The organism is Streptomyces sp. NPDC047002 (assembly GCF_040704505.1).
Taxonomy (GTDB): Bacteria; Actinomycetota; Actinomycetes; order Streptomycetales; family Streptomycetaceae; genus Streptomyces.
The window spans coordinates 230687-345382 of the sequence record NZ_JBEYWC010000002.1; the positions used below are offsets into that span (position 1 = coordinate 230687).

General features: G+C 73.5%; 103 protein-coding genes (2 of these 103 only partly in view). 69 read left to right on the plus strand and 34 right to left on the minus strand.

Annotated features, from left to right (window positions below; translation table 11 throughout):
• Together AB0910_RS03955 and AB0910_RS03960 are read left to right on the plus strand one after the other, a co-directional pair.
• Positions 1 to 797, plus strand: partial view of an SDR family NAD(P)-dependent oxidoreductase gene (locus AB0910_RS03955; protein ID WP_366742907.1) — the end only. It extends 6949 nt beyond the left edge of the window; the window shows 797 of its 7746 coding nt (coding positions 6950–7746); its start codon lies off the left edge, out of view; its stop codon occupies positions 795 to 797.
• Positions 798 to 945: 148 nt separating this feature from the next.
• Positions 946 to 2877 carry a Xaa-Pro dipeptidyl-peptidase gene (locus AB0910_RS03960; protein ID WP_366742908.1) on the plus strand — a complete coding sequence of 644 codons (1932 nt, stop codon included), beginning with the start codon at positions 946 to 948 and terminating at the stop codon, positions 2875 to 2877.
• Between the two features lie 81 nt (positions 2878 to 2958).
• Here AB0910_RS03960 and AB0910_RS03965 read toward each other — a convergent pair whose 3' ends face one another.
• The gene (locus AB0910_RS03965) at positions 2959 to 4362 is read right to left on the minus strand and encodes an APC family permease (protein ID WP_366742909.1); all 1404 of its coding nucleotides are present in this window, start codon (positions 4360 to 4362) and stop codon (positions 2959 to 2961) included.
• 310 nt (positions 4363 to 4672) lie between these two features.
• On the opposite strand from AB0910_RS03965, the gene AB0910_RS03970 reads away from it, so the two are divergent.
• Positions 4673 to 5122, plus strand: a complete 450-nt coding sequence (locus AB0910_RS03970) for an OsmC family protein (RefSeq protein WP_366742910.1) — start codon at positions 4673 to 4675, stop codon at positions 5120 to 5122.
• On the opposite strand, the gene AB0910_RS03975 is transcribed toward AB0910_RS03970, so the two are convergent.
• Positions 5067 to 6527, minus strand: coding sequence for an APC family permease (locus tag AB0910_RS03975; RefSeq protein ID WP_366742911.1), 1461 nt, complete (start codon positions 6525 to 6527; stop codon positions 5067 to 5069). The genes AB0910_RS03970 and AB0910_RS03975 overlap by 56 nt on opposite strands.
• 117 nt (positions 6528 to 6644) lie before the next feature.
• Positions 6645 to 7574 (minus strand): LysR family transcriptional regulator, encoded by a 930-nt coding sequence (locus AB0910_RS03980; protein WP_366742912.1) that lies wholly within the window; start codon positions 7572 to 7574, stop codon positions 6645 to 6647.
• Between the two features lie 133 nt (positions 7575 to 7707).
• On the opposite strand from AB0910_RS03980, the gene AB0910_RS03985 reads away from it, so the two are divergent.
• The 12 genes from AB0910_RS03985 to AB0910_RS04040 all read left to right on the plus strand — a co-directional run bounded on the left by AB0910_RS03985 (position 7708) and on the right by AB0910_RS04040 (position 21765).
• Positions 7708 to 8946 (plus strand): putative sulfate exporter family transporter, encoded by a 1239-nt coding sequence (locus AB0910_RS03985; protein ID WP_366742913.1) that lies wholly within the window; start codon positions 7708 to 7710, stop codon positions 8944 to 8946.
• A 61-nt stretch (positions 8947 to 9007) separates the two neighbouring features.
• Positions 9008 to 9691, plus strand: a complete 684-nt coding sequence (locus tag AB0910_RS03990; RefSeq protein WP_366742914.1) for a GntR family transcriptional regulator — start codon at positions 9008 to 9010, stop codon at positions 9689 to 9691.
• Between the two features lie 158 nt (positions 9692 to 9849).
• Complete coding sequence (locus AB0910_RS03995; protein WP_366742915.1) at positions 9850 to 11076, plus strand: threonine synthase; 1227 nt, start codon at positions 9850 to 9852, stop codon at positions 11074 to 11076.
• Between the two features lie 143 nt (positions 11077 to 11219).
• Positions 11220 to 12707: an ABC transporter substrate-binding protein gene (locus tag AB0910_RS04000; RefSeq protein WP_366742916.1), complete on the plus strand. Its 1488-nt coding sequence runs from the start codon at positions 11220 to 11222 to the stop codon at positions 12705 to 12707.
• Complete coding sequence (locus tag AB0910_RS04005) at positions 12704 to 13663, plus strand: ABC transporter permease (RefSeq protein ID WP_366742917.1); 960 nt, start codon at positions 12704 to 12706, stop codon at positions 13661 to 13663. The genes AB0910_RS04000 and AB0910_RS04005 overlap by 4 nt, the downstream gene beginning before the upstream one ends.
• Positions 13660 to 14829, plus strand: coding sequence for an ABC transporter permease subunit (locus tag AB0910_RS04010; RefSeq protein ID WP_366742918.1), 1170 nt, complete (start codon positions 13660 to 13662; stop codon positions 14827 to 14829). The genes AB0910_RS04005 and AB0910_RS04010 overlap by 4 nt, the downstream gene beginning before the upstream one ends.
• Before the next feature lie 2 nt (positions 14830 to 14831).
• Positions 14832 to 15617 carry an SDR family oxidoreductase gene (locus AB0910_RS04015; RefSeq protein ID WP_366742919.1) on the plus strand — a complete coding sequence of 262 codons (786 nt, stop codon included), beginning with the start codon at positions 14832 to 14834 and terminating at the stop codon, positions 15615 to 15617.
• Complete coding sequence (locus tag AB0910_RS04020) at positions 15614 to 16474, plus strand: polysaccharide deacetylase family protein (protein WP_366742920.1); 861 nt, start codon at positions 15614 to 15616, stop codon at positions 16472 to 16474. The genes AB0910_RS04015 and AB0910_RS04020 overlap by 4 nt, the downstream gene beginning before the upstream one ends.
• Entirely contained in the window at positions 16471 to 17580 is a 1110-nt protein-coding gene (locus AB0910_RS04025; RefSeq protein ID WP_366742921.1) for an ABC transporter ATP-binding protein, read from the plus strand. Before AB0910_RS04020 ends, AB0910_RS04025 begins: the two co-directional genes overlap by 4 nt.
• Positions 17577 to 18590, plus strand: a complete 1014-nt coding sequence (locus AB0910_RS04030) for an oligopeptide/dipeptide ABC transporter ATP-binding protein (RefSeq protein WP_366742922.1) — start codon at positions 17577 to 17579, stop codon at positions 18588 to 18590. Before AB0910_RS04025 ends, AB0910_RS04030 begins: the two co-directional genes overlap by 4 nt.
• Entirely contained in the window at positions 18587 to 19810 is a 1224-nt protein-coding gene (locus AB0910_RS04035) for an amidohydrolase (protein ID WP_366742923.1), read from the plus strand. The genes AB0910_RS04030 and AB0910_RS04035 overlap by 4 nt, the downstream gene beginning before the upstream one ends.
• Positions 19807 to 21765 carry a S9 family peptidase gene (locus tag AB0910_RS04040; RefSeq protein WP_366742924.1) on the plus strand — a complete coding sequence of 653 codons (1959 nt, stop codon included), beginning with the start codon at positions 19807 to 19809 and terminating at the stop codon, positions 21763 to 21765. The genes AB0910_RS04035 and AB0910_RS04040 overlap by 4 nt, the downstream gene beginning before the upstream one ends.
• A 98-nt stretch (positions 21766 to 21863) precedes the next feature.
• Here the strand turns inward: AB0910_RS04040 and AB0910_RS04045 are convergent, their stop codons facing one another.
• A complete protein-coding gene (locus tag AB0910_RS04045) occupies positions 21864 to 23531 on the minus strand; it encodes an MDR family MFS transporter (protein ID WP_366742925.1) in 1668 nt (555 codons plus the stop codon).
• Complete coding sequence (locus AB0910_RS04050) at positions 23528 to 24091, minus strand: MarR family transcriptional regulator (RefSeq protein ID WP_366742926.1); 564 nt, start codon at positions 24089 to 24091, stop codon at positions 23528 to 23530. Before AB0910_RS04050 ends, AB0910_RS04045 begins: the two co-directional genes overlap by 4 nt.
• Before the next feature lie 342 nt (positions 24092 to 24433).
• On the opposite strand from AB0910_RS04050, the gene AB0910_RS04055 reads away from it, so the two are divergent.
• On the plus strand, positions 24434 to 24994 hold the full coding sequence (locus AB0910_RS04055; protein WP_366742927.1) for a molybdopterin-dependent oxidoreductase: 561 nt from the start codon (positions 24434 to 24436) through the stop codon (positions 24992 to 24994).
• Here AB0910_RS04055 and AB0910_RS04060 read toward each other — a convergent pair.
• On the minus strand, positions 24977 to 25396 hold the full coding sequence (locus tag AB0910_RS04060; RefSeq protein WP_366742928.1) for a TOBE domain-containing protein: 420 nt from the start codon (positions 25394 to 25396) through the stop codon (positions 24977 to 24979). The genes AB0910_RS04055 and AB0910_RS04060 overlap by 18 nt on opposite strands.
• Before the next feature lie 261 nt (positions 25397 to 25657).
• On the opposite strand from AB0910_RS04060, the gene AB0910_RS04065 reads away from it, so the two are divergent.
• Positions 25658 to 26587: a polysaccharide deacetylase gene (locus AB0910_RS04065; protein WP_366742929.1), complete on the plus strand. Its 930-nt coding sequence runs from the start codon at positions 25658 to 25660 to the stop codon at positions 26585 to 26587.
• Positions 26588 to 26768: 181 nt separating this feature from the next.
• Complete coding sequence (locus AB0910_RS04070) at positions 26769 to 27329, plus strand: sigma factor-like helix-turn-helix DNA-binding protein (protein ID WP_366742930.1); 561 nt, start codon at positions 26769 to 26771, stop codon at positions 27327 to 27329.
• 144 nt (positions 27330 to 27473) lie between these two features.
• On the opposite strand, the gene AB0910_RS04075 is transcribed toward AB0910_RS04070, so the two are convergent.
• Entirely contained in the window at positions 27474 to 28274 is an 801-nt protein-coding gene (locus AB0910_RS04075) for a VOC family protein (RefSeq protein ID WP_366742931.1), read from the minus strand.
• 311 nt (positions 28275 to 28585) lie between these two features.
• Between AB0910_RS04075 and AB0910_RS04080 the strand changes: the two genes are divergently transcribed.
• From AB0910_RS04080 to AB0910_RS04200, 25 genes are all read left to right on the plus strand, one after another.
• Complete coding sequence (locus AB0910_RS04080; RefSeq protein WP_366742932.1) at positions 28586 to 29017, plus strand: response regulator; 432 nt, start codon at positions 28586 to 28588, stop codon at positions 29015 to 29017.
• Between the two features lie 56 nt (positions 29018 to 29073).
• Entirely contained in the window at positions 29074 to 30084 is a 1011-nt protein-coding gene (gene nrtL / locus AB0910_RS04085; protein ID WP_366742933.1) for an ArgS-related anticodon-binding protein NrtL, read from the plus strand.
• Positions 30085 to 30099: 15 nt separating this feature from the next.
• A complete protein-coding gene (lysA, locus tag AB0910_RS04090; protein ID WP_366742934.1) occupies positions 30100 to 31467 on the plus strand; it encodes a diaminopimelate decarboxylase in 1368 nt (455 codons plus the stop codon).
• Between the two features lie 114 nt (positions 31468 to 31581).
• Positions 31582 to 32871, plus strand: a complete 1290-nt coding sequence (locus tag AB0910_RS04095; RefSeq protein WP_366743022.1) for a homoserine dehydrogenase — start codon at positions 31582 to 31584, stop codon at positions 32869 to 32871.
• Positions 32872 to 32877: 6 nt separating this feature from the next.
• Positions 32878 to 33969 (plus strand): threonine synthase, encoded by a 1092-nt coding sequence (gene thrC, locus AB0910_RS04100; RefSeq protein ID WP_366742935.1) that lies wholly within the window; start codon positions 32878 to 32880, stop codon positions 33967 to 33969.
• 326 nt (positions 33970 to 34295) lie between these two features.
• A complete protein-coding gene (gene thrB, locus AB0910_RS04105) occupies positions 34296 to 35213 on the plus strand; it encodes a homoserine kinase (RefSeq protein WP_366742936.1) in 918 nt (305 codons plus the stop codon).
• Between the two features lie 403 nt (positions 35214 to 35616).
• Positions 35617 to 37632 carry a transcription termination factor Rho gene (gene rho, locus AB0910_RS04110; RefSeq protein ID WP_366742937.1) on the plus strand — a complete coding sequence of 672 codons (2016 nt, stop codon included), beginning with the start codon at positions 35617 to 35619 and terminating at the stop codon, positions 37630 to 37632.
• 265 nt (positions 37633 to 37897) lie between these two features.
• Positions 37898 to 38953, plus strand: coding sequence for an LCP family protein (locus tag AB0910_RS04115; RefSeq protein ID WP_366742938.1), 1056 nt, complete (start codon positions 37898 to 37900; stop codon positions 38951 to 38953).
• 170 nt (positions 38954 to 39123) lie between these two features.
• Positions 39124 to 39363, plus strand: coding sequence for a 50S ribosomal protein L31 (gene rpmE, locus AB0910_RS04120; protein WP_366742939.1), 240 nt, complete (start codon positions 39124 to 39126; stop codon positions 39361 to 39363).
• Positions 39364 to 39525: 162 nt separating this feature from the next.
• Positions 39526 to 40605, plus strand: a complete 1080-nt coding sequence (prfA, locus tag AB0910_RS04125) for a peptide chain release factor 1 (protein WP_366742940.1) — start codon at positions 39526 to 39528, stop codon at positions 40603 to 40605.
• A 160-nt stretch (positions 40606 to 40765) separates the two neighbouring features.
• Positions 40766 to 41605 (plus strand): peptide chain release factor N(5)-glutamine methyltransferase, encoded by an 840-nt coding sequence (prmC, locus tag AB0910_RS04130; protein WP_366743023.1) that lies wholly within the window; start codon positions 40766 to 40768, stop codon positions 41603 to 41605.
• Between the two features lie 130 nt (positions 41606 to 41735).
• Positions 41736 to 42383 carry an L-threonylcarbamoyladenylate synthase gene (locus tag AB0910_RS04135; RefSeq protein WP_366742941.1) on the plus strand — a complete coding sequence of 216 codons (648 nt, stop codon included), beginning with the start codon at positions 41736 to 41738 and terminating at the stop codon, positions 42381 to 42383.
• Positions 42380 to 43033 (plus strand): protein-tyrosine-phosphatase, encoded by a 654-nt coding sequence (locus AB0910_RS04140; protein WP_366742942.1) that lies wholly within the window; start codon positions 42380 to 42382, stop codon positions 43031 to 43033. The genes AB0910_RS04135 and AB0910_RS04140 overlap by 4 nt, the downstream gene beginning before the upstream one ends.
• Positions 43034 to 43251: 218 nt before the next feature.
• Entirely contained in the window at positions 43252 to 44508 is a 1257-nt protein-coding gene (glyA, locus tag AB0910_RS04145; protein WP_366742943.1) for a serine hydroxymethyltransferase, read from the plus strand.
• Positions 44509 to 44689: 181 nt separating this feature from the next.
• Positions 44690 to 46111: an MraY family glycosyltransferase gene (locus AB0910_RS04150; protein ID WP_366742944.1), complete on the plus strand. Its 1422-nt coding sequence runs from the start codon at positions 44690 to 44692 to the stop codon at positions 46109 to 46111.
• A 383-nt stretch (positions 46112 to 46494) separates the two neighbouring features.
• Positions 46495 to 46911, plus strand: coding sequence for a hypothetical protein (locus AB0910_RS04155; RefSeq protein WP_366742945.1), 417 nt, complete (start codon positions 46495 to 46497; stop codon positions 46909 to 46911).
• 303 nt (positions 46912 to 47214) lie between these two features.
• Positions 47215 to 48021, plus strand: a complete 807-nt coding sequence (atpB, locus tag AB0910_RS04160) for a F0F1 ATP synthase subunit A (protein WP_366742946.1) — start codon at positions 47215 to 47217, stop codon at positions 48019 to 48021.
• Between the two features lie 96 nt (positions 48022 to 48117).
• Positions 48118 to 48372 (plus strand): ATP synthase F0 subunit C, encoded by a 255-nt coding sequence (gene atpE, locus AB0910_RS04165; RefSeq protein WP_366742947.1) that lies wholly within the window; start codon positions 48118 to 48120, stop codon positions 48370 to 48372.
• A gap of 36 nt (positions 48373 to 48408) precedes the next feature.
• Positions 48409 to 48954 carry a F0F1 ATP synthase subunit B gene (locus AB0910_RS04170; RefSeq protein WP_366742948.1) on the plus strand — a complete coding sequence of 182 codons (546 nt, stop codon included), beginning with the start codon at positions 48409 to 48411 and terminating at the stop codon, positions 48952 to 48954.
• Complete coding sequence (locus AB0910_RS04175; protein WP_366742949.1) at positions 48951 to 49769, plus strand: F0F1 ATP synthase subunit delta; 819 nt, start codon at positions 48951 to 48953, stop codon at positions 49767 to 49769. The genes AB0910_RS04170 and AB0910_RS04175 overlap by 4 nt, the downstream gene beginning before the upstream one ends.
• A gap of 160 nt (positions 49770 to 49929) precedes the next feature.
• Positions 49930 to 51522 (plus strand): F0F1 ATP synthase subunit alpha, encoded by a 1593-nt coding sequence (gene atpA, locus AB0910_RS04180; RefSeq protein WP_366742950.1) that lies wholly within the window; start codon positions 49930 to 49932, stop codon positions 51520 to 51522.
• A gap of 20 nt (positions 51523 to 51542) precedes the next feature.
• Complete coding sequence (locus AB0910_RS04185; RefSeq protein ID WP_366742951.1) at positions 51543 to 52463, plus strand: F0F1 ATP synthase subunit gamma; 921 nt, start codon at positions 51543 to 51545, stop codon at positions 52461 to 52463.
• Positions 52463 to 53905 (plus strand): F0F1 ATP synthase subunit beta, encoded by a 1443-nt coding sequence (gene atpD / locus AB0910_RS04190; RefSeq protein ID WP_366742952.1) that lies wholly within the window; start codon positions 52463 to 52465, stop codon positions 53903 to 53905. Before AB0910_RS04185 ends, atpD begins: the two co-directional genes overlap by 1 nt.
• Positions 53906 to 54046: 141 nt before the next feature.
• Positions 54047 to 54418 (plus strand): F0F1 ATP synthase subunit epsilon, encoded by a 372-nt coding sequence (locus tag AB0910_RS04195; RefSeq protein ID WP_366742953.1) that lies wholly within the window; start codon positions 54047 to 54049, stop codon positions 54416 to 54418.
• Between the two features lie 133 nt (positions 54419 to 54551).
• A complete protein-coding gene (locus AB0910_RS04200; protein WP_366742954.1) occupies positions 54552 to 54998 on the plus strand; it encodes a DUF2550 domain-containing protein in 447 nt (148 codons plus the stop codon).
• Positions 54999 to 55071: 73 nt separating this feature from the next.
• Here AB0910_RS04200 and AB0910_RS04205 read toward each other — a convergent pair whose 3' ends face one another.
• Positions 55072 to 56937: a glycosyl hydrolase family 18 protein gene (locus AB0910_RS04205; protein ID WP_366742955.1), complete on the minus strand. Its 1866-nt coding sequence runs from the start codon at positions 56935 to 56937 to the stop codon at positions 55072 to 55074.
• A gap of 373 nt (positions 56938 to 57310) precedes the next feature.
• Between AB0910_RS04205 and AB0910_RS04210 the strand changes: the two genes are divergently transcribed.
• The 3 genes from AB0910_RS04210 to AB0910_RS04220 are packed head-to-tail and all read left to right on the plus strand — an operon-like array spanning position 57311 to position 60008.
• Positions 57311 to 58570 carry a cytochrome P450 gene (locus AB0910_RS04210; protein ID WP_366742956.1) on the plus strand — a complete coding sequence of 420 codons (1260 nt, stop codon included), beginning with the start codon at positions 57311 to 57313 and terminating at the stop codon, positions 58568 to 58570.
• Between the two features lie 38 nt (positions 58571 to 58608).
• Positions 58609 to 58806: a ferredoxin gene (locus AB0910_RS04215; protein WP_366742957.1), complete on the plus strand. Its 198-nt coding sequence runs from the start codon at positions 58609 to 58611 to the stop codon at positions 58804 to 58806.
• Entirely contained in the window at positions 58803 to 60008 is a 1206-nt protein-coding gene (locus AB0910_RS04220; RefSeq protein ID WP_366742959.1) for an FAD/NAD(P)-binding oxidoreductase, read from the plus strand. Before AB0910_RS04215 ends, AB0910_RS04220 begins: the two co-directional genes overlap by 4 nt.
• Positions 60009 to 60021: 13 nt before the next feature.
• On the opposite strand, the gene AB0910_RS04225 is transcribed toward AB0910_RS04220, so the two are convergent.
• Positions 60022 to 60657 carry a TetR/AcrR family transcriptional regulator gene (locus tag AB0910_RS04225; protein WP_366742960.1) on the minus strand — a complete coding sequence of 212 codons (636 nt, stop codon included), beginning with the start codon at positions 60655 to 60657 and terminating at the stop codon, positions 60022 to 60024.
• A 90-nt stretch (positions 60658 to 60747) separates the two neighbouring features.
• On the opposite strand from AB0910_RS04225, the gene AB0910_RS04230 reads away from it, so the two are divergent.
• Positions 60748 to 61218 (plus strand): SRPBCC family protein, encoded by a 471-nt coding sequence (locus tag AB0910_RS04230; RefSeq protein WP_366742961.1) that lies wholly within the window; start codon positions 60748 to 60750, stop codon positions 61216 to 61218.
• A 16-nt stretch (positions 61219 to 61234) separates the two neighbouring features.
• Here AB0910_RS04230 and AB0910_RS04235 read toward each other — a convergent pair whose 3' ends face one another.
• Positions 61235 to 61807, minus strand: coding sequence for a cob(I)yrinic acid a,c-diamide adenosyltransferase (locus tag AB0910_RS04235; protein WP_366742962.1), 573 nt, complete (start codon positions 61805 to 61807; stop codon positions 61235 to 61237).
• Between the two features lie 346 nt (positions 61808 to 62153).
• Here AB0910_RS04235 and AB0910_RS04240 point away from each other — a divergent pair, with 346 nt between their 5' ends.
• The 3 genes from AB0910_RS04240 (at position 62154) to AB0910_RS04250 (ending at position 66343) form a co-directional block, all read left to right on the plus strand.
• Positions 62154 to 63002, plus strand: coding sequence for a 3-hydroxyacyl-CoA dehydrogenase family protein (locus AB0910_RS04240; RefSeq protein ID WP_366742963.1), 849 nt, complete (start codon positions 62154 to 62156; stop codon positions 63000 to 63002).
• Positions 63003 to 63237: 235 nt separating this feature from the next.
• Positions 63238 to 63561, plus strand: a complete 324-nt coding sequence (locus AB0910_RS04245) for an STAS domain-containing protein (protein ID WP_366742964.1) — start codon at positions 63238 to 63240, stop codon at positions 63559 to 63561.
• A gap of 142 nt (positions 63562 to 63703) precedes the next feature.
• Positions 63704 to 66343: an ATP-binding protein gene (locus tag AB0910_RS04250; RefSeq protein WP_366742965.1), complete on the plus strand. Its 2640-nt coding sequence runs from the start codon at positions 63704 to 63706 to the stop codon at positions 66341 to 66343.
• Positions 66344 to 66427: 84 nt separating this feature from the next.
• Here AB0910_RS04250 and nucS read toward each other — a convergent pair whose 3' ends face one another.
• Positions 66428 to 67087 (minus strand): endonuclease NucS, encoded by a 660-nt coding sequence (nucS, locus tag AB0910_RS04255; RefSeq protein ID WP_366742966.1) that lies wholly within the window; start codon positions 67085 to 67087, stop codon positions 66428 to 66430.
• A 213-nt stretch (positions 67088 to 67300) separates the two neighbouring features.
• Here nucS and AB0910_RS04260 point away from each other — a divergent pair, with 213 nt between their 5' ends.
• The gene (locus AB0910_RS04260) at positions 67301 to 67693 is read left to right on the plus strand and encodes an SCO5389 family protein (protein ID WP_366742967.1); all 393 of its coding nucleotides are present in this window, start codon (positions 67301 to 67303) and stop codon (positions 67691 to 67693) included.
• A 151-nt stretch (positions 67694 to 67844) separates the two neighbouring features.
• On the opposite strand, the gene AB0910_RS04265 is transcribed toward AB0910_RS04260, so the two are convergent.
• Positions 67845 to 68888, minus strand: coding sequence for an LLM class flavin-dependent oxidoreductase (locus AB0910_RS04265; protein ID WP_366742968.1), 1044 nt, complete (start codon positions 68886 to 68888; stop codon positions 67845 to 67847).
• 220 nt (positions 68889 to 69108) lie between these two features.
• Between AB0910_RS04265 and AB0910_RS04270 the strand changes: the two genes are divergently transcribed.
• A complete protein-coding gene (locus AB0910_RS04270; protein ID WP_366742969.1) occupies positions 69109 to 69441 on the plus strand; it encodes an ATP/GTP-binding protein in 333 nt (110 codons plus the stop codon).
• 21 nt (positions 69442 to 69462) lie between these two features.
• Here AB0910_RS04270 and AB0910_RS04275 read toward each other — a convergent pair whose 3' ends face one another.
• The 7 genes from AB0910_RS04275 to mce all read right to left on the minus strand — a co-directional run bounded on the left by AB0910_RS04275 (position 69463) and on the right by mce (position 78943).
• Positions 69463 to 70329, minus strand: a complete 867-nt coding sequence (locus AB0910_RS04275) for an ABC transporter permease (protein ID WP_366742970.1) — start codon at positions 70327 to 70329, stop codon at positions 69463 to 69465.
• A complete protein-coding gene (locus AB0910_RS04280; protein WP_366742971.1) occupies positions 70326 to 71450 on the minus strand; it encodes an ABC transporter ATP-binding protein in 1125 nt (374 codons plus the stop codon). The genes AB0910_RS04275 and AB0910_RS04280 overlap by 4 nt, the downstream gene beginning before the upstream one ends.
• Before the next feature lie 187 nt (positions 71451 to 71637).
• A complete protein-coding gene (locus tag AB0910_RS04285; protein ID WP_366742972.1) occupies positions 71638 to 72390 on the minus strand; it encodes an ABC transporter permease subunit in 753 nt (250 codons plus the stop codon).
• A 3-nt stretch (positions 72391 to 72393) separates the two neighbouring features.
• Positions 72394 to 73443, minus strand: a complete 1050-nt coding sequence (locus tag AB0910_RS04290) for an ATP-binding cassette domain-containing protein (protein WP_366742973.1) — start codon at positions 73441 to 73443, stop codon at positions 72394 to 72396.
• 142 nt (positions 73444 to 73585) lie between these two features.
• A complete protein-coding gene (locus AB0910_RS04295) occupies positions 73586 to 74524 on the minus strand; it encodes a cellulose-binding protein (RefSeq protein ID WP_366742974.1) in 939 nt (312 codons plus the stop codon).
• Between the two features lie 124 nt (positions 74525 to 74648).
• On the minus strand, positions 74649 to 78359 hold the full coding sequence (gene scy, locus AB0910_RS04300; protein WP_366742975.1) for a polarized growth protein Scy: 3711 nt from the start codon (positions 78357 to 78359) through the stop codon (positions 74649 to 74651).
• Positions 78360 to 78514: 155 nt separating this feature from the next.
• Positions 78515 to 78943 carry a methylmalonyl-CoA epimerase gene (gene mce, locus AB0910_RS04305; protein WP_366742976.1) on the minus strand — a complete coding sequence of 143 codons (429 nt, stop codon included), beginning with the start codon at positions 78941 to 78943 and terminating at the stop codon, positions 78515 to 78517.
• A gap of 221 nt (positions 78944 to 79164) precedes the next feature.
• Here mce and AB0910_RS04310 point away from each other — a divergent pair, with 221 nt between their 5' ends.
• Together AB0910_RS04310 and meaB are read left to right on the plus strand one after the other, a co-directional pair.
• Entirely contained in the window at positions 79165 to 80364 is a 1200-nt protein-coding gene (locus AB0910_RS04310) for an acetyl-CoA C-acetyltransferase (protein WP_366742978.1), read from the plus strand.
• Positions 80365 to 80445: 81 nt separating this feature from the next.
• Positions 80446 to 81402: a methylmalonyl Co-A mutase-associated GTPase MeaB gene (gene meaB, locus AB0910_RS04315; RefSeq protein WP_366743024.1), complete on the plus strand. Its 957-nt coding sequence runs from the start codon at positions 80446 to 80448 to the stop codon at positions 81400 to 81402.
• Positions 81403 to 81466: 64 nt separating this feature from the next.
• On the opposite strand, the gene AB0910_RS04320 is transcribed toward meaB, so the two are convergent.
• From AB0910_RS04320 to AB0910_RS04340, 5 genes are all read right to left on the minus strand, one after another.
• Complete coding sequence (locus AB0910_RS04320) at positions 81467 to 82015, minus strand: adenylate kinase (protein ID WP_366742979.1); 549 nt, start codon at positions 82013 to 82015, stop codon at positions 81467 to 81469.
• 2 nt (positions 82016 to 82017) lie between these two features.
• Positions 82018 to 82515: a MarR family transcriptional regulator gene (locus AB0910_RS04325; protein WP_366742980.1), complete on the minus strand. Its 498-nt coding sequence runs from the start codon at positions 82513 to 82515 to the stop codon at positions 82018 to 82020.
• Positions 82516 to 82602: 87 nt separating this feature from the next.
• Positions 82603 to 83376, minus strand: coding sequence for an AIM24 family protein (locus AB0910_RS04330; protein ID WP_366742981.1), 774 nt, complete (start codon positions 83374 to 83376; stop codon positions 82603 to 82605).
• Entirely contained in the window at positions 83373 to 84023 is a 651-nt protein-coding gene (locus AB0910_RS04335) for an AIM24 family protein (protein ID WP_366742982.1), read from the minus strand. The genes AB0910_RS04330 and AB0910_RS04335 overlap by 4 nt, the downstream gene beginning before the upstream one ends.
• Positions 84024 to 84025: 2 nt before the next feature.
• A complete protein-coding gene (locus AB0910_RS04340; protein WP_366742983.1) occupies positions 84026 to 84664 on the minus strand; it encodes an AIM24 family protein in 639 nt (212 codons plus the stop codon).
• Positions 84665 to 84822: 158 nt separating this feature from the next.
• Between AB0910_RS04340 and AB0910_RS04345 the strand changes: the two genes are divergently transcribed.
• The 4 genes from AB0910_RS04345 to AB0910_RS04360 all read left to right on the plus strand — a co-directional run bounded on the left by AB0910_RS04345 (position 84823) and on the right by AB0910_RS04360 (position 89519).
• On the plus strand, positions 84823 to 85167 hold the full coding sequence (locus AB0910_RS04345; RefSeq protein WP_366742984.1) for a DUF3817 domain-containing protein: 345 nt from the start codon (positions 84823 to 84825) through the stop codon (positions 85165 to 85167).
• Positions 85164 to 85472, plus strand: a complete 309-nt coding sequence (locus tag AB0910_RS04350; protein ID WP_366742985.1) for an MTH1187 family thiamine-binding protein — start codon at positions 85164 to 85166, stop codon at positions 85470 to 85472. The genes AB0910_RS04345 and AB0910_RS04350 overlap by 4 nt, the downstream gene beginning before the upstream one ends.
• 150 nt (positions 85473 to 85622) lie before the next feature.
• Positions 85623 to 87518: a cellulose synthase catalytic subunit gene (locus AB0910_RS04355; RefSeq protein WP_366742986.1), complete on the plus strand. Its 1896-nt coding sequence runs from the start codon at positions 85623 to 85625 to the stop codon at positions 87516 to 87518.
• 3 nt (positions 87519 to 87521) lie between these two features.
• Positions 87522 to 89519, plus strand: a complete 1998-nt coding sequence (locus tag AB0910_RS04360) for a galactose oxidase-like domain-containing protein (protein ID WP_366742987.1) — start codon at positions 87522 to 87524, stop codon at positions 89517 to 89519.
• A gap of 45 nt (positions 89520 to 89564) precedes the next feature.
• Here AB0910_RS04360 and AB0910_RS04365 read toward each other — a convergent pair whose 3' ends face one another.
• A complete protein-coding gene (locus AB0910_RS04365) occupies positions 89565 to 90596 on the minus strand; it encodes a glycoside hydrolase family 6 protein (RefSeq protein WP_366742988.1) in 1032 nt (343 codons plus the stop codon).
• Positions 90597 to 90749: 153 nt separating this feature from the next.
• Between AB0910_RS04365 and AB0910_RS04370 the strand changes: the two genes are divergently transcribed.
• The 3 genes from AB0910_RS04370 (at position 90750) to AB0910_RS04380 (ending at position 93487) form a co-directional block, all read left to right on the plus strand.
• A complete protein-coding gene (locus tag AB0910_RS04370; protein WP_366742989.1) occupies positions 90750 to 91289 on the plus strand; it encodes a MarR family transcriptional regulator in 540 nt (179 codons plus the stop codon).
• Between the two features lie 43 nt (positions 91290 to 91332).
• A complete protein-coding gene (locus AB0910_RS04375; RefSeq protein WP_366742990.1) occupies positions 91333 to 91671 on the plus strand; it encodes a DUF3817 domain-containing protein in 339 nt (112 codons plus the stop codon).
• Between the two features lie 115 nt (positions 91672 to 91786).
• A complete protein-coding gene (locus AB0910_RS04380; protein ID WP_366742991.1) occupies positions 91787 to 93487 on the plus strand; it encodes a methylmalonyl-CoA mutase family protein in 1701 nt (566 codons plus the stop codon).
• Positions 93488 to 93725: 238 nt separating this feature from the next.
• On the opposite strand, the gene AB0910_RS04385 is transcribed toward AB0910_RS04380, so the two are convergent.
• The gene (locus AB0910_RS04385) at positions 93726 to 94376 is read right to left on the minus strand and encodes a TetR/AcrR family transcriptional regulator (RefSeq protein WP_366742993.1); all 651 of its coding nucleotides are present in this window, start codon (positions 94374 to 94376) and stop codon (positions 93726 to 93728) included.
• A 246-nt stretch (positions 94377 to 94622) separates the two neighbouring features.
• On the opposite strand from AB0910_RS04385, the gene AB0910_RS04390 reads away from it, so the two are divergent.
• From AB0910_RS04390 to AB0910_RS04405, 4 genes are all read left to right on the plus strand, one after another.
• Entirely contained in the window at positions 94623 to 95594 is a 972-nt protein-coding gene (locus tag AB0910_RS04390) for a tetratricopeptide repeat protein (RefSeq protein WP_366742994.1), read from the plus strand.
• A 724-nt stretch (positions 95595 to 96318) separates the two neighbouring features.
• On the plus strand, positions 96319 to 96966 hold the full coding sequence (locus AB0910_RS04395) for a DUF6230 family protein (RefSeq protein WP_366742995.1): 648 nt from the start codon (positions 96319 to 96321) through the stop codon (positions 96964 to 96966).
• Between the two features lie 188 nt (positions 96967 to 97154).
• Positions 97155 to 97763 (plus strand): DUF6114 domain-containing protein, encoded by a 609-nt coding sequence (locus tag AB0910_RS04400; RefSeq protein ID WP_366742996.1) that lies wholly within the window; start codon positions 97155 to 97157, stop codon positions 97761 to 97763.
• Positions 97753 to 99207 carry a hypothetical protein gene (locus tag AB0910_RS04405; protein WP_366742997.1) on the plus strand — a complete coding sequence of 485 codons (1455 nt, stop codon included), beginning with the start codon at positions 97753 to 97755 and terminating at the stop codon, positions 99205 to 99207. Before AB0910_RS04400 ends, AB0910_RS04405 begins: the two co-directional genes overlap by 11 nt.
• Before the next feature lie 79 nt (positions 99208 to 99286).
• On the opposite strand, the gene AB0910_RS04410 is transcribed toward AB0910_RS04405, so the two are convergent.
• Positions 99287 to 100657, minus strand: a complete 1371-nt coding sequence (locus tag AB0910_RS04410) for an MFS transporter (RefSeq protein WP_366742998.1) — start codon at positions 100655 to 100657, stop codon at positions 99287 to 99289.
• Between the two features lie 120 nt (positions 100658 to 100777).
• Between AB0910_RS04410 and AB0910_RS04415 the strand changes: the two genes are divergently transcribed.
• The gene (locus AB0910_RS04415; RefSeq protein WP_366742999.1) at positions 100778 to 102226 is read left to right on the plus strand and encodes an aromatic amino acid ammonia-lyase; all 1449 of its coding nucleotides are present in this window, start codon (positions 100778 to 100780) and stop codon (positions 102224 to 102226) included.
• 177 nt (positions 102227 to 102403) lie between these two features.
• On the opposite strand, the gene pyk is transcribed toward AB0910_RS04415, so the two are convergent.
• The 3 genes from pyk to pta all read right to left on the minus strand — a co-directional run bounded on the left by pyk (position 102404) and on the right by pta (position 107228).
• A complete protein-coding gene (gene pyk, locus AB0910_RS04420; RefSeq protein WP_366743000.1) occupies positions 102404 to 103831 on the minus strand; it encodes a pyruvate kinase in 1428 nt (475 codons plus the stop codon).
• A 74-nt stretch (positions 103832 to 103905) separates the two neighbouring features.
• Positions 103906 to 105144: an acetate kinase gene (locus AB0910_RS04425; protein ID WP_366743001.1), complete on the minus strand. Its 1239-nt coding sequence runs from the start codon at positions 105142 to 105144 to the stop codon at positions 103906 to 103908.
• Positions 105141 to 107228, minus strand: a complete 2088-nt coding sequence (gene pta / locus AB0910_RS04430; protein ID WP_366743002.1) for a phosphate acetyltransferase — start codon at positions 107226 to 107228, stop codon at positions 105141 to 105143. The genes AB0910_RS04425 and pta overlap by 4 nt, the downstream gene beginning before the upstream one ends.
• 467 nt (positions 107229 to 107695) lie before the next feature.
• Between pta and AB0910_RS04435 the strand changes: the two genes are divergently transcribed.
• Positions 107696 to 108721 carry an ATP-dependent 6-phosphofructokinase gene (locus tag AB0910_RS04435; protein ID WP_366743003.1) on the plus strand — a complete coding sequence of 342 codons (1026 nt, stop codon included), beginning with the start codon at positions 107696 to 107698 and terminating at the stop codon, positions 108719 to 108721.
• Between the two features lie 39 nt (positions 108722 to 108760).
• On the opposite strand, the gene AB0910_RS04440 is transcribed toward AB0910_RS04435, so the two are convergent.
• Together AB0910_RS04440 and AB0910_RS04445 are read right to left on the minus strand one after the other, a co-directional pair.
• Positions 108761 to 109450 carry a response regulator gene (locus tag AB0910_RS04440; protein WP_366743004.1) on the minus strand — a complete coding sequence of 230 codons (690 nt, stop codon included), beginning with the start codon at positions 109448 to 109450 and terminating at the stop codon, positions 108761 to 108763.
• Complete coding sequence (locus AB0910_RS04445; RefSeq protein ID WP_366743025.1) at positions 109447 to 111039, minus strand: sensor histidine kinase; 1593 nt, start codon at positions 111037 to 111039, stop codon at positions 109447 to 109449. The genes AB0910_RS04440 and AB0910_RS04445 overlap by 4 nt, the downstream gene beginning before the upstream one ends.
• A 289-nt stretch (positions 111040 to 111328) precedes the next feature.
• On the opposite strand from AB0910_RS04445, the gene AB0910_RS04450 reads away from it, so the two are divergent.
• Positions 111329 to 112720: a cation:dicarboxylase symporter family transporter gene (locus AB0910_RS04450; protein WP_366743005.1), complete on the plus strand. Its 1392-nt coding sequence runs from the start codon at positions 111329 to 111331 to the stop codon at positions 112718 to 112720.
• Positions 112721 to 112987: 267 nt separating this feature from the next.
• Here AB0910_RS04450 and AB0910_RS04455 read toward each other — a convergent pair whose 3' ends face one another.
• Complete coding sequence (locus tag AB0910_RS04455; RefSeq protein WP_366743006.1) at positions 112988 to 113140, minus strand: hypothetical protein; 153 nt, start codon at positions 113138 to 113140, stop codon at positions 112988 to 112990.
• Positions 113141 to 113293: 153 nt separating this feature from the next.
• The gene (locus tag AB0910_RS04460) at positions 113294 to 113746 is read right to left on the minus strand and encodes a class I SAM-dependent methyltransferase (protein WP_366743008.1); all 453 of its coding nucleotides are present in this window, start codon (positions 113744 to 113746) and stop codon (positions 113294 to 113296) included.
• Positions 113747 to 113987: 241 nt separating this feature from the next.
• Here AB0910_RS04460 and AB0910_RS04465 point away from each other — a divergent pair, with 241 nt between their 5' ends.
• On the plus strand, positions 113988 to 114696 hold the 5' portion of the coding sequence (locus AB0910_RS04465) for a UvrD-helicase domain-containing protein (RefSeq protein WP_366743009.1). Its footprint extends 1556 nt past the window's final position; only the first 709 of its 2265 coding nucleotides appear in the window; the start codon lies at positions 113988 to 113990; its stop codon lies beyond the right edge, outside the window.

Genomic DNA, 114696 nt, shown 5'->3' on the forward strand with positions numbered 1-114696 from the left:
CCATGGTCGGCAACCTCACCCAGGCCGCGTACACCGCGGGCAACCTCTACCTGGAGGGCCTGGCGAGGCAGCGCAGGCGGCGCGGCGAACCCGCGCTCACCCTCGCCTGGGGCGCCATCGACCAGGTCGGCTACGCCGCACGCAACGGCCTGCTCGAAGGGCTCGGCGGCCTCGGCATCGAGTCCCTGCCGCCGGACACGGCCCTGCGCCACGGCGCCCTGCTCCTCGGCGCCGACCGGCCCGACACCACCGGCGTGGTCGGCGTCGCGCGCACCGACTGGTCCCGCGCCGCCACCCTCCTCCCGCTGCTGCGCGCACCGCGCCTGCGCGACCTGGTCCCGCCCCAGGCCAGGGACGGCGAGGCGAGCCGCGAGGAACTCCTGCGCATGCTCGCCCGCATGGACGAGGAGTCCGCGCTCGCCTACCTCGTCGACCAGCTGACCCGCCTGCTCGCCGACACCCTCCACATGGAGCACGACGCCCTCGACCCGCACCGCAGGCTCGACTCGTACGGCATGGACTCCCTGATGGCGGCGCAGGTCCTGGTCTCCCTCAACCAGCGCTACGAACTCGACATCCCGCCCATGGAACTCCTGCGCAGCAACGGCACGATCGCCGAGTTCGCCCGCATCGTCCACCTCAGACTCGGCCTCGCCACCCCCAGAGACCACCCCACCCCGCCGCCCCCCAACCCCCCAGAGCCCCCCACCCCCCTCACGCTCCCCGCCCCCACACCCCCCGCAGAGCCCACACCCCCCGCCCGCGAACACCCCACCGCCGTCCCCGCCCCCCGCTGACGAGCCCGGCCTTCCCGGACAGCCCCGCGGCCCGACCGCCCCCGGCGCCCCGAGGCACGGCACCCCACCCCGCAGCTGGCGCGAATGTGCCTTGTGGGGACAGGGGTGTTCGCGGGAGAGTGCGCGCGCCAACTCCAGGAGGTAGTGCGTGCGGAACTCATCCCGGCGAAGAGGTCTCGCGGCCCTCGCCCTCACGGCCGCGCTCGCCGCGGCGGGCATGCCCGCCGCCCATGCGGCGCAGAAACCTTCCCTCAGGGTCACGGGCGACGGGACGCAGCCCGTCTTCTCCTACCAGGACGCCATCCGCGAGTACGTGAACGTCCAGTCGGGCGTCGACTCGGACGGCGACGGCAAGAAGGACCTGATCCGGGTGGACATCATCCGCCCCCGGGAGAGCGGCCCCCGCTTCAAGGTCCCCGTGATCATGGACGAGAGCCCGTACTACGACAACCTCGGCCGGGGCAACGAGTCCGAGCACAAGACGTACGACGCGCAGGGCGACCCGGCGAAGTTCCCCCTCTACTACGACAACTACTTCGTGCCCCGCGGCTACGCGGTCCTCGAAGTCGACATGGACGGCACCACCAAGTCCCAGGGCTGCCCCACCTCGGGCGGCGCCTCCGACGTGCTCGGCGGCAAGGCGGTCGTGGACTGGCTGAACGGCAGGGCCAAGGCGTTCGACGCGCAGGGGCACCAGGTCGCCGCCGACTGGACCAACGGCCGCACGGGCATGATCGGCAAGTCGTACGACGGCACGCTCGCCAACGCGGTCGCGGCGACCGGCGTCAAGGGCCTTGAGACGATCGTGCCGATCTCGGCCATCAGCTCCTGGTACGACTACAGCCGCATGAACGGCACCCTCTTCTCGCCCGGCGAGGAGGACGGCCTCGCCGCCACGGTCGACAGCGACCCGCCCGCCAAGTGCGCCGCCGTACGGCAGCAGTTGGCCGCGGGCCAGGACGACGCGACGGGCGACTACAACGACTTCTGGAAGGAGCGCGACTACCGCGCTGGCACGGTCGCCGACGTGCGCAAGGTGCACGCCGCGGTCTTCGCCTCCCAGGGGCTCAACGACCTGAACGTCAAGCCCAACCAGTTCTCCACCTGGTGGTCGGCGCTGGCGAAGCAGGGCGTGCCGCGCAAGGTGTGGCTCTCGCAGTACGGGCACGTCGACCCGTTCGACTACCGGCGCGACGCGTGGGTCGACACCCTGCACCAGTGGTTCGACCACTGGCTGTGGCAGGTGCCCAACGACATCATGAAGCAGCCACGCGTCGACCTGGAGACCGGTCCCGACCAGTGGACCACCCAGTCCGACTGGCCCGCGCCCGCGGCGCGGCCCGTCACGCTGAAGCCGGGCGGCGACGGCTCGCTCGGCCTGACGGCGTCCACGGGGACCGCCGCGTACACCGACACGGAGAAGTCCGAGTCCGCAGCGGTCGCCGACCCGGCCGCGGCGCAGCCGTACCGCCTCGCCTACGCCACGGCGCCGCTCACCCGCGACGTGCGCGTCTCCGGCACCCCGCGCGCGGACCTGCGGGTCAAGCTCGACAAGCCGACGGCGAACCTGGGCGCGCTCCTGGTGGACTACGGCACCGACACCCGGGTGAACTACCTCGGCGGCGGCGAGGGCGTGAAGACGCTGACCACCGAGGACTGCCACGGCGCGAGCACGTCGGTCGACGACGCCTGCTACCTGAAGGTCGCCACGGACACCGCCACCTCGGACGTGAACGTCGTCGCACGCGGCTACGTCGACGCCCAGAACCGCGACTCGCTGAGCCACCCGAGCGCGCTCACCCCCGGCACGTACTACCGGGTCGGCTGGGACACGCTCCCCACGGACTACCGCTTCAAGGCCGGGCACCGGCTCGCCGTCGTCCTGATCGGCACGGACGGCGACGTCCAGGGCGACCGCGCCACCAGCGCCTCCGTCACCGTCGACCTCGCGTCGAGCGGCATCACCCTCCCGGTCGTGGGCGGCGCCAAGGCCCTCGCCCCGCTCTCTGCGAATCCCCGCCCCTGGCACGACGCCCCCACCCACGTCCGCCTCCCCAAGCCCCACCACTCCTTCCACTGACCCCCGGCACCCACCAGCACCGCGACGCCCCCGCACCGGCACCACCGCCGGCGCGGGGGCGCCGGGCGGGCGCGGGGCCCGTCAGAGGAGGTGGGCGCCCGAGGCCTCCTCGGGGGGTGTGGCGGGTGTGCCGGGGTCGCCGCGGTGGCCCGTGGCGTAGCGGGCGATCGCGACGACGATGCCGATCGCCAGCCAGACCGCGGCGACCACGAGCGCCAGATGGCTCGCCGTGACCAGCAGCGCGATGATGATCGCCACGCCGAGGACGGGGACCACGACGGCGGCGGTCCGCAGGCCGGGCGACGCGGCGCGGGTCTCCCTGCGCACCACGAACTGTCCGACCACCGAGGCGTGCAGCAGCAGGAACGCGCTGAGCGCGCCGACCGTCACCATCGAGGACAGCGTGTCGAGGCCGTCGTCCTTGTTGGCGGCCCAGATGGAGAGGACCAGCGTCGCCGCCGCCGACAGCAGGATCGCGGTGAGCGGGGTGCGGGTGCGCGCGTTGATACGGGCCAGCCAGGACGGCAGGTGGCCCTGGCGCGCCATCCCGTACAGCAGGCGGCTCGCCGCGGCCTGCGCGACCAGCGCGGAGAAGACCGGGCCGACGGCCTTGGTCGCGCTGACCGTCGTGCCGAGCCAGCCGCCGATCGCGTCGCGGATGATCGAGTAGAAGGCGGTGCCCTGCTCTTCGGGGTGCGCGGCCAGGTGCTCGGGGGTGACGTCGCCGATCAGGTCGGCGAGGTACGTCTGCGCGACGAACAGCAGCCCCGCGAGCGCCAGGCAGAACAGCACGGCCCTGCCGACCTCGCGGGAGCTGCCGGTGTTCTCCTCGGCGAAGCTGGCGATCGCGTCGAAGCCGAGGAACGACAGCACGGCCACCGAGACCGCTCCGAGGACGCCGCCGATCGCCAGGTCCGAGGTGCTGGTCAGCGGCGTGAGCCAGCCGCGGCTCGGGCCGTCGTGCACGAGGACGACGATCGCGCCGACGATGAAGATCCCCAGCACCACGACCTCGATGAGCAGCATGATCATGCCGACCCGGGCGGCGATGCCGACGCCCGCGAGGTTGAGCCCGGTGAAGACGACAATGGCGGCGCCTGTCGCCAGCCAGGTGGGGATCCCGGACACCAGCGAGTGCGAGGCGATGCCGGTGAACAGCGCGGCGACGGCCGGGATGAACAGGTAGTCGAGGCTGGCCATCCAGCCCGCGAAGAAACCGGGCCAGCGGCCGAGGCCCGCCGTCGCGTACGCGGAGACCGAGCCCGCGCGCGGCACGACCGCCGACATCCGCGCGTACGACCAGGCGGTGAAGCCCATCGCGACGGTGGCGACGACGAAGACGAGGCCGGTGGCGCCGCCGCTCTTGGCGTCGAGCACGCCGAAGACGCCCATGGGCGCGGTGGGGCCGATGAACAGCAGGCCGTAGACGATCAGGTCCCTGACCGTCAGGGTCCTGCGGAGGGGTACGGGGGCCTCGGGTGGCATGCGTGTGCTCCAGGTCGGGGACGTACGAAGGCCGCGCAGCGGGGCCCGTCATGAGCATGCCGCATGCACGCACTTCGGTTCAGCGCCAACACCCGCCCGCCCCGGGTTCATTCCGGAGCGTGGCCCGGAAGGGGGAGAAGCGGTGAAATACCGCAAGGGGGGCAAAGCGAGCAGTGACGAGAAGCACGGTACCGGGGCGCGGGGCGGCCGGCGCAGGTGGGGCGCCGCGCCGGGAACAAAGGGGCCGCACCCGGGGTTGGCGCCACTGTTTCCAAGTCGGGTGCAGGGCGGAAGGGCGCGGGACGGAACCATGGCTGAGCTGGAGATCGAGCGTACGGGCACGCACGAGTTCACGGCGCGCAACGCACGCGGCGCGCGGGTGCGGATCGGGCGGGTCGGCGGCGAGGGCTCCTTCACGCCGGGCGAACTGCTCCAGGTCGCGGCGGCCGGCTGCGCCGCGGTCACCGTGGAGGAGCTGGTGGTGCGCCGCTCGGGCGAGGACGCCAGGTTCGCCGCGACGGCGGGCAACGACCGCCGCCTCGGCAGCCACGAGTACGACGCGCTGCACGTCACGCTCGACGTCGACCTCTCGTCCCTGGACGAGGCGGCGCGCGAGCGGGTCGCCGCGGCGATCCGTACGGCCGTGGCGCGCGAGTGCACGGTCAGCAGGACCATCGAGAAGGGCACCCCGGTCACCCTGGACATCACGACGGGCGCCCCCGAGACCGCGCCCGGCACGCTCGGAGCCGCCACGGAGTGACGCCCGGGCCCGCGCGCCCCGGCAGCCGGTTCCGGCACAGCGCGTACGCCAGCAGCGCGGCGGCCGCGACTCCCAGGGCGATCTCCAGGTCCCGCGGCTCCTGCCGGGTGAGCGCCACCACGACGCCCGCGATCGCGAGCAGCGGGGGCAGCGGCCACAGCGGCATGCGGAAGGCGCGCGGCAGGGACCGGTCGCGCACCCGGCTCACCAGGGCGGAGACGGCCACCAGCAGATAGACGGTGACGATCACCACGCCGGTGAAGGTGATCAGGTCCTCCAGCGAACTGACCACGCACAGCAGGCCGTTGCCCACGAAAAGGAAGGCGATGGCGGCCACCGGCACCCGGGTGCCGGGGGAGACCCGGCCGAAGAGACGGCTCACGGGACCCGGCAGCATCCCGTCGCGCGCCGCGGCGTACGCGACCCGCGCATAGCCCAGGTTGGCGGCGAGGCCCGTGTCGAACATCGCGACCACCACCCCGGAGAGCAGGACCGTCGCGCCGGCCGGGCCCATCACCTGGTGGGCGATGAGCGAGAGCGGGGAGGCGTCGGCGGCCGTCGCCCCCAGGTCGCGCACGGCGTACGTCGCCGCGATCACCGCCGCCACCTCCACGGCCACCGCGACCAGCGCCGCCACCACCACGGCGCGCGGCAGCGCCCGCCGGGTGCCGCGCGCCTCCTCCGCGAAGTACAGCGGCCAGTCGTAGCCGTTGAACGCGAACAGCGCGGGCACCACGGCGGCCAGCAGCCCCGCGGCCCCGACGCCCGTCACCAGCCCGCCGTGCCCGGCCACCGCGGGCGCGGTGAACGGCGCGTTCGCGGCCGACGCGTGCGCGAAGGCGAAGCCGGTGAACACCAGCACCACCGCGAGCTCAAGCACCAGCATCGCGCCCGCCACCCAGCTCGCGGGCGCGATCTTCCCCAGCGAGAGCGCCGTGACCAGCGCCATCATCCCGAGCGCCACCCAGCCCACCGGCAGCCCGCCGGGCACGAGCGAGGACAGGTACGTCGAGGAAGACACCAGGATCGACGCCGTCGACACCAGGCCGAGCAGCAGGAAAAGCACCACCGTCACACCGCCGAACACCGGCCCGAGCGCCCGCCGCACGATGGTGTACGCGCCGCCCGCCGACGGGAACACCGACCCCGTCTCCGCGTAACACAGCGCCATGGCAAGGGCGATGACCCCGCCGATGGCGAACGCCCACACCACGCCCGTGCCCGCGGAGCCGAGCCCCGAGCCGTACACCAGGAAGACCGACGTGGTGGGCGAGATGGCGGACAGGGCGATCGCGAGGACGTTCCAGGGCCGCAGCGCCGCAGCCCGCAGCGCCGGGGGCGCGCCGCCGCCCGCGGGTGCGCCGGTCCCGCTGTTCTCGTTCTGGCCGGCCGTGTCGAGCGCCATGTGGGGGGCCTCCTCCGATCGGGCGCCCCAGGGAGGGGGCGGGCGCCGCTGCGGGTCGAGGCGGCGACCGTACCGCAGGCGGGGGCGGGCGGCGGGCGGCCGCACCGCGGCGGCGGGTCAGCGGGTGCGCGACGCCAGCGCGATCAGGTCGCGCACCGGCCCGCGCGGCGGCTGCGCGCCGCCGCTCCACACCGCGCGCAGGTCGCGTACGAGGCGCACCCCGGTGACCGGGACGGCCCGCAGCCGGCCCAGCGTCAGGTCGTCGGCCACGGCGAGGGACGACAGCGCGCCCGGCCCCGCGCCCGCGGCGATCGCGGACTTCACCGACGCGGTGCCGGTGAGTTCGAGCACCGGCTCCGCGGGCGTCGCCCCCGGCACGGCATCGGCGAGCGCGGCGGCCAGCGCCTCGCGGGTGCCCGAGCCCGCCTCGCGGGTGACGAGCGGGGTCGCGGCCAGCTCCGCCGCCGCCACCGGCGATCTGCGGCGCGCCCACGGGTGTCCTGGGTCGACCACGAGCAGCAGCTCGTCGCGGGCGACCGTGCGGGAGCGCAGGCCGAGCGGCGCGCGCGGGCCCTCGACGAAGCCGACGTCCGCCGTGCCGCGCTCCACCGACTCGGCGACGGCGACGCTGTTGGTGGCCTCCAGCTCGACGTTGGTCGCAGGGACGCTGCTCAGCCGCTGTTGGTCACGGAGCGCCACCAGCCAGCGCGGCAGCAGGTGCGCGGCGACCGTGAGGCTCGCCGCGACCTTGAGGTGGGTCGCGCGGTCCGAGCGCAACGCGGTGATCCCCGCGTCCAGTTCGGCCGCCGCGTCGAGCACCCTGGCCGCCCACTGCTCGACGAGCCGCCCGTCCGCCGTCAGATGGGAGCCGCGCGGTCCGCGGCTGAGCAGCGCGAAGCCGATCCGGCCCTCAAGCGCCCGCACGCGCTGGGACAACGCCTGCTGGGAGACGCCGAGTTCGGCCGCGGCGAGCCGGAGGCTGCCGGCCTTGGCGACGGCGGTGAGCATCTGGAGGTCGGCCAGGTCGGGCACGTGGGGGCTGAGCATGGGGCCGGTCCCTCCGCCGTGTCCTGGCTCTCTTCTGACGTGGTGCGCGCAGCGCGGGTGACAAGTTGCGCTTGTCGCTGCCACAAGCAATTGCAGACTACTCCGCCGGTCGGGCGCCGCGCACGGTGGAGGGGTGAAGACTCCCTCGTCCCCTGACCGTCACCTTCCGTATCCGGCGTGGGGGCCTGGCATCGCGGCCGCCGCCTGCGCCACGGCCGTCGCCTACGCGGTGGCGCACTGGGTCCCTGCACTCAACCCGTCGATCGTCGCGGTGATCCTCGGCGCGCTCGTCACCAACCTGCGGCTGCACGCGGCCGCCCTGCACCCGGGCACCAGGCTCGCGGGGAAGCGGCTGCTGCGGATCGCCGTGGTGCTGCTCGGCCTCCAGCTCTCGCTGCCCGAGCTCGCGCGGCTCGGCGGCCGCGGCCTCGCCGTGGTCGCGGTCACGGTCGCCGCGACCTTCGTCGGGACGCGGCTGCTCGCCAGGGCGCTCGGGGTCTCGCCCGCGCGCGGGCTGCTCGTCGCCACCGGCTTCTCCATCTGCGGCGCGTCGGCCGTGGCCGCGATGGAGCCGGTCGCGGGCGGCGACGAGGACGACACCGGCGTCGCGGTCGCCCTCGTCACGCTCTGCGGGACCCTGGCGATCGTCGCCCTGCCCGCCCTGCGCGGCCCGCTCGGCCTCGACGTCGCCGACTTCGGCTCCTGGGTCGGCGCCAGCGTCCACGACGTCGGCCAGACCGTGGCCACGGCCCAGCGGGTGCCCGGCGCGCTCACCACGGCCGTCGTGGTGAAGCTGACCCGGGTGGTGCTGCTCGCGCCGCTGGTCGCCTCGGTCGGCCTCGCGGCCCGCCGCCGCGCGCCCGCCCCGGCGCGCACAGGCGCCATGGCAGCCCCCGCGCGCACGGCCGCGGCGCGCACGGTCGCCGGTACCGCCCCCGCGCCCGCAACGGCCTCCGCCCGTACGGTCGCCGGTACCACGCCCGCGCCGGCCCCCGCCGGTACCGCTCCCGCACCGGCCCCCGCCCACCCGGCGCCGGCCGGCACCCCCGCCCCCGCGACCTCGGCCGACACCCCCGCGGCCCCGGCCGACGCGGCGGCGGAGCGCAAGCTGCCGCCCCCGGTGCCCCTCTTCGTCGCGGGGTTCCTCGCGGCGATCGCGCTCACCAGCACCGGGCTGCTGCCCGCGCGGCTGCTCGCCGACGCGAAGACCCTCCAGTCCGTGCTGCTGGTCGCCGCGCTGTTCGGCCTCGGCACCGGTATCCACGTCCCCAACCTGGTCCGTACGGGCGGCCGCAGCCTCGTCCTTGGCCTGACGTCCTGGGTCCTGGTGGCCGCCGTCGCCTACGCCGGTGTGCGGGTCGCGGCGCTCTGAGCGGGCCGGCGCGCAGGGACGCGCTGGTCACGGGGGAGGGCGGATGCCATCATCACGTCCTATGGCGATCGAGCGGCAGACGTACAAGGGGCGGGCGTACCAGGAGATCCGCCAGATGCTCGTGGACGGCGAACTGGCCCCGGGGGCCAAGGTCGTGGTGCGGCTGCTGTCCGAGCGGCTCGCGCTCTCGCCCACGCCCATCAAGTCGGCGCTCGCCGGTCTGGAGCGCGACGGGTTCCTCGTCGCCGTGCCGCACCGCGGCTACTTCGTGCCCGAGGTCGCCGTCGAGGACATGCGGGAGATCTACGAGCTGCGCGAGGCGCTCGACGGCATCGCCGCGCGCAACGCCGCGGGCGCGCCGGACGCCGCCGCGTTCGTCAGCGGCACCCTGCGCCCCCTGTACGAGGAGCAGCGGCGGCTGCTCGACGAGCACGGCGGCGAGGGATACAGCGCCGTCGACGTGGCCTTCCACCGGGCGATCTGGCACGCCTCGGGCAACGCGCGCCTCGCGCAGTTCCTCGACAACCTCGGCGGCCAACTCCGGTTCGCCTCCGGCTCTTCCTCCCGGCTGCCCGGCCGCGTCCCCGAGGCGCTCGACGAGCACGAGGCCATCATGGCCGCCGTCGCAGCGGGCGACTCCGACCTCGCGGAACGCCTCTCCCGCGCCCATGTGCGCCGCGCCGCGGAAGCGTTCGGCGGCGTCGTCACCCGCGACTCGCCCCTCCCGTACCGCCCCGCGCCCTGACCGGCCCGCCGGCCGCGCGCGGCCCCCGCGCGCCCCGGTGTGAACGCGCTGTTAAGTCTTGCCCGGAAGATGACACGGGCTGAGACGGACTCTTGACGGGCGGCAAAACTTGGATTCAAAATCCAAATCACTCCTGTCCCGCCCGTACGAGGAGACCCATGGTGTACTCCGCCCTCAGCCATCTCGACTGCTCCAAGACCGGCAGGCGCTACGACGCCGACCTGGTCCAGGGGGTCAGTGAGGCGGGCGTGCCGCTGCTCGCCCGCTACGACCTCGAACAGGTCGCCGCCACCGTCACCCCCGCCGACATCGCCGCACGCCCCGCCGACCTCTGGCGCTACCACGAGGTACTGCCCGTGCGGGACGAGGCTCATGTCGTCACGCTCGGCGAGGGCATGACCCCGCTGCTGCCGCTCCCGTCGTACGGCGCCGCGATCGGCGTCCCCGGCCTGCTGATGAAGGACGAGGGCCTGATCCCCACCGGCACCTTCAAGGCGCGCGGCGCGGCCGTCGGCGTCTCCCGCGCCAAGGAGCTCGGGGTCACGGGCGTCGCGATGCCGACCAACGGCAACGCGGGCGCCGCCTGGGCGGTGTACGCGGCGCGCGCCGCGATGACCAGCCTGATCGCGATGCCCGTCGACGCCCCCTCGATCACCCGCGCCGAGTGCGTGGTCTCCGGCGCCGAGCTGTACCTCGTGGACGGCCTCATCGGCGACGCGGGCAAGCTCGTGGCCGCGGCGGTCGCCGAGCGCACCGGCTACCAGGAGGTCTCCACGCTCAAGGAGCCCTACCGGCTCGAAGGCAAGAAGACCATGGGCTACGAGATCGTCGAGCAGCTCGGCTGGCGGGCGCCCGACGTGATCCTCTACCCGGCGGGCGGCGGCGTCGGCCTCATCGGCATCTACAAGGCCCTCCTCGAAATGCGCGAACTGGGCTGGCTCAAGGGCGACCTGCCCCGGCTCGTCGCCGTCCAGGCCGAGGGCTGCGCGCCCCTCGTGGAGGCGTACGAACAGGGCAAGGACGAGAGCGTGCCCTTCCCCGACGCGCACACCGTCGCCTTCGGCATCACCGTGCCCAAGGCCCTCGGCGACTTCCTCGTCCTGGAGGCCGTCCGCAGGACCGAGGGCACGGCGATCGCCGTGAGCGACGCGGACCTCCTCGCCGAGCAGGCCGAACTCGCCCGCAAGGAAGGTGCGTTCATCTGCCCCGAGGGCGCGGCCTGCATGGCGGCAGCCAAGCAGCTGCGCGCCTCGGGCTGGCTGCGCGAGGGCGACCGCACGGTCGTGCTCAACACCGGTGCCGGCATCAAGTACCCCGAGACCGTCACGGTCGACGTCCCGACGCTCGCCGTCGACTCCCGTATCCCCTTCCCGTCGGCCGGCTGACCGCCTCACGGCGGCGGCCCACCGGCACCTCCCGGCAGGAGACGAACATGCGTCCTCCTCGGATCCCCCGGACCCCCCGAACACGCGCCGTAATTCGGGGCCTTGGGGCCCGCCGGGCAGCGGTGTGCGGAGGTGTCGCGGCGTTGCTCGCCGCGACCCTCACCGCCTGCGCCCTGCCCACCACGACCGGCGGTTCCGCCCCCGGTTCCGCCCGCCTCACGGCGGACCTGGCGAGCTACCCGGCGAGCCTCGACCCGGGGCTCCAGTACGACACCGACTCGTACTCCGTGTACCGCAACATCTTCGACCAGCTGCTGCACCGCGACCCGAAAACCAACAAGCCCGTCCCGTGGCTGGCCACCCGCTGGCGCCAGACGGACGCCACCACCTGGCAGTTCACCCTCCGCGACGACGCCAGGTTCACCGACGGCAGTCGGCTCACCGCCGCCGACGCCGCCTTCAGCATCGAGCGCATCCTCGACCCGAAGCTCGGCAGCCAGCAGAACGCCAACTTCTCCGCGATCTCCTCGGCGACCGGCCGCGGCGACACCCTCACCATCAGGACCGCCTACCCGTCGCCGACCCTGCTGACCTACCTCACCACGCTCTCCGTCGTGCCCGAGGCGTACGTCAAGAAGGTCGGCAACGCGCAGTTCAACCTCCACCCGATGGGCTCGGGCCCCTACGCCTTCGTCTCCGCGATCCCCGGCTCGCAGGTCGTGCTGCGCCGCAACGACCACTGGTGGGGGCACGAACCGCCCATCCGCCAGGTCACGTTCCGCGCGGTGCCGTCCGCCGCGAGCCGTGTCGCCGACCTCACGTCGGGCAAGGCCGACATCGCCGACTCGATGACACCGGACACGGCCATCCAGATGCGCAGCGCCAGCAACCTCGACGTGCTGTCGGCGCCCACCGAACGCGTCAGCTACCTCGCCTTCAACACCCTCAAGGGCGGGCCCACCGACGACCCCAGGGTGCGCCGCGCCATCAGCCTCGCCATCGACTACAAGTCCCTGATCAGCGCGTTGGAACAGGGCTACGCCAAGCAGGTCGACAGCGTCCTGACGCCGCTCGCCGTCGGCTATCCGAAGGCCCTCGCCCCCTACGCGTACGACCCGGCGAAGGCCCGCGCGCTCGTCAGGCGGGCGGGCGCCACCGGCAAGACCGTGGTGATGGCCACGTCGCCCACGTACGACCCGCAGATCGTGCAGGTCATCCAGGCCAACATCCAGGACACCGGGCTCAAGGTCGCCATCGACAACACCGATCAGGCCACCTACCTGAAGAAGGTGCAGGGCCCCACGCACGACTGGGGCTCCATCCGCTTCGGCCAGTGGTCCTGCTCCTGCCTCGACGCCGACGGGGTCGCCTACCCGCTGTTCCACACCGGCACGGTGTGGAGCTCGTACCACAACACCGCCTTCGACAGCCTCGTCGACCAGGCGCGGCAGACCCTCGACCCGGCGGCCCGCGACCGGCTCTACGCCCGGGCCTACGGCATCCTCGACAAGGACCTGCCCGGCATCGGCCTCTTCCAGATCTACTCCATCTACGGCGCCAACAAGCGGCTCCTGTGGCATCCCGACGCCCAACAGAGCTTCTACGTAGCCGACATGAGGTTCGCATCATGAACCTGGGCACACTCACCACCTTCGCGGGCCACATCGGCACCCGGTTCGGCCAGGCCCTGATCGCCCTGTGGGGCGTCACCACCGCCGTCTTCTTCGCCCTGCGCCTGTCCGGCGACCCGGCCCAGCTGCTCGCCCCGCAGGGCGCGACGCAGGCCGACATCGCCAGGCTGCGGCGGCAGTTGGGGCTCGACGTCTCCGTGTGGCACCAGTACGTCAGCTTCCTCGACGGGCTGCTCCACGGCGACCTCGGCTACTCCTACGTCCAGCACGAACCCGCCCTCACGCTGATCACCCAGCGCATCCCCTACACCGTCGACCTGGCGCTCGCCGCGCTGGTGCTCTCCGTGGTGTTCGGCGTCGGCGCCGGGATGGCGATGGCCCTCGGCAGGGGCCGCTGGCCCGAGCGCGTCCTGATGCCGGTCGTCCTCGTCGGGCAGGCCATGCCCGCCTTCTGGACCGGCATCCTGCTGATCCTGCTGTTCTCCGTCACCTTCCGCATCCTGCCGTCCACCGGCTACGGCGGCCTCACCTCGCTGATCCTGCCCGCCGTCACCCTCGCCTCGCTGTCCGCCGCGACCGTCGCCCGCATCACCCGCGGCGCCGTGCTCGAACAGCTCGGCAGGGACTATGTGCGCACCGCACGCTCCAAGGGCGCGTCCACCACCCGGCTCGTCGTGCGCCACCTCGCGCGCAACGTGTCCGTGCCGATCCTGACCGTCCTCGCCCTCGAAGTCGCGAACCTGCTCGGCGGCTCCGTCGTCACCGAGCTGATCTTCGCCTGGCCGGGCCTCGGCCAGCTCACCGTGCAGTCGGTCGACGGCCGGGACTTCCCGCTCGTCCAGGCCATCGTGATCCTGGCGGCGCTCGTGTACATCCTGGTCAACCTGGTCACCGACCTCGCGTACGCGCTCATCGACCCGCGCGTCACCGCACTCGGAAAGGGGGCCGGCGCATGAGCGGCGCGACGGCGACACCCGGCGCGGCACCGGTCGCGCCCCTCCCGGCGGCGGAGCCCCGCGTGCGCCGCACGCGGCGGCGCGGCCTCGTGCCCGCGGCCGTGGCGGTCCTCTACGTCCTGGTGGCGCTCTGCGCGCCGCTGATCTCCCCGTACGACCCCGACCACGCCGACCTGGTGGCCCGGCTCAGCGAGCCGTTCACCGCGGCGCACGGCCACTACCACCTGCTGGGGACCGACGCGCTCGGCCGCGACGTGCTCAGCCGCGTGCTGTACGGCTCCCGCGTCTCCATCGCGGTCGCCGCCGCCACCGTCCTGGTCTCCGGCGCCTTCGGGGTGCTCCTCGGGGTGCTCGCGGGCTGGTACCGGGGCTGGGTCGGTGTGGTCGTGATGCGGATCGCGGACATCGCGCTCTCCGTGCCGTTCTTCCTGCTGGCCATCCTGGTGGTGGCCGTGCTCGGCCCGAGCCTCGTCAACGTGGTGGTCTGCCTCGCCCTGGTGCGCTGGCCCCGCTACACCCGCATCGCGTACGCCGGCGTGCTGGAGACCTGCGAACGCGGCTTCGTGCGCGGCGCGATCGCCGTCGGCGCGCCGGGGCGGTGGATCGTCACGCGGCACGTGCTGCCCGAGGTGCTGCCGCTCGCCGTGGTCGTCGCGACTCTCGAACTCGGCCTGATGGTGGTCTTCGAGGCGTCCCTCTCCTTCATCGGCCTCGGCGTGCGCCCGCCCACCGCCTCGTGGGGCTCCATGCTCTCCGACGGCCAGCAGTACGTGGCCACCGCCTGGTGGCTCGTCACCTTCCCCGGACTCGCCCTCTTCGGACTCGTCCTCGCCGTCAACCTGCTCGGCGACACCGTGCGCGACCGGCTCGACCCGACCCGGCGCGTCCCCCGGCGGCCCTTCCGCAAGGCCTGCCCCGGGCGCGGCGGCCGGGCACCCGGGTGGCTGCGCACCGCCGCCCGCAGCGCGTCGAGGCCCGCAGGGCGGGACCCCGGCGCGTCAGCGCCCGCAGAGCAGGACCCCGCAGGGCAGGACCCCGCAGGGCAGGACCCCGGCGTATCCGGGCCCGCGGGGCAGGACCCCGGGGCCGCACCGCCGGGCACCGGCGGGTCCGCCCGGCACGACTCAGGCGCCGCGGCGCCGCCCGACACCGCACAGGAGGCATGACCGTGCCAGAGAACGCATTCACCGGCACCCGGGTGGTGGTGACGGGCGCCGCGGGGATCTTCGGCACCTGGATCGCCGAGGCGTTCGCCGCGGCCGGCGCCGACCTGCTGCTCACCGACGCACGCGAGGAGCCGCTCGCCGAGCTCGCCGGCCGCCTCGGCGCCCGGCACACCGCGGCCGACCTCGCGGACCCCGAGGGGCTCGCCGCGCTCGGCGACGCCGTCGCCGGCACCTGGGAGGCGCCGGACGTCCTCGTCAACAACGCGGGCCTGTACCCGCGCACGCCCCTCGCCACCACGGAACCCGCCGCGGTGCGGCGGGTGCTCGACGTCAACGTCGTCGCCCTGTTCGAGCTCTCCCGGCGCGCCGTCGAGGCGATGGTCGCCGCAGGGGTGCCCGGCCGCATCGTCAACATCTCCTCGGGCGCCGCCGTACGGCCAGGCGCAGGCGGCTCCGTCTACGCGGCGAGCAAGGCGGCCGTCGAGACGCTGACCCGGTCCATGGCGCTCGAAGTGGCCAGGCACGGCATCCGGGTCAACGCCGTGCAGCCGGGGTTCGCGCCGGGCAGCGAGGTCAGCGCCCTCACCGAGGACCATGTGCGCGCCATGCGCGACAGGATCCCCCTCGGCCGCACCTCGGGCCCGCACGACGCCCCCGCCGCCGTGCTCTGGCTGGCGTCCGACGACGCGTCGTTCGTCACCGGCACCACGCTCGCCGTGGACGGCGGCCGCACCGCGGGCGACTACACCCCGCCGCCCCCTGCGGCCCCGGCGCGGGAGGCCCGATGAGCGCCGCCTACCCCTGGCCCGGCGGACACCGCGCGGGCCTGTGCGTCACCTTCGACTTCGACGGCGAGTCCCCGCTGCTGTGGCGCCGCAGGAACGACCCGCCGGGCGACGCCGCAGAGCTGGAGCAGCGGCGCTACGGCCCGCGCCGCGGCGTCCACCACATCCTCGACACCCTCGACCGCACCGGCGTGCGCGCCACCTTCTACGTGCCCGGCTGGATCGCGCACACCTACCGTGGGGCCGTCGCCGAGATCCACGCGGCCGGCCACGAACTGGCCCTGCACGGCTGGTGCCACGAGCCGCCTGCCGATCTCGCCCCCGACGAACTGCGCGCCACCCTGACCCGCGCGAGCGACCTGCTCGCCGAGATCAGCGGCGTACGGCCCGCCGGCTACCGCTCGCCCAGCTTCCGCATGTCACCCGAGGGATTCGAGGTGCTCGCCGGACTCGGCCTCTCGTACGACAGCTCCCTGATGGGCGACGACCGGCCGTACCGCATCGGCGGCCTCGTGGAGATCCCCGTCGACTGGGCCACCGACGACGCCGTCTACTACCGCTACACCGGCGGCGGCGAGAGCCACCCGCCCTACGGCGCGCCCTCCCTCTACGACGCCTGGCACGCCGAGCTCGCCGGCGCCCGCGAGGCGGGCACCCTGGTCGACCTGACCCTGCACCCCTGGCAGTCCGGCCGCCCGGCCCGCGCCCTGCGACTGCGCCAACTGCTCAGCGACGCCAAGGACTTCGGCGACATCTGGATCGGCACCGCGGGAGAGCTCGCCGCCCACCACCGGGACACCGCCAAGGACGCGCCCGGCACCCTCGACCTGCCCGCCCGCACCCTGGGATGGCCGCTGTGACGACAACAGGCACCGCCGCCTCCGCGGCACCCGCGACCGACCCCGTGCTCGACGTGCGCGACCTGCGCGTCTCCTTCGGCCCCGGACTCGACGCCGTGACCGGGCTGACCCTGAGCGCGCGCCGCGGCGAGACCGTCGCCGTGGTCGGCGAGTCCGGCTGCGGCAAGACCCTCAGCGCCCTCGCCCTCACCGGGCTGCTGCCCGAGGGCGCCACCGCCACCGGATCGGCCGTACTCGACGGGCACCAGCTCGTCGGCCGCGGCGAGCGCAGGTGGCGGCGGCTGCGCGGCTCCAAGGTCAGCATGATCTTCCAGGACGCCGCCACCGCGCTGAACCCGCTGATGTCCGTGGGCGCCCAGATCGAGGAGGTCATGGCGATCCACGGCACCCACGGCAGGGCCGCGCGCCGGGCCCGCGCCGTGGAACTGCTCGCCTCCGTCGGCGTACCCGACCCGGCGGCCCGCGCCCGCAGCCACCCGCACCAGCTCTCCGGCGGCATGCGGCAGCGCGTGATGATCGCGATCGCGCTCGCCGGGTCGCCCGACCTCGTCGTGGCCGACGAGCCCACCACCGCGCTCGACGTCACCGTGCAGGCCCAGGTCCTCGCGCTGCTGCGGGAGTCGACGCGGGACGCCGCGGTCCTCTTCATCACCCACGACATGGGCGTGGTCGCCGAGATCGCGGACCGCGTCGTGGTGATGTACGCGGGCAGCGTGGTGGAGGCCGGGCCGCTCGACGAGGTGCTCGAACGCCCCCACCACCCCTACACCGGGGCGCTGCTCGCGTCCGTGCCCGACCCGGACACCCCGCGCGTCGGCGACCTGCCGACCATCCCCGGACGGGTGCCGCCGCTCGGCGAACGCGGCACGGGCTGCCCCTTCCGCGACCGCTGCCCCAAGGCCGCGGACCGCTGCGCCGAGCGGCCCCCGCTGACCGAGGCCACCCCCGGCGGCTCGGCGGTGGCCTGCTGGTTCCCCGACCACCTGTCTTTGACGCCCGGCCCCGGCGAAGGGGTGGCCCCCGCCGCCGACCGCCCCGGGGCCGCGCACCCCGGTGCCGTACGGCCCGACGCATCGACCACCCCGCAGCAGGAGGACACGCCATGACGGTCCCCACCCCGGCCGCCCCGGAGGGACCGCTGGTCCGCGCCGAGGGCCTCACCAAGCGCTACAGCGTCCGCACCCGCGCGGGGCGGCGCACCCTGACCGCGGTCGACCGGGTCGACCTGGCCGTCGGCGCCGGCCGCATCGTCGCCGTCGTCGGCGAGTCCGGCTGCGGCAAGTCCACGACGGGACGGCTGCTGCTCGCCCTGGAACGCCCGAGCGACGGCACCGTCACCGTGGCGGGACGGGACGTGAACCGGCTGCCGAAGAAGGAACTGCGCGCGCTGCGCCGCGACATGCAGCCCGTCTTCCAGGACCCCTACGACTCGCTCAACGGCCGCATGAGCGTCGCGAGCATCCTCGCCGAGCCCGCCAGGGTGCACGGCGTCGCGCAGGGCGGGCCGGGCGGCGCCCGCCCGGTCGGTGAACTCCTCGACCTGGTCGGGCTCGGCGCCGCCTACGCCGAGCGCTACCCGCACGAGCTCTCCGGCGGGCAGCGCCAGCGCGTCGCGATCGCCCGCGCGCTCGCCCTGGACCCGAAGTTCGTGGTGTGCGACGAGGCGGTCTCCGCGCTCGACGTGTCCGTGCAGGCCCAGGTGGTCAACCTGCTCAGCTCGCTCCAGCGGGAACTGGGCCTCGCCTACCTGTTCATCAGCCACGACCTCGCCCTGGTGCGCTACCTCGCCCACGAGACGGCCGTCATGTACCTGGGCCGCGTCGTCGAACAGGGGCCCACCGCCGAGCTGTTCGCCGACCCGCGCCACCCGTACACGCAGCTGCTGCTCGCCGCCGTGCCCCGCCCGCGCGCCCGGCGGGGCGGCGAGCGGCGCGCCGTGGCAGCCGCCGGCGACCTGCCGAGCCCCCTCGACCGGCCCGCGGGCTGCGTGTTCTCCACCCGCTGTCCGCTCGCCACCGACCGCTGCCGCAGCGAGGAACCCGCCCTGCGGCCTGTCGGCACCGCGGGCCGCACCGCCGCCTGCCACTACGCGGAGACCGCGGAGGCCGCGGCATGACCACCACGCACCCGGGCGCCACGCCCGCGGCGCCGCTCGCGGTCGCCGCCCGCGCGCACACCGAGGACCTGCGCGGCGAACTCCTCGCGCTCAGCCACGCGGTGCACGCCGAGCCCGAGCTGCGCTTCGAGGAGCACGCCGCCGCCGCCAGGCTGCGCGCCCTGCTCGACGCCCACGGCTTCGCCGTCGAGGCGGGCACCGCGGGACTGCCCACCGCCTTCCGCGCCACCCACGAGCAGGGCAGCGGCGGCCCGACGCTCGTCGTCTTCTGCGAGTACGACGCGCTGCCGGGACTCGGCCACGGCTGCGGCCACAACGTCATCGCGGCGGCGGGCGCCGGCGCGGCGCTCGCCGCCGCGCGCCTCCTCGCGGAGCGCCGCGTGCCGGGCCGCATCGTCGTGTTGGGCAGCCCGGGGGAGGAGGGCGGCGGCGGCAAGGTGCGGCTCGTCGAGGCGGGCGCGCTCGACGGCGTGGACGCCGCCGTCATGGTGCACGCCGCCGGATACGACGCCGTCTCCCGCACCAACCTCGGCAGGCTCTCCCTCGAAGCGGTCTTCACCGGCCGCGCCTCGCACGCCTCCGCCGCCCCCGAGGGCGGCAGGAACGCGCTGGACGCCGCGACCCTGCTGCTGGTCGCGATCGGGCTGCTGCGCCAGCAGACCACCCCGGACACCCGCATCCACGCGAAGGTCGCGGAGGGCGGCCAGTCGATCAACATCATCCCCGAGCGCACCCGCGTCGAACTCTTCGCCCGGTGCCTGGACAGCGGCTACCTGCGCGGCCGGCTGCTCGACGCCGTACGGGACTGCGTGCGCGGCGCCGCCATCGCCACCGGCACCTCGTACACCTTCGACGAGGTCGCGCCCGCCTACGACCCGGTGCTCGCCAACCCGGTGCTCGCGGGCCTCGCCGCCGACGCGTTCGCCGCCCTCGGGCGGCCCGTGCCGCCGGGCAGCGGCTGGGCGGGCGCCGCGGGCTCCACCGACATGGGCAACGTCAGCCAACGGGTTCCCGCCCTGCACCCGTACATCTGCGCCGTGCCGGGAACCGCCCTGCACACCAGGGACTTCGCGGCCGGCGCCGCGGGCCCCGCGGCGGACGCCGCGGTACTCGACGGCGCCGCGATGCTCGCGGGCGTCCTCGGGGCGCTGTTCACCGGACCCGACGAACTCGCGCGCGCCAAGGCCGAGTTCGCCGCCGCCACCGGAGGGGACCGATGACCGGGGCCGTGCCGGAGGACCTGGCGGCGCTCGCCCTGCCCGGCGCACCCGACCTCGCCCCCTGCGGCGCCTGGGGGGTCGCGGCCGTGCAGCGCGTCGACACCTCGTACGCCCGCTACACCAGCGCCCTGTGGCGCTTCGAGACCGCCGACGGGGCCGCCCCGCCCCGTCGGCTCACCCCCGAGGGCCCCTGGTCGGACACGGCGCCCGCCGTCGCGCCCGACGGCACCCGCGTCGCCTTCCGCAGCGACCGCGACGGGACACAGCGCCTGTGGCTCGCCGGCGCCGAGGGCGGCGAACCCGCCCCGCTCGACGGCGCCCCCGAGGGCCGCCCGGCCGAGTACGTCTGGCTCGACGCGCAGCGGCTGCTGGTCCGCTGCGCCCGGCGGGCGGAACCGGCGGGCGCGCCCGTGGTGGTGGACTGGCTGCGCTACAAGAGCGACGGCGAGCCCGGCCCCGTGGAGCCCGTCGACACGCTGTGGGTCCTGCGCCTCGACCGTACGGGCGCCCGCTGCGCCGCGCGGCTGCTGCGCGACGGCGGCGCCGCCCTCAGGCTGAGCCACCCGGCGCCCGACGCGCGCGGCGGCGTGTTCTACGCGGCGCGCCCGCGCCACAGCGACGCGCTCCACCCCGGCGGCGAGGTGCGCAGGTTCGATATGGCGAGCGGCGAGGACACCCTCGTCCTGCGCTTCCCCGCGCCGGTGCGCGCGCTCGCCGTGACCGCGTCGGGCCGCCCGGTCGCGCTTGCGGGCTCCGCCGCCGGGCACAGCGTGGAGCCGCCGCGTGTGCGGTGGGCCGACGACGGCACCCCGGTCTTCCCCGGGCAGGACCTGGAGTGCGAGCGCGTCCTGCTCGCCGACTCCCGCGCGCTGGGCGCGCCGCGGCTGCTTGCCACGGCGGGCGAGCGCGTGCTGTTCGCGGCGACGGTCGCGGGCGAGGTCGCACTGTACGCGGGGGAGCCGGGCGGGGCGGCGGCCCGCATCGGCCCGTCCGGGCGCTCCGTCGCGGACTTCGCCGCCGCGCCAGACGGCACCCTCGCGCTCTGCCTGGAGTCGGCGGCCGAGCCGGTCGAGCTGTACGCGGGGCAGCGGCGCGTCTCGTCGTTCAACACCGCCTGGGCGCGGGACGCGCGCCCGGTGGCGCCCGAGGAGGTCTCCGCGGTCTCCGCCGACGGGCTGACCGTGCGGGGCCTGCTGTACCGCGCGTCCGCGGGGCGCGGCGACACGCTGCTGCGGGTGCACGGCGGCCCGCACATGGTGTACGGCAACGCCTTCGACCTGGAGACGCAGAGCCTCGTCGCCGCCGGCTTCCACGTGCTGCTGCCCGAGGTGCGCGGCGGCGCGGGCCGCGGCACGGCCTTCCGCGCACTGAGCGTGGACGGCTGGGGCCGCGGCGACCTCGACGACGTGCTGGCCCTCGCCGACCTGGCCGTCGCCACCGGGCTCGCCCCCGCGGACCGGCTCTACCTCGCGGGCGGCAGCTACGGCGGCTACCTCACCAACTGGGCGCTGACCAGGACCGGCCGCTTCCGCGCCGCCGTCTCCGAGCGCTCCGTGGCCAACCTGGTGTCCAAGTACGGCACGTCCGACAACGGATTCACCGTCAACCGCCACGAGTTCGGCGGCACCGACCTGTACGAAGCGGCAGGCGCGGCCCGCCTGTGGGAGCGCTCGCCGCTCGCCCACGTGGCCGACGTCACCACGCCGCTGCTGCTGATCCACGGCGAGGCCGACCAGCGCTGCCCCGTCGAGCAGTCCGAGCAGTTCTACGCGGCCCTGCGCAGGCGCGGCCACGAGACCGTCCTCGCCCGCTACCCCGGCGCCTCCCACTCCTTCGCCACCTCAGGCCGCCCCGACCACCGCCTCCACCGCCTCCACCTCATCCTCCACTGGCTCCGCACCCACGCCGCCCGCGAACCCGCGACAGGCGCCACCCCACCCCGCCCCGCCGCATAGCGGGCCGGGCCCGCCCCGCGCCCCGCGCCTTCGTGAACGCCAACCGGCCGGGCCCCGTCGGTGTGGGCTCGGCCGGTCGTGGTGCGGGGCGGGAGGGGTCAGGCCGTGGGGGCCGGCTTGGTCTCCTCCTCCTTGGAGAACGCGCCCGCCGTGGTGCGCAGCGGCACCTCCTTGATCATCAGCGACAGGACGAACGCGATGACCAGCACGGCGGCGCCGACCAGGAAGGCCACCGAGATCGAGTCGGTGAAGCCGACCTTGAAGGGGTGCGCGAGCGCGGGGTCGAGCCTCGTGAGGAACGACGTGTCGTTCAGTGCGCTGCTGTTGGCGTGCGTCAGCTGCCGCAGCTGCTCGGGGTGGGCCTGCGCCGCCTTCTGGAAGGCGGGCGAGGACTGCGCGGCCGAGAACGCGTGGCTGATCTTGCCGACCACCAGCGAGTACACGATGGAGAGGAACACCGCGACACCCACGGTGCCGCCCATCTGCCGGAAGAACGTGGTCGACGAGGTCGCCACGCCGATGTCGCGCGGCGGCACGGCGTTCTGCATCGCCAGCACGATCGTCTGCATGTTCAGGCCGAGGCCCGCGCCGACGACGAACATCGCGAAGTCGATGTAGAGCAGCCCGCTGTCGGCCGTCATGCGCCACAGCATCAGCATGCCGGCGACCAGCAGCACACAGCCGATGACCGGGAAGATCTTGTACTTGCCGGTGCGCGAGGTGACCTGGCCGGAGACGAGCGAGAGCAGCATGATGCCGAGGACCAGCGGCAGTGTCAGCAGGCCCGCCTTGGTGGGCGAGTTGCCCTTCACCAGCTGGAGGTAGAGCGGCAGCAGCGTGATGCCGCCGAACATGCCGATGCCGATGATGAACGACTGCGCGGTGCCGACGGCGAAGACGCCGTTCTTGAACAGCCGCATGGGCAGCAGCGCGTCGTCCCCCGCGCGCCGCTCGGCCAGCAGGAACAGCACGATGCCCACGGCGCCGATGATGTACCCGGCGAGCGAGCGTCCCGAGCCCCAGCCCCACTCGCGGCCCTGCTCGGCGACGACCAGCAGCGGCACCAGCGCGATCACCAGCGAGACCGCGCCCTGGTAGTCGATGCGGTGGTCGCGGCGGACGTGGTCGAGGTGCAGCACCTTCGCGACGACGATGAGCGCGGCGACGCCGATCGGGACGTTGATCAGGAAGATCCAGCGCCAGCCGTCGATGCCCGCGACCGTGCCCGCGCCGGCGAGCGCGCCGCCGATGACCGGGCCCAGCACGCTGGACGTGCCGAAGACGGCCATGAAGTAGCCCTGGTACTTGGCACGTTCACGCGGCGGGATGATGTCGCCGATGATCGCGAGGGCCAGCGAGAACAGACCGCCTGCGCCGATGCCCTGGAAGGCGCGGAACGCGGCGAGCATGTACATCGAGGTGGACAGCGTGCACAGCGCCGAGCCCACGATGAACACGGATATCGCGAACATGAAGAACGGCTTGCGCCCGTACTGGTCGGACAGCTTGCCGTACAGCGGCGTCGCGATCGTCGAGGTGATGAGGAACGCCGTGGTCACCCACGCCTGCGCGGTCAGGCCGTGCAGGCTCTCGCCGATCTTGTAGATCGCCGTGGAGACGACGGTCTGGTCGAGCGCGGCCAGGAACATGCCCAGCAGCAGGCCGGACAGGATCACCATGATCTGCCGGTGCGTGTAGCCGGTCGGTCTCGGCTCCTCGGAGCTCCCCGGGCCGACGTTGGCCGACGCGGCGTCGGTGGACGTCATTGAGTGGTTTCCTTTCGGGTCGCCGGACGGGCAGGTGCCCAGTCGGAGTCGGCGAGCGAGGTCTTGTAGGTCTGGAAGTCGTCGGCGAAGCGGTCGAGGAGCGTCGCGAGGCGGCCGCGCTCCGCGTCGTCCCAGGAGTGCAGCATCTGCTCGTAGTGCCGGTTCCTGCGCTGCTTGCGCTCGTCGACCGCGTCCCGCGCCTTGGCGGTCGCGGTGAGCAGGCTGGCGCGGCCGTCGACCGCGTCGGCGTGGCGTTCGAGGAAGCCGTCCCGTACGAGCTGGGCGACGTGCCTGCTGACCGTGGAGGGGTCGGACTGGACCAGCTCGGCCAGTTCCTTCACGCGCAGGGGCCCCTGCGCGACCACGGCCCCCATCAGCAGGAACGTCGACCAGTCGACGTCGTTGCGCGCCTTGTCGAGCATGTGCTGACGGGCCTTGAGGAACAGGTGCATCAGCCGCTCCATGCCCTCGGCCAGCCGGGCCGTCGGATCGGGGCGCGTGCTGTCGTCCGGCGTCGCGTACGCCGGCTCCTGGCGTTGCTGCGGGGGCACGCCGCTCATGCCCTGCCCTCCCTCTGGCTGCGTCATGCAAGTGCATGCGTCATACAAGTGCTTGCCTTGCACAACTATATCGCGTTGGTGGCGTTCATATGACCGCAGGGAGGGGCGTGGGGGAGGGGCGTGGGAAAGCGTCCGCCGCGCTCGCAGCGGCGGGACCCGCGCCGGGCGCGCGAGCGGCGGCTGCGGCCCGAATCCCTTGATCGTCCCCGCGGAAAAGGGGCCAGGCCCGCGATACGGCTCGCCCCCGAGGTTCCACGGGCCCCCGCGCCGGGCATCACCCGCGGATGAACCGGCCGGGGCGCCCGTCCCGCCGCGCCCGAGCGCACCCCCGAGGGAAGACTCATGAGCCGATCCCGTACGGCCGCACGCGCACGAAACCGTACCGCCGCCTTCACACTCGAAGGGGAGGTGGCGTGCCCCGCCCGGCTGACGGTGGGCGACCTGCGCACCCGCTGGCGCCAGCGCCGCGCCGACGTCGTCTTCCACTGTCTGAAGGCCGGGCCGCAGCCGCACTCCTTCAGCGGCCCGCTGCTGCGGGACGTCGTCGCGGACGCGGGCCCCGTCTTCGGCGGCCCGGGCCGCAAGGCCCGTGCGGGCTTCGTCCTCGCGGTCGACGGCGGCGACGGCCACGGCACCGTGCTCTCCTGGGCCGAGATCGACGCCGACTTCGGCGACGTGCCCGTGCTGCTCGCCACCGACATGGACGGCCGCGGCCTGGAAGCCGAGGGCGCCCAGCTCGTCGTCCCCTCCGACTACTGCGGCGCGCGGTACGTCAGCGCCGTCACGGCCGTACGGCTGACCGGGTGGCCGCGGGTCGCGGCGCTGATGGCCCGGGACCTGCCGGCGGCCGCCGCACCGCGCACCGGGCTGCCCGCGGCGGCCGTCTCAGTCGACGGCGAGTGAGACCTCGGTCGACTTGATCAGCGCCACCACCTCGCTGCCCTCGGCGAGCGCGAGGTCGGCGACCGCGTCCCTGGTGACCGCGGCGGCCAGCTCGGCGCCCGCGACGGCCACCCGCACGTCGGCCATGGCGCCCCCCGCCGTCACACCGGTGACCGTGCCGGGCAGCCGGTTGCGGATCGACACCGCGCCGACCTGCCCGGTGGCCAGGGCCACCTCGGTCGACTTGACCAGCGCGCGCACGGGGGTGCCCGCGGCGATGCCGAGCTCGCGTACCGCGTCCGCGGTGATCGCCGCCGTCAGGTCCTGGCCGCCGTCGAGCCGTACCCGTACGACGGCCATCGCCTGGCCCGCCTCCACCGAGGCGACCGTGCCGGACAGTTGGTTGCGGATGCTCAGACTCATGGGCGCCTCGCCTGTCGGGAGCGGGAAACGGTCGGCGACGGTCGTCACGGACGGCCGTCACGCCCCCGATTCTCGCCACCCGCCCCGGCCCCCGCACCCCGGGAGCGGCCCCCGCACCCCGGGAGCCGCCGCGCTCCCGCACGGCCCGGCGCGGACCGCGTGCCAGAATGCGGCAGGCCCCAGAAGGACGGACGGGCGGACGACCGGACGGACGGCGAACCGGGCCGGGCGGGCGCGGCAGCGGAGGCGGAAGGGGCGGCGATGAGCGGCACGGACGGCACGGCCGGCACGGCGGGAACCGGCGGCACGGAGCCCTGGCAGTGGGACGAGCCGACCTGGCGCGGCCATGTCGGCGCCGTACGGGCGGGCCGCCCGCTGCGCCCGGCCCGCTGGCCGGGCGGCGCACGCGCGGCCGTCGCCCTCTCCTTCGACTCGGACCACGAGACGATCCCGCTCAGGAACGACGAGACCCACCCGGGCAAGCTCTCCCAGGGCGAGTACGGCGCGCGCGCCGGCGTGCCGCGCGTCCTGCGGCTGCTGCGCGACAGGTCCGTGCCCGCGACGTTCTTCATGCCCGCCGTCTCCGCGCTCCTCCACCCCGACGAGGTACGTGCGTACGTCGACGGCGGCCACGAAGTGGCCCTGCACGGCTGGATCCACGAGCGCAACACCCAGTTGGCCGCCGCCGACGAGCGCGAGCTCGCCCTCCGCGCCGCCGACACCCTGGAGTCGCTCGCGGGCCGGCGCCCGGTCGGCATCAGGACGCCGTCCTGGGACTTCTCCGACCACACCCTCGCGATCTCCCGCGAACTCGGCCTCGCCTACGACTCCTCGCTGATGGCCGACGACGAGCCGTACGAGATCCTCGACCACGGCGAGCCCACCGGCATGGTGGAGATCCCCGTCGAGTGGATCCGCGACGACGCCCCGTACTTCACGATGGACCGCTTCACCTCCTCCCGGCCCTACACCCCGCCCCGCGGCGTCCTTACGCTGTGGCGCGACGAGTTCGACCTGGCCGTCGAGGAGGGCGGCCTGTTCCAGCTGACGATGCACCCGCACGTCATCGGCCACCGCTCCCGCTTCCTGATCCTGCGCGAGCTGCTCGACCACATCGGCACCCACGACGTCTGGTACGCCACCCACGAGGAGCTCGCCGCCTACGTGGCCCGGGAGTGTCCGGCGGCGTAACACCTCGGCGGGCGGCCCCCGTTCGGGTAGTCGTTCGGCTACTCTCGGCAAGGCGGCCGGGGACTCCCCGCGCACGCCCCGCACCCCGTGGGACGAGCGGGGCGCAGGGGCGGTCGGAGCCTGGCGGCGGGCTGCACGCGGGGGAGCGGCACCGGCGCCACCGGGAGACGGGACGACACCCGTGCGACCTGACACACCGCCACCGGACTTACCCGCCGGGCGGCGGCCCCTCAGCCTGTGCGCCTTCCGCGCCCACCACCACCGCCTCTGGCTGCGCTACGCCCACACCCAGACCGGCAGCGCGCGGGCCGCCGAGACGGTCGTCGCGGCGACCTGCGCCCGGCTCGCCGCCGACTGGCCGCTGCTGCGGGAGCGGCCCGCCGTGGCCCGCCTCGCCCGGGCCCTGCTGGAGCGCGAGACGGCCCGCTGGCTCGCCCGGCACGGCAGACGGCCGGTGCGTGCGGGCACCGCCGCCTTCCACCAGGCCGTGCGCGGGCTGCTGCTGCACGAGATGCGCGGCGCGTTCTGGGCGCTTGAGGGCGAGAGCGGGCTGTACGCGGCCATCGCGGCCCTCCCCGAGCGGCAGTACGACGTGGTGGTGCTGCGCTACGTCCTGCGGGCGCCCGACGAGGACGTCGCCGCGTACCTCGGCATCGAACCGGCCACCGTCCGCTCCCACGTACGCCACGCACGACGCAGCCTCGCCCGCATGCTGGACCTGCGAGAGACCCCCGCGCCCTGAGCCCCGGCCGCGCGGCCCGCGTGGCTGCGCCTGTCCTCGCAGCCGCACACCTGCCCCGGACGCCGCGCGTCCGCGCCGGACGCCGCTCGGCCCGCTCGGTCCAGCCGTGCGCCGGAGTGCCCCGAGCCCCCGCGCGGCCCGCGTTCAGGCGTCCGTCACCGTGAACACGCCGCCGTCCGGGTCCCGCAGGGTCGCCACGAGCCCCCCGCCGCGTACGGCGTCCTGGGCCGGCGGTGCCACCACCGAGCCGCCCGCGGACGTCGCCGCCGCGGCCGCGGCCGCCACATCCGCCACCCGGAAGTGCACCTCCCAGCGCGGGCGCACCCGCGGGTCCGGCGGCGATTCGAGCGCGCCGCCGTACAGCTCCGCCACGGTCCCGCCGCGGTCGGCGACCCGCACGCGGTCCTGCTCGTAGCGCACGTCGAGGCCCCCGGGCGCCGCGGCCCAGCCCAGCACCTCCCCGTAGAAGATCGCCGCGGCGAACGCGTCGCGCGTGCGCAGCCGCAGCGCGGCGGGCGCCGGTCCTCGCCCGACCGACCAGCCCTCCATCGTCATCCCCGCCCAGAAGCCGAAGGTGGCGCCCTGCGGGTCGGCGGCGAGCGCCGCCCTGCCCACCGGCATCGTCAGCGGGCCGACCGCGACGGTCGCGCTCCGCTCCCTGATCCGCGCCGACGTGGCGTCCGCGTCGCCCACGGCGAAGTACGGAATCCACGCGACCCCCGCCTGGAGGCTGCTCGCCACCGCGCCGATCCCCGCGGCGGGCGCGCCCCCGGCGCCGACCGCGACGGCGAACTCCTCGCCGAGCGGGGTCGCGCGGAAGCGCCAGCCGAGCACCGCGCCGTAGAACTCCTCGGCGGCGGCGAGATCGTGGGTCATCAGGCTCACCCAGCAGGGCGCCCCCGCGAGCGCGCCCGACGGTACCGGGGTGTGGGGTGACCGCTCCATGATTCCGTTCCTCAAGACCTTCCTCCGGGGAGTCGCCGGAGCACCGGCGGCCTGCGGGTGCTCAGCCTTCTCCTTCCCCGCCCCTCGCGCCCCACGGCTCGCCGGAGCCGCCCCGCAAGATCACAGGGCCGCGTCCGCACGGGCGCGCGGCCCGGCCGGCGCCGCCGCGCCCGCCGAGCGCCAACTGCCCCGGCTGGAGGGGCCGTTGCCGTGCGCGGTCCGCTGCGACCGGCGTACGCCCGGGGCCGCGGGCCGCGGCGGAAACCGGCAAAACCCGGACGCGGCCGCCTCCCGCGACCTACTCTCTAGCTGTGTCAGGCGAGTTCGGCCGGGTGCTCGTTGTCGACGACAACCGCGTGATCCGGCAGCTGATCAGGGTCAATCTCGAACTGGAGGGTTTCGAGGTCGTGACCGCGGCCGACGGCGTCGAGTGCCTCGAAGTCGTCCACGAGGCCGCACCCGACGTCATCACGCTCGACGTCGTGATGCCCCGCCTCGACGGCCTGCGCACCGCGGCCCTGCTGCGCGCCGACCCCCGCACCCGCGACCTCCCGCTCGCGCTCATCAGCGCGGGGCTCCAGCACGAGGCGGAGGCCGTGCACCGCGCGGGCGCCGACGCCTTCCTCGCCAAGCCCTTCGACCCCGCCGACCTGGTCAGCCTCGTCCGGCGGCTGGCCGGAGCGCACCCGCGCCGCGCCCCCGCCCGCCGCCCCGTCGAGCCCGGCCGCAGCGGCCGCTGCTGAAGGACCCGGGGAAACCGGCTCGCGGAGAGGGGCGGGTCCTCCCATACGCTTGTCCTGTGACCCCCGCCGAGCTCTCCCGCACCGTACGGCACGCCGTGTGCCGCGCGGTGCGCGACGGTGAGCTCGCGGTGGCCGTCCCCGACAGCGTCCACGTCGAGCGCCCGCGCCCCGGCGGCACCGGCGACTGGACCACCAACGCCGCCCTCCGCCTCGCCGCCGAGGCGGGCCGCCCGCCCCGCCTGGTCGCCGAGGTGCTCAGGGACCGCCTCGCGTCCCCCGCGCTCGCCCGCGTCGACATCACGGGCCCCGGCTTCCTCAACTTCACCCTCGCCGCCGCCGCGGCGGAGCCCGCACTCGCCCGGATACGCGCCGAGGGCGCACGCTACGGCCACGGCGACGCCCTCGCGGGCCTCGCCCCGCGCTTCGCCCCCGCCGCCGAGCCGCGTGCCGCCGCCTGGACCGCGGCCGTGGTGCGCCTGCTGCGCACCCAGGGCGCCGACGCCGCCGTCGCGCCGGGCGGCACCGAGACCGTGCGGGTCGCGCCCGCGCCCGCCTCGTACGACCCGGCCGCGCTCGGCCCCGACGCGAGCAGCTGGGCGCTGCTGCGGCCCGCCGCCCACGACCTGCCGCGCACCGACCCCGGGCCGCTGCTCGCGCAGCGCGAGGGCAACCCGCTGTTCCTGGTCCGCTACGCGCACGCCCGCGCACGCGCCGCGCTGCGCGCTGCGCCCGCCTTCGGCCTCGCCCCGGACGCCGCCACCCCCGACGCCGCCACCCCGGGCGCCCTCGGCCGCGGCCGGGCCCGTACGCTGCTCGACGTCCTCGCGGACCACCCCCGCGTCCTCGCGGCCTCCGCCCGCCACCGCGCGCCCGACCGGCTCGCGCGCCACCTCGAAGCGACAGCGGACCACACCCTGCGCTTCCTCGCGGAGAGCCGCCCCCTGCCCGTCGGCGACGAGAAACCCTCGGCCGCCCACCGCGCCCGGCTCGCGCTCGCCGAAGCCGCCGGGACGGTGCTCGCAGGCGGCCTGACCCTGCTCGGCGTCGACGCACCCGCACACCTCTGAAAGAGCACACCAGCCATGACCGCTTCCGCCAAGCCCGCCGCCGCGCAGCCGGTGCCCGCCCTGCCCGCCGACCTCAACGCACTCGACGAGAAGGTGTGGGCGCAGGGCGTCGCCCGGGGCGCGGACGGCGTCGTCACCGTGCAGGACCTCGCCGTCACCCGCCTCGCCGAGGAGTTCGGCACCCCCGCGTACATCCTGGACGAGGCCGACTTCCGGGCCCGCTGCCGCGCCTGGAAGGACGCCTTCGGACCCGGCGCCGACGTGTACTACGCGGGCAAGGCGTTCCTGTCGCGCGCCGTCGTGCGCTGGCTCGCAGAAGAAGGCCTGCACCTCGACGTGTGCTCGGCGGGCGAGCTGGCCACCGCGCTCGGTGCCGGCATGCCCGCCGAGCGCATCGGCTACCACGGCAACAACAAGACCCCCGCCGAGATCGAGCGCGCCGTCGCCGCCGGGGTCGGCCGCGTCGTCGTCGACTCCTTCCAGGAGATCGCCCGCGTCGCCCATACCGCCCGCGCCCTCGGCGTGCGCCAGAAGGTGCAGATCAGGGTCACCGTCGGCGTCGAGGCGCACACCCACGAGTTCATCGCGACCGCCCACGAGGACCAGAAGTTCGGCCTCGCGCTGGCCGGCGGGCAGGCCGAGGAGGCCGCCCGCCGCATCCTCGGCCACGACAGCCTCGAACTGACCGGCGTGCACTCCCACATCGGCTCGCAGATCTTCGACATGGCCGGCTTCGAGGTGTCCGCACGCCGCGTGGTCGAGCTGCTCGGCCGCATCCGCGACGAGCACGGCGTCGAGCTGCCCGAGATCGACCTCGGCGGCGGCCTCGGCATCGCCTACACCCCCGCGGACGACCCGCGCGAGCCGCAGGAGGTCGCCAAGCGCCTCGCCGAGATCGTCGGCCACGAGTGCGACGCCGCGGGCCTGCGCACGCCCCGCATCTCCGTCGAGCCGGGCCGCGCCATCGCCGGCCCCACCGCCTTCACGCTGTACGAGGTCGGCACGGTCAAGCCCCTCGAAGGGCTCCGCACCTACGTGAGCGTCGACGGCGGCATGTCCGACAACATCCGCACCGCCCTGTACGACGCCGAGTACAGCGTCGCCCTGGTCTCCCGGGCCTCCGACGCCGAGCCCATGCTCGTACGGGTCGTCGGCAAGCACTGCGAGAGCGGCGACATCCTCGTGCGCGACGCCTACCTGCCCGCCGACCTCGCCCCCGGCGACCTGGTGGCGGTCCCCGCGACCGGCGCGTACTGCCGGGCGCTCGCGAGCAACTACAACCACGCCCTCAGGCCGCCGGTCGTCGCCGTGCGCGACGGGGCGGCCCGGGTGATCGTCCGGCGCGAGACGGAAGAAGATCTTCTCCGTCTGGACGTGGGATGACGAGACAAACATCTCGGAATCTGGACAGCGGCAGGAAACTCGACCGCCGTGCACGAGACTGGTGAACACCCCCGCTCAAGGCCGCGGGGCTCGACGAAAGGCGTAGGTCGGATGATGCGTACGCGTCCGCTGAAGGTGGCGCTGCTCGGCTGCGGCGTGGTCGGCACAGAGGTGGCGCGCATCATGACGACGCACGCGGACGACCTCGCCGCCAGGATCGGCGCGCCGCTCGAACTCGCAGGGATCGCCGTCAGGCGCCCCGGCAAGGTGCGCGACGGCATCGACCCCGGCCTCGTCACCACCGACGCGACGGCGCTGGTCAAGCGCGGCGACATCGACGTGGTCGTGGAGGTCATCGGCGGCATCGAGCCCGCCCGCACCCTCATCACCACCGCATTCGAGCACGGCGCCTCGGTCGTCTCCGCCAACAAGGCGCTGCTCGCCGAGGACGGCGCCACCCTCAACGAGGCCGCCGAGCGCCACGGCCGCGACCTCTACTTCGAAGCCGCGGTCGCCGGGGCGATCCCGCTGGTCAGACCGTTGCGCGAGTCCCTCGCCGGCGACCATGTGCAGCGCGTGCTCGGCATCGTCAACGGCACCACCAACTTCATCCTCGACCGGATGGACACCTCGGGCGCCGGCTACTCGGAGGCGCTCGACGAGGCCACCGCGCTCGGCTACGCGGAGGCCGACCCGACCGCCGACGTCGAGGGCTTCGACGCGGCGGCGAAGGCGTCCATCCTCGCGGGCATCGCCTTCCACACCCGCGTACGCCTCGACGACGTGCACCGCGAGGGCATCACCGAGGTCACCTCGGCCGACCTCGCCTCCGCCAAGCGCATGGGCTGCACGGTCAAGCTCCTCGCGATCTGCGAGCGCGCCGCCGACGGGAAGTCCGTCACCGCCCGCGTCCACCCCGCGATGATCCCCCTCAGCCACCCCCTGGCCTCCGTGCGCGAGGCGTACAACGCGGTCTTCGTCGAGGCCGAGGCCGCGGGGCAGCTGATGTTCTACGGGCCGGGCGCGGGCGGCGCGCCCACCGCGTCCGCCGTCCTCGGCGACCTCGTCGCCGTCTGCCGCAACAGACTCGCCGGGGCCAGGGGCCCGGGGGAGTCCGTGTACGCGCGGCTGCCCGTCAGCCCCATGGGCGACGTGGTCACCCGCTACCACATCAGCCTCGACGTCGCCGACAAACCGGGTGTGCTCGCCCAAGTGGCGACGGTCTTCGCCGAGCACGGCGTTTCCATCGATACCGTCCGCCAGAAGGGCAAGGACGGCGAGGCATCCCTCGTCGTGGTCACGCACCGCGCCTTCGACGCCGCCCTCTCGGGAACCGTCGAGGCGCTGCGCGGACTCGACACCGTGCGCGGTGTCGCCAGCATCATGCGTGTTGAAGGGGAGTAGGGACCCATGACCATCGCAGTCGACCGCGGCCCCGCACAGGGCACCCACCAGTGGCGCGGCGTCATCGAGGAGTACCGCGACCGGCTTCCGGTCGACGCCGCGACGCAGGTCGTCACCCTCAGGGAGGGCGGCACGCCGCTCGTGCCCGCACAGGTGCTCTCCGAGCGCACCGGCTGCGAGGTGCACCTCAAGGTCGAGGGGGCCAACCCCACCGGTTCGTTCAAGGACCGCGGCATGACCATGGCCATCACCCGGGCCAAGGCCGAGGGCGCCCAGGCCGTGATCTGCGCCTCCACCGGCAACACCTCGGCCTCGGCCGCCGCCTACGCGGTACGCGCCGGCATGGTCTGCGCGGTCCTCGTGCCGCAGGGCAAGATCGCCCTCGGCAAGATGGGCCAGGCCCTCGTGCACGGCGCCCGCATCCTCCAGGTCGACGGCAACTTTGACGACTGCCTGACGCTGGCCCGCTCGCTCGCCGACAACTACCCGGTGTCGCTGGTCAATTCGGTGAATCCGGTCAGGATCGAGGGCCAGAAGACGGCCGCCTTCGAGATCGTGGACGCCCTCGGCGACGCCCCCGACGTGCACGTCCTGCCCGTCGGCAACGCCGGCAACATCACCGCGTACTGGAAGGGGTACCGGGAGTACGCGGCGGACGGCCCCGCCACCCGCACCCCCCGCATGTGGGGCTTCCAGGCGTCGGGCTCCGCGCCCATCGTGCGCGGCGAGGTCGTCAAGGAGCCGCACACCGTGGCCACCGCGATCCGCATCGGCAACCCCGCGTCCTGGCAGTTCGCGCTGAACGCCCGCGACGAGTCCGGCGGCCTCATCGACGAGGTGACCGACCGCCAGATCCTGCGCGCCTACCGGCTGCTCGCCGCGCAGGAGGGCGTCTTCGTGGAGCCCGCATCCGCCGCCTCCGTCGCCGGCCTGCTCAAGGCGGCGGAGGAGGGCAGGGTCGACCCCGGCCAGCGCATCGTCTGCACGGTCACGGGCAACGGCCTCAAGGATCCCGACTGGGCCGTCCAGGGCGCCCCGCAGCCCGTCACCGTGCCGGTCGACGCGGCCGCCGCGGCCGACCAACTCGGCCTGGCCTGACGGCAGCCCGTACGGCCGTCGCCCCCGCCCCTCGCGCGGCGGCGGGGGCGAGGCCGGACGAGGCCGGACGAGGGGGACGAGGGGGGACAAGCAGGGAGGAACGGCGAAGGCGCACGGTCCGCACGCGACACGCATCGTGCGCCTCCCGTGCGCCCTATGTCGCGGTGCGTCCTTCCTTCGATAGGGTGGAGGGGCCCACCCCGCCGCACCTGCCGCGGTGTTGCCGCGCGTGCCGCGGCGACCGTCCCGTGTGGGCAGCCTTCCGTGGTCACCACGCGAGAGCACGCAGCCGAACCCCCGCAGGTACAAGGAGAGTCGTCAGAGCGATGGCCGGTCCCGCCTTCCGCGCCGCCGCCGTACGGGTGCGCACCCCCGCCACCAGCGCCAACCTCGGTCCTGGCTTCGACGCCTTCGGCCTGTCGCTGGGGCTCTACGACGACGTCGTCGTCCGCGTCGCCGACACGGGACTGCACATCGACATCGCGGGCGAGGGCGCCCGGACGCTGCCCCGCGACGAGAACCACCTGCTGGTGCGCGCCCTGCGCACGGCCTTCGACCTGCTGGGCGGCCAGCCCAGGGGCCTCGAGGTCGTCTGCGCCAACCGCATCCCGCACGGCCGCGGCCTCGGCTCCTCGTCCGCCGCGATCTGCGCGGGCATCGTCGCCGCCCGCGCCGTGACCATAGGCGGGGACGCCAGGCTCGACGACGCGGCCCTGCTCGAACTCGCCACCGAGATCGAGGGCCACCCCGACAACGTCGCCGCCTGCCTGCTCGGCGGCTTCACCCTGGCCTGGACGGAGAGCGGCGCCGCGCGCGCCCTCCGCATGGACCCCGCGCCCTCCGTCGTCCCCGTCGTGTTCGTACCGGAGGCGCCGGTGCTCACGGAGACCGCGCGCGGCCTGCTGCCGCGCACCGTCCCGCACGTCGACGCGGCGGTCAACGCGGGCCGCGCCGCGCTGCTCGTCGAGGCGCTGACCAGGCGTCCCGAGCTCCTGCTTCCCGCCACGGAGGACCGCATCCACCAGGAGTACCGCCAGCCCGCGATGCCGCAGAGCGTCGCCCTGGTCGACAGGCTCCGCGAGGACGGCGTCCCCGCGATGATCTCCGGCGCGGGACCCACCGTCATCGCGCTGGTCGAGGACGGTGCGGCCGACAAGGTCGCACGGCTGGCCGGGGAGGGCTGGGCCGCGAACCGGCTCTCCCTCGACCCGGCGGGCACGAGCGTTCTGCCGCTCGGTTCGTGAAAGGGGCGCCGGGATCTCGGAATCGCGATTGCCGGTGTGCGAGAGGGGGAATGTTTGTTGGAGCCGGTAGTGTTAACCTCAAGACTGCATTCGGAGTCTTAGTGGCCCGGTGCTCAGCGTCCCCTTCGGGACCACCCTTCTTCCGGGAGCCTCCTCAACTGCCTGAGCAGCCTGCCTGAGCAGTTTTGAGCACGCACCGGAACCGGCACGGCCTCCCGCGCTTTTCCCCGTAGAGGGTCGAGCAGGGGGTCTCGGGCCGGGACCCACCGCACGTATGCATGTTTCTCCGCCGTACCCGGCGGGACCACCGCCCCGGCACGGTCCACAAGCAAGGGCCGCAGCCGGACAGCACAACCGGTCGCCGAGCCAGATGGCCGACGTCCGCTCCAGGGAAGGACCCTTCGTGAGCGACACCACCGATCTGATGGGCGTGACTGCCGACGACAGCGTCGACACGACCGCGCCCGCCGCAGGTGCTGCCTCCGGCACCACCTCACGGCGCCGCCGCTCCGGCACCGGCCTCGACGGCATGGTCCTGGCCGAGCTGCAGCAGGTCGCGTCCGGCCTCGGCATCAGGGGCACGGCGCGGATGCGCAAGAGCCAGCTGATCGACGTCATCAAGGAGGCGCAGGCCGGCGGGGGTGCCCCGGCCGCCAAGGACGCCGACGCCGAGGCCAAGCCGAAGCGCCGTGCCACGTCCCGCGCCCGCACGGGTGACGCGCAGGCGGAGAGCGCCGCTGACACCGGCTCCCAGCAGCAGATCGACATCCCCGGCCAGCCCGCGAACGACGAGCCTGCCGCAGGCGAGCGCCGCGGCAGGCGCCGCGCCACCGCCCCCGCGGGCGCCCCCGAGCAGGGCGCCGACACCGCCAAGGCGGAGCCCAGGACCGACGCGAGGGCCGAGGCCGCGACGGCCGCCCCCGAGTCCGAGGGCAAGCGCGACGGCGGCCAGGGCCGCCAGGACCGCGGCCGCGAAGGCCAGGGCCGCGGCGACCGCCAGCAGGGCGGCCAGGGCCGCGACGGGCAGGGCCGTGAAGGACAGGGGCGCGGCGACCGCCAGCAGGGCCGCCGCGGCAAGGGCGAAGGCGACCAGCAGCAGGGCGGCGGCCAGCAGAGCCGCAGGGACCGTCAGGGCGGCCAGGGCGGCCAGGGCGGCGGCCAGGACGACTTCGACGAGGACGGCGGCGGGCGCCGCGGGCGCCGCGGGCGCTACCGCGACCGCCGCGGCCGCCGCGGCCGCGAGGACTTCGGCGCGGAGCCCCAGGTCGCGGACGACGACGTGCTGATCCCCGTCGCCGGCATCCTCGACATCCTCGACAACTACGCGTTCATCCGCACCTCCGGCTACCTGCCGGGCCCGAACGACGTCTACGTCTCGCTCGCCCAGGTCCGCAAGAACGGCCTGCGCAAGGGCGACCACGTCACCGGCGCCGTGCGGCAGCCCAAGGAGGGCGAGCGCCGCGAGAAGTTCAACGCGCTGGTCCGCCTCGACTCGGTCAACGGCATGGCGCCCGAGACCGGCCGCGGCCGTCCCGAGTTCAACAAGCTCACGCCGCTCTACCCGCAGGACCGGCTGCGCCTCGAGACCGATCCCGGCGTCCTGACCACGCGGATCATCGACCTGGTCTCGCCCATCGGCAAGGGCCAGCGCGGCCTGATCGTCGCCCCGCCGAAGACCGGCAAGACGATGATCCTCCAGTCGATCGCCAACGCGATCACGGTCAACAGCCCCGAGTGCCACCTCATGGTCGTCCTCGTCGACGAGCGGCCGGAAGAGGTCACCGACATGCAGCGGTCGGTCAAGGGCGAGGTCATCTCCTCGACCTTCGACCGCCCGGCCGAGGACCACACCACCGTCGCCGAGCTGGCCATCGAGCGCGCGAAGCGCCTCGTGGAGCTCGGGCACGACGTGGTCGTGCTGCTCGACTCCATCACCCGTCTGGGCCGCGCCTACAACCTGGCGGCGCCCGCCTCGGGCCGCATCCTCTCCGGCGGTGTCGACTCGACCGCGCTCTACCCGCCGAAGCGCTTCTTCGGCGCCGCGCGCAACATCGAGGACGGCGGCTCGCTGACCATCCTCGCGACCGCGCTGGTGGAGACCGGGTCCCGGATGGACGAGGTCATCTTCGAGGAGTTCAAGGGCACCGGCAACATGGAGCTGCGGCTCGACCGCAAGCTCTCCGACAAGCGCATTTTCCCCGCGGTCGACGTCGACGCGTCGAGCACCCGCAAGGAGGAGATCCTGCTCGGCTCGGACGAGCTGTCCATCGTCTGGAAGCTCCGCCGCGTGCTGCACGCCCTCGACCAGCAGCAGGCCATCGAGCTGCTGCTGGACAAGATGAAGCAGACGAAGTCCAACGCGGAGTTCCTGCTCCAGATCCAGAAGACCACCCCGATGCCGGGCAACGGCAACGACTGAAGGTCCCGCCGGCCCCGCCGGCGCCCGTAAGGGAAGAAGGTGCCCCCTCGCGCTCGGGAAGCGCGAGGGGGCACCTTCGTGCCACCCTTTGACGAACTGCCGGTGAACCCCACCGCCAGGACCGCGGCGCCGGCGCACAGCGGGCGCGCAGCAGGCAGGGCACGCGCGAAGGGAGCAGCGACCTCACCCGGACGCCGCACAACAGCACAGGCGTGCTGCGCCCGCGGACCAGGCAGGGGGACCGGGCCCGAAGCCGAGGGAGAACATGACCGCCGACCGGAGCACCCGCCGCCGCACGCTCAAGGGCGTGATCTGGACCCTCGTGGTGCTCGTCGCCGTCATCGTGGGCGGCCTCGGGTACGTGTACGCCCGCCTGAACGGCAATCTCAGCGGCATCGACATCAACGCGCAGCTCGGCTCGCACCGCCCGCACGACGTCGACAACGGCTCGGAGGACATCCTCGTGCTCGGCTCGGACTCGCGCTCCGGCGCGAACGCGGAGTACGGCAGGAGCTCGGGCGCCCGCTCCGACACCGCGATGGTCGTGCACATCTACCACGGCCACACCAAGGCGTCCGTGGTCTCCATACCGCGCGACACCCTCGTCGACCGCCCCGCCTGCAAGGACGACAAGGGCCGCACCGTGCGGGGCGACCGGTCGGCCATGTTCAACAGCGCCTACGAGGCGGGCGGGCCCGCCTGCGCGGTGAAGACCGTCGAGCAGCTGACGGACATCCGGATGGACCATTTCGTCGAGGTCGACTTCACCGGCTTCAAGAAGCTCATCGACCAGCTCGGCGGCGTGCGGGTGACCACGACCCGCGCCATCCACGACAAGGACAGCCACCTCACGCTCGGGCCCGGCAGGCACACCCTCGACGGCGAGCAGTCCCTCGGCCTCGTCCGCACCCGGCACGCCATCGGCGACGGCAGCGACCTCGGCCGCATCCAGCTCCAGCAGGCGTTCATCAAGGCGCTCATCCACCAGGTCCGTGGCATCGGCCTGTTCAGCGATCCGAAGAAGCTGTTCGACCTCGCGGACACCGCGACCAAGGCCATCACCCCGGACTCCGGGCTCGACAGCGTCGACGAGCTGATCGGCTTCGCCGGCGGCTTCAAGGACCTGTCCGCCAAGGACGTGACGATGGTCACCCTGCCGGTGACGTACGACCCGGCGGACCCCAACCGGGTCGTGCCGCTCCAGCCGGGCGCCCGTACGGTGTGGCAGGCGCTGCGCCAGGACAAGCCGATCCCGAAGTCCGCGACCAAGGGCTCGGCGGGCGAGACCGGCGACGCCACCGGCGTCATCAGCGGCGGCTGAGCGGCGCACGGACCGCGCCGCCCCGCCCGGTGCCGGGCGGGAACAAGGAGGCGCGGACTCCGGTTTTGGGAGATGCGGCCCCTACTGGCAAACTGGTCCGCTGGCCCCGGTTCACGTACGAGCACTTCCGCGCGTACGACCCGGCGCCCTCCCCGAACTAGGAGAAACCCGTGAAGAACGACATCCACCCGAAGTACGTCGAGACGCAGGTCAGCTGCACCTGTGGCGCGTCGTTCACGACCCGGAGCACCATCGAGTCCGGCACCATCCGCGCGGACCTCTGCTCCGAGTGCCACCCGTTCTACACGGGCAAGCAGAAGATCCTCGACACCGGTGGCCGCGTGGCACGCTTCGAGGCCCGCTTCGGCAAGGGCGCCACGGCCGGCAAGGCCGGCTCCGCCAAGAAGTAGCGAGCATTCCGCGCCGGTCCCCGGCGCCCCGCACAGGGGCGCAGGGACCGGCGCTTTGGCGTCCCGGGCGGCCGGCGGGTCCCGCGCGCGGGCGCGCGGGACGCCGCGCCGCACCCCGAGCCCGCCACCCCGCAGCACCTTTCACCACCCCAGGAGCCCCCGATGTTCGAGGCGGTCGAGGACCTGGTCGGCGAGCACGCCGACCTGGAGAAGAAGCTCGCCGACCCGTCGGTCCACGCCGACCAGGCCAACGCGCGCAGGCTCGGCAAGCGGTACGCCGAGCTGACGCCGATCGTCGGCGCCTACCACTCCTGGAAGCAGACGGGCGACGACATCGCGACCGCCAGGGAGCTGGCCGCCGAGGACCCCGACTTCGCCGCCGAGGTCAAGGAGCTCGAAGCGCGCCGCGAGGAGCTCACCGAGCGCCTGCGGCTGCTGCTCGTGCCCCGCGACCCCAGCGACGACAAGGACGTCATCCTGGAGATCAAGGCGGGCGCGGGCGGCGACGAGTCCGCGCTGTTCGCGGGCGACCTGCTGCGCATGTACCTGCGCTACGCGGAGCGCGTCGGCTGGAAGGCCGAGGTCATCGACTCCACCGAGTCCGAGCTCGGCGGCTACAAGGACGTCCAGGTCGCGGTGAAGACCAAGGGCGGGGGCGGCGCCACCGAGCCGGGGCAGGGCGTCTGGGCCAGGCTCAAGTACGAGGGCGGGGTGCACCGCGTGCAGCGCGTGCCCGCCACCGAGTCGCAGGGCCGCATCCACACCTCGGCCGCCGGCGTCCTCGTGACGCCGGAGGCCGAGGAGATCGACGTCGAGATCAACCCGAACGACCTGCGCATCGACGTCTACCGCTCGTCGGGCCCCGGCGGGCAGTCCGTCAACACGACGGACTCGGCCGTCCGCATCACGCACCTGCCGACCGGCGTCGTCGCCTCCTGCCAGAACGAGAAGAGCCAGCTCCAGAACAAGGAGCAGGCCCTGCGCATCCTGCGCTCCCGGCTGCTGGCAGCGGCCCAGGAGGAGGCCGAGTCGAAGGCCGCCGACGCCCGGCGCAGCCAGGTGCGCACGGTGGACCGCTCGGAGAAGATCCGCACGTACAACTTTCCCGAGAACCGCATTTCGGACCACCGCGTCGGCTTCAAGGCGTACAACTTGGACCAGGTGCTCGACGGCGACCTCGACGCCGTGATCCAGGCGTGCGTGGACGCCGACTCCGCGGCCAAGCTCGCCGCGGCGCAGTGACCGAGGGGCCGCCCTCGCCCCCGGGGCGCCGCGGCCCCGACCGCCAGGCAACCACTCGACGCAGTCCGGAGGAACCAGCGTGCAGCCACCACACGGCGGGCCGACCGGCGCGGGCGGCGACCCCCAGGGGAGCGGCCGCCGCGCCCCGGCGCCGCGCAGCCTGCTGCTCGCCGAGGTCGCCCAGGCGACCCGGCGGCTGGCCGACGCGGGCGTGCCCTCGCCCCGCTTCGACGCGGAGGAGCTCGCCGCCTACGTGCACGGCGTGAGGCGCGGCGAGCTGCACACCGTCAAGGACTCCGACTTCGACGCCCGCTACTGGGAGGCGATCGCCCGCCGCGAGGCCCGTGAGCCCCTCCAGCACATCACCGGGCGCACGTTCTTCCGCTACCTGGAGCTCCAGGTGGGGCCCGGCGTCTTCGTGCCGCGCCCGGAGACCGAGTCCGTCGTCGGCTGGGCCATAGACGCCGTACGCGCCATGGACGTGGTCGAGCCCGTCGTGGTGGACCTGTGCGCGGGCTCGGGCGCGATCGCGCTCGCCATCGCCCAGGAGGTGCCGCGCTCGACCGTGCACGCCGTGGAGCTGTCCGAGGACGCTCTCGTGTGGACCCGCAAGAACGCCGCCGGGTCCCGCGTCACCGTGCACGCGGGCGACGCCCTGCGCGCCCTGCCCGAGCTGGACGGCCAGGTCGACCTGGTCATCTCCAACCCGCCGTACATCCCCCTCACCGAGTGGGAGTACGTGTCGCCCGAGGCGCGCGACCACGACCCGCAGATGGCGCTGTTCTCCGGCGAGGACGGCCTCGACACCATCCGCGGCATCGAGCGCACCGCGCACCGGCTGCTGCGCCCCGGCGGCCTCGTCGTCGTCGAGCACGCCGACACCCAGGGCGGCCAGGTCCCGTGGATCTTCAGCGAGGAGTCCGGCTGGGCGGACGCCGCTGACCACCCCGACCTCAACAACCGCCCGCGCTTCGCGACCGCCCGCAAGGCGCTGCCGTGACGGCAGGGAGGCAGAATGTGCCCGCGCCCCCGGGAAGCGCCCCGCGCCGCCGGGCGCACCGCCGGGCAGGGACCGGCCGCCCGCCGGCCGCGCGGCCGACCCAGCACGTGAGAAGAAGGAGCCTGTGACCATGGCACGGCGTTACGACACCAACGACGCTACCGACCGCACCACCGGTCTGCGGGAGGCCGCGTCCGCCGTGCGGCGTGGCGAACTGGTCGTGCTGCCCACCGACACGGTCTACGGCGTCGGCGCCGACGCCTTCGCCGGCGAGGCCGTCGGCGACCTGCTCGCGGCGAAGGGCCGCGGCAGGACCATGCCGAGCCCCGTCCTGATCGGCTCCCCGAACACCCTCCACGGCCTCGTCACGGACTTCTCCGAGCAGGCGTGGGAGCTGGTCGACGCGTTCTGGCCGGGCGCGCTCACGCTCATCGCCCGGCACCAGCCGTCGCTCCAGTGGGACCTCGGCGACAGCCGGGGCACGGTCGCCGTGCGCATGCCGCTGCACCCGGTCGCCATCGAACTCCTCACCGAGGTCGGCCCGATGGCCGTCTCCAGCGCCAACCTCACGGGGCACCCGGCGCCCGAGGACTGCGACGCGGCACTGAACATGCTCGGCGACGCGGTCTCCGTCTACCTCGACGGCGGCCCGACGCCCGGCATCGTGCCGTCGTCCATCGTGGACGTCACCGGGGAGGTGCCCGTCCTGCTGCGCGCCGGCGCGCTCGACGCCGAGGAGCTGCGCACGGTGGTACCCGGCCTCGAGGTGGCCAATTGACCGCCCCTGAGGGGCGTGGCATAGCGGACACCGCACAGCGGGGCGAGCACACGTTCCGCATCCTCCACGTCAGCACCGGCAACGTCTGCCGCTCGCCGATCACCGAGCGGCTGAACCGGCATGCCCTGAGCGCGCGCCTCGGCGCGGACCTCACCGGCGGGCTGATCGTGGAGAGCGCGGGCACCTGGGGCCACGAGGGCGCCCCCATGGAGGCCAACGCGGAGGCCGTGCTCGCCGACTTCGGCGCCGACGCCTCCGGCTTCGTCGGGCGCGAGCTGCTCGACGAGCACGTCATCAGGGCGGACCTCGTCCTGACGGCCACCCGCGACCACCGGGCCCAGGTGATCTCCATGGGCCACTCGGCGGGCCTGCGGACCTTCACGCTCAAGGAGTTCACCCGGCTGGTGCGCGCCATAGACCCGGCCACCCTGCCCGACCCGCTCGACGAGGGCGTGGTCGAGCGCGCCAGGGCCCTCGTGCGGGCCGCCGCCGCCCTGCGCGGCTGGCTGCTGGCGCCCAGCGCGGAGGCCGACGAGGTCTACGACCCGTACGGCGCGCCCATCACCCTCTTCCGCTCGATCGGCGACGAGATCAACCAGGCGCTCGACCCGGTCGTCACCGCGCTCACCGGCGTCCCCGCGGCGCTCTGAGCCGCCCGCGGGCCGCCTTCGCGCCGCACCCCCATGCCCCCCCGTACGCCGTCCTGCGCGCCCGCGGGCGCCCGGCCGGGGCGGCCAGTGGCCCCGCTCCCGCGTGGGCGCCCAGGGGCCGGTACGGGCGTCCTCGGCGCCCCGGAGCCGCGGGCGCGCGCGTCCGGCCCGCACGGCCTACGCTGGACGGAACCGTCCACAGTCGACCGGAGCGCACCATGTCGGTCATCCCCTCAGCGGGCGCGGCGCAGGTCACCGCGGGCCCGCTGCGGCGCCAGGACCCCGAGATCGCCGACGTCCTGCTCGCGGAGGCGCGGCGGCAGGCGGACAGCCTCCAGCTGAGCGCGGCGGAGAACTTCGCCTCCTCCGCCGTGCTGGCCGCCCTCGGCTCGCCGCTCGCCAACAAGTACGCGGAGGGCTACCCGGGCGCCCGCCACCACGGCGGCTGCGAGTTCGCCGACGCGGCGGAGCGCCTCGCCGTCGCCCGCGCCACCGGCCTCTTCGGCGCCGAGCACGCCAACGTGCAGCCGCACTCCGGCTCGTCGGCCGTGCTCGCCGCGTACGCCGCCCTGCTGCGCCCCGGGGACACCGTGCTCGCGCTGGGACTGCCGTACGGGGGGCACCTCACGCACGGCGCGCGGGTCAACTTCTCCGGCCGCTGGTTCCGCTTCGTCGGCTACGGCGTCGACCAGGAGACCGGGCTCGTCGACTACGAGCAGGTGCGCACCCTCGCACGCGTCCACCGGCCCAAGGCCGTCGTGTGCGGCTCCATCGCCTCCCCGCGCCACCTCGACCACGCGGCCTTCCGGGAGATCGCCGACGAGGTCGGCGCCTACCTGATCGCCGACGAGGCCCACCCGATGGGCCTGGTCGCGGGCGGCGCCGCGCCCAGCCCCGTGCCGTACGCGGACATCGTCTGCGCGACCACCCACAAGGTGCTGCGCGGCCCGCGCGGCGGGATGCTGCTGTGCGGGCAGGAGCTGGCGGAGCGGGTGGACCGCGCGGTGTTCCCGTTCAGCCAGGGAGGCGCGCAGATGCACGTGATCGCCGCCAAGGCCGTCGCGTTCGGGGAGGCGGCGGCGCCGGACTTCACCGGCTACGCGCACCGCGTCGTCGCCAACGCCCGTGCCCTCGCCGCGGCCCTCGCCGCCGAGGGCCTCGACATCACCACGGGCGGCACCGACACCCACCTGATCACGGCGGACCCCGCCCCGCTCGGCCTCGACGGCAGGGCGGCGCGCGCCCGGCTCGCCGCCGCCGGCCTCACGCTCGAGACGTGCGGGCTCCCGCACGGCACCGGCCGCGGCCTGCGCCTCGGCACGGCCGCCGTCACCACGCAGGGCATGGGGGAGGACGAGATGCGTGCCGTCGCCCGGCTCGCAGGGGCGGCGCTCACCGGCGACGAGCGCCGCACCGCCGCCCTGCGCGGGGACGTACGTGATCTTGCGGGGGAGTTCCCGCCCTATACTGCGTAGCCTTCCGCGCCGCAGGGCGCGGGCGGCCCCTGGGGCGGGCGCCGAGGCCGGCCCCCTGGCCCCTGTGCAACCGTTCGCGCCGCCCCGGTGTCCTTGCCTGCGGGGGCGGCCGGGAGCGAGCGGTATCCGCCGCCGGTACGGCGAGGGCTAGGGTGTGGGGCTGACATGGCCAGCGATTCCTGTGGGGCAGCCCGTGCGTGATTACCTGCTGACGCTCTGCGTGACGGCAGCGGTGACCTATCTGCTGACCGGTCCTGTGCGCAAGTTCGCCGTGGCGGTCGGCGCGATGACCGCGATCCGCTCGCGCGACGTGCACCGCGAACCCACCCCCCGCCTCGGCGGGGTCGCGATGTTCCTCGGGCTGTGCGCGGGTCTGCTGGTCGCCGACAACCTGCACAACCTGGGCGGGGTCTTCGCCCAGTCCAACGAGCCCCGGGCGCTGCTCTCTGGGGCCGCGCTGATCTGGCTGATCGGCGTCCTGGACGACAAGTTCGAGATCGACGCGCTGATCAAGCTCGGCGCGCAGATGATCGCCGCGGGCGTCATGGTGATGCAGGGCCTGACCATCCTCTGGCTGCCCGTCCCCGGCGTCGGCACCGTCTCGCTGACCCAGTGGCAGTCCACGCTGCTCACCGTCGCCGTCGTCGTGGTCACCATCAACGCGGTCAACTTCGTGGACGGCCTCGACGGCCTGGCCGCCGGCGTGGTCTGCATCGCCGCCGCAGCGTTCTTCCTGCACGCCTACCACCTCTGGTACGGGTACGGGATCGAGGCCGCGGCCCCCGCGACGCTGTTCGCCGCGATCCTGATGGGGATGTGCCTGGGCTTCCTGCCGCACAACATGAGCCCCGCGCGGATCTTCATGGGCGACTCGGGCTCGATGCTCATCGGCCTCGTGCTCGCCGCGGGACCGATCTCGGTGACCGGCCAGGTCGACCCGGACACGCTCAAGCTGTTCGAGGGCGGCACCCGGGGGGCGACGCACGCCGCGCTCCCGGTGTTCATCCCGCTGCTGCTGCCCCTCACGATCATCGCGATCCCGCTGGCCGACCTGCTGCTCGCCGTGGTGCGTCGCGCCTGGAACGGCCAGTCGCCGTTCGCCGCCGACCGCGGCCACCTGCACCACCGGCTGCTGGACATCGGGCACTCCAAGACCCGCGCTGTGCTGATCATGTACTTCTGGTCGGCGCTGATCGCCTTCGGCGTGGTCCTGTACTCGGTCGTGTACTCGACGCAGGGCTCGAACTGGGTGCTGCCGGTGCTGGTCGCGCTGAGCGCCGTGGGCCTCGTGCTGCTGCTGCTTCCGCGGTTCAGGCCGCGGGTGCCGCGCTGGGCCGAGTCGTTCGTACCGCCGCGCTACCGGCGCGGGGCGCGGCGGCAGGCGGCGGACGGCGAAGGTGCCGGTGTGCGGGGCGCGGCGGACGGAGCGGCCCCGGGCACGGCCGCCCCGGCGGCGGACGGCACCGACGGCGGCGCGGGGGTCCAGGCGGAGGGGGAGGACGGCGGCCGGGCGGCCGCGCTCTCCGCGGGTGTGCACGGGGCGACGGCGCTCAGGGCGGGGCCGGGGTTCACCGATCGCGGGAAAGCCGGATCTACTCGTTGACTTGCACAAGGACAGATCCGGTGAATTCGGAAATCCGGCGGCATTACCACACGGCTGGCTGTGGCGTCCTGCACACGCGAGCGAACTAGCCCTCACGTGTGACGGTCAGCACACGAACGAGGTAAAGACCTCATCAAATAGTTTGTGATACCGTTCACTACCAGGTGAGGGACGCCGAAAGGCCTTGGCAGGACAGGCCCTTCGGGTCGGGGTGCACCCGCAGCGCGCAAGCGCCGGGGGGCTAACCTCTGTTCAACGTCGGAGAGTCGACGAGCCGCCGTCCTCCACCGTCTGCACACCCACCCCCAAGTCCCGCTGGAGCTGTCCTCATGCAGTCCAACGACGCCCGGATTCTCCGGGGTTCGGCGATCATCGCTGTCCCCGTGGGAGTCGTAGCCACCGTCGTGAGCGCCATCGTCGCCGGTGAGAAGGGCCTGATCGGCGGACTTGTGGCGCTCGCCGTCGTCGCCGTCTTCTTCGGCCTCGGCACCGCCGCGCTGATGCGCCTCACCCGCGACAACCCGCAGGTGGCCATGACGGCGGGACTCCTGGTCTACGCGGTGCAGATCCTGCTCATCGGTGTCTTCATCATCGTCTTCCAGAACACAACGCTGTTCAACGCGCGCGCCTTCGCGCTGACACTCCTCGTGACGGCGCTCTCCTGGGTGGGCGGGCAGGTCAAGCAGAGCCTCACCGCCAAGATGCTCTACGTCGACCCCGGGGCCACGCTCCCCGCCAAGTCCTCCGCCGGCAAGGGGGCCGGACGCGCGTCGAAGGCGAAGTCCTGCGATGCGGCATAAGGGCAGCGTGAAGAGGGCAGATCGCGATCTGCTATCGTCCGGAATCGCTTCCGGCCGCGGGGGCCGCTCCCTGCCCACGGGCAGGACGCACCACTCCTCTGACGGCCTGCGGCATCCCCGAGTCGACGGGGCTGGCGGCTGTGGAGACAGCGAGGCGACCGGGCCGTCCGGTCCTCGGCCGAAACTTCCAGTGGGTCGCGGCGGCACCGCCACACCACTTTCCCCGTGCCGAACCGCGGCTCCACGGGCCGCGCTGACACACAAGGTTGCCGTTTCCCATGCATCACGACGAAGGAGTCACGGGTGAGTGCCCACACGCTGCTCGCTGAGAGCGGATGCCACCTCTTCACCGGATGTGGCTTCCCTGCGCCGGGCCTCAACTCGTTCGACTTCAAGCCCTTCCTGACCATCGGCGGGCTGGAGTTCACCAAGCCGATGCTGCTCTCGGTCATCTGCATGGTGATCGTCGTGGGCTTCTTCTGGCTCGCGTTCAGGAAGCCGAAGCTCGTTCCGGGCAAGCTGCAGCTGATCGGCGAGATCGGCTACAACTTCATCGCGCGCAGCATCGCCCGCGAGGTGATCGGCAAGGAGGGCTCCAAGTACGTGCCCTTCCTGACGTCGATCTTCTTCTTCGTGTGGATCATGAACATCATGTCGGTGATCCCGCTGGCCCAGTTCCCGGCCACGTCGCGGTTCGCCTACCCGGTCGTCCTCGCGGCCTGCGTGTGGGTCACCTACATGTTCCTGACGTTCAAGAAGAACGGCCTCAAGGGCGGCGTCAAGAACCTCGTCTGGATCGAGGGCCTGCCCAAGCCGATCGTCCCGCTGATCGTGCTCCTCGAGTTCATCCAGAACGTGATCACCCGGCCGTTCACCCTGGCGGTGCGGCTCTGGGCCAACATGTTCGCCGGCCACATGCTGATCGTGATGTTCAGCGTCGCGAGCTGGTACCTGCTCACTCCGTCGATCATGTCAGCGGTGGCCGCGGGGTCCTTCCTCCTGGCCGCCGCCATGACCGCCTTCGAGGTCCTGATCCAGTTCCTCCAGGCGTATATCTTCACGCTCCTCACCTCGATCTACATCCAGGGAGCGATCCAGGAAGGCCACTGACCCAGGTCAGCGCCCCTCCCGGTCTGCCACGCCTCACCATCCGACTTCCGCTGGGAAGCCCCCCAGCGGACCGCATCACACAAGGAAGACAGGAAGATGTCTGCCGAGCTTGTCAACCTCGCCGCCACCAACCTCTCGATCCAGGGCAACCTGGGCGCCGTCGCGTACGGTCTCGCCGCCATCGGCCCCGGCGTCGGTATCGGTGTCGTCTTCGGCCACTCCATCGAGGCCATGGCCCGCCAGCCCGAGGCGATGCCGGTCATCCGCACCAACATGTTCCTCGGCTTCGCGCTCTGTGAGGTTCTGGCGCTGCTGGGTCTGGTCGCCCCCTTCATCTTCGCGGCCAAGTAACCAGGGCCAACCAGAGGAAAGGATCGAGGTTCAGCCATGATGTTCCTGGCCGCCGAGGGCGCTCAGAACCCTCTCATCCCGGACACGACGGAACTCGTCGTCGGCATCCTCTGCTTCCTCATCGTCTTCGGGTTCCTCGGCAAGAAGCTGCTGCCGAACATCCAGAAGACGCTCGAGGAGCGGCACGACGCGATCGAGGGCGGCCTGGAGCGTGCGGCCGAGGCGCAGGCCGAGGCCAACCAGACCCTTGAGCAGTACAAGGCCCAGCTCGCCGAGGCCAGGCACGAGGCCGCGCGTCTCCGCCAGGAGGCCACCGAGCAGGGCGCGACGATCATCCAGCAGATGCGGGAGGAGGGCCAGCGGCAGCGCGAGGAGATCATCGCCGCCGGCCACACCCAGATCGAGGCCGACCGCAAGGCTGCGGCGGTCGCGCTGCGCCAGGACGTGGGCAAGCTCGCCACCGAGCTGGCCGGCAAGCTCGTCGGCGAGTCCCTTGAGGACCATGCCCGGCAGAGCCGCACCATCGACCGGTTCCTCGACCAGCTGGAGAGCAACGCGACGAGCGCGGAGGCCACGCGATGAACGGCGCGAGCCGTGAGGCGCTGTCCGCCGCGCGCGAACGCCTCGACGCGCTGACCGACAGCGCGTCGGTCGACGCGGCGGGGCTCGCCGAGGACCTCGCCTCCGTCACGTCGCTCCTCGACCGCGAGGTCTCCCTGCGCCGGGTCCTGACCGACCCGGTCCAGGGCGAGCAGGCCAAGGCGGAGCTCGTGGGGCGCCTGCTGAACGGGCAGGTCCAGGGCGCAGCCGTGGACCTCGTCTCCGGCATGGTCAGGTCGCGCTGGTCGCAGTCGCGCGACCTGGTCGACGCCCTGGAGGAGCTCACCGCGACCGCGGACCTCACCGCGGCCCGGAGCACCGGCCGCCTCGACAGCGTCGAGGACGAGCTGTTCCGCTTCGGCCGCATCGTCGAGTCCGACGCCGGCCTGCGGGCCGCGCTCACCGACAAGGCGGCGCCGGCCTCCGCCAAGGCCACCCTCCTGGGGCGGCTGCTCGGCGGCCGCGCCGAGGCCGTCACCGAGCGCCTCGTCGTCCGGCTCGTCACGCGGCCGCGTGGTCGTAGCCTGGAGGACGGGCTCAGGTCGCTGTCGGCGCTCGCGGCAGCGCGCCGTGACCGGATGGTCGCCGTGGTCACCTCGGCGATCCCGCTCACGGACGCCCAGCAGGAGCGCCTCGGCACCGCGCTGGCCAGGATCTACGGCCGGCAGATGCACCTGAACCTCGACGTGGACCCCGCGGTCCTCGGCGGGATCTCGGTCCGCGTCGGTGACGAGGTCATCGACGGCACGATCCAGGAGCGCCTCGACGAGGCGAACCGGCAGCTCGGCGGTCGCTGACCGGCACCGGCCGGCGAACCGGCAGAACACCACCGCAGTACGCAGCGGTACGGCAGGACGGCGGCCCGGTTGGGCCGTGCAGCACATGCAGAAGATTCCTGGGGGTCGCCCCCAGACCCCAAAGAAACTTCGGGCCCAACAAGGAGAGCAGGGAACCCAGATGGCGGAGCTCACGATCCGGCCGGAGGAGATCCGGGACGCGCTGGAGAACTTTGTCCAGTCGTACCAGCCGGACGCGGCCTCGCGCGAGGAGGTCGGTACGGTCAGCGTGGCCGGCGACGGCATCGCCCGGGTGGAGGGACTGCCCTCCGCCATGGCGAACGAGCTGCTGAAGTTCGAGGACGGCACCCTCGGCCTCGCCCTCAACCTCGAGGAGCGGGAGATCGGCGCGATCGTCCTCGGCGAGTACGAGGGCATCGAGGAGGGCCAGCCCGTCAGCCGTACCGGAGAGGTCCTCTCCGTGGCGGTCGGCGACGGCTACCTGGGTCGCGTGGTCGACCCGCTCGGCAACCCGATCGACGGCCTCGGCGAGATCGAGACCGAGGGCCGGCGCGCCCTGGAGCTCCAGGCTCCCGGCGTCATGATCCGCAAGTCGGTGCACGAGCCGATGCAGACCGGCTACAAGGCCGTCGACTCGATGGTCCCGATCGGCCGCGGCCAGCGCCAGCTGATCATCGGCGACCGCGGCACCGGCAAGACGGCCCTCGCGGTCGACACGATCATCAACCAGCGCGACAACTGGCGCTCCGGCGACGTGAACAAGCAGGTCCGCTGCATCTACGTCGCCGTCGGCCAGAAGGGCTCCACCATCGCGTCCGTGCGCGGTGCCCTGGAGGAGTCCGGCGCCCTGGAGTACACGACGATCGTCGCGGCCCCGGCGTCCGACCCGGCCGGCTTCAAGTACCTCGCCCCGTACACCGGCTCGGCCATCGGCCAGCACTGGATGTACCAGGGCAAGCACGTCCTGATCGTCTTCGACGACCTCTCGAAGCAGGCCGACGCCTACCGCGCCGTCTCCCTGCTGCTGCGCCGTCCGCCGGGCCGTGAGGCGTACCCCGGCGACGTCTTCTACCTGCACTCCCGCCTGCTGGAGCGCTGCGCGAAGCTCTCCGACGACTTGGGCGCGGGCTCGATGACCGGTCTGCCGATCGTCGAGACGAAGGCCAACGACGTCTCGGCGTTCATCCCGACCAACGTCATCTCCATCACCGACGGCCAGTGCTTCCTGGAGTCCGACCTGTTCAACGCCGGCCAGCGGCCCGCGCTGAACGTCGGCATCTCGGTCTCCCGCGTCGGCGGCTCCGCCCAGCACAAGGCGATGAAGCAGGTCTCGGGCCGGCTCCGCGTCGACCTCGCCCAGTTCCGCGAGCTGGAGGCGTTCGCCTCCTTCGGCTCCGACCTGGACGCGGCCTCCAAGCAGCAGATGGAGCGCGGCAAGCGCATGGTCGAGCTGCTGAAGCAGGCGCAGTACCAGCCGATGCCCGTCGAGGAGCAGGTCGTCTCCATCTGGGCCGGTGGCGCGGGCAAGCTGGACGACATCCCGGTCGAGGACATCCGCCGGTTCGAGGCGGAGCTGCACGAGCACCTGCGCCGCGAGCGCAAGGAGCTGCTCACCAGCATCGTCGAGGGCGGGAAGATGTCCGACGACACCATCACCGCCATCGGCGACGCCGTCGACAGCTTCAAGCGCCAGTTCGAGACCTCGGACGGCAAGCTGCTCGGCGACGACGCCCCGGCCGACGCGGCCAAGTGACGACGGAAGGGACCTGACTCATGGGAGCGCAGCTCCGGGTCTACAAGCGTCGCATCAAATCCGTCACCGCGACCAAGAAGATCACCAAGGCGATGGAGATGATCGCGGCCTCGCGCATCATCAAGGCACAGCGCCAGGTGACGGCCTCCACGCCGTACGCGACGGAGCTGACGCGCGCCGTCACGGCGGTCGCCACGGGGTCGAACACCAAGCACCCGCTGACGACGGAGGCGGCGTCGCCGACCCGTGCCGCGCTGCTGCTCGTCACCAGCGACCGGGGCCTCGCCGGCGGCTACTCCGCCAATGTCATCAAGGCGGCGGAGCGGCTGACCGAGCGCCTGCGCGGCGAGGGCAAGGAGGTCGACGCGTACGTCGTCGGCCGCAAGGGTGTCGCGTACTACGGGTTCCGTGAGCGCGCCGTCGCCGAGGCGTGGGAAGGGTTCACCGACAACCCCACGTACCAGGACGCGAAGGCGGTCGCGGCCCCGCTGATCGCGGCGGTCCAGCAGGAGACTGCCGAGGGCGGTGTCGACGAACTCCACATCGTCTTCACCGAGTTCGAGTCCATGCTGACGCAGACCCCGGTCGCCAACCGGCTGCTGCCGCTGCGGCTCGACGAGGACCCGGCGGCCGAGGCGGTCGGGAAGCCCGAGGCGCTGCCGCTGTTCGAGTTCGAGCCGTCGGCCGAGGGCGTCCTCGACGCCCTGCTGCCGCGCTACGTGGAGAGCCGCATCTACAACGCGCTCCTCCAGGCCGCGGCCTCCAAGCACGCGGCCACGCGCCGCGCGATGAAGGCGGCGACGGACAACGCCGGCGAGCTGATCAAGACGCTCGGACGGCTCGCCAACGCGGCCCGACAGGCCGAAATCACCCAGGAAATCAGCGAGATCGTCGGTGGCTCCAGTGCCCTGGCCGACGCGAACGCGGGGAGTGAAAAGTAATGACGACCACTGCTGAGGCGCCGACCACCACGGGCCGCGTCGCCCGGGTCATCGGCCCGGTCGTCGACGTGGAGTTCCCCGTCGACGCGATGCCGGACATCTACAACGCTCTCAAGGTCGAGGTCGACGACCCGGCCGAGGCGGGCAAGCGCAAGACGCTGACCCTCGAGGTCGCCCAGCACCTGGGCGACGGCGTGGTCCGCGCGATCTCCATGCAGCCCACCGACGGCCTGGTGCGCCAGGCCCCGGTGACCGACACCGGCGAGGGCATCACGGTGCCGGTCGGCGACGTCACCAAGGGCCGTGTGTTCAACACCCTGGGCGAGGTGCTGAACGACCCGAGCGCCGAGTCGCAGATCACCGAGCGCTGGTCGATCCACCGCAAGGCCCCCAACTTCGACCAGCTCGAGTCGAAGACCGAGATGTTCGAGACCGGCATCAAGGTCATCGACCTGCTGACCCCGTACGTCAAGGGCGGCAAGATCGGCCTGTTCGGCGGCGCCGGCGTGGGCAAGACGGTGCTCATCCAGGAGATGATCTACCGCGTCGCCAACAACCACGACGGTGTGTCGGTGTTCGCGGGCGTCGGCGAGCGCACCCGTGAGGGCAACGACCTCATCGAGGAGATGACCGACTCCGGCGTCATCGACAAGACCGCGCTGGTCTTCGGCCAGATGGACGAGCCGCCGGGCACGCGTCTGCGCGTCGCCCTCGCCGGTCTGACCATGGCGGAGTACTTCCGCGACGTGCAGAGCCAGGACGTGCTGTTCTTCATCGACAACATCTTCCGGTTCACGCAGGCCGGTTCCGAGGTGTCGACCCTCCTCGGCCGCATGCCCTCTGCGGTGGGCTACCAGCCGAACCTCGCGGACGAGATGGGCCAGCTCCAGGAGCGCATCACCTCGACCCGCGGCCACTCGATCACCTCGATGCAGGCGATCTACGTCCCCGCGGACGACCTCACCGACCCGGCCCCCGCGACGACCTTCGCGCACCTCGACGCGACGACGACGCTCTCCCGGCCGATCTCGGAGAAGGGCATCTACCCGGCCGTGGACCCGCTGGACTCCACGTCCCGGATCCTGGACCCGCGCTACATCTCGCAGGAGCACTACGACACGGCGAGCCGCGTCAAGGCGATCCTGCAGAAGTACAAGGACCTCCAGGACATCATCGCCATCCTCGGCATGGACGAGCTGGGCGAGGACGACAAGCTCACGGTCTACCGGGCCCGCCGCGTGGAGCGCTTCCTCTCGCAGAACACGCACGTCGCCAAGCAGTTCACCGGCGTCGACGGTTCTGACGTGCCCCTCGACGAGTCGATCGCGGCGTTCAACGCGATCTGCGACGGCGAGTACGACCACTTCCCCGAGCAGGCGTTCTTCATGTGCGGTGGCATCGAGGACCTGAAGAAGAACGCGAAGGAGCTCGGCGTCTCCTGACGCTCCGGGCCCCCGGAAGTACGCGGTGGCGGGGCGGCAGGCAGCGACTCGGCCGCCCCGCTCCCCGCGCTCTCCCGAGCACCCCATAGAATTGACAGCGACACCCGGAGAACCGCCGGGTGCTGACCCGAGGAGCCACCCTTGGCTGATCTGCACGTCGAGCTGGTCGCGGCCGACCGCAACGTGTGGTCCGGCGAGGCCCACCTGGTCGTCGCCCGTACCAGCTCCGGCGACATCGGCATCATGGCCGGCCACCAGCCGGTCCTCGGTGTGCTGGAGTCGGGCCCTGTGACCATTCGTACGAGTGACGGCGGCACGGTCGTCGCAGCGGTGCACGGCGGGTTCCTGTCGTTCGCCGACAACAAGCTTTCGCTGCTCGCCGAGGTCGCCGAGCTGGCGGACGAGATCGACCCCCAGCGCGCCGAGCGCGCGCTGGCCCGCGCGAAGTCGGAGGACGACGACGCCGCCGAGCGGCGCGCCGACGTCCGGATGCGCGCGGTGGCGGCGAAGTAACGCCGCGCTGTTGCCGTACCCCTCAGCCGCGGCCCGTTCCGGACACCTCCGGGACGGGCCGCGGCTGAGGCGGTGCGGGTGGACGGACGAGCAGTTCAGTGCGTGACCGGTTGAGGCGAGGAGGTCGGTACGGATGGCCCTCGCTCTGCTTGTCGTGGCACTGGTCGTCGTCCTTGGCGCGTTGGGTCTGTTCGTGTTCGGCCTGCGCAGGCGGCTGATCCAGCGCTCGGGCGGCACCTTCGACTGCAGCGTCCGCTGGAACCTCCCCGAGCACCCCGACCCCTCGGGCAAGGGCTGGGTCTACGGGGTGGCCCGCTACAACGGGGACCGCATCAACTGGTTCCGGGTCTTCTCCTACGCGCCCCGCCCCCGCCGCTCGCTGGAGCGCTCCGCGATCGAGGTGGTCACCCGCCGCGCCCCCGAGGGCGAGGAGGAGCTCGCGCTGCTCTCCGACGCGGTCGTGCTCGCGTGCGTGCACCGCGGCGTCAGGCTCGAACTCGCGATGAGCGACGACGCCCTCACCGGCTTCCTCGCCTGGCTCGAAGCGGCGCCGCCTGGCCAGAGGGTTAACGTGGCCTGATCGGGGTTGAGGCAGACGGAAGGGGCGGCGCCCGGTCGGGTGCCGCCCCTTCGTGCGCCGGTGGCGCGGTCCGTCAGCCGATGCCGTTGGAGAGCGCAGTCACCAGCTCACCGCCCGCGGTGTCGCCGCTGAACTCCCAGAAGAACGCGCCTCCGAGGCCCTGCTGCTTCGCCCACGCCATCTTGGAGCCGATGGTGGCGGGGGTGTCGTAGCTCCACCAGTTGGTGCCGCAGTGTGCGTACGCGGTGCCGGCGACCGTGCCGGTGGCCGGGCAGGTGTTCTTGAGGACCTTGTAGTCCTCGATGCCCTGCTCGTACGTGCCGGCGGCCGGTCCCGTCGCGGTGCCGCCAGGCGCGTCCTGGGTGACGCCCGTCCAGCCCCTGCCGTAGAAGCCGATGCCGAGCAGCAGCTTGTTCGCGGGGACGCCCTGCGCCTTGAAGGCGGCGATGGCGTCGGCCGAGTCGAAGCCGGGGGTCGGGATGCCGCTGTACGACGTGAGCGGCGAGTGCGGGGCCGTCGGGCCCTGCGGGCTGAAGCCGCCGAAGAAGTCGTACGTCATCACGTTGTACCAGTCGAGGTACTGCGCGGCGCCCGCGTAGTCGGCCTTGGTGATCTTGCCGTCCGGGGACGCGTCGGCGGTGGTGGCCGCCGTGACCAGCGCGCCGGAGCCGAACTTGGCGCGCAGCGCCTGCGTCAGGTTCTTCAGGGCGGCGGGCCCGCTGGTGTCGCAGGACAGGCCGCAGGCGTTGGGGTACTCCCAGTCGATGTCGATGCCGTCGAACACATCGGCCCAGCGGGGGTCCTTGACCAGGTCGTAGCAGGACTGCGCGAAGGCCGCCGGGTTCTGCGCAGCCTGGCCGAAGCCGCCCGACCAGGTCCAGCCGCCGAACGACCAGAGGATCTTGATGTTCGGGTACTTCTTCTTCAGCTCGCGCAGCTGGTTGATGTTGCCGGCGACCGGCTGGTCCCAGGTGTCGGCCGTGCCGTCGACGCTGGTGTCCGCGGTGAACGTCTTCTGGTAGTCGGCGTACGCGTCGCCGATGGCGCACTTGCCGCCGGTGACGTTGCCGAACGCGTAGTTGATCGTGTTGATCTTCGCGGCCGAGCCCGAGGTCACCAGGTTCTTGACCTGGTAGTTGCGGTCGTAGGTGCCCCACTCCGTCAGGTAGCCGAGCTTGACCTTGCCCGAGGCGCCCGGCGTGCCGGGGTCGGTGGTGCCGCCGCCTGTGGTGTGCACGGCGGTCGAGCCGCTGACCTGGCCCGTCTGGTTCGCGGTGTCACGCGCCTTGACCGTGTAGGAGTAGTCGGTGCCCGCGCTCAGCCCGCTGTCGGTGTACGAGGTGCCGGTGACGGTGGCGACGACGGTGCCGTTGCGCAGGACGTCGTAGTTCTTGACGCCCTTGTCGTCGGTGGCCGCCGTCCAACTGAGCTTGACCGACGTGTCGGTGAGGCCTGAGGCGGTCGGAGTGCCGGGCGCGGAGGGCGGGTTGTCGCCCGGGGTGGACGGGCCCCCGTCGCACGAGGCGCCGTTGAGCTTGCAGCCGGTGGGGGAGCCGGGGCCGTTCCCGTTGAAGCCGAAGCTGAGGGAGGCGCCGGGCGCGAGGGTGCCGTTGTAGCTCTTGTTCTTCGCGGTCCAGTGGTTGCCCGCGTGGGTGACGTCGGCGTCCCACGCGGAGGAGACCGAGGTGCCCGAGGGGAAGTCCCACTCGACGGTCCACGAGGACAGGGCGGTGGTGCCGGTGTTCTCGACCGTCCACTGGCCGCCGAAACCGGTGCCCCAGTCCTGGGTCTTGGTGAAGGTCGCGGTGGCGGTGGTGGCCGCGTGGGCCGGGGCTGCGAGGCCCACCAGGGCGGCGAGCGGGAGCAGCAGCGCGGTGAGCGCGGCGGCGGTCCTCGATCTCAGCCGGGCGGGGGAGGAGGAAGGGGAACGGAGAAGCATCAAGGGGTGCTCCTAGGAATGCGTACCGGACAGTTCGGGGTGGGTCCGTGCACTGCGGGCACGCCGGGCGGGGCCGCGGCGTGTCCGGTGAGAGTAAGGAGGTCTGGACCACTCGTCAATAGGTCCAGACCAAAGTCGGCGCCGCGGCGGTGCTCCGGTGCCTGCCGGTGCCTGCCGGTGCGGCGGGCCACTGCTGTGCCCGCCGGGCCTCCGCGTGCCTGCCGGGGCGCCCGTGTGCTCGCATGTCCCCTCATTTCAGGTCGAGTTGACCTGCTGTCGCCGCAGAAGTGATCCAGCTCATGCCGTACGGCGCCGTCGCGTTGATGACGGCGGGCGGGGAGGCGCGTACGGTTGGTTACAGAACAATCGTTCAGTGATCTCGGACGGAGGCCATGCGATGGAGGACACGGTGCGAGGCGGGAGCGCGGAAGCCGCGTACGGAGAGGAGGTCTGGCCGCTGCCCAGGCGGTGCCCGCTGGCACCGCCGCCCGGGCTCGCGGAGCGCCGGCGCACCGCGCCGGTCTCCCGGATCAGGCTGTGGGACGGCAGCAGCGCCTGGGTCGTCACCCGCTACGACGACGTACGGGCTGTCCTCTCCGACCCGCGCACCAGCGTCGACCCGAGGATCGACGGATACCCGCAGGTGAACGCGTCACTCGGGGCCGTGCGCCACGCCGAGCGCAGCATGCTCAACATGGACGACCCCGAGCACGCGGCCGTGCGGCGGCGGGTGTCGGGGCAGTTCACGGTCAGGAAGGTCGAGGCGCTGCGCCCGGTCGTCCAGCGGGTCGTCGACGAGCGCGTCGACGACCTGCTCGCGGGCCCCAGGCCCGCCGACTTCGTGCACGGCTTCGCGCTGGCCGTGCCGCTCGGCATCATCTGCGAGCTGCTCGGCGTCCCCTTCGGTGACCGGGCCCTGTTCGAGGGCTGGACGGCCACCATGTTCGACCCCGCCGCCGGCCCCGAGAAGTCCATCGCCGCGAGCCGCGCCATGTCGGACTACCTGGCCCGGCTGGTGCGCGCGAGGAAGGAGGACCCGCAGGACGACCTGCTGAGTTCGCTCGTGTCCGGACAGCAGGACGCGAGCGCCATGACCGAGGCCGAGCTCGCCAACCTGGCGCGCGTCCTGCTCATCGCCGGACACGAGACCACCGCGGCCACCATCGCACTCGGCACCCTCCACCTGCTCGAAAACCCCGCCCAGGCCGCGGAGTTGCGCGACACCACCGACCCCGTGCTGGTCGCGGGCGCGGTGGAGGAGCTGCTGCGGATCACCACGGTGGTGCAGTCGGGACGGCGCCGCGTCGCCACCGCCGACATCGAGCTGGGCGGACAGCTCATCCGCAAGGGCGAGGGGATCGTGGTCGCAGGCGACGCCGCCAACCGGGACCCCGCCGTCTTCGCCGACCCGGACACGCTCGACATCCACCGCGGCGCACGCCACCACGTCACCTTCGGCTACGGGGTCCACCAGTGCCTCGGCCAGGTGCTCGCACGCGCCGAACTCCAGACGGTCTTCGGCACCCTCTTCCGGCGCATCCCGCGCCTCGCGCTCGCCGTGCCGGCGGCGGAACTCCGCTTCAAGGACGACATGGTCACGTACGGCGTCCACAGCATGCCCGTGACCTGGTGACACCGCGAAACCCCGGCAAGGAGACAAGGAGAACACCCATGAGGATCACCGTGGAGCAGGACAGGTGCGTCGCCTCGGGACAGTGCGTCCTCGCGGCACCGGAACTCTTCGACCAACGCGACGAGGACGGGATCGTCGTCCCGCTGCGCGACGAGGCGTCACCCGGCCAGGAGGAGGCGGCCAGGGAGGCCGCGCGCATCTGCCCCGCGCTGGCGATCACACTGGACGAGCGGTGACCGCCCCAGGACGCGTCGTCGTGGTCGGCGCGGGCGCCGCGGGGCTCTCCGCCGCCGAGACCCTGCGGCGCGAGGGATACGCGGGACGGCTGACCCTCGTCGGCGACGAGCAGGCCGAGCCCTACGACCGGCCGCCGCTGTCGAAGCAGCTGCTCAGCGGGGAGTGGGAAGCGGACAGGCTCGCCCTGCGCCCGCGCGCGGACCTGCGCGGACTCGACGCCCACTGGCTGCTCGGACACCGCGCCACGGCCCTCGACACCGCGGCGCGCACCCTCACCCTCGGCGGCGGTGCGGTGCTGCGCTGGGACGGCCTTGTCGTCGCCACCGGCGTCACCCCCCGCACCCTGCCGGGCGCGGCGGACCTCGCGGGGGTGCACCACCTGCGGACCCTCGACGACGCGCTGCGGCTGCGTGAGCACCTGCGCACGGCCGCGTCGCTCGTCGTCGTCGGAGCGGGATTCCTCGGCGCCGAGACCGCGGCCGTGGCACGGGAGGCGGGCCTGCGCGTGACCCTGCTCGACCCGTCGCCGCACCCGATGGGCGGGCTGCTCGGACCCGTACCGGGCGAGCGCCTCGCGCGGCTGCACCGCGCGCACGGGGTGCGGCTGCTCGGCGGCACCAGGGTGCGCCGGCTGGCCGGCGCGCGGGGGCGGGTGACCGGTGTGGACTGCTCGACGGGGGAGACGCTGCCCGCTGACGCCGTGCTCGTCGCCGTCGGCTCGCGCCCCGCGACAAACTGGCTGGCGGGCAGCGGACTCGCCCTCGGCGACGGCGTCGAGTGCGACGCGTACTGCCGGGCGGCCGACCGGGTCGTCGCCGCGGGCGACGCCGCCTCCTGGCTCCATCCGCGCCACGGCCGCATGCGCGTCGAGCACCGCATGAACGCGACCGAGCAGGGTGCGGCGGCGGCGCGTGCGCTGCTCGGCACCGGCGCGCCCTTCGCGCCCGTGCCGTACTTCTGGACGGACCAGTACGACGTGAAGGTCCAGGTGTACGGCGTGCCGAGGCCGAACGCAGCGTTCCGCGTCGTCGAAGGGGACCAGGACGGCGGCAGGTTCGCCGCGCTGTACGGGCAGGGCGGCGTCGTCACCGCCGCGCTGGCCTGGAACATGCCGCGGCAGGCGCGGCTGCTCAGAGCGCACGTCGCCGCCGCCACCCCGTGGCGCGAGGTCGCCGGGGCCCCGGCCCCCGCCTCCCCCTGAGCCGCCGCGCCCCTCAGCGGGCGAGGCCCAGGAAGACTCCGACGGTCTCGTCCACGAAGGCGTGGACGTCCTCGGGCCGCTTGGCGCGCCGGGTCGCGTGGAACAGCGAGACCCGGCCGTGCACGGCGACGAACACCATGACGCCCGCCCTGCCGGGCGGCGCCACCAGCGGCGAACCCGCCTCGGCGCACCGCGCGAACGCGTCCACCACGTCGTCGATCACCTCGGCGAGCGGGCCGCCCGGGTAGAGGCCCGCGTCGTCCGGCGTCAGCCGCCGGTGCTCGAACAGCAGGCGGTAGTGGCTCGGGTTGGCCATCGCGAAGTCGCAGTACGCGTGCAGCAGCGCACGCGCCCGGCCCACCGGGTCGTCCTCCGGCACGGCGGACGCCGCCGTGCGCATGGCGGCGGCGAGCCTGCGGTAGTCGTCGTCGACCACCGCCTGCACGACGTCGTCGAGGTCGCGGAAGTGCTGGTAGAGCGCGGACGGCGCCACCCCGACACCCCGCGCGAGCCCGCGCACCGTGAGCCCCTTGCCGCCGCTGAGCTCCGACAGCAGCTCGCCCGCGGCGTCGATGATCTCCTGCCGGAGCCGACTGCCCGACCCCTTGGGGTTCTTCGCACGCCGCACGGGGGCCCGGTCCTGCTCCATGCCCCCATTCTCCACCCCGCGCGCCGCGGCCGCCGCACACCGGGCCGCGGCCCGCGGGCGCCCGTCCCACCGACACGAGAGGAACACCGCATGCCCGCCCTCACCCTGCACGCCGCCGCAGCGGGAACCGTCCACCACCGCGCCGCCGCCGTCGCGGCCTTCGTCGCCACCCCCGACCACTGGCCCGCCTTCCACCCGCGGTCCGCGGCTGTCCTCGGTGGACGCACGGGACGCCCGCTGCGCACCGGGGACATGGTGCGCGAGGAGATCGTCGGTGACGGCGGCGCACGGTTCTTCGCCGACTGGCTCGTCACCGCCCACGACCCCGGCCGCACCTTCGCCGTGCGCTCGGTCGGCTTCGGCGGCCGCGCGGTCCAGCTCGCCGTCACCTACACGTTCGAGGAGAACGGCGACGGGTCCACCCTGGTGCGGCGCGCCATGACGACCACCGTCGCCCCGTACGAACCGCTCGGCGGTGCCGAGCGCGCGGCCTACGGCTCTGGCGAGCACCAGGCCGCGTTCCTGCCGGGGCTGCGGGCCGCACTGGCCGCGGCGGAGTGAGTCCGCGCGGGGCGCCTCAGCGCTCGCCGCCCGGCACCCACAGCACATCGCCCCTGTCCTTGTTGGCCACCCGCGCGAGGATGAACAGGAGGTCGGAGAGGCGGTTCAGATAGGTGGCGGCCAGCGGGTTCATGGTCGCGCCGTGCACCTCGAACGCCGCCCAGGTGGAGCGCTCGGCCCTGCGCACCACCGTGCACGCCTGGTGCAGCAGGGCAGCGCCGGGCGTGCCGCCCGGCAGGATGAAGCTGCGCAGCTTCTCCAGGCCTTCGAGGAAGCGGTCGCAGTCCGCCTCCAACGCGTCGACGTACGACTGCTCGACGCGCAGCGGCGGGTACTCGGGATCCGGCACCACCGGGGTGGACAGGTCGGCGCCCACGTCGAACAGGTCGTTCTGCACCCGCGTCAGGACCTTCACCACGTCCTCGGCGAGGCCGCCGAGCGCGATCGCCGTGCCGATCGCCGCGTTGGCCTCGTTGGCGTCGGCGTACGCGCCGATCCGCGGATCGGTCTTGGGGGCCCGGCTCATGTCGCCGAGCGCGGTGGTGCCCTTGTCGCCGGTGCGCGTGTAGATGCGCGTCAGATTGACCATGCCCCCAGGGTAGGGACCGCGCGGCCGGACGGCGCGTCAGCGTGCCGCGCCGCCCCGGGCAGCGGCGAAGGCCCGTACGGCGGCGGCCGGTTCATCCGGCGCGGCACGCCGCCGGGGGACAAGCGGGGCGCTCCCGCACGTGCGTTCGCAGCCCGCGGCACCCGATCCGGGGGCCCGGCGGCGGCTCGGTGTGATGTCCGTCATCTGAGACGTGACGCGTGTCTCTTGGCCGCCCCAGGGCGGCCGGGGACCGCTAACCTCCGGTGAGCGCCGTGCACCAGGGCGCGTCGAAGCCGCGCGCCGCGCACCGGCCCGGCTGCCCGCCGAGAGAAACGAGAGGTGTGCCGTGGCAAGGAAGCTCGCGGTCATCGGGGCCGGCCTCATGGGGTCGGGCATCGCGCAGGTCTCCGCCCAGGCGGGCTGGGAGGTCGTGCTGCGCGACGTGACCGACGCGGCGCTCGCCCGGGGCACCGGCACCATCGAGAAGTCGTACGAGCGCTTCACCGCCAAGGGCAAGCTGGACGCGGCCGACGCGGCGGCCGCCCTCGGCCGGATCACCGCGACCACGGACCTCGAAGCGGCCGCGGACGCCGACATCGTCGTCGAGGCCGTCTTCGAACGGCTCGACGTGAAGCACGAGATCTTCCGCGAGCTCGACCGCATCACCGGCCCCGGCACCGTGCTCGCCTCCAACACCTCGGCGATCCCCATCACCAAGATCGCCGCGGCGACCGCGCACCCCGAACGGGTCGTCGGCACCCACTTCTTCTCACCCGTCCCGATGATGCAGCTGTGCGAGCTGGTGCGCGGCTACAAGACGAGCGACGAGACGCTCGCCACCGCGCGGGAGTTCGCCGAGTCCGTGGGCAAGACCTGTGTGGTCGTCAACCGCGACGTGGCGGGCTTCGTCACGACCCGGCTGATCTCCGCGCTCGTCGTCGAAGCGGTCAAGCTCTACGAGTCGGGCGTCGCCACCGCGGAGGACATCGACCTCGCCTGCAAGCTCGGCTTCGGCCACGCGATGGGCCCGCTCGCCACCGCCGACCTGACGGGCGTCGACATCCTGCTGCACGCGGCGGAGAACATCTACACCGAGTCGCAGGACGAGAAGTTCGCCCCGCCCGAGCTGATGCGCCGAATGGTGGACGCGGGTGACATCGGCCGCAAGAGCGGGCAGGGGTTCTACGAGCACTGATTTCCACGGGCCGGGGGGCTGCCTCTCCTCCCGCCGGGCATCCGGCGGCCGGGTCCCGTACCGGCCCCACCGGGTGGCAGTGCGGGGCCGCCGCCCGCCACCGGGCACGCGGCCGCCACCGGCCCGTACGACGACACCACCGCCGGCAGGGCGCCACCGCCCGTACGGCACCAGGCAGGAAGCACGACGCAGACGCTGTCAGGACACAGCGGTACCGGACACGCGGGGAGCGCATATGCACATCAGGGGCGACCACACCGAGCTGGTCGTCGGGGGCCGCCTCGACGTCCGCAGCGCGGCGGACGCCCGTACGGTTCTCCACGCGGCCGTGGACGACGGGGTCGGCGACCTCGTGCTCGACCTGACCGAGCTGGACTCCTGGGACGCGACCGGGCTCGGCGTGATCATGGGCGCCCACCGACGCGCCGGGCGCTGCGGCCGCAGGCTCGTCCTGCGGGGCGTCCCGCCGCAGATGCAGCGCCTGCTCGTGGCCACCAGACTGCACCGCATCCTCGCCATCGAGGGCGGGCTCGCCGCCGAGTCCCTGCCCCGGGTCTGACGGCCGGCGGCCCGGCGCGCGCGCGGGCCGAATCCGCCGCACATCGGCACCCCCACCTGCCTCCCGCGTCCCCCCTGTCCCTGGATACAGTGCGGGGGTCTATGGTTTCGGCCCCGCACGCCACTATCTGGGGGATTTGCCGATGGACCCGATGAGCGCGGGATCCGAGGAGCACGGACGCCACGAGGACCGGCGCCCCGCAGGACTGCCGGCCCGCAGGCCGCCGCGGCGGGAGACGATCACGCCCGCCCTCGCGGCCCCCGCCCCGGGCACGGCCGGCGCGCCCGCGCGCACCACCGAGCTGGTGGCGGGCGACTTCCTCATCACCGTCAACCCCGTGGACGGCAGCGAGATCGAGCCCTGCCCGCCGGGCCGGGCTCCCGGCCGCCCCGCGCGCCGCACCGCCCGCGACCGCGCGGCGCTCCAGCGCGCAGGCCGCCCCTCGGCCCCGCCGGGGCCCGCGGCGGTGCCGCTGCCGCTGCTCGAGCGCGAGGCCGAACACGACCAGCTGGTCGACCTGCTGGGGCGCGGGCGCTCCGTTCGCGTGCTCGGCGCCCCAGGGTCGGGCCGCACGGTCCTGCTCGACGCCGTCGCCGCGCGCTGCGGCACGCTCGCCCCCGACGGCCTGATACGGCTCAGCGGCCACCGGCGCGGCGCCGCCGAACTCCTCCAGGACCTGTACACCGCCGTCTTCCGCACCGAGCCGGGGCACCGGCCGGGACGGGCCGAACTGCGCGCCGCCGTCAGCGAGGTGGGCGCCGTGGTCGTCGTCGACGACCTGGAGATCGGCGGCGAGGCGCTGGACGACCTGCTGACCTCGACCCCCGAGTGTGCCTTCCTCTTCGCCGTCGCCCCCGACGTGCCCGCGCCCTCGCCCGCCGCAGCCGTCGCGGACGTCCTGCTCGCCGGGCTCAGCCGCCCCGCCTCGCTCGAACTCCTCGAACGGGCAGCGGGACGGCCGCTGGCCGAGGCGGAGAAGAACTGGGCGGGCGACCTCTGGTTCGAGTCCGAGGGGCTGCCGCTGCGCTTCGTGCAGGCCGGTGCCCTGCTGCGGCAGCGCGACCGGCTGCGGCGCGACCCGGAGGCGTCCGACGAGTTCGCGGCGTTCGAGAAGCCGGCGGCCGCAGGACCCGCCGCCCCGTCCGCTTTCGACCCCGCCCTCGGCGCTGCCGACGAGGACGGCGCCCACGACATCCCGCTGCCCAGCCTCGGCGAGGGCGCGGCCCCCGCCGCCCTGCTCGCCTCCCGGCTGAGTGAATCGGCGCGCGCCACCCTGCGGTTCGCGGTCGCGCTCGGCGGCGAGGTGCCCCACCAGGCGCACCTGCCCGCGCTGGTCGGCGACACCCACGCGGACGCCGCGCTCGGCGAGCTGACGAGCTGTGCGCTGCTCAGCCCCGTGGGCTCCCGCTACCGCCTCGCGCCCGGCACGGTGACCCAGCTGGAGGCCGCGGGGTACGCCGACGACGCCGTGTGGCACGCCCGTACGGCCGCCGAGCACTACGCCTGGTGGACCGGGCACCCGTCCGTGACACCCGAGCGCGTCGCCGCGGAGGCCGAGGCGGTGCTCGCCTCGATGGCGCCGCTGCCGTCCGACGAGGCGGCCGCGGCGGTGCGCCTGGCGCGCAGCGCGGCGCCCGCCTTCCTCGCCGGGCTGCGCTGGAGCGCCTGGGAGAAGGCGCTCAGGGCCGGGCAGTCGGCCGCGCGCACGGCCGGAGAGGTCGCCGAAGAAGCGTATTTCCACCATGAGTTGGGCATCCTCGCGCTCTGCGCAGGCAACCTCGACCGGGCGCGCGCCGAGCTTGAGGCGTCCATCGGCATGCGCGGCGTCGTGGCCGACCGCAGCGGCACGGTGGCGGGGCGCCGAGCGCTCGCGCTCGTCTCGGACCTGGAGAACGGCGTCACCCCCGCAGGCCGTGCGGCGGCGCCCGCCGCCTCCGCGGCCCCCGCGCACGAGTCGGGGCCCTCGCCCATCGTGGCGGCGCTGCCCTCCAGGTCCGTCGACCCGACGGCGCGTCAGGACCCCGTGGTGATCGCGCAGTCCGCGCGGCCGGCGCCGGTGCGCCGCATCCTCGGCGGTGCCAAGCGCAACATGGTCGCCGCGGGCGCGGCCGCGGTGCTCGCCGCCGTGATGGGCACCGTGGTGGGGCTCGGCCTCAGCTCGGGCGACGGCTCGCAGGGCACGGACCACACCGCGACCGAGCGCACCGACCAGGACGGCGGCGGCGACGGCCTGCCGCCGCAGGAACCCGCGGCGCCCGACTCCGCCCCCGCGGGCGCGCAGGCACCCGCGGGCTCCGGCACACCGCGCCACGCCTCCCCGTCGGGCACCGGCTCGTCGAGCGCGTCAGGGGCCGCCTCGTCCACCGGCGCCGGCGCCTCGGACGACGGCACGTCACCGTCCGCCACGGGTGGCGGGGGCCACAACGGCGGCTCGCCCTCCCACTCCCACCCCGGCGGCGGCTCGTCGTCCGGTGGCAGCGGCGGCTCGGGGAGCTCCGGTGGGTCCGGCGGCTCCGGCGGCGACGGCGGCACGGGCGGTTCCGGTGGCTCCGGCGGCGGCGACGGCGGCTCGGGAGGCTCCGGGGGGAGCAGCGGCGGCGGTTCGACCACGCCGACCGACCCGCCGTCGAGCGACGACCCGACCGACCCGCCGACGAGCGGGGGCCCGACGAGCCCGCCGCCGTCCGACCCCTCCTCGCCGGCCGGCGGCGACGACGGCGGCAGCGGTGGCGGCGCGGCCGCCCAGTCGGCCTCGGTCACCCCGTCCCAGCCGGCGGGCTGACGGCCCCGCGCGACCCTCCGCGCACCCGGGCGCGGCCCCCCCGCACACGCAGGGGGCCGCGCCCGGGTCCGCGAGCCGGGCCCCTCAGAAGAGGCGCAGCTTGTCGTCCTCGATGCCCCGCAGCGCGTCGTAGTCGAGCACCACGCAGCCGATGCCCCGGTCCGTCGCCAGCACCCGCGCCTGCGGCTTGATCTCCTGGGCCGCGAACACGCCCTTGACCGGGGCGAGATGGGGATCGCGGTTCAGCAGATCGAGGTAGCGGGTCAACTGCTCGACCCCGTCGATCTCGCCGCGCCGCTTGATCTCGACCGCGACCGTGCCGCCGTCCGAGTCCCGGCACAGGATGTCCACGGGACCGATCGCCGTGGGGTACTCGCGGCGGATGAGGGTGTAGCCCTGGCCCAGGGTCTCGATGCGGTCGGCGAGCAGCTCCTGGAGGTGCGCCTCCACGCCGTCCTTGATCAGCCCGGGGTCGACGCCCAGCTCGTGCGAGGAGTCGTGCAGGACCTCCTCCATGGTGATGATCAGTTTCTCGCCCGCTTTGTTCACGACGGTCCAGGCGCCGTCGTCCTCCTTGAGGGAGCAGGGCGGTGACATCCAGTTGAGGGGCTTGTACGCACGGTCGTCGGCGTGGATGGACACACTGCCGTCCGCCTTGACCAGGATGAGACGGGGGGCGGAGGGCAGATGGGCGGTGAGCCTGCCCGCGTAGTCCACGGAGCAGCGGGCGATGACGAGACGCATGGTCGGCAACGCTACTCGACTGGCGTCCCGCTACGCGATTCGCCCCACAAGCCCCGTTCGGCTGTGGCCGGTTGTGCTCCCATCTGCCTGGTGGAGACCAGGCGGCGCGCCTAACGTGTAAGCGAGAGGTTGTCGCGCGTGCACGCTGCGTCGCCATCCCTCCCCCTTCCCTGCCCGTAGGGCCCCGGTCGCGGGGTCGCGAGAGGAGAACCCATGTCGCTCGACGTCTCACCGGCACTCTTGGAGCAGGCCGAGCGAGGCGAGGTCGACGAAGCGGAATTCGTCGACTGCGTCCGGACCTCCCTGCCCTACGCATGGGAGATGGTCAGTTCCCTGGTCGCCCAGCTGAAGGTCGACGGCGGCCCGTTCGCCGACAACCAGACGCCCCCGCCGGACGAGCAGGCCCGTGGTCAGCTGCTGCGGGCCCTCGCAAGCGACGCGATACGGGGCGCGCTCCAGCGCCACTTCGGCGTGCGCCTCGCCTTCCAGAACTGCCACCGCGTGGCCGTCTTCCCGCTCGGCGCCGAGTCCGACGAGCGGCTGGCCCGCTTCACCTCGGTGCGGGCCCAGCTGCTCAACCAGTCGCCCGAACTCCGGGACTGCTGACGGCGGCCAGGCCGTCCCGCACCGGAGGGGGTGACCGGTGCGGGACGCCGCGGCCGGCTGCGCCCCGGCGCACGCGCTGCGGGCGCCCCGCGCCCCGCGCCCGGGCCGTGGAGGCGGCGGCGACCCGCGCGATTCGGCCACGCCGGGCGCGCTACGCCAGCTGCGGCAGCACCTCGGCCCCCAGCCGCCGTACGTTCTCCTCGGTGGCCGCCAGGTCCCCTGAGCCCTCGACGAGGAGCGCGAAGCGACTGATGCCCGTACGCTCGGCCGTCGCCGCGAGCCGGTCGGCCGCGAGCCGCGGCGGCCCCACCGGGTGCAGCGAGCACAGCAGTTCGGTGTACGCGACCGGGTCGCGCATCGTACGGGCCCTGCCGTCCACCGTGGTGTGCGCGCCGAGCCCCTGGCGCAGCCAGCCCGGCATCGCCTTCATCAGGGTCTCCGCCGCCTCGGCGCGGTCGTCGGCGAGCTGCGCGACCCCCACCGACACGTGCGCACCCTCGGGGTCGTGGCCCGCCGCGCGTGCGGTCGCGCTCCACAGCGCGACCATCTCCGCCTTCTCCTCGTCGCCCGCGTGCATCCCGAGCAGCATCGGCAGCCCGCGCCCGGCGGCGAGCCGCACCGTGCCGGGGGAGGTGCAGGCCACCACGACCTCGGGGCCCGGCACGTCGAGCAGTTCGTCGGGGCGCGGCACCACGGGCACCTCGCGGAAGGCGTACCGGGGGCCGAGCGCGTCCACCCGCGGCTCCCGCAGCCACCGCAGCAGCAGGTCGAGCGATTCGGGGAAGTCCTGCTCGAAGGCGGCGAGGCCCGCGCCGAAGACCTCCAGGTCGACCCAGGGCCCGCCCCGGCCCACGCCGAGGGAGAACCGGCCCTCGGAGAGTATGTGCAGCAGCGCGGTCTGCTCCCCGAGTGCCACCGGATGCGTGTTCGGCAACACGCTGACCGCCGTACCCACCCGGACGCGCTCGGTCCTTCCGAGCAGCAGCCCCGCCAGGGTGACCGCGGACGGGCACACCCCGTACGGCACGAAGTGGTGTTCTGCGAGCCACACCTCGTCGAGACCCGCGCGCTCCACGGCCTGCGCGGTGCGCACCGCGCGGTGCAGCGCCTCGCCCTGCCCCTGTCCCGGAAACTGCGCTGCCAGCACGAACGTCCCCACCCGTGCTCCCGTACGCGTCGCATTCCGCACACGCATCGCCTTCTGCCTCCTCGCGGCCGACGCGGCTCCCCTTCTGGCAGTAACGCCTGACACGTGCCAAAGGCACGGCCCCCGACCAAGATCTTGCGATTGTCCTGCTATTGCCCGCCGTCGGGGGGAGTCCCGGGCCGCCGCCGCGGCCCGGGGCGGCCCTGAGCCGCCCGGCACGGGCCGTACGCTGAGGGGCAGCCCTGCCGTCTGCCCCGTGAGGTGTGTCATGTCCCCACGCCGCAACCGCCCCCGCGGCGGCGAGAAACCGGCCGGCCGCGACGCCGGCGACGCCGGTACCCGCTACGGGGGCTTCCAGCGCACCGAGTCCTGGCAGGGCGAGGAGTGGTCGGTACGGCACGTCGCGGGTGCCAGCGCGGCCGGCAAGCGCTACCGCTGCCCCGGCTGCGACCAGGAGATCCCCTCCCATGTGCCGCACGTCGTCGCCTGGCCCGAGTACGGCGGGGTGGACGACAGGCGCCACTGGCACCAGGCGTGCTGGAACGCGAAGGACCGGCGCGGCGTCAGGGTCCAGCGCTCCCGCAACGCCCCGCGCCACTGACCGCCGCGGGGCGCGCCCTCGTCAGGTGTCGCGCCGGTCGAGCGCCGCGTACGCCCCCGCGAGCCCCAGCGCCACCACCCCCAGCAGGATCCACAGCGAGACCCAGCCGGTCGGCCCCCCGCTGCCGCCGAAGTTGCCGAGGCCCGGATAGAAGGACGCCATCTGGCTCGGGATCGAGTACCGCAGCAGCGCGCTGCTCACCCGGGGCAGCGACGACGACAGGAACATGGCCATCACCAGCGGCAGCAGCACCACCCCGAGCATCGCCGTGATCGCGCCCGCCCCGTGCTTCACCAGCACGCCGAGCGCCTGCGACAGCACGCCGAGCAGCGCCATGTACAGGCTCACGCCCACCGTCGCCGAGACCCACTGCCCGACCGACGGGCTCACCGCGTCCAGGATCAGCACCTGGAGCACGCCCACCACGAGCGTCAGCGCCAGCATCAGGGTGAAGACCAGCGTGAAGTAGACCGAGGCCTTGGCCGCGAGCACCCGCGCCCGGCTCGGGCACGCCGTCAGCGTGGTGCGGATCAGGCCCGAGCTGAACTCGCCCGAGAACGTCATGACGCCCAGCGTGATCACGCACATCCCGCCGAGCAGCACCCCGAAGAGGCCGAAGGAGACGGCCGTGCCGCCTGGCCGCAGCTCCTCGGTGCGCGGCCCCGACGTCGCGGCCACGCCCCACGCGACCAGCACCCCGGTGCCGAGCACCAGCAGGATCATCCCGCCGAGCGACCACATCGTGGACCGCAGCGACCGGATCTTGGTCCACTCGGCGACGACCGCGTCACCCAGGTGCGCCCTGCGCTCGGGCACCGGCGAGACATAGCCGTCCTGCGGCAGCGGCGCCCGGTCCCGCTCCGGGTGCGAGGGGTACGGGGCGGTCACCGCGCGTCCCCTTCCTCGGCGGCGTCGGACGTCCTGGCGGTGCGGGAGACCTCGGACGCCCCTGCGGCCCCTGCGGCAGCTCCGCCGTGCCGCGCCGCGGCGGGCGCCGGCGGCTCCGGCGCGTACCAGCCGCGCTGCGGCACCTCGGGCACGGCGGGCGGCTCCCAGCCCGGCTCGTCCTCGGCGAAGCCCGCCAGCTCGTCGTCGGTGGAGCGGTGGTCCACCAGCGGCTGCGTCATCCGCATGTACGCCTCCTCAAGGGAGGCCTGGTGCGGGGAGAGCTCCCACAGCCGCACCCCGGCCCCGTGTGCGAGGTCGCTGATGCGGGGGAGCGGCAGGCCCGTCACGCGCAGCGCGCCGTCCGGCTCCGACAGCGTCTCGCCGCCCGCGCCGCCGAGCAGCGCGGCGAGCCGCTCGCGGGCCGCCGGCTCGCCGTCGGCGACCCGCACCCGCGCGAAGTCGGCGGAGTTGCGCGCGATGAACGCGCGCACGCTCATGTCGGCGAGCAACCGCCCTCTGCCGATGACGAGGAGGTGGTCGGCGGTCACCGCCATCTCGCTCATCAGGTGCGAGGAGACCAGCACCGTGCGGCCCTCGGCCGCCAGCCGCTTCATCAGCGTGCGCACCCAGTAGATGCCCTCGGGGTCGAGCCCGTTGACCGGTTCGTCGAACAGCAGCACCCGCGGGTCGCCGAGGAGCGCGGCGGCGATGCCGAGCCGCTGCCCCATGCCGAGCGAGAAGCCCCTGGTCCGCTTGCCCGCCACGTCCCGCAGCCCCACGACGCCGAGCACCTCCTCGACCCGCGAGGCGGGGATGCCGGAGAGCTGCGCGAGCGAGAGGAGGTGGCTGCGGGCGCTGCGGCCGCCGTGCACCGCCTTCGCGTCCAGCAGCGCGCCGACGGCGCGGGCCGCGTTGGGCGTCTGCCGGAACGGCCGCCCGTCCACCGTGACGGTGCCGCTCGTCGGCCGGTCGAGGCCGACGATCATGCGCATGGTGGTCGACTTGCCCGAGCCGTTCGGGCCGAGGAAGCCCGTGACGACGCCGGGGCGCACCTGGAACGAGAGCCCGTCCACCGCGGTCTTGGCGCCGTAGCGCTTGGTCAGGCGGACTGCCTCGATCATCTCCAGCCCCGGTTTCGGCCCTCGGCCGCTTCGACGTGCTCACGGTGTTGACGGGTTGCCCCGCGGGGCCCGTACGTGGCCCCTGGACGGTGAGGATATCCGCACCGCCCCCGTACGGGCCAAGCCGCGGACGCGGGACCCCGCCCCGGTGGGCCGTGGCCGGGCCCGCGGGCCCGGCACGCGCCGGTCAGGCGTCGCGCCTGCGCAGCACCACATAGCCGCCGATCAGCGCCGCCACCACCCACGCCGCCATGATCCCGAAGCCGGCCCAGGGCCCGTACGGGACGTCGCTGCCGCCCGCCGCGTCCGGCACCACCTGGAGGATCTTCGAGCCCGCCTGGTCGGGGAAGTACCGGGCGACGTCCTTCGCCTTCGGCACCGCGGCGAGGATGTTCGACACCAGGAAGAAGAACGGCATCAGGATGCCGAGCGACAGCATCGAGCTGCGCAGCATCGCCGTGACGCCCATCGAGAAGACCGCGATCAGGCACATGTACAGGCCGCTGCCGACCACCGCGCGCAGCACGCCGGGCGCCCCGAGGTCCGTGCCGGCGTTGCCGAGCAGCGCCTGGCCGAGGAAGAACGTGATGAAGCCGGTGACGAGGCCCACCACGAGCGCGAGCAGGCCCGCCACGAAGATCTTGCCGTACAGGAAGCGCGCCCGGCGCGGCACGGCGGCGAGCGAGGTGCGGATCATGCCCGAGCTGTACTCGGAGCCCACGGCGAGCACCCCGAAGACCACCATCGCCAGCTGCCCGAGCGACATGCCGGAGAAGCTGATCAGCGTCGGGTCGAAGTTCCTGCCCGGGTTGATCAGGGAGGCCGCCACGGCGCCGATGCCCGCGGTGGCGGCGAACGCGAGGGCCAGCGTCCACGTGGTGGACGAGACCGTCCGGATCTTCGTCCACTCGGACTGGAGGACGGCCGGTACCGAAGACATCGTTCAGACTCCCTTGTTGCGGTCGCGCCGATCCCGGCTCTGGTCCCAGCCCTGCCCCCAGCCGCCCGCGGCGCCCGGCTGCTGCTGCCCGGCGCCCCAGCCGGCGCCCTGCGGCACCTCGCCGGGCGCGGCGGCCGGGTCCCCGGGGCCCGCGTGCGCGTGGTACTCCACCGACTCCGCCGTCATCTGCATGAAGGCCTCCTCAAGGGAGGCGCGCTGCGCGCTGAGCTCGTGCAGGGTGATGCCTTGCGCGGCCGCGAGATCGCCGAGCGCCTCCGTCTCGGCGCCGTCGATCTCGAACGCCCCGCCCTCGACCTCGGTGGCCTCGTAGCCGCCGCCGCTCAGCGCGTCCCGTAGCTGCTCGGGCTGCGGGGTGCGGACCCGGGCGAAGCTGCGCGAGTTCTGGTGGATGAACTCCGCCATCGACGTGTTCGCCAGCAGCCTGCCCTGCCCGATGACGATGAGGTGGTCCGCCGTCAGGGCCATCTCGCTCATCAGGTGGCTCGACACGAACACCGTGCGGCCCTCGGCGGCGAGCGCCTTCATCAGGTTGCGGATCCAGTGGATGCCCTCGGGGTCGAGCCCGTTGACCGGCTCGTCGAACATCAGGATGCGCGGGTCGCCGAGGAGCGCGGCGGCGATGCCGAGCCGCTGCCCCATGCCGAGCGAGAAGCCCTTCGACTTGCGCTTCGCGACCGCCGTGAGGCCCACCATGTCGAGGACCTCGTCGACCCGGCGGCGCGGGATGCGGTTGCTCTGCGCAAGCGCCAGCAGGTTGTTGTACGCGGTCCGCCCGCCGTGCATGGCCTTGGCCTCAAGGAGGGCGCCGATCTCCTTCAGCGGGTCGGGCAGCTCGTGGTACGTCCTGCCGTCGATCCGCACCGAGCCGCTCGTCGGGTTGTCGAGGTCGAGCATCATGCGCATCGTGGTCGACTTCCCGGCGCCGTTGGGGCCGAGAAAACCCGTCACGACACCGGGCCGTACCTGGAAGGAAAGATGATCGACCGCCAGTTTGCGGCCATAGCGTTTGGTGAGCCCCTCGACCTCGATCATGCGGCCCAACCTAGGCGCGCGGAAAGCCCCTCGCCACTCCAGTGGCGAGGGGCTGACACAACCGTTACCGAACGATTCGGTCCGCGGCCCGGGAGACGCCGGGACGACGCCCCCGCGTCATCCGCGGGCCGCGGAGCGCGGGTCAGCGCGACTGCTGCGCCGGGACACCGCGGGAGATCGGCTCGTCCTCGGCGGGCGCGCCGGCCGCGGCCACCGCCGCACCGGTCAGCGAGGCCAGCATCTCGCGGACGTTGGTCAGCTGCGCGTTGATCGAGTCGCGGCGGTTGGTGAGGGCCGCGAGCTCGCGCTCGGAGTCGCTGCGGATACGGTCGGCCTTCGCGTTCGCGTCCGCGACGATGTCCTCGGACTGGCGCTGCGCCGTCTCGACCGTCTGGCGCGCCCTGCGCTCCGCGTCCGTACGCAGCTTCTCCGCCTCGAGGCGCAGCTGCTCGGCGCGGTGCTCGATCTCCGCGAGGCGCTTCTCCGCCTTCGCCTGACGGGACGCCAGGTCGCGCTCGGACTGCTCGCGGCGCTTGGCGAGGTTCGTCTCGAAGTCGGCCGCGGCCTGGGCGGCCTTGGCGCGGGTCTCCTCGAACAGCGCGTCCGCCTCGTCGCGCTTGGACTGGGCGTCCTTCTGCGCGTCGGCGCGCAGCGTGGAGGCGTCACCCTTCGCCTTGTCGACGATGCGGGAGGCGTCGTCCTCCGCCTTGGCCTTGCGCTCGGAGGCGAACGCCTCCGCGTCGTTGCGCACCTGCTGGGCCGCCGACTCGGCGAGCTCGCGGTGCTGCTCTGCGGCCCGGCGGGCCTCTTCCCGCAGGTCCTTCGCCTCCTCCTCGGCGAGGCGGAGGATCTTCTCGACCCGGGCACCGAGGCCGGCGTACGACGGCTCCGCGTCCGTGACCTGTGCCTGGGCGTTCTGCGTTTCGAGGTGCAGCTCCTCGATGCGCTTTTCCAGAGACGTGATCCGGGACAGCGCGCTGTCCCGGTCGGCGACGAGTTTGGTAATGCGGTCGTCCACCTGACCGCGGTCGTAACCACGCCGCACGAGCTCGAAGCCGAAGGGAGAGGAAGTGTCGCTCATGGGGTTCCTGTCGAAGAGACCGGTGAGGTGATAGAGGGAATCCTAGGGGCCCGTGCGGCGTGTCAACGCGCCGATGCGGCTTTGGTATGCAGAATGTCCAGCCTTTAGAGTGGTTCGGTCCTGACTACCCGTCCGACGGCTTACCATTCGAACGCGTCGGCCCCGCGGCGGCCCCCGCCTTGACGGGACCGTCCTTGCCTGAGGCGCCGGGGGCCAGCGACAGCGCTTCGAGCACGTCCTGCACCCGCGAGATCTCGGCCTGGATGTCCGAGTGTCTGCGCGCCAGCACATCGAGCTCGCGCTTGCCCTCCGCGACCATCTGCTCGGCGTCCCTTCGGGCGTCGGCCCGCAGCTGCTCGGCCTCCCGGACGAGCTCGGCCTTCTTCTGCTCGGCTTCCTTGAGCAGACCCTCGGCCTTCTTCACCGCGGCGATCCTGACCGTGCTCGCCTCCGCGTTGGCGTCCGCCAGCAGCTCCTTGGCCTTCTGCTCGGCCTCGGCGCGCTGTTCGGTCGCCGCCTTCATCAGAGTATCCACCCGCTCACCGACCGTTTTCAGCTGCTCCGAGGTTTCCCGCCTCGCGCGCTCGTGCAGCTCCTCGATCTCGGCGTCGACCCGGGCCCGCGCCTCCTCGGCGCGCTCCCGCAGCGCGGACGCGTCGCCGCGCGCCCCCACCAGCAGCTCGTCCGCGTCGGCGCGGGCGCGCTCCACGATCGCGTTGCCCTCGACGGTCGCCTCCCCGGTGATCCGCTCGGCCTCCTTGCGGGCCGCGCCGACCATCGTGTCCGCGTTCGCCTCGGCCTCGGTGGCGGTGTGGAGCGCCTCCTCCTGGGCCTTGTTCATCAGCTGGTCGGCCTGCTCGGCCGCGTCGGAGCGCCGCTTCGCCGCGTCCTTGCGCGCCTCGTCGAGCAGCCGGTCGGCCTCCTCCTGCGCCTCGGCCCGCAGCCGCTCGGCCTCCGCGCGGCCCTCGGCGCGCACCTGCTCGGCCTCGGCGCGCATCCGCTCGGCGGCCTGCCGGGCCGAGCCGACCGTCTCGGCCGCCTCGGCGCGCATGCGCTCCGTCTCCTCGGTGGCCTCGGCGACGAGCCTGTCGACCTGCGCGCCCGCCTCGGTCCGCATGCGGTTCGCGTCGTCGCGCGCCTCCGCGCGGGTGCGGGACGCGTCCTGCTCGGCCGCGGCGCGGGCGTCGGACGCCTCGGTGCGCAGCCGTTGGGCGTGCGCCGCGGCCTCGGTGCGCAGCCGGTCGGACTCCGCCGCCGCCTCGGTGACGGTCTGCTCCGCGAGCTGCTGCGCCGCGTCGGACTCCTCCTGCGCGCGCGTGCGCAGCCTGGCCGCGTCCTCGCTCGCGCGCTCGCGCTCCGCGTAGGCGTCCGCCCTTACCCGGTCGGCCTCCTCCTGCGCCTCGGTGCGCGTGCGCTCGGCGGCGTGCTCGGCCGCGGAGCGCAGACCCGCGATCTCCTGCTCCGCCTGGTCGTGCAGGCCGGCGACGGACTCCCGCACCTCGCGTGCCGTCTGCTCGGCGGCCGCGACGGTCTCCGTCGCGCCGCGGTCGGCCTCCTCGGCCAGCCGCCTGGCCTCCGCCTGCGCCTCCTCGACGCGCTTGCGCGCCGCCGCGAGGAGTTCCTCGCTCTGCTCCCGCGCGCGCTCGCGCTCCTCCTCGGCCTCGCCGCGCGCGGCGGCGAGCAGTTCCTCGGCCTCGCGGCGGCGCCGCGCCGCCTCCTCCTGCGCCGCGGACAGCGCCTCTGCGGCCTCCGCGCCCACCCGCTCGGCCGCCGCTGCGGCCTCGCTCCTGATCCGGTCGGCGCTCTCCTGCGCCTCCGTCTTCAGCCGCTCGGCCTCGGTGACCGCCTCGGTGCGCAGCCGCACCGCCGCGTTCTCCGCCTCGGCGCGGGAGGCGGATGCGTCCGACGCGGCCTCGGTGCGCAGCCGTTCGGCCTCCTGCTCGGACTGTTCGAGCAGCGACCTGACGCGCTCCGCGGTCTCCGTGCGCTTGCGGTCCGCCTCCTCCGCGGCCTCGCGGCGCAGCCGCTCGCCCTCGGCGCGCGCCTCGGTGAGCGCCGTCTCCGCGGCCTCCAGGCGCTGGGCGGCCTCCTCCTGAAGGCGCGTCAGCTCGCCGGCCGCCTCGGACTTGCGCGCCTCGATGCCGCGCTCGGTCTCCTCGCGCAGCCGGGCTGCGGCCTCCTCGGCCGCCGTCTTGACGGCCTCGGCCTGCTCCTCGCCCTCGGTGCGCAGCCGCTCGGCCTCGGCCCTGGTGCGCTCCAGCGTCTCCTCGGCCTGTCGGCGCAGCGCCGTGGCGCGCTCGATGGCCTCGGTGCGCACCCGCTCGCTCTCGGCGCCCGCGCCCGAGCGCAGCTCGTCGGCGTCGGTCCTGGCCTTCGTCAGCAGTTCCTCGGCCGACTTCGCGGCCTCCTCGATCTGCTGGACGGCCTCCCTGCGGGCCTCGCCGCGGATCTGCTCGCCCTCGGCGACCGCCTCGGAGCGCAGCTGCTCGGCCTCGCCGCGCAGCCTGCGGGCCTCCTCCTGGAGCTCGACCGTCTTGGCCCGGTACTCCTTGGTGTCGTCCTTGGCCGCGCCCTTGAGCTGGTCGGCCTGCTCGGCTGCCTCGGCGCGCAGCCGGTCCGCCTCGGCCTCCGCCTCCCGGCGGATGCGCTCGGCCTCCTCGCCCGCCTTGCGCCGGGTGTCCTTGGCGTCGTCGGACGCCTTGGTCAGTACCTCGTCCGCGGTGCGCGCCGCCTTCGCCAGCTGCGCCGCCGTGTCCTCGGCCGCCGCCGCGCGCGCCTTCTCCGCGGCCTCGGCGACCAGCTTCTCCGCCTCGGCCCTGGCGTCCGCGCGCACCTGCTCGGCCTCGGCCTTGGCGGCCTCGGCCTCCTCGGTCGCCTCGCCGACCAGCCGGGCGATCTCGGCCTTCGCGGTGCGGGTGCGCTGCTCGTTCTGCGACTCGGCCCCGGCCAGCCGCTTGACGGCGGCCTCCTTGGCCTCGGCGACGACCCGGTCGGCCTCGGCGCGCGCCGCGCGCAGCCGCTCCTCCGCCTCCTGCATCCGCGCTTCCGCGGTCCTGCTCAGCTCCGTGGCCTGCTGGCGCGCCTGGTCCGACTCGGACGCCGCGCTCGTGCGCAGCTGCTCGGCGTGGCTCGTCGCCTCCTGGGCCTGGGTGGACGCCGCGTTCAGCAGCCGCTCCGCGTCCCTGCGGGCCCGCAGCAGCAGCGCCTCGGCCTCGCTCCTCGCGGTCTCCGCCTCGGCGCCCAGGCGCTGGCGCGCCTCCTCGGCGACCCGGGCGGCCTCCGTGCGGGCCGCGGACAGGGTGCGCTCGGCCTCGGCGCGCGACTCCTCCATGAGCCGCCGTGCCTGCGACTCGGTACGGGCCCGCAGCTGCTCGGCCCAGGCCACGTTCTCGTTGACGTGCGACTCGACGGTCTGCCGGCGCTCGGCGAGCTCCTGGTCGAGGCGCTGGCGCCGCTGGACGGCCTCGGCGTGCAGCTCGGCCTGGAGGCGGGACTGCTGCTCCGCGTGTTCCTGGAGGATGCGCTGTGTCTGTGCGCGCGCGTCCCGCAGCTCGCGCTCGGCGTCCGAGCGCAGCTGGTCCGCCTGCATCTGGGCGTTGCGGAGCATCTGTTCCGCCTGGTAGCCCAGATCGGCGCCGTCGTAGGAGGAGGGCCTCATGGCGAGGTTGCGGCGCGCTTCGTGGAGCTTCGCGCGCAACACCTCGACCTGGTAACCGAGGTCCTCGGCGTGCTGGACGGCCTTGTCCCGAGCGGTCCGCAGCCGGTCCATCTCGGCTTCGATCCGCGAGAGCTGGTCGTCAGCCCGGTGGCTCTCCTGGCGTTCGTAGCCCCGCACTGCGCGGTCCCATCCGTCCCCTGGTCGCAACTCTGCTGAGCGAGTGCCGTCCTCGGCGAACGGCCCCCCGGGGGAATGGTGTCAGATCATCGGAGGGTGCGCCGCCCCGGCCCGGCCCCGGTCCGCCCACTCTACCGGGCCAGGGAAGCCCGCAGTCAGTGCTCAGGGGAGGAGGTGACCAGTTCTGTGAGGACTCCGTGGCAGTCCTTGGGGTGAAGAAAGGTGATTCGTGAGCCCATCGTGCCCGTGCGGGGCTCCTCGTAGAGCACCCGTACGCCCTTCCCGCCGATCGCGGCGGCGTCGCCGTCCACGTCCGGGGTGCCGAAGGCGATGTGGTGCACGCCCTCGCCGTTCTTGGCCAGCCACTTGCCGACCGCCGAGTCCTCCCGTACCGGTTCGAGCAGCTGGAGGTAGGTGGCGCCGCCGTCCGACGTGCCGTTGACCCGCAGCATGGCCTCGCGCACGCCCTGCTCCTCGTTGACCTCCGTGTGGCAGACCTCGAAGCCGTACGTCGAGCGGTAGAACGCGACGGTTGTGTCAAGGTCGTGACAGGCGATTCCGATGTGATCGATACGCGTCAGCATGGCACCAGTCCAGCGCGGCCCGAGCGGTCACGCAACGTGCGCGCCGTCACACGCAGCGGCCGATGACCGATGTCCGTACCCGCGGCTACATTGGAAGTTAACCGTCGTTCACGGCAGCGTCCTGCGGATGCGGCGCGGCCGGCGGCCGGGCGGCCCCGCGGACCGCCCGGCACACCGCGCGCACCGCCGCACACAGCCGCGTATGCAAAGGGGCCCACCTCATGTCCGGTTCGCACACCACCTCCTCCGTGATCGTCGCGGGCGCGCGCACCCCCATGGGCCGCCTCCTCGGCTCCCTCGCGCCGTTCTCCGCCGCCGACCTCGGCGGCTTCGCGATCAGGGCCGCCCTGGAGCGTGCGGGCGTCGGGCCCGAGCAGGTGGAGTACGTGATCATGGGCCAGGTGCTCCAGGCGGGCGCCGGGCAGATCCCGGCGCGGCAGGCGGCGGTCAAGGCGGGCATCCCGATGACGGTCCCCGCGCTGACGGTCAACAAGGTCTGCCTCTCCGGGCTCGACGCGATCGCCCTCGCGGACCAGCTGATCCGCGCGGGCGAGTTCGAGGTCGTCGTCGCGGGCGGCCAGGAGTCCATGACGAACGCGCCGCACCTGCTGCCGAAGTCCCGCGCCGGCTACAAGTACGGCTCGATCGAGGTGCTCGACTCGATGGCGCACGACGGCCTCACCGACGCGTACGAGGACATCCCCATGGGCGCGTCCACGGAGAAGCACAACACGCGCCTGGGCATCGAGCGCGCCCCGCAGGACGAGTTCGCCGCCCGCTCCCACCAGCGGGCCGCCGCCGCCCGGAAGAACGGCGTGTTCGACGCGGAGATCGTCCCCGTGGAGATCCCGCAGCGCAAGGGCGACCCGGTGCTGTTCGCCGAGGACGAGGGGATCCGCCCCGACACCACGGCCGAGGGGCTCGCGCGGCTCCGCCCGGCCTTCGACCCCGAGGGCACGATCACCGCGGGCACCTCCTCGCAGATCTCCGACGGCGCGGCCGCGGTCGTCGTCATGAGCCGGGCCAAGGCCGAGGAGCTCGGCCTCGAATGGCTCGCCGAGATCGGCGCCCACGGCAATGTGGCGGGCCCCGACAACTCCCTCCAGTCCCAGCCGTCCCATGCCATCGAGCACGCGCTCGGCAAGGAGGGGCTCGCGGTGCGCGACCTCGACCTGATCGAGATCAACGAGGCGTTCGCCGCGGTCGCCGTACAGTCCATGAAGGACCTGGGCGTCTCGCCCGACCTGGTCAATGTGAACGGCGGCGCGATCGCGCTCGGCCACCCGATCGGCATGTCGGGCGCGCGGCTGGTGCTCCACCTGGCGCTGGAGCTGAAGCGGCGCGGCGGCGGGGTGGGCGCGGCGGCGCTGTGCGGCGGCGGCGGGCAGGGCGACGCCCTGATCGTCCGCGTGGCCAAGTAGCCGGCCGGCCCGCCACCGGCCGGGTGGCCGGGACCCGGCAGGACCGAGGAGACCGAGCAGGACCGAGTGAGGAGCAGCGCTGTGGTGGACGTCCCCGAGCTCGTGGCCCGCGCGCGTGAGGGCGGCCCGCGCGCCGTGGCGCGGCTGATCTCCCTGGTCGAAGGGGCGTCGCCGCAGCTGCGCGAGGTGATGGCGGCGCTCGCGCCGCTGATCGGCGGGGCGTACGTGGTGGGGCTCACGGGCTCGCCCGGTGTCGGCAAGTCGACGTCCACGTCCGCGCTGGTCTCCGCGTACCGCAGGGCGGGCCGGCGGGTGGGGGTGCTCGCGGTCGACCCTTCGTCCCCGTTCTCCGGCGGCGCGCTCCTCGGCGACCGGGTCAGGATGGCGGACCACGCGTCCGACCCGGGCGTCTACATCCGCTCGATGGCCACCCGCGGCCATCTCGGCGGGCTGGCCTGGGCCGCGCCGCAGGCGATCCGGGTGCTGGACGCGGCGGGGTGCGACGTGGTCCTGGTCGAGACGGTCGGCGTCGGCCAGTCGGAGGTGGAGATCGCCTCGCAGGCCGACACGTCGGTGGTGCTGCTCGCGCCCGGCATGGGCGACGGCATCCAGGCGGCGAAGGCCGGGATCCTGGAGATCGGCGACGTCTACGTGGTGAACAAGGCCGACAGGGACGGCGCCGACGCCACGGCGCGCGAGCTGGGCCACATGCTGGGCCTCGGCGAGGCCCGCGCCCCGGGCGACTGGCGGCCGCCCATCGTCAAGACGGTCGCGGCGCGCGGCGAGGGCACCGACGAGGTGGTCGAGGCGCTGGAGAAGCACCGCGCCTGGATGGACGAGCACGGCGAGCTGGCGGCCCGCAGGGCCCGCAGGGCCGCGCGCGAGGTCGAGACCATCGCGGTCACGGCGCTGCGCGAGCGCATTGCCGACCTGCGCGGCGACGCACGCCTCGAAGCCCTGGCCGCCCGGGTGGCCGCGGGCGAGCTCGACCCGTACGCGGCGGCGGACGACCTGGTCGCGGGCGTGACGGGGGCCTGACCCCGCGCGGGGAGCGGCCCCGGGGCGCACCGCCCCGGCGCCCGGCAGCGCAGGGGTCCTGCGCTCAGCGTCCGCCCTGGCGCGCCCGCAGCCACGCCGCCGTCAGCGCCGGGGTCGCGAGGCGCACGACGTGCAGGGGAGCGAAGGCGGGGGCGTGGACGCGGCGGCCGATCTCGGCGCGGCGGGCCGCGTGGCCCCGCCAGGCCGACCACGCGGGGTGGTCGGCGCCCAGCCACTCCGCCCAGCGCTCGCGGTTCCCGCCGAAGATCCGCTCCCGCAGCAGCGACCTGCGCAGCGAGCGCCGCAGCACCCTGGGCATGATCACCCGGCGCGGGTAGTCGAGCCAGACGACCGTGTCGGCCCGCTCCCACAGGAGGTCCCTGACCTCCGGGTAGCCGAGGGAGTCGATGATCCAGCGGGGGGCCGCCGTGATCCGCTCGACGTCCTCGGCGAAGGCGTCGTTGACCCGCCAGCCCTCTCCGGCGAAGTAGAGCGCGTCCATCTCGTGGTACGGCAGCCCTTCGGCCCCGGACAGCGCGCGGGCCAGCGTGGTCTTGCCCGCACCCGTGCTCCCGACGACGAGCACGCGCCGGGGGCCCGGGGCCCGCGGCACGCTCAGTTCCTGCCGCGGCGCCTGCGGAGCTGGTCGGCGACCGGGGTGAGGGAGGCCCGCAGCTGGGCGAGCTGCTCCGGTGTCAGCATGTCGATGAAGTGCCTGCGCACGGAGGCGACATGGTGCGGGGCGACCTTGCGCATGGTCTCCATGCCGTGGTCGGTGAGGACCGCGAACAGTCCGCGCCGGTCCGACTCGCAGTGCTCGCGCTTGACGAGGCCCGCGCTCTCCATGCGGGTGACCTGGTGGGAGAGGCGGCTCTTGGACTGGAGGGTGGCGGCCGCGAGGTCGGTCATCCGCAGCCTGCGGTCCTCCGCCTCCGAGAGGTTCACCAGGATCTCGTAGTCGTTCATGGTCAGGCCGAACGGCTGCAGGTCCCTCTCCATCTGGTACGCCAGCAGCCGGTTGACGTCCAGGTGTGTGCGCCAGGCGCACTGCTCCGCCTCGGTCAGCCAGGGGGCGTCCGTCCCCGGCCCGGCGGTCTGCGTCTCGGTCTCCATAGCGACATTCTACCTAAGAAGTTGAATTTTCTACGAAGGGTTCCGGTCGGACCGTTCCCCTCCTCGTGCATACCCCTCGCAGTGCCGTCAGAGGCCGAAGCGCCGCTGGAGGTCTCCCAGCTGCCCGCCGAGCCGGGGCGCCCCCGCCGCCGCCCCGCCCCGGGGCCCGCCGCCCGGGACCCCCGCCTCCTCGGGCACCGCGCCCGTCGGCCGCTCGGCCGGCAGGGTCTCCGTGGACTGGACCAGTACAGTACCCGCACCGACGAACTCGAATTGGTGCTCCTCGCCCGAAGCGCCCCCGATGCCCGTCATCGCCCGCACCCCGCCGACCAGCCCGCGCAGATAGCCGAAGTCGTAGTGGTGGCAGGGGGAGGGGCAGTCGGCCCAGCCGACCAGGGCCTGCGGGTCGACCCGCAGCGGCGGCTCCATGAAGACCACGGGACCGTTGGAGACGGCGACGAACGTGCCCGTCCCGATCAGCGTCAGGAACCCCGGCACGATCGACTGCTTCAGCGCCAGCGACGGCTGGTAGGCCAGCAGGTTTCCCGACCGGATCGTCAGATTGCCGTCGTCCAGGTCGTACGAGTTGACGTCGAAGGCCCGGTCGGCGAGCAGCATCTTGCCGCTGCCCTGCGCCACCACCCAGTCCGCCGCGTGCAGCGGCGAGTGGAAGCTCGTCCGCATCAGCCCGTCGAAGCGGCCGTGCCCGACGCCGTCGAAGGAGATCTGCCCGTAGTAGGCGATCATCTTGCCCTTCTGGAGGAACCACTGCCCGTCCCGGAGTTCCACACAGAAGGTGTACTTGTCGACGTTGTCGTTGCCCGGCAGCGTCGTCGGGTCGAAGACCACGGGCCCGCTCACAGCTTCTCCTCCGACGCCTGGACGAACACCGCGCCGCTGCCGCTCAGCTCCAGCTGGAACGCCTCGCCCGAGCCGCGGCCCACCATCTCCCGCCAGCCGAGCGCGGCCGAGAGCTTGTTGCGGACGTCACCGTAGTGCGCGACATACGCCTGCGGGTCGACGTGCACCTCGCGCCCCGGCGCGATCGGCAGCTCCACCACCCCGCCGTGCGCCATCACGGCGACCGCGCCGTGCCCCCGCAGGGTGGTGGTGAACAGGCCCTGCCCGGTCACCTGGCCGCGCACCATGCCCAGCACCCCGCCCTGCGACCCCATGAACATCGTCCCCTGTTCGAGCGACCCGTCGAAGGCGAGCAGCCGGTCCGCCTCGACGTAGAGCGTGTCCCCGCTGAGGTTCACCACCTGGATGTGGTGGCCGCCGTGGCCGAACAGCACGGTCCCGCTGCCCTCCACCGTCATCAGCGGCGCCGCCTCGTTCGCCACCCGGCGGCCGATCATGGACATCACCCCGCCCTGGCCGCCCTGGATGTTCGGGGTGAAGCTCACGTCGCCCCGGTAGGCGACCATCGCGCCGCGCTGGCTGAACATCCGCTGCCCCGGCTGGAGCACCGCCTCCACCAGCTTGTCGTTGATCTCGCGGAACGGCATGGCTAGAGGTCGCCCCCGATCGTGTCGCGTTCGCTCGGCTGCACGTAGACGAGCCCCTCGCCCTCGAACCTGATCTGGAACGACTCGCCGGAGCCCTCGCCCATGAACGTCCGGTACGAGACGCCCGACTGGAAGCTCTGCCGCAGGTTGCCCTGGTGGGCGACGTACGCCCCCGGGTCGACCGACAGCGGGTACTGCGGTGCGACCCGCAGCACCACCGCGGGGCCCTCGGACATGACCGCCGCCTGGCCCGTGCCCTCGACCGTGGTGGTGAACAGGCCGTTGCCGCCGCTCGCGCCGCGCAGCCCGGTGAACGTGGTGCCCGTGCGCAGTCCCGCGTCCGTGCACAGCAGGTTCGACGCCTCGACGTACAGCTTGTCGCCGTGCAGCACCACGAGGTTGATCTCGCTCGCGCGGTCGGCGAAGAAGCAGGTGCCCTGGCCGCGCACCTCCATCACCGTCATCGACTCGCCGGTGATCCTGCGCGTCACCATCCCGCGCAGGCCCTCGCCGCCGCCGGTCATCTTCTTGAACGACATCCGGCCGTCGTAGGCGACCATCGAGCCGTTCTTCGCCTTCACCGCGTCGCCCGCCAGATCGACGGCGAGCATCTTGCTTCCCTGGAGCCGGAACTGAGCCACGGACCGACGGTAGCGGGCGCCGCCGCCCGCGAACAGCACGTCCCGCCGCCGGCGCCGCCCCGCCGACCCTGATACGGGCCCGGAGCGGCGCTGCTGCCACAATGGACCCGGTTTGTGCGCGCGTTCACAAACGACACCCGACCGAAAGCGAAGCCTCCGTGGACATCAAGACCGCATCCGCGCTCCACCGACTCCGCCTCGTCTCGGCGCCCGAGGCGGTGTCCTTCCTGCTGCTGCTCGTCTGCTCGGTGCTCAAGCGCACCACGGACTTCAACGCGGTGCCCGCGATGGGCATGATCCACGGGATCCTGTTCATCCTCTACGTGCTGTTCTGGCTCGACGCCTGGCGCTGCGCCCGCTGGAAGCTGCCCACGGCCGCCCTCTACTTCATCCTCTCCGTGCTGCCCACCGGCGGCTTCTTCGCCGAGCGCAGGCTCAAGCGCGCCTCCGAGGACATGGTCATCGCCGCGCGGGCCCGTCGCGAGGGGACGGTCAACGCATGATCGTCGCCTTCTCCGTCTCGCCCCTCGGCGTCGGCGACGACGTCGGCTCCTATGTCGCGGACGCCGTCAGGGTGGTGCGCGAGTCCGGGCTGCCGAACCGTACGGACGCCATGTTCACCTCGGTCGAGGGGGAGTGGGACGAGGTGATGGACGTAGTCAAGCGGGCGGTCGCGGCCGTCGAGGCGCGCTGCTCGCGGGTCTCGCTCGTCCTCAAGGCCGACATCCGCGAGGGCGTGACGGACGGCCTGACCGCCAAGGTGGAGACCGTGGAGCGCCACCTGCGCGCGGACGGCGCCGGCACCTGACCCTGCGCGGTCCCGCCCGGGCGCACCGGGTGCCAGCCGTACGAAGGAACGGGGAGCGGAAAGCTCCCCACTCGGACGACTCCAGTCGACACGCCGGGTGCTGTCCCTTTTTGTGGGGGTATCACCTCGATCGTCGGCTGGAGGACACACGTGCGGCCGCAGGGCTACGACTACGCATCCCACAGCACGCTCGCCGGTCCCCTCCAGGACCCGGGCCCGTCCGGCGCCTACCAGGTCCGCTACCGGGGCCTGCTGGCGCAGGAGCCGCGGCGGGTGCGGGCCGTCCTGCTGATGACGCTCGCGCCGCTGCTCTCCGCGGTGCTGCTGTGCTACCTGGTCTGGCCGAGCCACCGCACCGAGCGGGACGGCGGCGACCGCCGGCTGATCGCCTTCGACCACGTGATGCTCGTGTCGATCGGCTGCATCGCCTTCTTCATGCTCGTCAACGTCGCCTCGATCGCGCACGCCACGCTGACCGCGCGCGACCCGGTGCCCGTCACCCCCGAGCCCGGCACCCGGGTCGCCTTCCTCACCACGTACGTCCCCGGCAAGGAGCCGCTCGCGATGGTGCGGGCCACGCTGGAGGGCGCCGTGCGGCTGCGGCACGAAGGCCCGCTCGACGTGTGGCTGCTCGACGAGGGCGACGACGACGCGGCCAGGCTGCTCTGCGCGGAGCTCGGTGTGCGCCACTTCAGCCGCAGGGGCGTGCCGGAGTGGAACCGCTCCAAGGGCGTGCACCGGGCGCGCACCAAGCACGGCAACTACAACGCCTGGCTCGCGATGCACGGCGACGCCTACGAGTTCTTCGCCAGCGTCGACACCGACCACGTGCCGGTGCCCGGCTTCCTTGAGCGGATGCTCGGCTACTTCCGCGACCCCGACGTGGCCTTCGTGGTCGGCCCCCAGGTCTACGGCAACTACGACTCGCCCGTCACCAAGGCCGCCGAGTCCCAGCAGTACCTCTTCCACGCGCTGATCCAGCGCGCGGGCAACCGCTACCACGCGCCCATGTTCGTCGGCACCAACAACGTCGTGCGGATCAGCGCGCTGCGGCAGGCCGGCGGGCTCTACGACTCGATCACCGAGGACATGGCCACCGGGTTCGAGATCCACCGCAGGCGCAACCCGGACACCGGCAGGTTCTGGCGGTCCGTCTACACCCCCGACGTGCTCGCCGTCGGCGAGGGCCCGGCGTCCTGGACGGACTTCTTCACCCAGCAGCTGCGCTGGTCGCGCGGGACGTACGAGACGCTGCTCAGGCAGTACTGGAAGGCGCCCTTCCGGATGCCGCCCGGGCGGCTGCTCAGCTACACGCTGATGCTCGTCTACTACCCGATGACCGCGGTCAACTGGTTCCTCGGCATCCTCAGTTCGGTGCTCTTCCTCTGGCTCGGCGCCTCCGGCACCCAGGTCTCCTCCGAGGTGTGGCTGATGCTCTACAGCGACGCTGCGGCCCTCCAGGTCGGCCTCTACCTGTGGAACAGGCGCCACAACGTCTCGCCCCACGAGCCCGAGGGCTCCGGCGGCCTCGCGGGGATGGCGATGTCCGCGCTCTCCGCCCCCGTCTACCTGCGCTCGCTGGCCTCCGCCGTGCTGCGCACCAGGGGCCGGTTCGTGGTCACGCCCAAGGGCGGCGAGGCGAGCCCCGACCGGCCCGCGACGTTCCGGCTGCACCTGTTCTGGGCCGCGGTGCTCGCCTCCTCGCTCGTCGCCTCCGCCGTGTTCGGCCACACCCACGCCGCCATGCGGACCTGGGCGTTCCTCGCGCTCGCGGTCTCGCTCGCGCCGGTCGCGGTCTGGCTGTGGACCGACAGGCGCGAGCGGATCGCGGCCCGCATCGGCCGGCTGCTGCCGCGCGCCGCCGCCGCGGCGGGCACCGCGCAGGCGGCGCGGGAACGGCCCGTGGCGCCGAGCGGCGCCACCACCTTCCACGCGACCCCGCTGCGGACGACCCTCACCACCGCCGCGACGCTGCCCGCGGCCGAGGCGGCGGGCGGCCCCGGCGCCGCGCACGCATCCACCCCGAGCCCGACAGGAGGCAACTGACCCATGGCCAAGCGGTTCGGACGGCCGGGAGGACTCAGGCCGCGCAACCTCAAGAAGTCGCTCATCGGCGGCGGCGCCCTGGTGGTGCTCGCCGGGCTGAACGCCCCGGCCGCGCTCTCCTTCGCGGGCCACCAGTACCACCAGTACAAGATCTCGCAGCCCGGCTACAAGGCGCGCTACGGCTCCTGGCAGATGCTGGACGTGCCGGACAAGTACCGGGTCAACGCCATCCACGCGGCGCTCCTGCACACCGGCAAGGTGCTGATCGTCGCGGGCTCGGGCAACAACCAGAAGCACTTCGACAAGGGCACCTTCGACACGATCCTGTGGGACCCGGCCAAGAGCACCTTCCGGAAGATCCCGACGCCCAGCGACCTGTTCTGCTCGGGCCACGCCGCGCTGCCCGACGGCCGGCTGCTCGTCGCCGGCGGCACCGCGCGCTACGAGGTGCTCGACGGCAAGGTCAAGAAGGCCGGCGGCGCCATGCGCATCAAGAACGAGAGCCCCGACCGCGCCCGCACCTTCCCCAGGGGCACCCGCCTGATGTCGCCCTCCGGCGTCGAGTACGCCACCACGCAGGCCGTCACCGTGCCCAAGGCGAAGCGCTCCTTCCGTATCTCGTACGCCGAGGGCGGCCGGATGCTGCCGTGGAAGACGAAGATCACCGCCGGGGAGGCGCGGGTCTTCGTCGAGGCCGTCCACAAGGGCCCGCAGGGCCTGACGACGCAGGCCGCGCAGTACGAGATCGAGGGCCTCAGGGGCAGGGACGCCGACAACCTCTACGGCCTCGCCGCCAAGCTCACCACCGAGAAGCAGGACTTCCAGGGCATCAGGGAGGCGTACGAGTTCGACCCCGAACAGGAGCGCTACGTACCGGTCCAGTCGATGAAGAACGCCCGCTGGTACCCGACCCTGGTGGGCCTCGACGACGGCCGGGTCCTGGCCGTCTCCGGCCTCGACGACGTCGGCGCCGTGCAGACCGGCGCCAACGAGATCTACGACCCCCGCTCCAAGACCTGGACCAAGGGGCCCACCCGCTACTTCCCCACGTACCCCGCGCTCTTCCTCACCAAGGGCGGCAAGCTGTTCTACTCGGGCTCCAACGCGGGCTACGGCCCCGCGGACAAGGGCAGGCAGCCCGGCCTGTGGGACCTGCGGACCAACACCTTCACCAAGGTGGGAGGCCTGAGCGACCCGGACACGACCGAGACGTCCGCCTCGCTGATGCTGCCGCCGGCCCAGGACCAGAAGGTGATGCTGCTCGGCGGCGGCGGGGTCGGCGAGTCCGCCAGGTCCACGGCGCGCACCGGCATCGTCGACCTGAAGCAGGACGACCCGCGCTTTCGCGAGGGCCCGCGGCTGCCGCAGGGCACCCGCTACCTGAGCAGCGTGCTGCTCCCCGACGACAGCGTCTTCACCACCGGCGGCTCCTCCGACTACCGGGGGCGGGGCGCGAGCGACATCCTCAAGGCCCAGTTCTACGACGCCGGATCCAACAGCTTCCGGCCCGCGGCCGACCCGACCGTGGGCCGCGACTACCACTCGGAGGCGCTGCTGCTGCCGGACGGCCGGGTGGTGACCTTCGGCTCCGACCCGCTGTACGGGAACGCCGACAACACCAAGCTCGGCACCTTCGAGCAGCGCGTCGAGGTCTACACCCCGCCCTACCTCCAGGGCGGCAAGGAGGCCGACAGGCCGGTGCTCGGCGCGGGCCCGCGCGAGCCGGACGCCGACGGCACGGCGACCTTCCGCGCGCCGAAGCCGGGCTCCCTCGTCACGGCGCGCCTCATGCGGCCGAGCGCGGTCACCCACACCACCGACGTCGAGCAGCGCTCCATCGACCTCACCATGAAGCGGAGTGCGCACGCGGTGACCGTGCGGGTACCGGGGGACCGCACGCTGGTGCCGCCCGGCTGGTACATGCTGTTCTTCACCGACGCGCGGGGCGTGCCGTCGCAGGCCAAGTGGATCCGTGTGCCGCAGGGCGCGGGGCAGCGCTGAGGCGGGCGCAGGAGCCCCGCAGGCCCGGGGCGCGGCGCCCCGGGCTCAGCCCGCGGCCCTGCGGGCCAGGCCGAGCGCGTACTCCGGCCACCAGGACCCGGCGGGCGGGCCGCCCCTGCAGGTGCCGTCCGAGTCGCCCGGCCGCTTGATCCACAGATAGGCGTCGAGCCGCGCGTCGCCCGTGTCGGCGCCCGGCGCCTTGCCGAGCGCGCGGCCCGGCGGGTTGCACCACGCCTCGGCGCGGCCGCCGGGCAGCGGCCCCGCGCCGTTGCGGCTGGTGTCCATCACGAAGTGCGCCCCGCCGAGTTCCCCCGAGAGCCGGTCGCCGTAGCGCTTGACGGCGTCGTCGCGCTGGAAGTTGGAGACGTTGAGGGAGAAGCCGTCGGCCTGTGCGACGCCCGCGCGGCGCAGCGCGCCCGCCATCCGCGCCGTGTCGGTGACCCAGGCGGGGTTGCCCGCGTCCAGGTAGACCCGGGTGTGCGGCTGCCGTTTGAGGCGCGCCACGGCCGCGGAGAGCAGCCCGTACCGCTCGTCCTGGTACTCCGGGGGCGTGCAGCCGTCCGCCAGGTGCGGCAGCGCGTCGGGTTCGAGCACGACCAGCGCGGGCGCGTCGCCGACGGCGCGGGCGAAGGAGTCGATCCAGTCCGTGTACGCCTGCGCGGAGGCGGCGCCGCCCGCCGAGTACCTGCCGCAGTCGCGGTGCGGGATGTTGTACGCGACGAGCAGGACGGTCCGCCGGTGCGGCGCGGCCGCGCGCACCGCGCGCCGGATCTCGGGCCCCGGGTCGGCGCCCGCGGGCCAGCCGGCGACCGGCCGCTCGGCGATCCGCTTCAGCGCCTTCGCGTCGGCGGCCCGCCCGTGCGCCTGCCAGTCGCGCACCTGCCGGGCGGCGTCGCTGTCCGGGTCGACCCAGTAGGGGGAGGCGGCGAAGGGCGCCGACTCGCCGCCGACGGCCGAGGCGCGCGCCTGTCTGTCGGGCCCGCCGTCCGAGCAGGCCGTCGCGGCCGTCGCGAGGGCGAGGGCGAGGGCGGGCGTGAGGAGGCGGGCGCGTGCGGCGGTGCGGGGGCTGCCGGGCATGGGGCATATCGTGACATGGGCCTCATTACGTACGGGTGTGCGCCACGCGCGGCGCGTCCCCGTACGGCGTCCGGGGGCCAGGAGCCCGGCGGGGAGGAGCGCCGGGACGCCGCGCGGCGAGCGGGCATATCATCCCTCGGTAGGCTCGGACCTGTGCCGAAGCCGTTGAGCCTTCCCTTCGACCCGATCGCCCGCGCGGACGACCTCTGGCAGCAGCGCTGGGGACCCGTCCCCTCGATGAGCGCCATCACGTCCATCATGCGGGCACAGCAGATCCTCCTCGCCGAGGTCGACGCCGTCGTCAAGCCGTACGGACTGACCTTCGCGCGCTACGAGGCGCTCGTCCTGCTCACCTTCTCCAGAGCGGGCGAGCTGCCGATGTCGAAGATCGGCGAGCGGCTGATGGTCCACCCCACGTCCGTCACCAACACCGTCGACCGGCTGGTGCGGGCCGGCTTCGTCGCCAAGCGCCCCAACCCCAACGACGGCAGGGGCACCCTCGCCTCCATCACCGACGCGGGGCGCGAGGTCGTGGAGGCCGCCTCCCGCGACCTCATGGACATGGACTTCGGGCTCGGCGTCTACGACGCGGAGGAGTGCGCCGAGATCTTCGCCATGCTGCGCCCGCTGCGCCTCGCGGCCGAGGACTTCGAGGAGCGCAGGCCCACCGCGCGGCGGGGCGACGAGTGGTGACCCGCGCGAAGACCGCCCGGATCGCGCGCCTAAGCTCTGGGGCATGAAACGAAGCGTGCTGACCCGCTACCGGGTGATGGCGTACGTCACCGGTGTGCTGCTCATCCTGCTCACCCTCGGGGTCATCGCCAAGTACGTGCTCGACATCAACGGGGCCGCGGCCTTCGTGGAGATCGTCGGCATCGCGCACGGCTGGCTCTACATCGTCTACCTCGTCTTCGCCTTCGACCTCGGCTCCAAGGCGAGGTACCCGGTGCTGCGCCAGCTCTGGGTGCTGCTCGCCGGGACGATCCCGACGGCCGCGTTCTTCGTCGAGCGCCGGGTCTCCCGCGAGCTGGAGGCCAAGGTCGTCGACCCGGCGCCGGTCGCGGCGAAGGTCTGAGGGCCCGCCGGGGCGGCCGGCCCCAGCGAGCCCGGCCCGCCGCTCCCGGGTCCCGCGCCATCCCGGCGCGGTTCTCCATGGACGGATAGTTGGACGTCCTAGTAAATTCGACCGTATGGACGCTGACGCGATCGACGAGGGCCGCAGCCGCTGGCAGGCCCGCTACGACAGGGCCCGCAAGCGCGACGCGGACTTCTCCACGCTGTCCGGGGACGCGGTGGAGCCCGTGTACGGGCCCAGGCCCGGCGACACCTACGACGGCTTCGAGCGGATCGGCTGGCCGGGGGAGTACCCCTTCACCCGCGGCCTGTACCCCACCGGCTACCGCGGCCGCACCTGGACCATCCGCCAGTTCGCCGGCTTCGGCAACGCGCGCCAGACCAACGAGCGCTACCGGACCATCCTCGCCAACGGCGGCGGCGGGCTCTCCGTCGCCTTCGACATGCCGACGCTGATGGGCCGCGACTCCGACGACCCGCGCTCGCTCGGCGAGGTCGGCCACTGCGGCGTCGCGATCGACTCGGCCGCCGACATGGAGGTCCTCTTCGACGGCATCCCGCTCGGCGACGTCACCACCTCGATGACGATCAGCGGCCCCGCCGTCCCGGTCTTCTGCATGTACCTCGTCGCGGCCGAGCGCCAGGGCGTCGACCCCGCCGTGCTCAACGGCACGCTCCAGACGGACATCTTCAAGGAGTACATCGCCCAGAAGGAGTGGCTGTTCCAGCCGGAGCCGCACCTGCGCCTCATCGGCGACCTGATGGAGCACTGCGCCGCCGGGATCCCCGCGTACAAGCCGCTCTCCGTCTCCGGCTACCACATCCGCGAGGCCGGTGCGACGGCCGCGCAGGAGCTGGCCTACACGCTGGCCGACGGCTTCGGCTACGTCGAGCTCGGCATCGCGCGCGGCCTCGACGTGGACGTCTTCGCGCCGGGACTCTCCTTCTTCTTCGACGCGCACGTCGACTTCTTCGAGGAGATCGCCAAGTTCCGCGCCGCCCGCCGGATCTGGGCGCGCCACCTGCGCGACGCGTACGGCGCGAAGACCGACAAGGCGCAGTGGCTGCGCTTCCACACGCAGACCGCCGGCGTCTCGCTCACCGCGCAGCAGCCGTACAACAACGTGGTGCGCACCGCGGTCGAGGCGCTCGCCGCGGTGCTCGGCGGCACCAACTCGCTGCACACCAACGCCCTCGACGAGACCCTCGCGCTCCCCAGCGAGCAGGCCGCCGAGATCGCTCTGCGCACCCAGCAGGTGCTGATGGAGGAGACCGGCGTCGCCAACGTGGCCGACCCGCTCGGCGGCTCCTGGTTCGTGGAGCAGCTGACCGACCGGATCGAGGCCGACGCGGAGAAGATCTTCGAGCAGATCCTCGAACGCGGCAGGCGCGCCCACCCCGACGGGCGGCACCCGGTAGGACCGATGACCTCGGGCATCCTGCGCGGCATCGAGGACGGCTGGTTCACCGGCGAGATCGCCGAGTCCGCCTTCCGCTACCAGAGCGCGCTGGAGAAGGGCGACAAGCGGGTCGTCGGCGTCAACGCCCACACCGGCTCCGTCACCGGCGACCTGGAGATCCTGCGGGTCAGCCACGAGGTCGAGCGCGACCAGGTCGCGGCGCTCGCCGAGCGCAGGGCCGCGCGGGACGACGCGAAGGTCACCGCGGCGCTCGGCGCGCTGCTCGACGCGGCGCGCGGCGGCACCAACATGATCCCCTCCATGCTCGACGCCGTACGCGCCGAGGCCACGCTCGGCGAGATCTGCGACGCCCTGCGCGAGGAGTGGGGCACCTACACGGAACCCCCCGGCTTCTGACCCGCGCGACCGGGCGTCCCGCGGCTCCGGGCGCACCGGCCGCACGGCCGTCCGCTTTCCCCACGTCTCGCTGTTCGCGCGCGTCTTCGACGTGCCGCGGCGCGAGCGCGCGGCGCGGGTCGCGGTCGACCCCGCCGACGCGGCCGACCGCATCGCCAAGCCGTACTCCGGCGGCATGATCCGCCGCCTCCTCGCCGCCGGCGCGCCTCGCGCGGTGAGCCGCGGGGGACGCGGGGCGTCAGGTCCCTGCGCCCGGCGCCCGCTGGGCCGTGAGCCCGGTGAGGATCAGCTGCGTGAGCCGGTGGGCCCAGTCGGCGTCCACCGGCTCCGCGCTGACCAGGGTGCGGTGCACCACGGCGCCCGCCACCACGTCGAAGACCAGGTCCGTGTCGCGGGCCGCCGCCTCGGGATCGGGCGGCGGAGGCAGCTCGCCGCGCTCCTCCGCGCGCCGCCGCCCCGCCGTCACCAGCCGCTTCTGCCGGTCCACGATCGTGGTCCTGATCCGGCCGCGCAGCTCCTCGTCCCTGGTCGCCTCGGCGATCACGGCCATCAGCGCCGTCTTGGCCTCCGGCCGGTCGAGCAGCGCCCCGAACTGCCGTACGACGGACTCCACGTCCGCCGACAGGGTGCCGAGGTCGGGCAGTTCGAGCTCGTCGAAGAGGACCGCGACCGCGTCCACCACCAGTTCGTTGCGGCCGGGCCAACGCCGGTAGAGCGTCGTCTTGGCGACGCCCGCGCGGGCCGCCACGTCGCCCATCGTCAGCCTGGACCAGCCCACCTCGACGAGCGCCTGCCGGGTCGCCGCGAGGATCGCCGCGTCCGCCCCGGGGCTGCGGGGGCGGCCGGTGCGCCCCTGGTGCATACCTACGGGGCCGGGACGGGTAGACATGCGGCGACCCTACCGGCCGCTGTGAGCCAGGTCATGCGGCGATCCGCACCGCGACCGGCCAGGGCCAGTTACGCTACGAGTCGTAGCGAAAGACTCCTGCCGGAGTCCGAGCGACAGCCACCGGCGCCTGGTGGGGACCGGGCGCCACAGCGGGACGGGCGGAGCGCCGTGGGGGCGCGCCGCCCGGCGACGCGTGCCGCAGCGGGCACGTTTCTGAACAGCGCGCGGAAGGGGGAGGATGTACTCATGCAGCCTAGGAACATGTCCATGAGCGGCGTCGTCGACCTCGCCGCTGTGAAGGCGGCCAACGAGGCCAAGGCCAAGGCGGAGCAGGCCCGCGCCGACGCCGCCCGGCAGGGCGGGAGCGCCGCGGTGCCGCCGTCCGCCCTGGTGATCGACGTCGATGAGGCGGGGTTCGAGCGCGACGTGCTCCAGCGCTCGGCCGAGGCGCCCGTCGTCATCGACTTCTGGGCCGAGTGGTGCGAGCCCTGCAAGCAGCTCAGCCCGGTGCTCGAGCGGCTCGCGCACGAGTACAACGGCCGCTTCGTGCTGGCCAAGATCGACGTGGACGCCAACCAGACGCTGATGCAGCAGTTCGGCATCCAGGGCATCCCCGCCGTCTTCGCCGTGGTCGCGGGCCAGGCGCTTCCGCTGTTCCAGGGCGCGGCGCCCGAGGCGCAGATCCGCGAGACGCTCGACCAGCTCGTCCAGGTCGGCGAGGAGCGCTTCGGCCTCACCGGCATCGTCGTGGACGGCGAGGCGGCCCCGGAGCAGGCGGAGGCCGCGGCGCCGCCGCCCGGGCCGTACGACGCGCTGCTCGAAGCGGCCGTCCAGGCGCTCGACGCGGGCGACTTCCCCGGCGCTGTGCAGGCGTACCGCACGGTGCTCTCCGAGGACCCCGGCAACACCGAGGCCGCGCTCGGTCTCGCCCAGGCCGAGCTGCTGAGCCGGGTCGGCGGCCTCGACCCGCAGCGGGCCAGGCAGGACGCGGCCGACAAGCCGGCCGACGTGGACGCCCAGCTGGCGGTGGCCGACCTCGACCTGGCCGGCGGGCATGTCGAGGACGCGTTCGCCCGGCTGGTCGACGCGGTGCGCCGCACGGCAGGCGACGACCGGGAGAAGGCGCGGCTGCGGCTGCTCGACCTGTTCGAGGTCGTCGGCTCCGACGACCCGAGGGTGGCGTCCGCGCGCGCGGCGCTCGCCCGCGTGCTGTTCTGAGCGGCCGCCCCCGCGGGACGCGCAACGGGCGTCCTGTCGCGGGCGCATGGCGGCTCCGACCGCCGAGGCGCCTGCGACGGGACGGCAGTTGACGGTCGCGTGTGACGGATGTGGCGGTGGCGTGCCCTCCGGAAAGCCCTATTCCGCTTTGCTGGTGCGGATTTGGCGACATGGCGACGGCCGCCACCCTTCTTTGCCAAGACTTGACCTATGGTGCCGCTGTTACTCCCAGTAAACCGGCCGTCCCGATCTGCCCCTTTTTGGCGGAGTATCCGGGCAGTCGCTCCCTCGCTCGGCGCCACTGAGCGTGTCCGGTCGACTCCGCCCTGTGCGGGCTGCGCGACCTGTTCGTTACCCGCTGGTAACGAGACCCTTGTGTCGTGGCGCGTAATGCACCAGCATCATCGACGCTCGGTCCAACACCGCACCGGACGCGGCGACCAGTCGTGTCCGGGGGCCGGTTGGGTCCCCACCGAGCGGGTCGGCAGGCTCCTGGCCACCGGCTCCCGGACAGGGGGGAACCCGCCCCGACAGGCGGGGCCTGTCCGTAGGTTGCGCGCCAGCGCGGCCAGTGGTTGTCGCTCGGGGGTGATCGACCGGTGGATCGGCGCGGCTCGCGTACGACACAGCGGGCGCTCTCCTTCCCGGGGACGTAGCACTTCTCCCCATCCCATGGCGGTCCCCACGTCCGCGTGGCGATGTACGTCCGAGAAGGAGGAAACACATGGAGTCCCCAGTGCGTGGTGGGACCAGATGGAAGCGCTTCGCCGTGGTCATGGTGCCGAGCGTGGCCGCGACCGCAGCGATCGGCGTGGCCCTGTCGCAGGGGGCGCTCGCCGCGTCCTTCAGCGTCTCGGGGCAGGATTTCAAGGTCAAGGCCGACCGGCTCGACGGCACGGGCTTCACCCAGTACGCCGCCGTCGACTACGGGGCGTCCGAGAACGGCAAGAAGGCCAGCCACCCGGTCGCGGTCAACGGCTTCAAGTCGGCGAAGATCACGAACCTCTGCCAGTCGGTGGTCACGCCGATCCCCGGGTTCGGCGACGTCACCATGACGCTGAGCGCTGGCAAGGCCGCGGGCAACCCGGTCACGGCGACCAACCTGTACATCGACCTGGACGACCTGAGCACCACTACCGCGACGTTCAACAACATCAACATCGGCCAGTCGGCCGGGTCGACGAACGACGGTAAGCACGCCGGGGTGGCCCCCGGCGACCGGGACAAGGTCGCGGGCGACTCGTTCGCGCAGGACGCGGACAGCGCGGTCCTGACGGGTGTGAAGCAGACCGCCTGGGCCACCACCGCCGGCACGTTCAACCTCAGCGGGCTGCACATGGCGCTGGCATCGGGTGACAAGGGGTGCTACTAGGCGCTCCCGTCCGGGTCGGGCCGGTTGCGGACCCGGCGTGACCCGGACCGGAGGCCCGGGGCACCTGCCGACGGGCGGGGCGGGCGGCGCACGGGACGGGAGTCCCGCGCGGACCGCGCGCCCCGTCCGCCACCCCTCCATCTCATGGCATGCCGCAAGGCCATGCCGGTTCCAGGGAGCTGTTTTCCATGAGCGCCGAGACCGCGGACACCCTTGTGACCCCGGAGCGCGACGGCGGGTTCAGGTACTGGAGGCTGAGGTTCCGCGCCTGGCGCGGCAAGAGGCCCTTCTGGGCGGGTCTTCTCACCCTCCTCAGCGGACTGCCGATCGGCTACTTTCCCTACGCCCATCTCCACATCGGTAATCTCACCCTCGCCCTGGCGACGACCGCGGGCGCCGGCTCGCTGATCATCGGCGTCCTGCTGTTCACGCTCGGGCTGACGATGTGGTTCCACTCCATCGTCCGGGTGTTCGCAGGCATCGCCGCGATCCTGCTCGCGCTGGTCTCCATCCCCGTCTCCAACCTGGGCGGGTTCTTCGTCGGCTTCCTGCTGGCCCTCGTCGGCGGCTGCCTGTCCGTCTCCTGGGCGCCCGGCAGGCCCGCGGAGCGGCCCGCGACCAGGGCCCCCGCGCCCGAGGAACGCGAGGACCGCGAGCCCCCCGGGGACATGTTCAGGACCGCGGGGCCGACCGGGTCCGACTCCCTGTTCCCGGGCCCCCGCGCGGGGGTGGACGACAGCGCCGGAACGCACGACGGCCCCGCGAGGGGCAGGGGCGGGAGGCACAGTGCGGGATGACCAGACGGGGGCCTCGGCCCTGCCGGGAGACGCCGAGGAGTTCAGGAGAGCCGCGGGCCCGCGGCACGCGGCGCGCCATGCGGCGCCCCGGAAGTCCCTCCTGACCAAGTTCCACGTGCCGGCCGGCAAGGCGATGATGCTCGCGGCCATGCCCACCGCCGTCTTCGTCGGCATGGGCCTGACACCGCGGCTCGCGCTCGCCGACGACAGCACGGGCAAGGCGGCCAACCCGAACCCCTGCGTGAGCCGTTCCGACGACTCCGAGGCGTCCGGCACGGCCTCGGCCTCACCGTCCGACTCGCCCTCGAAATCGGTGACGCCCGACCCCTCGGCGTCCGCGAGCACCACGTCGCACGGCGGCGGTGGCAAGGCCGGATCCCCGGCCGCCCCGAAGCCGTCCGCCTCGTCCGACCCCTCGGCGTCCGCCACCCCGAAGGCGCCCGAGCCCTCGCAGTCCTCGTCCGCACCGGGCGGCGGCAGCGGCGGCGGCCTGCTCGGCGGGCTCGGCTCGGCGCTCGGCGGCCTGCTCGGCGGCGGTTCCGCGGCCTCCCCGTCCGGCTCGGCGTCGCCCGACGCGACCTCGAGCGCCGGCGCCTCGACGGCGTCCGGATCGACGGCGGGCACGTCCACGCCGAAGGACGACCCGTCCACCGGGTCGCTCCTCGGCAGCTCGGCCGAGGACTCGAAGGGCTCCGCGGACTCCAAGGGCTCCGACGCGAAGGCGTCCGACGACGGCACCGGCTCGGACAAGGACGGCGACGCGTCGAAGAAGGACGCGTCGAACTCCACGGCCGTGAAGGGCACCGTCGGCGGCCTCTCCAAGGCGAAGGCGGGGACGGCCGAGACCAAGACCCAGGCCATCAGGGACCTGCTGAAGCAGAAGGGCATCCCCTTCAGCGACACGCAGCCGGCCGCGAAGGACTCGGCCAAGGCGGACTCGGGCTCCTGCGACGACGGGCCCTGCGACAACCTGCTGCCGATCCTCAAGCCGCCGTCGCAGGACGCGGACGCGCCCTCGATGGCGACCGACGCCTGGCACCTGAGCAGCAGCAACCTCGGCCTGAACGGGCTCTGCTACCGGGGGCTCGTGGACATCAAGACCGCCTCGGGCACCACGAAGCGCGTCATGAAGTTCACGGCGGACTCGATCGACATCAAGGACCTGCACCAGACGGTCGACAACCGGGACGCGAACGGGAACATCGCCACCCACACGCAGATCACCACCGCGCCCGGCAGCACGTCGACCATCGACGGGCCCGTCACGATGTACACCGAGAAGCTCTCGGGCAACCTGCTCGGCCTGCTGCCGATCACCTTCAGCCCCGACTTCCCGCCGCCCATCCAGATCCCCTCGGTGTTCTTCACCGACGCCAAGGTCGACCAGGCGGGGCAGTTCGGCGGCACGCTCAGCACGAAGGGCCTGCACAACACCATCGGCTGACCTGCCCACCGGCATCGCGCGAGCGGCCCGCGCCCCTCTCAGGGGCGGCGGGCCGCTCGCGTGCGGCAGGGAGCCGCGCTCACTCCAGGACGACGTCCGAGGTCTCGGGCGCCCAGACGAAGGAGATCAGGGCGCCCAGCACGAGGAAGCCGGCGAGCGCCGTCATCGACACGGAGAAGCCCAGGTGGTCGATGCTCATCGGGAGCAGGAACGTGCCGGCGGCCGAGCCGATCCTGCTGACGCCGTTGAGCAGGCCGACGCCCGAGCTGCGCAGCGCGGTGGAGAACAGCTCGGGCGGATAGACCTGGTCGAGGTTGGACGCCGCCGACATGGTGAACGTGAAGACCAGGAACAGCACGAACAGCACGACGCTCGGCCCGCTCGGCCACACGCCCAGCGGGCCGAGCGCCAGGGCCATCACCACGAACGAGCCGATCACGAAGGCGCGGCGGGAGAGGCGCGCGGTGAACCAGAGCCCGGCGATGCTCCCGAGGAGCAGGAAGACGTTGAGCAGCCCGTCGCCGAGGAACCCCTCTTCGAGGTGGAACTTCGCCATGACGACGGGCAGGAAGGTGTAGATCGCGAAGTACGGGATCACCTGGCAGTTGTAGTACAGGATGCCGAAGGCCGTCTTGCGCCACTGCTCCGCGGAGAACAGCCGCCGGTACGCGGCGGCGTCCAGCGTGTCGTCCCGCGCGGCCCCCTCCCGTACGATCCCTTCGCGCACCGGGGTGGCGATGGACTCGAAGTCCACGTTCTCGCCGATGTAGCGGGCGACGACCGAGCGTGCCTCGTCGATCCTGCCCTTGCTGACCAGCCAGCGCGGCGACTCGGGGGTGCCGAGGCGCAGCAGCAGTACCGCGAGGGCGGGCAGTGCGCTGCTCGCCAGCAGCCAGCGCCAGCTGTCGCCGCCGTACCCCACCAGCCAGTTGCCGAAGAAGTACGAGCAGATGTAGCCGACCGTCCACATCGCGGTCAGCGAGGCCAGCAGGAAGCCGCGGCTGCGGCGCGGACAGAACTCGGCGACGAGCGTCGGGCCGATCGCGTAGTCCGCGCCGATCCCGATGCCGATCAGGATGCGCAGCACGAACAGCAGGCCGGGCCCCTGGACCCAGAACTGGGCGATCGAGGCGAGCGTGATCAGCAGGAAGTTCAGCATGTACAGCTGCTGGCGGCCGATCCGGTCGGCGAGCCAGCCGAGCCCGATGCTGCCGACGAAGATCCCGATGAGCGCGGACGCGCCGAGGAGGCCCTCCCACACGGAGCCGAGGTGCATCTGCGGGGTGATGAGCGTCAGCGCGATCCCGATGACGCCGAGCTGGTAGCCGTCGGAGAAGTTCGCCCCGAACGTCAGTGCCGTGATCTTCAGGTGGAATCTGTTGAGCGGCGCGTCGTCGAAGGTCACCCGGGCCGGTCCCGTGGCCTGCGTCGTCAGGTCGTGATCAGGCATCGTTCCACGTGGTCCCATCCGCGGTGCGGGCAGCGCCGCCCGCCCTCTTGCCAAGGTCCTGAATAACAAGTTTCATGGAGCCTCATTCATGAATGAATAGTTGTCAAGGAGGTGAACGGCATGGGCTCTGGCACCCTCCGCGTCGACGGACGCGGGCTGCGCCCCGAGGACGTCGTACGGGTCGCGCGGCGCGGCGAGGCGGTCAGCCTCGACGAGAAGGCGCTGGAACGCGCGCTCCAGGCGTACCGGGTCGCACGGGACAGCGAGACCAAGCGGGCCGTCTACGGAAGGACCACCGGGGTCGGCGCCAACCGCCACGAGGTCGTCGACCCGGACTCCGTCGACCAGCACGGGCTGCGCCTGCTGCGCAGCCACGCCGGCACCTCGGGTCCGCGGACCCCGGAGGACACGGTGCGGGCCACCCTCCTCATCCGCCTCAACCAGCTCGCGGCGGCCGGCAGCGGTGTCCACCCGCGGATCCTGCAGGCGCTCGCCGCCGCGCTGCGCGCCGGTGCCGTGCCCGCGCCCCACGCGCGCGGTTCCATCGGCACCGGCGACCTCGGCGCGCTCGCCGAGATCGCGCTGACCCTGGCGGGCGAGCGGCCCTGGGGGAGCGGCCACCTCGACCCCGTGCCGATCAGCCCGGGCGACGCGCTCGCCTTCATCTCCAGCAACGCCGCCACCCTGGCCACCTCGGTCCTCGCCTGGTCCGACCTGAGCAGGCTGCTGCGCGCGAGCCATGTGATCGCCGCGCTGTCGTACGTGGCGCTCGACGGCTCGCCCGAGGCGTTCGCCACCCGAGTGCACGCGCAGCGCCCGCACCCCGGCTCCGTGCACTGCGCGGCCGAGATGCGCAGGCTGCTGTGGGGCGAGGCGGAGCCGGCCGACGGCGCCAGGCTCCAGGACCCGTTCGGGCTGCGCGCCTTCCCGCAGGTCCAGGGGCCCGCGCTGGAGGCGGCCGACGCCCTGCGCACCGTGCTGGAGATCGACATCAACGCGGCGGCCGAGAACCCGTTCATCGACGCGGAGAGCGGCCGGGTCTACCACCACGGCCACTTCGCGACCTCGCACCTCGCGCTCGGCCTCGACCGGCTGCGGGGGGCGCTCCACCATGTCGCTGAGCTTTCGAGCGCCCGGCTGAGCGACCTGGTCGAGCCCGACCTGACGGGCCTGCCGCCGTTCCTCGCCGACGGCCCCGCGGGCAGCTCGGGGATCATGATCCTGGAGTACGTCTCGCACGACGCGCTCAGCAGGCTCAGGCACGCGGCGGCGCCCGTCACCCTGGGCACCGCGATCATCTCCCGGGGCCTCGAAGACCACGCCAGCTTCGCCTCGCAGGCCGCGCACAGCACGGCGGAGGCGGTCACCGCGTACCGCACGGTGCTCGCCTGCGAGCTGGTCGGCGTGGTGCGCGCGCTCTCCCTGCGGACGCCCGACCTGCCGGACACCCCGGTCGCCGAGGCGCTCCACCGGGCGCGCCAGGCGCTGCCCCTGGTGCGCGAGGACCACCCGCTGACGGCGGAGATAGCGGCCGCGGAGAACATCGTCCCGTTCCTCGCCGACCTCTGACCGGCGGCGGCCCGTGGCGTCGGCGGGGGCACTGCGGGCTGCCCCGGCGCACGGGGTGCACCGTGCCAGGCCGGTGCGGTGCACCGCGACGCCCGCCGACCCGGCTCGGTCAGGCGGGCACCTTACGGCGGCGGGCCGCGCCCCCCAGGTCGGGGGGCGCGGCCCGCCGTGCGCTGCTCAGAGCTGCGCGCCGCCCAGGTGGTGGACCCGGACCATGTTGGTGGTGCCGGGGACCCCGGGGGGCGAGCCCGCGGTGATGACCATGGCGTCGCCGTTGCCGAAGCGCTGGAGCTTCGACAGCTCCACGTCGACCAGGTCGACCATCTCGTCGGTGGTGCCGACCCAGGGCACCACGAAGGACTCCACGCCCCAGCTCAGCGCCAGCTGGTTGCGGGTCGCCTCGTCGGTGGTGAAGGCGAGGATCGGCTGGCAGGCGCGGTAGCGGGAGAGCCGGCGCGCGGTGTCGCCCGACTGCGTGAAGGCGACCAGCGCCCTGCCGTCGAGGAAGTCCGCGATCTCGCAGGCCGCGCGGGCGACCGAGCCGCCCTGCGTGCGCGGCTTGCGCCCCTCGACCAGCGGTTCGAGTCCCTTGGAGAGCAGCTCCTTGTCGGCGGCCGTGACGATCTTCGACATCGTCTTGACCGTCTCGACGGGGTACGCGCCCACCGACGACTCGGCCGACAGCATGACCGCGTCCGCGCCGTCCAGGATCGCGTTGGCCACGTCGGACGCCTCGGCGCGCGTCGGGCGGGAGTTGGTGATCATCGACTCCATCATCTGGGTCGCCACGATCACCGGCTTGGCGTTCCGCCTGCACAGCTCGATGAGCTGTTTCTGCACCATCGGGACCTTTTCGAGCGGATACTCGACGGCCAGGTCGCCGCGGGCCACCATGACGCTGTCGAACGCCGCGACGACCGCCTCCATGTTGGCCACGGCCTGCGGCTTCTCGACCTTGGCGATGACCGGGACCCGGCGGCCCTCCTCGTCCATGACCTTGTGGACGTCCACCACGTCCTGCGCGTCCCGCACGAAGGACAGCGCGACCATGTCGCAGCCCATCCGCAGGCCGAAGCGCAGGTCCTCGACGTCCTTGTCGGACAGCGCCGGCACGTTGACCGCGGCGCCCGGCAGGTTGATGCCCTTGTGGTCGGAGATGACGCCGCCCTCGACCACCATGGTCTTCACCCGCGGCCCCGACACCTCGACGACCCGCAGCTCGACGTTGCCGTCGTTGATCAGGACCGGGTCGCCCTTGGTGACGTCGCCGGGCAGGCCCTTGTACGTGGTCCCGCAGACGGTCTTGTCGCCCGGCACGTCCTCGGTGGTGATGGTGAACTCGTCACCGCGCACCAGCTCGACGGGGCCCTCGGCGAAGGTCTCCAGACGGATCTTGGGGCCCTGGAGGTCGACCATCACACCCACGGCGCGACCGGTGTCGGCCGCGGCCCTGCGGACGCGGTCGTAGCGGCCCTGGTGCTCCTCGTGGCTGCCGTGGCTCATGTTCAGGCGGGCCACGTTCATGCCGGCCTCGATGAGAGCCTTCAGCTGCTCGTAGGAATCAACGGCTGGGCCCAGGGTGCAGACGATTTTGGAACGGCGCATGAGGCTGATCCTATCGGTTTGTTTCCCGGCGGAATATTCCGCCTGGTGAAAAATACAAATGGGCAGTACCCCGCTCAGGCGTGTCTTTTCTCCGGGCCGCCGTCACGGGAAGAGGCGAGCGCGAAAGCCTGCCGCGCGATCTCCAGCTCCTCGTCGGTCGGCACCACGGCGACGGCCGTCCGCGCACCCTCGGGCGAGACGAGTCGCGGCTCGCCCGACCGCACGGCGTTGCGGCCGGCGTCCACCGCGAGGCCGAACCCTTCGAGACCTGCGACGGCAGCCTCCCGCACCTCCGCCGCGTTCTCACCCACCCCCGCCGTGAACACCACGGCGTCCACCCGGCCGAGCACCGCCGTATAGGCGCCGATGTATTTCCGCAGCCGGTGCGTGTAGACGGCGAAGGCGAGTTCCGCCGCGCGGTCGCCCTCGTCGATCCTGCGGCGGATCTCGCGCATGTCGTTGTCCCCGCAGAGACCGACAAGTCCGCTTTTCTTGTTCAGAAGTTCATCGATCTCGTCGACGCCCATCCCGGCGACCCGCGACAGGTGGAACACCACGGCAGGGTCGAGGTCCCCCGAGCGGGTGCCCATCACGAGCCCTTCGAGCGGGGTGAGCCCCATCGAGGTGTCCACGCAGCGGCCGCCCGCCACCGCGGACGCCGACGCGCCGTTGCCCAGGTGCAGGACGATCACGTTGGTGTCCTCGTACGGCCGTCCCAGCAGCTCTGCGGCGCGGCGCGAGACATACGCGTGCGACGTGCCGTGGAAGCCGTAGCGGCGCACCAGGTGCGCGTCGGCGGTCGCCGTGTCGACCGCGTAGCGGTACGCGTGCTCCGGCATCGTCGCGTGGAACGCGGTGTCGAAGACCGCGACCTGCGGCAGGTCGGGGCGCAGCTCGCGGGCGGTGCGGATGCCCCTCAGGTTGGCCGGGTTGTGCAGCGGCGCGAGCGGCACCAGCTTCTCGATCTCGGCCAGCACCTCGTCGTCCACGAGCGCGGGCTCGGTGAACCGGGGCCCGCCGTGCACCACCCGGTGGCCGACGGCGGCCAGCTCGGGGGAGTCCAGGCCGAGGCCGTCCGTGCGCAGCTCGGCCGAGGCGGCGCGCAGCGCCTCGCCGTGGTCCGCGATCCGCTCCGTGCGCTCCCTGCGCCGGCCGGCGCGCGCGGGCGGGGTGTGCACGACGCGGGAGGAGCGCTCGCCGATCCGCTCCACAAGACCTGACGCGAGCCGGTCGCCCGCGTCCATGTCGATCAGCTGGTACTTCAGCGACGACGAGCCCGAGTTCAGCACCAGGACGCGTGCGGGCCTGCTCATACGGTCTCTTCCTCCTGCGCCGCCTGCGCCTGGATGGCGGTGATCGCGACGGTGTTGACGATGTCCTGGACCAGCGCGCCGCGCGAGAGGTCGTTCACGGGCTTGCGCAGTCCCTGGAGGACCGGCCCGACCGCGACCGCGTTCGCCGACCGCTGGACCGCCTTGTACGTGTTGTTGCCGGTGTTCAGGTCGGGGAAGACCAGCACCGTCGCCCGTCCTGCGACCTCGGAGCCCGGCAGCTTGGTCGCGGCGACGGACGGCTCCACGGCCGCGTCGTACTGGATCGGCCCCTCGATCCGCAGGTCCGGGTGCGCCTCGCGTACCCGCAGCGTCGCCTCGCGAACCTTGTCGACGTCCGCGCCCGAGCCCGACGTGCCGGTCGAGTACGACAGCATCGCGATCCGCGGGTCCACCCCGAACCGCGCCGCCGTCGCGGCCGCCTGCACCGCGATGTCCGCGAGCTGCTCGGCGTCCGGGTCCGGGTTGACCGCGCAGTCCCCGTACACCAGGACGCGGTCGGCCAGGCACATGAAGAAGACCGACGAGACGATCGAGGCGCCGGGGCGGGTCTTGATGATCTCGAACGCCGGGCGGATGGTGGCCGCCGTGGAGTGCACGGCCCCTGAGACCATGCCGTCGGCGAGGCCCGCCTCCACCATCAGCGTGCCGAAGTAGTTCACGTCCGCCACCACGTCGTACGCCAGCTCCACGGTCACGCCCCGGTGCGCCCGCAGCTCCGCGTACCGCTCGGCGAACCGCTTGCGCAGATCGGAGACGGCCGGGTCGACGAGCTGCGCGTCCCCGAGGTCGGCGCCGAGGTCGGCGGCCCGCTTGCGGATGGTGTCCGGGTCGCCGAGCAGCGTCAGGTCGCACACGTCCCTGCGCAGCAGCACGTCGGCCGCGCGCAGCACCCGCTCCTCCGTGCCCTCGGGCAGCACCACCCGGCGGCGCACCGCGCGCGCCTGCTCCAGCAGGTCGTGCTCGAACATCATCGGCGTGACGCGCGCGCCCCGCTCGACCGAGAGCCGCTCGACCAGGTCCGCCGTGTCCACGTACCGCTCGAAGAGGCCGAGCGCGGTCTCCGCCTTGCGCGGCGTGCCCGCGGTGAGCTTGCCCTCCAGGGCGAAGAGGCGCGCGGCCGTCGGGAAGGAGCCCTGTGCCACCGAGACCACGGGGGTGCCGGGCGCGAGCCGCTCGGCGAGCCGCAGGACGGAGTCGTCGGGCCGCTCGTCCAGGGTCAGCACGACCCCGGCGATCGGCGGCGTGCCCGCCGAGTGCGCGGCCAGCGCCCCCACCACGATGTCCGCGCGGTCCCCCGGCGTGATCACCACGCAGCCGGGCGTCAGCGCGCCCAGCAGGTTGGGCAGCATCGCCCCGCCGAAGACGAAGCCGAGCGCGTCGCGCGCGAGCCCGGAGTCGTCGCCGAGCAGCACCGTCCCGCCGAGCGCCCCGGTGACCTGCGCGACGGTCGGCGCCGCGAGCGCCGCGTGGTCGGGCAGCACGTAGCAGGGGGCAGGCAGCTGCCCGGCGAGCCCCGCGGCGATCGCGTCGCGCTCCTCGGCCGCGACGCGGTTGACCACCAGCGTCATCACGTCGCAGCCGAGCGCCTCGTACGCCCTGAACGCGTTGCGGGCCTCCGCGCGCACCGACTCGGCGCGCTGGTCCTTGCCGCCCACGACGGCGATCACGGACGCGCCGAACTCGTTGGCGAGGCGGGCGTTGAGCGCCAGCTCGTCGGGGAGCTGCGTGGCGGCGAAGTCCGTGCCGAGCACCAGCACCACGTCGTACGCGGCGGCCACCCGGTGGAACCCGTCCACCAGCCGGGACACCAGTTCGTCCGTGCCGCTCTCCGCCTGGAGCACGGACGCCGTGCGGTAGTCGAGGCCGTAGACCGTCTCCGGGTCCTGGGAGAGCCGGTAGCGGGAGCGCAACAGCTCGAACATGCGGTCGGGGCGGTCGTGCACCAGCGGCCTGAACACCCCCACCCGGTCCACCTGCCGGGTCAGCAGCTCCATGACCCCCAGCTCGACCACCTGCCGCCCGTCCCCGCGGTCGATCCCGGTCACGTACACGCCGCGCGTCACCCGTGCTCCCCTCGCTCCGTCGTCCGTCGCCTGACGTCCGCTGCTTGTCGTACTTGTCGCGCTTATCGCGGTGGCCGCGGTCGTTGCAGTTGCCTGACTCCGTCACCGTCGACGGCTCTCCGCGTACCCCCGCGGGGCGTCGCCCTGCGGCCGCCCGGCGGGGGTACGCGGGGAACGCGCGGCAAACCGCGCGCCGGGCCCGCGCGCCGCGCCGGGCCCGCGATCCGGTGGCCTACGCCCTCTTGACAGTAACCCGGTCGGGTGGGTAGAGCGCTGCGGGGCCGCACGGACCGCGACCCGGCCGCCACGGGATGCGCGGATGTGCTCCCCGGAGCGCTTCTGAGCGCCGTGCGGCCGGTGCGCTGCGGGCCCCGGGACCGTGGCAGGATCGGTACACGGCCACCGACCGGGCCGGCCCGGCGACCGCGTCGGCCGCCGCAGAGCAGGAGCAGGAGACGACAGCGACCATGCGTATCGGAATTCTCACAGCGGGCGGCGACTGCCCGGGGCTGAACGCCGTGATCCGCTCGGTCGTGCACCGCGCCATGGCCGAGCACGGCGACGACGTGATCGGCTTCGAGGACGGCTTCAAGGGCCTGCTCGACGGCCACTTCAGGCCCCTCGACCTCAACGCGGTCAGCGGCATCCTGGCCCGCGGCGGCACCATCCTCGGCTCCGCGCGGCTGGAGCGCGACCGGCTGCGCGAGGCCGCGGAGAACTGCCGGGAGCTGGCCATGCGCTACGGCATCGACGTGCTCATCCCGATCGGCGGCGAGGGCACGCTCACCGCGGCGCGGCTGCTGTCCGACGCGGGCATGCCGGTGGTCGGCGTGCCGAAGACCATCGACAACGACATCCACTCCACGGACCGCACCTTCGGCTTCGACACCGCGGTCGGCGTCGCCACCGAGGCCATAGACCGCCTCAAGACCACCGCCGAGTCGCACCAGCGCGTGATGGTCGTCGAGGTCATGGGCCGGCACGCCGGGTGGATCGCGCTGGAGTCCGGCATGGCGGGCGGCGCGCACGGGATCTGCCTGCCCGAGCGGCCCTTCGAGGTCGACAAGCTGGTCAAGATGGTCAGGGAGCGCTTCGAGCGCGGCAAGAAGTTCGCCGTGATCTGCGTCGCCGAGGGCGCCCACCCGGCCGAGGGCACCATGGACTACCGCCGCGGCGAGATCGACCAGTTCGGCCACGAGCGCTTCCTCGGCATCGGCAACCGCCTCGCCGCCGAGCTCGAACGCCGCCTCGGCACCGAGGCCAAGCCGGTCATCCTCGGCCACGTGCAGCGCGGCGGCACCCCGACCGCGTACGACCGCGTCCTCGCCACCCGCTTCGGCTGGCACGCCGTCGAGGCCGCGCACCGCGGCGAGTTCGGCCGGATGACCGCGCTGCGCGGCACCGCCGTCGAGATGGTCCCGCTGGCCGAGGCGGTCACCCGCCTCAAGACCGTTCCGGAGAACCGCATGTTCGAGGCCGAGTCGGTCTTCTGACCTCCCCGGCCGTGCGGCCCCTGCGCGGAGGCCGCCTCTTCAGTGGCGGGCCGGGAGCCAGCGGTACTGGAGCTCGGGCCGGCCCACCTGGCCGTAGCGCGGGCTGCGCTCCGCGCGATGGGCGGTGACCAGGTGCTCCAGATAGCGGCGTGCCGTGATGCGGGAGATGCCGACCTCGACGGCGAGTTCGGCCGCCGTCAGGCCCGCGTCCGACGCGCGCAGCGCGCCGGTCACCGCGGTCAGCGTGGGCGCGCTGAGCCCCTTGGGCAGCGCCGCGGGCTCCGGCGCGCGCAGGGCGCCGAGCGCGCGGTCCACCTCGTCCTGGCCGCTGGCCTCCCCGGCCGCGCCCCTGAACTCCGCGTACCGTACGAGGCGTTCGCGCAGCGTTGCGAACGTGAAGGGTTTCAGGACGTACTGCACCACGCCGAGGGAGACGCCCTCCCTGACCAGCGCGAGGTCCCGCGCCGAGGTCACCGCCACCACGTCGGCCTGGTGGCCGCCGGCCCGCATCGCGCGCAGCAGCTGGAGCCCGTGGCCGTCCGGCAGGTAGAGGTCGAGCAGGATCAGGTCGACCGCCCGCCGGTCGAGCAGCCGCACCGCCTCGGCGCGGGTGTGCGCGACCCCCACCACCGCGAAGCCGGGCACCCGGCCCACGTACAGCTCGTGCGCGTCGGCCGCGACCGGGTCGTCCTCCACGACCAGCACCCGGATCGGCTCCGCCCCGCTCATCCGGCCACCGCCCCCGTCCGCGCGCCGGCCAGCGGCAGCCGCACGGTGAACTCGGCGCCGCCGCCCTCCGCCTCGGCCACCGCCACGCTGCCGTGCGCCCGGTGCACCGCCTGCCGTACGAGCGCGAGGCCGAGCCCTCTGCCCGGGCCGTTGGTCGACCAGCCGCGCCTGAACACCTCCTGCGCCTGCTCGGGCGCGACCCCGGGGCCCGTGTCGCGCACCCGCAGCAGCAGCTCGTCCGCGGCGCCGCCGTCCTGGGCCCGCGCGGGCGCGGACTCCACGCGGGCCGTCACCGTCACCGTCGCAGGGCCCTCGCCTGAACCCGCCGCGTCCACGGCGTTGTCGACGAGGTTGCCGAGGATCGTCACCAGGTCGCGGGTGGACAGCGTCGGCGGCAGCACCCCGTCGTCCATCCTGCTGTCCGGGGCGAGCACCAGCTCCACCCCGCGCTCGTTGGCCTGCGCCGCCTTGCCGAGCAGCAGCGCGGCGAGCACCGGCTCGCCGACCGCCGTGACCACCTGGTCGGTCAGGGCCTGCGCGAGTTCGAGCTCCGAGGTGGCGAAGGCGACGGCCTGGTCCACCCGCCCCAGCTCGATCAGCGACACCACCGTGTGCAGCCGGTTCGCCGCCTCGTGCGCCTGCGAGCGCAGCGCCTCCGTGAAGCGCCGCTCCGAGTCCAGCTCGCCGGAGAGCGCCTGCAGCTCGGTGTGGTCGCGCAGGGTGACCACCGTGCCGCTGCGCTCGCCGCCCACCACGGGCCGGGTGTTGACCACCACGATCCGCTCCTCCGTCAGGTGCACCTCGTCGACCCGGGGCTCGGACGCGAGCAGCGCGCCGGTCAGCGGCGCCGGCAGGCCGAGCTCGGCCACCGGGCGGCCCACCGCCGAGGCGTCGAGCCCGAGCAGCTCCCGGCCGCCGTCGTTGATCAGTGCGATCCTGCGCCGTCCGTCGAGCATCAGCAACCCCTCGCGCACCGCGTGCAGCGCGGCCTGGTGGTAGTCGTACATCCGGCTCAGGGCCCGCGCGTCCAGCCCGTGCGTGTGGCGGCGCAGCCGCGCGTTGATCACATACGTGCCGAGCGCGCCCAGCACCAGCGCCGCGCCCGCCACCAGGGCGAGCACCCTGAGCTGGTGCATCACCTGGCTCGATATCCGCTCCACCGTGATGCCCACGCTCACCAGGCCGACGATGCGGCCGCCGTCCCTGACCGGGGTGACCGCACGGATCGAGGGGCCGAGCGTGCCCGCGTACGTCTCGGTGAAGGTCCGCCCGTGCAGCGCGGGCGCGGTGGTGCCGAGGAACCGCCTGCCGATCTGCCGGGGGTCGGGGTGCGTCCAGCGGATGCCGTGCGTGTCCATGATCGTGATGAAGTCGACCTTCGTGTCGCGCCTGACCCGCTCCGCGTACGGCTGGAGCGTCGCCGAGGGGGCGGGCGTGCGGATCGCAGCCGCCACCGAAGGCGACTCCGCGAGGGAGCGCGCCGCGACCACCACCTCGTGCGCCGCGGTGCTCCGGGCCTGGGAGCGGTCGTTGGCATACGCGAACACCGCACACCACGCGACGACCACGGCCACCAGGACGGCCTGCATCGCGAACAGCTGGCCGGCCAGGCTGCGCGGCCTGCGCCCCGCGGGGAGCACCCGGGGGAGGCCCCTGAAGAGGCCCTTGGCGAACGGCGCGGCGAACGGCGCGGCGAGAGCCCTGCGGAAGGCCGTGGGAGAGAAGCGCATGGCGCCAGTGTCCCTGCCGGACGCCCGGGGAGCAGTGGCGATATCCACACAACCCGTGGCCGGAAATCGTATGAACGAAATGAACAGAAGGGTGACCGGGGTCACAGCGCGGTGGATAGTCGCCAAGACCCCGAGTCAAGGAGGACACGTGGCTGCGAGGCGGGACCGAACCCACTTCCTGTACATCGCCGTTGTGGTGGCCGTGCTGCTCGGCATCCTGGTGGGCTTCGTCGCCCCCGGAACCGCCGTCCAGCTCAAGCCCATCGGCACCGGATTCGTCGATCTGATCACCATGATGATCGCGCCGGTCATCTTCTGCACGATCGTGCTCGGCATCGGATCCGTGCGCAAGGCCGCCAAGGTGGGCGCCGTCGGCGGTCTCGCCATCGGCTACTTCCTGGTGATGTCGACCGTCGCCCTGGCCATCGGCCTGATCGTCGGCAACATCCTGGAGCCCGGACAGGGGCTGCACCTCACCGAGACGGTGCGCCAGTCCGGCGCCGCGCAGGCCAAGGGGACGAGCGACTCGCTGCCCGACTTCCTGCTCAGCATCATCCCCACCACCCTGGTCTCCGCCTTCACCGAGGGCTCCACGCTCCAGGCGCTGCTGATCGCGCTGCTCGCGGGCTTCGCGCTGCAGGCCATGGGCTCGGCGGGCGAGCCGGTGCTGCGCGGCATCGAGCACATCCAGCGGCTGGTGTTCCGCATCCTCGCCATGATCATGTGGGCCGCCCCGGTGGGCGCGTTCGGCGCGATGGCGGCGGTGGTCGGAGAGACCGGCGTCGACGCGCTCAAGTCGCTCGCCGTGATCATGATCGGCTTCTACGCCACCTGTGCGATCTTCGTCTTCGTCGTCCTCGGCCTGGTGCTGCGGGTGTTCGCCAAGGTCAACATCTTCCTGCTGCTGAAGTACCTGGCGCGCGAGTTCCTGTTGATCCTCTCCACGTCCTCGTCGGAGTCCGCGCTGCCGCGGCTGATCGCGAAGATGGAGCACCTGGGCGTCAGCAAGTCCGTGGCGGGCATCACCGTGCCGACCGGCTACTCCTTCAACCTCGACGGCACGGCCATCTACCTGACCATGGCGTCCATCTTCATCGCCGAGGCGATGGACAAGCCGCTCTCGATCGGCCAGCAGATCTCGCTGCTCGTCTTCATGATCGTCGCGTCGAAGGGCGCGGCGGGCGTCACCGGCGCGGGGCTCGCCACCCTCGCGGGGGGCCTCCAGTCGCACCGGCCCGAACTGGTCGACGGCGTCGGCCTGATCGTCGGCATCGACCGGTTCATGAGCGAGGCGCGCGCCCTGACCAACTTCGCGGGCAACGCCGTCGCCACCGTCCTCGTCGGCAACTGGACGAAGGAGCTCGACCGGGGCCGCCTCGACGAAGTCCTCGCGGGCCGCGTGCCGTTCGACGAGCGCACGCTGATGGACGAGAGCGACAAGGCCGCGGCGCCCGCCCTCGACAAGGGCGAGGCCCCCGCCGCCGCGGTGGCGGGACAACGCGGTGACGACGCTGCGCAGGAGACCAGGGCCGGGGTCTGACCCCCCCATCCCCCACCCCGGCCCGGGGAACCGGCCGGCCCGAACGGACGCGCATCCGCCGGGCCGGCCGGACGACTGCCCACCGGGCGCCCGCCTCCGACGCGCCCGCCCGGCGCACGGGCCCCTCGGGCGGCCACCTGCCGAAGGCCGCCCCGAGGCGGGCCGCCCGGCGGACACCGCCCCCGAACGGCTGCCTCCCGGAAGCGGTCGCCGAACGGCTGCCTCCCGGACGCGGTCCTCCAACGGCTGCCTCCCGGACGCCGCCGCTCAGCCCAGCCGCGCGCAGGCCGTGTGCAGGACCATGGCGCAGGGCGTGGGCCCGCCGGGCGGCGTGATCGCCGCGGCCCGCGCGAGGAAGGCGTCGCGTACCTCGGCCACCAGCCCGGGCGGCAGCGGCCGCATGTCGTACACCCCCGCCATGGCCTGCCAGACCCGCTCGACGGGGCCGCTCAGGTCGACGCGGAGGGTGCCCCAGGCGACCGGGCCGAATCCGGCGGGCGCGAGCAGCCCGTCGAGCCCCTCGCGGGACCTGGTGCGCGGGTCGCCGAGGCGCGGGAAGCGCAGCGTCCCCTCCTACGGCGGCACGGCCCGCCGCAGCAGCGCGGTGAAGACCTCGTACGCCCCCTCGCCACCGCCGCCCACCACGCAGGCCAGCAGCCCGCCTGGCGCGAGCACCCGCGCGGCCTCGGCCGTCACCCGCTCGGCCTGCGCCATCAGCATCAGCGCCATGTGCGCGACGCACGCGTCGAACGAACCGTCGGCGAAAGGCAGTTCCTGGGCCCTGCTCACCCGCAGCCGGGCCCCGGCGAGCGCCGGCCGGCGCCGGGCGAGCGCCAGCGCCTGTGGCGACAGGTCGACGCCCGCGAGGTCGGCCGGGTCGCGCTCCCGCGATAGGAGTTCAAGCAACAGCCCGTCGCCGCAGCCCAGTTCGACCACCCGGCGGGCGCCGGCGACGAGGTCGGCCAGCACCCGGTAGCTCGACCGGCCGTCCCCGGTATCGGCCCCGCCCAGTACCTGTGAGGTCACGTCCGGGTGTTCGGCGTGGAAGGCGCGGAGGAAGGCTTCCTGGACACCCGGCTCGCCGGGCGGCGACGGCGCAAAGGCCGCGGTGACGAAAGACAATGGCCCCGCTCGTCAATTGACGAGCGGGGCCATTGTCTGCGTATATTGGGGGTTTCCGCGCTCAATCAGCGCCACCATTACCTGTACAGGATTGCGGGTGAGAGTGCGGACGTTCATTACGGAGAATACCAGGGCAGGGGAAGAATTGTCAACCGACGCAGTGCAGGACGAGCAGCAATTCATCTCCGATCTCTATGCCCGCCTCGACACGCTCAGGGACCGGGCCGAGAGCTCGGTGCGGCAGTCCGTCGCGCAGGTCGGGACCGGCAGGCAGGCGAAGTTGGAGCGCGACGTGCACGTCCAGGAGGAGACGGCGCGGCTCGCCCAGCTGAATGCGGTCGAGAGCGGCCTGTGTTTCGGGCGCATCGATTTCCGGGACGGCGGGAGCCATCACATCGGCCGTATCGGAATGCGCGAGGACGACACGGAGCGCACGCCTCTCCTGATCGACTGGCGTGCCCCCGTCGCCCGCCCGTTCTATCTCGCGACGGGCTATTCCCCGATGGGCCTGCGCCGCCGCAGGCACCTGAGCACGCGCGGGCGCACCGTCACCGACCTGCACGACGAGATCATGGATCTCGGCGACACGACCCGCACAGGACACGAGAGCCGCGACGCCGACGAGGTGCTGCTCGCCGCCCTCAACGCGGCCCGCACCGGCCGCATGGCCGACATCGTGCAGACCATCCAGGCCGAGCAGGACCGCATCATCAGGGCCTCGCACCGCGGTGTCCTCGTCGTCGAGGGCGGCCCGGGCACCGGCAAGACGGCCGTCGCCCTGCACCGCGCCGCGTACCTGCTGTACGCACACCGCGAGCAGCTCGCCAGGCGCGCGGTGCTCGTCGTCGGACCCA

Bases quoted from the DNA above. Each gene is read 5' to 3' on its own strand.
- AB0910_RS03965 (WP_366742909.1), bottom strand. From the start codon at position 4,362: ATGCCACCCGAGGCCCCCGTACCCCTCCGCAGGACCCTGACGGTCAGG.
- AB0910_RS03970 (WP_366742910.1), top strand. From the start codon at position 4,673: ATGGCTGAGCTGGAGATCGAGCGTACGGGCACGCACGAGTTCACGGCG.
- AB0910_RS03975 (WP_366742911.1), bottom strand. From the start codon at position 6,527: ATGGCGCTCGACACGGCCGGCCAGAACGAGAACAGCGGGACCGGCGCA.
- AB0910_RS03980 (WP_366742912.1), bottom strand. From the start codon at position 7,574: ATGCTCAGCCCCCACGTGCCCGACCTGGCCGACCTCCAGATGCTCACC.
- AB0910_RS03990 (WP_366742914.1), top strand. From the start codon at position 9,008: ATGGCGATCGAGCGGCAGACGTACAAGGGGCGGGCGTACCAGGAGATC.
- AB0910_RS03995 (WP_366742915.1), top strand. From the start codon at position 9,850: ATGGTGTACTCCGCCCTCAGCCATCTCGACTGCTCCAAGACCGGCAGG.
- AB0910_RS04005 (WP_366742917.1), top strand. From the start codon at position 12,704: ATGAACCTGGGCACACTCACCACCTTCGCGGGCCACATCGGCACCCGG.
- AB0910_RS04010 (WP_366742918.1), top strand. From the start codon at position 13,660: ATGAGCGGCGCGACGGCGACACCCGGCGCGGCACCGGTCGCGCCCCTC.
- AB0910_RS04020 (WP_366742920.1), top strand. From the start codon at position 15,614: ATGAGCGCCGCCTACCCCTGGCCCGGCGGACACCGCGCGGGCCTGTGC.
- AB0910_RS04030 (WP_366742922.1), top strand. From the start codon at position 17,577: ATGACGGTCCCCACCCCGGCCGCCCCGGAGGGACCGCTGGTCCGCGCC.
- AB0910_RS04035 (WP_366742923.1), top strand. From the start codon at position 18,587: ATGACCACCACGCACCCGGGCGCCACGCCCGCGGCGCCGCTCGCGGTC.
- AB0910_RS04040 (WP_366742924.1), top strand. From the start codon at position 19,807: ATGACCGGGGCCGTGCCGGAGGACCTGGCGGCGCTCGCCCTGCCCGGC.
- AB0910_RS04045 (WP_366742925.1), bottom strand. From the start codon at position 23,531: ATGACGTCCACCGACGCCGCGTCGGCCAACGTCGGCCCGGGGAGCTCC.
- AB0910_RS04050 (WP_366742926.1), bottom strand. From the start codon at position 24,091: ATGAGCGGCGTGCCCCCGCAGCAACGCCAGGAGCCGGCGTACGCGACG.
- AB0910_RS04055 (WP_366742927.1), top strand. From the start codon at position 24,434: ATGAGCCGATCCCGTACGGCCGCACGCGCACGAAACCGTACCGCCGCC.
- AB0910_RS04060 (WP_366742928.1), bottom strand. From the start codon at position 25,396: ATGAGTCTGAGCATCCGCAACCAACTGTCCGGCACGGTCGCCTCGGTG.
- AB0910_RS04065 (WP_366742929.1), top strand. From the start codon at position 25,658: ATGAGCGGCACGGACGGCACGGCCGGCACGGCGGGAACCGGCGGCACG.
- AB0910_RS04075 (WP_366742931.1), bottom strand. From the start codon at position 28,274: ATGGAGCGGTCACCCCACACCCCGGTACCGTCGGGCGCGCTCGCGGGG.
- lysA (WP_366742934.1), top strand. From the start codon at position 30,100: ATGACCGCTTCCGCCAAGCCCGCCGCCGCGCAGCCGGTGCCCGCCCTG.
- AB0910_RS04095 (WP_366743022.1), top strand. From the start codon at position 31,582: ATGCGTACGCGTCCGCTGAAGGTGGCGCTGCTCGGCTGCGGCGTGGTC.
- thrC (WP_366742935.1), top strand. From the start codon at position 32,878: ATGACCATCGCAGTCGACCGCGGCCCCGCACAGGGCACCCACCAGTGG.
- thrB (WP_366742936.1), top strand. From the start codon at position 34,296: ATGGCCGGTCCCGCCTTCCGCGCCGCCGCCGTACGGGTGCGCACCCCC.
- AB0910_RS04115 (WP_366742938.1), top strand. From the start codon at position 37,898: ATGACCGCCGACCGGAGCACCCGCCGCCGCACGCTCAAGGGCGTGATC.
- prfA (WP_366742940.1), top strand. From the start codon at position 39,526: ATGTTCGAGGCGGTCGAGGACCTGGTCGGCGAGCACGCCGACCTGGAG.
- AB0910_RS04135 (WP_366742941.1), top strand. From the start codon at position 41,736: ATGGCACGGCGTTACGACACCAACGACGCTACCGACCGCACCACCGGT.
- glyA (WP_366742943.1), top strand. From the start codon at position 43,252: ATGTCGGTCATCCCCTCAGCGGGCGCGGCGCAGGTCACCGCGGGCCCG.
- atpE (WP_366742947.1), top strand. From the start codon at position 48,118: ATGTCTGCCGAGCTTGTCAACCTCGCCGCCACCAACCTCTCGATCCAG.
- AB0910_RS04170 (WP_366742948.1), top strand. From the start codon at position 48,409: ATGATGTTCCTGGCCGCCGAGGGCGCTCAGAACCCTCTCATCCCGGAC.
- AB0910_RS04175 (WP_366742949.1), top strand. From the start codon at position 48,951: ATGAACGGCGCGAGCCGTGAGGCGCTGTCCGCCGCGCGCGAACGCCTC.
- atpA (WP_366742950.1), top strand. From the start codon at position 49,930: ATGGCGGAGCTCACGATCCGGCCGGAGGAGATCCGGGACGCGCTGGAG.
- AB0910_RS04185 (WP_366742951.1), top strand. From the start codon at position 51,543: ATGGGAGCGCAGCTCCGGGTCTACAAGCGTCGCATCAAATCCGTCACC.
- atpD (WP_366742952.1), top strand. From the start codon at position 52,463: ATGACGACCACTGCTGAGGCGCCGACCACCACGGGCCGCGTCGCCCGG.
- AB0910_RS04200 (WP_366742954.1), top strand. From the start codon at position 54,552: ATGGCCCTCGCTCTGCTTGTCGTGGCACTGGTCGTCGTCCTTGGCGCG.
- AB0910_RS04205 (WP_366742955.1), bottom strand. From the start codon at position 56,937: ATGCTTCTCCGTTCCCCTTCCTCCTCCCCCGCCCGGCTGAGATCGAGG.
- AB0910_RS04215 (WP_366742957.1), top strand. From the start codon at position 58,609: ATGAGGATCACCGTGGAGCAGGACAGGTGCGTCGCCTCGGGACAGTGC.
- AB0910_RS04225 (WP_366742960.1), bottom strand. From the start codon at position 60,657: ATGGAGCAGGACCGGGCCCCCGTGCGGCGTGCGAAGAACCCCAAGGGG.
- AB0910_RS04230 (WP_366742961.1), top strand. From the start codon at position 60,748: ATGCCCGCCCTCACCCTGCACGCCGCCGCAGCGGGAACCGTCCACCAC.
- AB0910_RS04235 (WP_366742962.1), bottom strand. From the start codon at position 61,807: ATGGTCAATCTGACGCGCATCTACACGCGCACCGGCGACAAGGGCACC.
- AB0910_RS04245 (WP_366742964.1), top strand. From the start codon at position 63,238: ATGCACATCAGGGGCGACCACACCGAGCTGGTCGTCGGGGGCCGCCTC.
- AB0910_RS04250 (WP_366742965.1), top strand. From the start codon at position 63,704: ATGGACCCGATGAGCGCGGGATCCGAGGAGCACGGACGCCACGAGGAC.
- nucS (WP_366742966.1), bottom strand. From the start codon at position 67,087: ATGCGTCTCGTCATCGCCCGCTGCTCCGTGGACTACGCGGGCAGGCTC.
- AB0910_RS04260 (WP_366742967.1), top strand. From the start codon at position 67,301: ATGTCGCTCGACGTCTCACCGGCACTCTTGGAGCAGGCCGAGCGAGGC.
- AB0910_RS04265 (WP_366742968.1), bottom strand. From the start codon at position 68,888: ATGCGTGTGCGGAATGCGACGCGTACGGGAGCACGGGTGGGGACGTTC.
- AB0910_RS04270 (WP_366742969.1), top strand. From the start codon at position 69,109: ATGTCCCCACGCCGCAACCGCCCCCGCGGCGGCGAGAAACCGGCCGGC.
- AB0910_RS04280 (WP_366742971.1), bottom strand. From the start codon at position 71,450: ATGATCGAGGCAGTCCGCCTGACCAAGCGCTACGGCGCCAAGACCGCG.
- AB0910_RS04285 (WP_366742972.1), bottom strand. From the start codon at position 72,390: ATGTCTTCGGTACCGGCCGTCCTCCAGTCCGAGTGGACGAAGATCCGG.
- AB0910_RS04290 (WP_366742973.1), bottom strand. From the start codon at position 73,443: ATGATCGAGGTCGAGGGGCTCACCAAACGCTATGGCCGCAAACTGGCG.
- AB0910_RS04295 (WP_366742974.1), bottom strand. From the start codon at position 74,524: ATGAGCGACACTTCCTCTCCCTTCGGCTTCGAGCTCGTGCGGCGTGGT.
- mce (WP_366742976.1), bottom strand. From the start codon at position 78,943: ATGCTGACGCGTATCGATCACATCGGAATCGCCTGTCACGACCTTGAC.
- AB0910_RS04310 (WP_366742978.1), top strand. From the start codon at position 79,165: ATGTCCGGTTCGCACACCACCTCCTCCGTGATCGTCGCGGGCGCGCGC.
- AB0910_RS04325 (WP_366742980.1), bottom strand. From the start codon at position 82,515: ATGGAGACCGAGACGCAGACCGCCGGGCCGGGGACGGACGCCCCCTGG.
- AB0910_RS04335 (WP_366742982.1), bottom strand. From the start codon at position 84,023: ATGCCGTTCCGCGAGATCAACGACAAGCTGGTGGAGGCGGTGCTCCAG.
- AB0910_RS04350 (WP_366742985.1), top strand. From the start codon at position 85,164: ATGATCGTCGCCTTCTCCGTCTCGCCCCTCGGCGTCGGCGACGACGTC.
- AB0910_RS04360 (WP_366742987.1), top strand. From the start codon at position 87,522: ATGGCCAAGCGGTTCGGACGGCCGGGAGGACTCAGGCCGCGCAACCTC.
- AB0910_RS04365 (WP_366742988.1), bottom strand. From the start codon at position 90,596: ATGCCCGGCAGCCCCCGCACCGCCGCACGCGCCCGCCTCCTCACGCCC.
- AB0910_RS04375 (WP_366742990.1), top strand. From the start codon at position 91,333: ATGAAACGAAGCGTGCTGACCCGCTACCGGGTGATGGCGTACGTCACC.
- AB0910_RS04380 (WP_366742991.1), top strand. From the start codon at position 91,787: ATGGACGCTGACGCGATCGACGAGGGCCGCAGCCGCTGGCAGGCCCGC.
- AB0910_RS04385 (WP_366742993.1), bottom strand. From the start codon at position 94,376: ATGTCTACCCGTCCCGGCCCCGTAGGTATGCACCAGGGGCGCACCGGC.
- AB0910_RS04390 (WP_366742994.1), top strand. From the start codon at position 94,623: ATGCAGCCTAGGAACATGTCCATGAGCGGCGTCGTCGACCTCGCCGCT.
- AB0910_RS04395 (WP_366742995.1), top strand. From the start codon at position 96,319: ATGGAGTCCCCAGTGCGTGGTGGGACCAGATGGAAGCGCTTCGCCGTG.
- AB0910_RS04400 (WP_366742996.1), top strand. From the start codon at position 97,155: ATGAGCGCCGAGACCGCGGACACCCTTGTGACCCCGGAGCGCGACGGC.
- AB0910_RS04410 (WP_366742998.1), bottom strand. From the start codon at position 100,657: ATGCCTGATCACGACCTGACGACGCAGGCCACGGGACCGGCCCGGGTG.
- AB0910_RS04415 (WP_366742999.1), top strand. From the start codon at position 100,778: ATGGGCTCTGGCACCCTCCGCGTCGACGGACGCGGGCTGCGCCCCGAG.
- pyk (WP_366743000.1), bottom strand. From the start codon at position 103,831: ATGCGCCGTTCCAAAATCGTCTGCACCCTGGGCCCAGCCGTTGATTCC.
- AB0910_RS04425 (WP_366743001.1), bottom strand. From the start codon at position 105,144: ATGAGCAGGCCCGCACGCGTCCTGGTGCTGAACTCGGGCTCGTCGTCG.
- AB0910_RS04435 (WP_366743003.1), top strand. From the start codon at position 107,696: ATGCGTATCGGAATTCTCACAGCGGGCGGCGACTGCCCGGGGCTGAAC.
- AB0910_RS04440 (WP_366743004.1), bottom strand. From the start codon at position 109,450: ATGAGCGGGGCGGAGCCGATCCGGGTGCTGGTCGTGGAGGACGACCCG.
- AB0910_RS04445 (WP_366743025.1), bottom strand. From the start codon at position 111,039: ATGCAGGCCGTCCTGGTGGCCGTGGTCGTCGCGTGGTGTGCGGTGTTC.
- AB0910_RS04455 (WP_366743006.1), bottom strand. From the start codon at position 113,140: ATGGCGGGGGTGTACGACATGCGGCCGCTGCCGCCCGGGCTGGTGGCC.